Source organism: Thioalkalivibrio sp. ALMg3, from assembly GCF_000381225.1.
Classification (GTDB): domain Bacteria; phylum Pseudomonadota; class Gammaproteobacteria; order Ectothiorhodospirales; family Ectothiorhodospiraceae; genus Thioalkalivibrio; species Thioalkalivibrio versutus.
Genome location: NZ_KB906231.1, coordinates 1 through 100,828, shown reverse-complemented (window position 1 = coordinate 100,828; position 100,828 = coordinate 1). Strand labels below are relative to the sequence as shown.

The window sequence follows — 100,828 nt, the reverse complement described above, 5'->3', positions numbered from 1 at the left end:
GGGTTGGATGTCCGCATACGCGACTCCGGCACGAAACGGGGGCAGCGCAAACTCACCAAACAGGGCGATCCAGAGTTGCGACGGCTGCTCTATCTGGCCGCGATGCAGGCCAAGTCGAAAGCCGCCTGGAGCGACTACTACCAGCGCTGCCTGGACCGTGGCCTGGCGACGACCCAGGCACTGAACGCCTTGGCTCGAAAGCTGGCCCGCGTCGCCTTCGCCCTGATGAAAAATCAGACCGATTACCAACCTAAGATCCCTTGTGGAGAGACATAGAATCTCCTACAGTGATGCCCCCACCGGTGGGGGCCAAGGCTTGTGGCGGCCTGGAAGAGGGCGTCATCCCGGAAACTGCAAAGCGGTTATCCGGGATCTCGGGTGCTGGGGGTGGGCCTGGCGTTGGAGATCCCGGCTCTTCGCTTCGCTACGGCCGGGATGACGGGGTATGGCGTTGCGGGCGGGATGACGGGGGGTGCGGTTGGTGCGGGCAGGGGGTGGCGGCGTTGTTGGCGCCATCCAGTCACAAAAAAGGCCCGGGCCGAGCGAACTCGGTCCGGGCCTTTTGCGTTCCCAGGCGGGTGCCCGGGGCGGCGGGGTGCTTAGTAGCGGTAGCCGAAGGCCTTTTCGAACTTGTCGGCGAACTCTTCGGCGGTGAAGTGGTGGTTCTGGGTGCCGGAGTGCGCGATCTTGATCGAGCCGATCAGCGAGGCGATACGGCCGGTGGTCTCCCAGTCGTAGCCCTTTTCCAGGCCGAACAGGATGCCGGCGCGGTAGGAGTCGCCACAGCCGGTCGGGTCCTTGATCGCGGCCGGTTCGACCGACGGGATGGTGATCTTCTTGCCGCCGGTGTAGATGTCGGAGCCCTCGCCACCGCGGGTGACGATCATGGCGTCGACCATCTCGGCCAGCTGTTCCAGGCTCAGGCCGGTGCGGTCGGCGGTCAGCTGCGCTTCGTAGTCGTTGAACGCGGCGTAGGTGGCGTTCTCCATGAAGCGCTTCAGGTCGTCGCCGTCGAACATCGGCAGGCCCTGGCCCGGGTCGAACATGAACGGGATGCCGGCGTCGGCGAATTGCTGGGCGTGCTCGATCATGCCGTCACGGCCGTCCGGGGAGACGATGCCGACCTTGATGCCGTCGGCGTCGGTGACCTTCTGCTGGTGCGAGAAGCCCATAGCGCCCGGGTGGAAGGCGGTGATCTGGTTGTCGTCCTGGTCGGTGGTGATGAAGGCCTGACCGGTGTAGGTGTCCTTCAGCTCCTTGACGAACTTGCGCGAGATGGCGTGCTTGTCCATCCAGTCGGCGTACGGGGTGAAGTCGCCGCCCACGGTGGCCATGATCGTCGGGTCCGCGCCCAGCAGCTTCATGTTGTAGGCGATGTTGCCGGCGCAGCCGCCGAACTCGCGGCGCATGTCCGGGACCAGGAAGGACACATTCAGCATGTGCACCTTGTCCGGGAGGATGTGGTTCTTGAAGCGATCGGGGAACACCATGATGGTGTCGTAGGCCATGGACCCACAGATCAGTGCGGACATTGTTGCTCCTTAGCGTTGGCTGAAATCGTTGTCGTGCGCGCCTTTGAAGGCGGCACAGGACGTCCCGTGGCGCGCGCTGGAAGCCCGAATGGCGCGCCGGTCACGGGTCGTGCGATGTGCATAGGGTAAGTATTTGGGCGCAAAACAACAAATCAGGGGGGCTGCACGACGCCCGTCGAGTGCGTCCGCAGCCCCCTGAAGACGTGCCCGGACGGAGGTTCCGGGGCGGTGCGGCTCAGTCGTCCTGTTCGAGCAGGTGGCGTTCCATGTCGACGATGAAGTCTGGCAGGGTGTCGAGGTCGTGCTCGTCGCGGACGCCGAGCTCGCCTTCCAGCACCAGCGCCTGTCCGGGGTGCTTCTCGCTGTGGAGGAACTGATTGGTGATCTGGCCGGGATAGAATACCTCGATCTCGGTCCACTCCGGTTCCGCGTCGTCGAGGTTGCCGTCCACCCGGCGGGCCACGATGTCCGCGTCCTCGTTCTCCAGACCCAGGGTCTGCGGCAGCGAGACCAGATGCCAGCGGGCGCCCGCAGCACTGTGGACGGCGAAGGCCACGTTGTAGGTGCCGCCGTGTTCCAGCGTCTTGCTGTCGCGTTCGTTCGGGGCTTCCAGCGAACGCGTCAGGGCGATGCGCCAGGCACCGTCCTCGTAAGCGCCCGAGGCGCTGATGGCCCCGCGGCTGCCGCTCGGCTCCTGCAGGAAGCGTTGCGGGATGACGTCACCCTCTTCCCAGTCGTGGTCGGGGTCGAACGGGACCGCATTGTCTTCGGAGATGTAGTAGTGGTCATCCTGATCGTACTGGCGATCCAGCAGGGCCTCCCAGTCGAGGGAGCGTGAGCCGGTCTGCTCGGGGTCGAACATCCAGGCGGGCTGGTCCTGCTCGTCGTCCCAGTTGTCGGTGAACATGCTGTCCCCCTCGGAGGACAGCCGGTAGTGCAGCACGTAGTTGTTGTCGGCGTAGCCCATGGGGTGGCTGCGATGCGAGCGCCACTGCCACAGATCGATAAAGCCCCCGGCTTTCTGCAGCTCCTCCAGGGCCCCGTCGTCCTTGATCTGGTCCCAGGACTTTTCCGTGGGGTCTTCGGTCGTGCGGGTCTGGGGCAGGTACTTGCGCACGTCGCTGCGGCCCAGTTCCTCACCCAGCTTGGGATGCTCGGTCACGGCCTCGGAGTCCACCTCGGAGGTCAGGCTGCGCATGCCCTCGTGGGCAGTCATCCAGCCGCCCAGGCGATCGAAGCCGTCGACCGCGCCGTCATCCAGCATCATGGAGATGCGGTCTTCGTACAGGCCATGTTCGTCAGGGCCGGGGCCGCCGGAACCGTAGCGGACCCAGTCGCCATCCTCGTAGCGCCACACCTGGTGATACCAGCTGGGATCGTCGGTCTCGTACTTGTAATGGATACGGAACTCTTCGTCGTTGTACACCGCGCCGACGCTCAGTACGGCGCTCCCGTCCTCCTCGGAGGGGATGTACACGTTGCGATCGGTATCGACCATGCGGGGTTCTGCCAGGCCGAGCCCCGGGACTGTTCCGGCGATCGCGATCACGAGCAGTGAACGTTTCATGGTAAATCCTTTCGTTCTGGGTGGGAATTCAATGTGACACCCAGTAGTTCTGGCAGTTCCGCCGGGGCCTTTTCCCCTTCGGCCAGAGTCCCCGGGGCTGGCCTGTGGCAGCATGGGGTCATTCCCGTGAGCGAGGGCGTGACTGATGAATCCGCGCGTACTGATCCCGATCCTGATCATCCTGCTGTTGTTGCTGAGCCTGTGGTCCATGAGCCTGGACGGCGACGGGGGCATCCTGCCCGGCGCGCCCGATACGGGTGCGGCACCGGCGGCCGAGCGCCTGGCCGATGGATCAGGATCGGTTGCGCCCCGGGCGGCATGAATACAGCCACGGCGCCCGCTCCGGATGCGCCGCACGCCGGGCGCGACGTGATCTTCCGCGCCGCCGGGGTGACCAAGGTCTACCGCATGGGCGAGGTGACGATCCACGCCCTGCGCGGCGTGGACCTGGAGCTCTATACCGGCGAGCTGGTGGTGATGCTGGGGGCCTCGGGCTCCGGCAAGTCGACGCTGCTGAACATCATGGGCGGGCTGGATACCGCGTCCGAGGGCGAGGTGCGCTACCGCGACCAGGACCTGGCACAGGCCTCCGAGCGCACGCTGACGGCCTTTCGCCGTGACCATGTCGGCTTCGTGTTCCAGTTCTACAACCTGATCTCCAGCCTGACCGCGCGCGAGAACGTGGCGATTGTCACCGAGATCTCGCGCGACCCGATGCCGCCGGAGGAGGCGCTGGCGCTGGTGGGGCTGGAGGACCGCATGGACCACTTCCCCTCGCAGCTCTCCGGCGGCGAGCAGCAGCGGGTGGCCATCGCCCGCGCGATCGCCAAGCAGCCAGCGGTGCTGTTGTGCGACGAGCCGACCGGCGCGCTGGACTCGAAGACCGGCATCCGCGTACTGGAGGTGCTGCAGCACATCAACGAGCGCCTGGATACGACGGTGGCGATCATTACCCACAATGCGGTGATCGGCGAGATGGCCGATCGCGTGATCCACCTGAGCGACGGCCGCGTGAGCGAGATTCACGAGAATGCCAGCCGACAGTCTCCTTCCTCGTTGCACTGGTAGCGGCACCGACCGCGTCTCATGCGCGCCCTGAACCGCAAGATCCTGCGCGATCTCGGCCACCTGAAGGGGCAGGCGGCGGCGATCGCGCTGGTGATCGCCAGCGGGGTGATGACGCTGGTGATCGCGGTGACCAGTCTCGACGCCCTGACCATCACCAAGGAGCGCTTCTACTCCGAATACCAGTTCGCCGACGTGTTCGCGGAGATCACGCGCGCGCCGGAGAGCGCGGTGGAACGCTTCCGCGACGCGCCGGGCATCAACCAGATCGAGACCCGCGTGCAGGCCCCGGTGCGCCTGGAGGTCGCCGGCTTCGACGACCCGATCCGGGGCACCATGCTCTCCCTGCCGGACGGGGGCGAGCCGCTGCTGAACCGGCTCTACCTGCGCGAGGGCCGGCTGCCCGAGCCCGGGCGCGAGCGCGAGGTGGTGGTCAGCGAGGCCTTCGCCGAGGCGCACGGACTGGGCAGCGGGGATGCCCTGCGCGCGATCATCGACGGGCGCCTGACCGACCTGCAGATCAGCGGCATCGCGCTGTCGCCGGAGTTCGTCTACCAGATCAGCCCCACCGACCTGCTGCCGGATTACGAGCGCTACGGCATCCTGTGGATGAACCGCCGCGCGCTGGCGGCCGCCTACGGGATGGAAGGGGCGTTCAATTCCGTCGCCGTGAGTCTGCAAGCGGGCGCCGACCCGGAGCCCGTGATCGAGGCCATGGACCGCGCGCTGGCCCGCTACGGCGGCCTGGGCGCCTACGGGCGCGAGGACCAGTTCTCGCACCGCTTCCTGTCCGAGGAGCTGACCCAGCTGCGCGCCCAGGCGGCGATCCTGCCGACCATCTTCCTGGCGGTGGCGGCGTTTCTGCTGAACGTCGTGGTCGGACGCATCATCCGCTCGCAGCGCGAGCCGATCGCGGTGCTCAAGGCCTTTGGTTACGGCAATGGTGCGATTGCCGCGCACTACGCCCTGCTGACCGCCGGCATCGTGCTGGTGGGCTGTGCGCTGGGGCTCGCGTTCGGGGCCTGGGCCGCGCAGGGCCTGGCCGGCATCTACGCCGAGTACTTCCGCTTCCCGGAGATGAGCTTTCGCCTGCAGCCCTGGGTGATGGTGCTGGCGGTGGCCGTGGCGATGGGCGCGGCCATGCTCGGCACCTTCCGCGCGGTCTGGCAGGCGGTGCGCATGGCCCCGGCCGAGGCCATGCGCCCACCGGCACCGGAACGTTTTCACCGCGGCTGGATGGAGCGCACGGCGGCGTGGCGCGGGCTGGACCAGCCGACCCGCATCATCCTGCGCAACCTCGCGCGCCACCGGCTGAAGTCCGTGCTGTCGGTGATCGGCATCGGTCTGTCCGGCGGACTGCTGCTGATGGGCGCCTACCAGCTGAACGCCGTGGACCAGATGCTGGATACCCAGTACGGCCAGGTCCTGCAGATGGACATCGACTTGCAGTTCACCGACCCGGTGCCGGCGCGGGTGGCCGGGGAGCTGCGCCACGAGCCGGGCGTGCTGGCGGTGGAGACCTTCCGCGCGGTGCCGGTGCGCCTGGTCGGGGTGAACCGCGAGGAACGCGTGCGCCTGCTGGGTCTGGACGCGGAACCGCGCCTGCGTCAGCTGCCGATGGCCGGCGGGCGCGGTCGCCTGCCGGACGAAGGCATCCTGCTGACCGACTACCTGGCGGAGCAGCTGGGGCTGCGCGTCGGCGATCCGGTAGAGCTGGAGATCCTGGAGGGGCGCCGGCGCACGGTCTCGGTCCCGCTGGCCGGGGTGGTGGAGGAGCCGATCGGCGTTGGCGCCTACATGTACCGCCCGGCCCTGAATCGCCTGATCGGCGAGGGGCCGGCCGTCTCCGGGGCCTGGCTGCTGACCGACCGTGCACAGGAGGAGGCGCTGTTCCGCAGTCTGTCCGATCGGCCGCGCGTCGCCAGCGTCGGTCTGATCGCGGAAGCCGAGCGCAACATCCGCGAATACATCGGCGAGACCATCATCGTGTTCGCCCTGGTGTTCGTGGCGCTGGCGGTGTCCATCGCCTTCGCCGTGACCTACAACAACGCGCGCATCACCTATGCCGAACGCGCCCGTGACCTGGCGACGCTGGAGGTGCTCGGCTACTCGCGCGGCCAGGTGAGCTGGATCCTGTTGGGCGAGATCGCCGTGCTGACGCTGGCGGCGATCCCGGTCGCCTGGCTCACCGGTACGGGTTTCGCCTGGCTGCTGAACCAGGCCTTCGCGATGGACCTGCTGCGCGTGCCGTTCGTGATCACGCCCCAGGCCTACGGCTTCGCCGCGCTCGGCATCCTGGTCGCGGCCAGCCTGACCGCGTTCCTCGCCTGGCGCCGCCTGCAGCACCTTGACCGCGTGCAGGCCCTGAAGGCCGCGGAATGACATTCCGGAGGACCGAACAGGCCAGCGGTCATTGCGAGGAGCGCAGCGACGAAGCACAAAAGCGCGAAGCGCGTTGAACGGCCGCAGGCCGGCCCGAAGGGCGAGCGCAGCGAGTAATCTCCATCCGGAACCGGCGCAGCCAGATTTTGAGCGCATTGCCCGCTTTCGGAGGTTGCTTCGTCGCTGCGCTCCTCGCAATGACGGGGCTTGGGACGGTGGTTGCGGATCTTTACTCGCTGCGTTCGGCCGCCTGCCTTGTTGTGGCTGGCCCCGGTTCGTCGTCTGGTGTTTACGGTGGATTCGGTCCGCCGCCTGCCACGCGCTCTCTCGCGAGCGCACCGCGCCCGTTGTTGATCAAAAACTGGCTTCTTTGCTCGTGCAAAGAAGTACCCAAGAAACACGCCCGACTGCCGCGACCCCGGCCCGCTGCGCGGGCCGGGGTTTCCCTCGCTCCGAGGCTTTTCGCGGGCGGCGCTGAACTCGCTGCGCCTTCGGCTCCGCTCAGACATCCAGCGCCCCGTGTCTATTTAGAATCGTCCCGCGAAAAGCCTCTCCACTCGGCGCGACGACAACGGGGAGGTAGGTCCAGACAACGGCTATCCCCGTGTTCTTGCCAGTGGATGATGGCTAGGTCTTTGGACATCTTCGGCACGCTCGGCCTTTGGCCGTTGCGTGCCGCGCCCGCGAAGCGGGCGCCGGGGGGCGTAGGATGTGATGAGCGCAGCGAATCGCATCAGGGTTTCGCACGGCGTGGGAGATGGTGCGTTTCGCTGCGCTCAACCGCACCCTACGGGATACCGTTTGTTTTGACCTTCCCCTCCCGTATGGAGCCCCTTGCGGAAGGGTCCTCGGGCCGGCCAGTTAAGAATAGACATGGGGCGCTGGATGTCTGAGCGGATCCGAAGGCGCAGCGAGTTCAGCGCCGCCGGCCCGAGGGCTCTGGAGCAAGGTTCCCGGGCGGAATCCGGGTGCCCTTCTTTGGGCACTTTCTTGGGCAAGCAAGAAAGTGCCTCGGGGCGCGCTGGCGAGTCAGCGCCTGGCAGGCGGCAGACCGAAGGCTCCGTAAACACCAGACGACGAACCGGGACCAACCACAACAGGGCAGGCGGCTGGACTGGGCCCCGTAAACTCGGACGTCGAGCCTGTGCCGACTTGCCGCAGGCATGCGAGTGCATGGGGGAGCGCCCGACAGCAGGATTTGCGAGACTGAAGGCATGGCGATGAAGAAGCGGATCACGATCGGGCTGGTGGTGCTGGTGGGGGTGGCCGCACTGGTGTGGGCGCTGCGGCCGCAGCCGGTGCCGGTGTCGCTGAGCGAGGTGCGGGCCGGGGCGTTCGAGGAGACGGTGCGCGAGGAGGGGCGTACCCGGTTGCGCGACACCTACACGGTGTCGGCGCCGATTGCCGGCTATCTGCATCGGGTGGCGCTGGAGGAGGGCGACGCGGTGGCGCTGGGCGATACGCTGTTCCGCCTGGAGCCGTTGCCGACGCCGGCGCTGGATGCGCGCTCGCGTGAGCAGGCGCGCGAGAACCTGGCCGCCGCGCGTTCGCGTTTGCAAAGCGCGGAGGCGAACCTGGAGAACCTGCGGGCCGAGGCGCGGTTTGCCGAGTCCGAGTATCGCCGCCACCAGGAGCTGTTCGACCGGGGGGCGGTGTCCGCGACCGAGATGGAGCGCATGGAGACGATGCGCGACCGGGCGCGTTCCGCCGTGCGCGCGGGCGAGTCCGCGGTGGAGGTCGCCCGCAGCGAGATCGAGAGTGCCCGCGTGGTGCTGGATATCGCCAGCGGCCAGATGCCGGAATCCGAGGCGGATACCCTGTCCGTGCGCTCGCCCGCCGAGGGCGTGGTGCTGGAGCGCTACCGCTGCTGCGAGGGCACCATCGGCGCCGGCGAGCCGGTACTGGTCGTCGGCGATCTGGACGACCTGGAGGTGCAGGTGGACCTGCTGTCGATGGATGCGGTGCGCGTGGTACCGGGAATGCGTGTGCGCCTGACCGACTGGGGTCGTGATGCGAAGCTGGACGCCACGGTACGCCGGGTGCAGCCCTTCGGCTTCACCAAGATCTCCGCGCTGGGTGTGGACGAACAGCGCGTGCCGGTGATCCTCGATCTGGATGCGGTGGAGGCGCGCCTGGCCGGGCTGGCCGTTGGCTATCGCGTGGAGGCCGAGTTTCTGCTGTGGGAGGGCGACGACGTGCTGCAGGTGCCGACCAGCGCGTTGTTCCGCGACCGTGGCGATTGGTCGGTGTTCGTGGTCGAGGATGGCCGTGCTGAACCGCGCCGGGTCGACGTCGGTCGCCGTTCCGGGTTCACCACGCAGATCCTTGAGGGCCTGGAGGCGGGCGAGCGCGTCGTGACTCGCCCGGGCGACCGCGTGCAGGCCGGTACCCGCGTCGTCGAAAACTGACCTGCCCATGGCCGAAACCCCGAATGCCTCGCCCGAGGCGCTGGATGACCTGCTGAGTCCGCTGGATGCCGCGCTGGCCACGCGCGGTGCGGCCGTGCTGGTGGCCGAACCGGGGGCGGGCAAGACCACGCGGGTGCCGCTGCACCTGGCGGATTCCGTATCCGGGGGGCGGGTCATCGTGCTTCAGCCGCGCCGCCTGGCCGCGCGCATGGCGGCCACGTTCATGGCCGGGCAACGCGGCGAGCCGGTCGGGCAGACGGTGGGTTACCGCGTGCGCGACGAACAGAAGGTCTCGGCGCATACCCGCGTCGAGCTGGTCACCGATGGCCTGTTCCTGCGCCGCATCCAGGCCGACCCGCTGCTGGAGGATGTCGGCGCGGTCGTGTTCGACGAGTTCCACCTGCGCCGGCCCGAGGCCGAACTGGCGCTGGCTTTCGCGCTGCAGGTGCGCCGGTTGCTGCGCCCGGAGCTGCGGATCGTGGTGATGTCCGCCACCCTCGACGACGAGGCCGTGGCGCGACTGCTTGCGGGGCCGGAGGCGGACCCCGTGCCCGTATTGCGGGCTCGCGGACGACAGTTCCCCGTGGAGGTGCGCTACGCGCCGCCGAGGAAGGGCGCCCCGCTGGCCGACACCGTGGCGCAGGCCGTGCGCGAGGCACTGGAGGCCGAGCCGGGTTCCGCCCTGGTCTTTCTGCCCGGCGAGCGCGAGATCCGCGAGGTCGCTGCGCGCCTGGGGGAGACCGTGGAGACGCCGGTCGGCCCCGCGCGGGTGGCGCCGTTGTTCGGGCGGCTGTCGGCGGAGGAGCAGAACCGCGCGGTGCGCCCGGCCCCGCAGGGCGAGCGCAAGGTGGTGCTGGCCACCGACATTGCCGAGACCAGCCTGACCATCGAGGGTGTGCGCGTGGTGGTCGACGCGGGGCTGTCCCGCGAGCCGCGTTTCGATGCCGCGACCGGGCTTTCGCGGCTGGTGACGGTCCCCGCCTCGAAGGCCGCGGCGGAACAGCGCGCCGGCCGTGCCGGGCGGACCGAACCCGGCGTCGCGATCCGGCTGTGGGCCCGTGCCGAGGAGGTACAGCGCCCGGACTACGCGACACCCGGGTTGCAACAGGTTGATCTGCTGCCGCTGGCCCTGGAGCTGGCGGGCTGGGGCGAGGCGGTGGCCGAACTCGACTGGCTGGAGCCGCCACCGGCGCACGGCATGGCCGCCGCGCAGGCGATCCTTTCGGAGCTGGGCGCGGTGGATGGCGAAGGGCGGATCACCGGTCACGGCCGCGCCCTGCTGCGCCTGCCGACGCACCCGCGCCTGGCGCACATGCTGCTGCGGGCGCGCGAACGGGGGCTTGCGCGCCTGGCCTGCGAGCTGGCGGTGGTGGTCGAGGAGCCCGGGATGGCCGGGCCGGGTGCAGCGCTGGAACTGGGGGAGCGCCTGGTGCAGGCACGGCGTGCGGGCGGCCGCGCCTGGAAGTCCGGGCTGCGGCGGCTGGAGCAGGCCCTGGCGCGGCTGGACGACCGCGCCGGCGCAGCAGAATCCGTACTGGACGAGGCTGTGGCGCTGGGGGTGCTGGCTGCGCTGGCCTGGCCCGAACGCATCGCGCGGCCACGCGGCGGGCAGGCCGGGCGCTTCGTGATGGGCAATGGCCGCGGGGCGTTGCTGCCGGAACGCGAGCGCCTGGCGCATGCCGAGTACCTGGTGGCAGTGGACTGCACCGACGCCGAACGCGAGGCACGTATCCGCTGCGCGGTGGCGCTGGACCTCGCCGCGCTGGAGCGCGAGGCCCCGGAGCTTTTCCACCGCGAGACGCGTTGTGACTGGGTGGAGGACGGGGCGCGGCTGGAGAACGCGCGCATCCGCCGCATTGGCACGTTGGTGGTCGAGCGGCAGATGGTCGCGCTGGACGACCCCGCGTCCACGATCCCGCGCTGGTGCGAACGGATGCGCCGCGAAGGGCTTGCGCTGCTGCCGTGGGATGACGCGGCGACCCAGCTGCGTGCACGCATCCAGCTGCTGCATCAGGCGATGCCGGAGGCGGGCTTTCCCGACATGGGTGACCCCGCGTTACTGGCCGGTCTGGAGGACTGGCTGGGGCCGTACCTGGCCGGAATGACGCGGCTGCGCGATCTGGACCGGCTGGACCTGGCGGCGATCCTGCGCGCGCGGCTGGACTGGGGGCATCAGCAGCGACTGGAGCGCGAGGCGCCGGCCCGTATCGCGGTGCCTTCCGGTTCCGCCCACCGGGTGGATTACACGCAGGACCCGCCGGTGCTGGCGGTGAAGCTGCAGGAGCTGTTCGGCCTGGCGGAAACGCCCGCTGTGGCCGGAGGTCGCGTGGCGCTGGTGCTGCACCTGCTGTCGCCGGCGCGGCGCCCGGTGCAGGTCACCCAGGATCTGAAGAGTTTCTGGGAGAACGGCTACCCGGAGGTGCGGCGCGAATTGAAGGGCCGTTATCCGAAGCACCCGTGGCCGGTGGATCCGTGGAATGCGCCGGCCACGCGGCATGCGAAGCGGCGTGGGTAGGCGGATCAAGTTTGGCGGGGGCTTCGCCTGCAAGCAGGCTCCCACAGGGGTCAGGACAACACGGGACGCCGGGCGTGACCCCCTGGGTCGTCATCCCGGAAACCGCGGAGCGGTTATCCGGGACCTCGGCGTCGGGGTGGCCATGGCCGCGGAGATCCCGGCTCTTCGCTGCGCTGTGGCCGGGATGACGCCGGGGTGATGGGCGCCAGGCAGCACTTGGGGCGCGGGGTGGTGTGGACGATGCGGCGGCGGGCGTTCTCCGGTAGTGTCGCGTTCAGCTCTGTTGCGAGTCCCGTGCGAGGAAGCGAACCCCGATGCTGAAGTTTCTGACCGTGATCCTGATCCTGCTGTTCGTCTGGTGGCGGGTGTCGCGCTGGATGGATGTGCGCCGCCGCCGTGCGCGGGGGGAGGATGTGTCCTATCAGGTGGACGTGAAGGGGTTTCGCCCGATCACGGTGCTCAGTGTCATCTTTCTGCTGCTGTACGGCGGCTACGTGATCTGGTTTGCCCTGAACGAGTGGTTCGATCTGCTGTAGATCAACGTCTCCCTAGTCGATCCCGAGTTTCTTCAGGCGATAACGCAACTGGCGGAAGCTGAGGCCGAGCAGGCGTGCGGCGGCCGTGCGGTTGCCGCCGGTCTGCTGCAGGGCGGTAGCGATGGCCTGGCGTTCCTGCGCGGCGAGTTGGTCGTCCAGGGCGCTCTCCGCGCCGTCGAGGCCGTTCTCGGGTTCGCCGTACTGCGCGCCCGGGTTGGGTTCGGTGCCCAGCCCGTTCGCCGGCAGGTCGATGTTGCCGGCGCGGATCAGCGGCCCTTCGCACAGCGTGGCGGCGCGTTCCAGGATGTTCTCCAGCTCGCGGACGTTGCCGGGGAAGCCGTGCCCCTGCAGGGCCGCGAGGGCGTCGGGTGCCAGCTCCAGGTCGCCGGTCTGCCACTGCTCGCCGATGCGTTGCAGGATGCGCGTGGCCAGGCGTTCGATGTCGCCGCGGCGCTCGCGTAACGGCGGCACCTTCAGCTCGATCACGTTCAGGCGGTAGTAGAGATCCTGGCGAAAGCGGCCCTCGCGCACGGCCTTTTCCAGGTCGTGGTGGGTGGCGCTGAGGATGCGTACGTCGACCGGGATCTCGCGGGTGCCACCGACCGGCTTGATGGCGCGTTCCTGGATGGCGCGCAGCAGCTTCACCTGCATCGGCAGCGGCAGGTCGGCGACCTCGTCGAGGAACAGCGTGCCGCCGTCGGCGGACTGGAACAGACCGGTATGGTCCTGGGTGGCCCCGGTAAACGCGCCCTTGCGGTGGCCGAAGAATTCGCTCTCCATCAGCTCGCCGGGGATGGCGCCGCAGTTGACCGGCACGAATGGACGTTCGGCGCGCGGGCCGAGGCGGTGGATCTCGCGCGCGACCAGTTCCTTGCCGGATCCGGACTCTCCGGAGATGAACACCGGGGCCTGGCTGCGCGCCAGCTTGTGGATGGTGGCGCGCAGGCGCTGCATGGGCTCGGACTGGCCCAGCAGCGGGCTGTCATCGGGGGTGGCCGGGGTGGCGTCGTCGCCGGGCTCTTCCGCGATCGAGGCAGCCGGCTCCAGGCGCAGGGCCGCGTCAATCAGTTCGCGCAGCTGTTTCAGGTCCACCGGCTTGCTGACGAAGTCGAAGGCCCCCAGCTTCAGCGCCAGGACGGCGGTATCCACGCTGCCGTGGGCGGTGATGACGGCCACGGGGAGCTCTGGGCGTTCGCTCTGGATGTGGCGGACGAGGTCCAGCCCGTCGCCGTCCGGCAGGCGCATGTCGGTCAGGCACAGGTCAAAGTCGTGCTCGGCGATCAGGGCGCGGGCCGGCTCGAGGCGGGTGGCCGTGGTGGCCTCAAGGCCCATGCGGGCCAGGGTGATCTCGAGTAGTTCGCAGATGTCGGGCTCGTCGTCCACGACCAGCACGTGGCGGATACTCATGCGCCTTGTTCCTTTGGCGAATCGGTTTCCAGGGGGGCGAACAGGATCCGGAAGCAGCCGCCGATGGGTGTGTGGACGTATTCCAGCGATGCCCCGTTGTTTTCGCACAGCATGCGCGAGATGTACAGGCCAAGGCCGGTGCCCCCGGCACGCCCGGAGACGAACGGTTCGAACAGGTCCTTTTCCTGTTCGGCAGAGATGCCCGGCCCGGCGTCGATCACGTCCAGACTGACCACCCGCGCGACCTGGCCGGCGCCGCCGCGCAGCACGATGGGCGGGCTGTCGGGCTGATCGTGGCCGCCATGGATGCGCGCATTGCTGCACAGGTTCCACAGGATCTGGTTGAGCTGGGAGGGGTCGAACTGGATCTCGGAATCGGCCGGTTCGATGCGCGCATGCAGGGTCTCTCGCGGCAACTGCAGCGCACCGCAGAACTCCTCGGCGAAGCGATCCAGGGTCTCCTGAAGGTTCAGCCGCTCGCGTCCTCCGGCGTCCCTGCGTGACAGGCTGAGGACGTTGGAGATCAGTTCGTTCACGCGCTTGCTCTGGTTGTTGATGATGTCGAGCAGGCGCTGGTCGTGAGGCTTGAGATCCGGCGATTCGCCGAGCAGCTGTGCGCTGTGGCTGATGGCTCCCAGGGGGTTGCGAATCTCGTGGGCAATGCTGGCGGTCAGGCGGCCGAGGGCCTGCAGCTTGCCGGCCTGGGCCTGACGCTGGAGTTCGGCGGCGTCCTCCAGGATCAGCAGGCTGCCCTGGTCGCCGCGGTCACCCAGCGGGGCCAGACGGATCCGCAGGGCCGGCTGGTTGCGGTCGCCCGGCAGCTGCTGGCTGGTCGTGGGCATGCCGTTGCGCTGCCAGTCGCGGATCACGCGTGCCACCGAGGGCGACAGGGACGACAGGTGGCGTCCCGGCCGCGGGGGGAGCAGGCGGCGCGCGGCCTCGTTGATGGAGCGGATGTACCCGTCCGGGTCGACCGCGATGACACCGGCGCTCATGCGCGCGATGATCTGGGCGTTCAGTTCGGCCAGGTTGGCCAGGTCCACCTCCTGGCGTTCCACCTGGGCGCGGGTCTCGCCGGCCCGACGGGCGAACTGGCGGGCCAGCAGGCCGGCCGCAAACAGGGTGGCGCCCAGCAGCCCCGCCTGGGTGATGGCGGTATCGGCGGGGTGCAGGAATAGTGCGCTCACGCCCTCGGCCAGCAACAGCGCCAGGGTGGCGATCGCGGCCAGGGTCAGGGCGAAGCGTGCGCTGGAGAGCAGCACGGCTGCCACCAGGGCCGGGACCAGCAGCAGGCCAATGCCGGTGCCAACCCCTCCGGAGACGATCAGCAACGCGATCAGGCCGATGCCGTCGCCGGCGCCGCCGATCAACGCGATACGGGTGAGGCTGGTGGTGTCCGGATTGTGGGTGCAGCGCCAGGCGAAGGCGGCGGCGACGAGCGCAAAGGCGAGATAGGCGGTGGCGATGACCGCGTAGAACTGGGGGGTGACGAGATGCAGCCCCAGCGGGGTATCCGGGAACAGCCCGAGCAGTAGCAGGACCGCCGCAACAAAGACCCGGTAGAGCGCGAAAAGCCAGGCGGAACGCCGGGTGTCGGCGTCGATCGGCGTGTTCCCCCCGGACTGGTTATCCATGGACGAGGGTCAGTCGTCTTCGGTGCGGGAGTCGGCGTCCGAGCGGTTGCGGTCGACCTCGGCGTGCTGCGGTGAGCAGTAGAGGCGGTCGCCGTCGCGGTAGGCCTCGGCCTCCGGCACGTGAACGCCGCAGAAGGCGCAGCGGATCACCGCGCCGCCCTCTTTCAGGCGTTCGGGCCGTTCATCCTGGCGGACCTGCTTGCGGTTGCTGGTGGAGCGCACGAGGGTGCGCACCGCAAGGAACACGGCGACGATGGCGACGATCAGTAGCAGCAGGCGCATGGCGTGATTCTAGGGAGACGCTGATGAATTTGCACGTCCGCGTAGACGCCCCGTTGTACCGGCAGGATGACGATCGCGGACCCCCGTCGTGGGAGGCCCGCGAGCCCGTTGGCTTTAGCCGGTGTTGCGCATGCCCGCGGCGATCGCGTTGATCGAGCGCAGCAGGGGCGACAGCCACGGATTTTCGTCGGCGTCGTCGTCGGCCTCGGCGTCGAACTGGCGGGACTCGCGCAGCAGGTGAATCTGGATGCTGTTGAGCGGGTCCAGGTACGGGTTGCGCCGTTGCAGCGAACGCGCCAGCAGGGGCGTCTCGTCCATCAGTCGTTCCAGTTGTGCCACGCGCAGCACTTCGGTGACGGTGCGGCTGTGTTCCTCGCGCACCAGGACGTAGATGCGCTCGGCCAGTTCCGGGTCGCTGCACAGGCGGGCGTACTCCGCGGCGGTGCGCATGTCGGCCTTGGTCAGGGCCATCTGGCAGTTGGACAGCAACGAGCGGAAGAACGGCCACTCCTGGTACATCCGCTGCAACTGGGCCAGGCGTTCGGGGTCATCGCCGCGCCACTGTTCCAGCGCGGTGCCGATGCCGTACCAGGCGGGCAGGGTGTGGCGCGCCTGGGCCCAGCCGAAGACCCAGGGGATCGCGCGGATCGAGCTCTTGGAGCGATCGGTCTTGCGGCGGTGCGACGGCCGCGAGCCGATATTCAGGAAGCCGATCTCCTGTACCGGGGTGATCTCGTAGAAGTAATCGAGCACGCGTTCGGTGCGGTCGATCAGCTCGCGGTAGGCATCCTCGCCAGCCTGCGCGAGCTCGTGCATGGTGGCGCGGTAGTCGTCGCGGTCCTTGCGCGGCGGCCGGATCAGGCTGCGCGAGGCCAGCATGACGCCGGTCGCACCCATGCCCAGCTCGTACACCGCGGTCTCCACGTTGGAGTACTTGTACGACAGGACCTCGCCCTGTTCGGTGAACTTGATCCGGCCCTGCACCGTGGCCGGGGGCTGGGCGAGGATGGACTCGTGGGTCGGGCCGCCGCCGCGCCCGACGGTGCCGCCGCGGCCGTGGAACAGCTGGCAGCGCACACCGAAGCGATCGGTAATGCCGACGATCTTCTTCTGTGCCTCGTAGAGGTTCCAGCTGGAGGCGAGGATGCCGCCGTCCTTGCAGGAATCGGAGTAGCCGAGCATGACGTCCTGGATGTTGCCGGAGGCGGCCAGCAGTCGTGCATATACCGGGTTGGACAGCAGGCCCTCGAGGACGTCCTCGACATGCAGCAGGTCCTCGATGGTCTCGAACAGCGGCGAGATGCGCAGATGGCAGAACGGGTTGCCTTCTTCGTCGTTGCCCGCGAGACCTGCCAGACGGCCCAGCAGCAGGACCTCCAGCACATGCGAGGCGGCGTGGGTCATGGAGATCACGTAGGTGCCGATGCCGTCCGGACCGACCTCGCGGCGCATGCTCTGGATCACCTCGAACACGCGCAGGGTCTCGCGGGTGCTCTCGCCCAGGGGCTTGCGGTCCACCTCGGGCAGGTTCTCCAAGGCGATCAGTTCGCTCAGCGCCTGCTGGCGGCCGGTCTCGTCCAGCGCGGCGTAGTCGGTGTCCGGTGCCAACTGGCCCAGCAGTTCCGCGATCGCGTCGGAGTGGACGGTGGACTCCTGGCGCACGTCCAGGTGGTGCAGGTGAAAGCCGAAGGTCTCGACCAGGCGGATCAGGTCGGTCAGCGCGCCGCTGGCGATGTTGCGATCACCATGGCTGACCAGCGAGTCGCGGATCAGCTTGAGGTCGTTCAGGAAGGCCTGGGCGTCGGCATAGGCGCTGTTGGTCGGCAGCACGGCGGCCTCGCCGCGGACCCGGCGCACCACGGTGTCCAGGGTCTCGCGCAGACGGTAGCGCATGATGTAGAGCTTGCGCCGGTAGGGCTCGCTCTCGAAGCGGTCGGAGGCGCCCTGGAACACCGCGTTGGCGATATTGGAGTCGGCGTCCAGGCTGTCGAGGAATGCCTGCGACGGCTGGCACATGAAGGATGAGTGCGTCAGCACGTTGCGCAGGTGGTTGACCCGCTTGAGGTACTCGCGCAGGACCTGTTCCATCGCCAGGCGGCAGGACAGCTCGGTGACCTCGGGGGTCACGTTCGGGTTGCCGTCGCGGTCGCCGCCGATCCAGGAGCCAAAGTGCAGGAAGGCCGGGATGCGTACCGGCAGGCTGCCGTCCGGGTTGACGCCGTAGATCCGGCGGATGGCCTTCTCGAGGAAGCGGTAGGACTGCGGGATGGCCTCGAACAGGCTCTCCTCGAAATAGAACAGGCCGTACTTGATCTCGTCCTGAACCTGCGGCTTTTTCACCCGCACCTCGTTGGTGCGCCAGAGGATCTGGATCTGGGTCTCCAGTTCCTCGGTGATCAGGCGGCGCTCTTCCTCGCCCAGCCCCGGCTGGTTCAGCCGGTCGGCGGTCTCGAACACGCGGCGCTGGTTCTCCATCGTGGTCCGGCGGCGGGCCTCGGTGGGGTGGGCGGTGAACACCGGCTGGTAGTGCAGCTCGTTGAGCAGGCGCTCCAGCTCCTCGGCGGTGACGCCTTCGCCATGCAGCTCGCGCAGGGTCTGGTCGAAGGAGCCGGTCCACAGCGGCTCGCCGCTGGAGACCTGGGCGCGGCGCCAGCGGTAGAACAGGTCTTCCTCGGCGATGTTGACCAGGCTGAAGTAGATGCTGAAGGCGCGGATCACGCGCTCGGTCAGCGAGGCGTCGAAGTGCGTGATGTCGGCCATCAGCTGGCGGCGCAGGTCCGGATCCTCGTCCTTGCGCAGGCTGACGAAGCCACGGCGCAGCTTCTCCACCGCGTCGAACACGGCCTGGCCTTCCAGGTCGTGAATCACGTTGCCCAGGAGTTCCCCGAATAGGCGCACGCGGGCGCGCAGTTCCTTGTCCTTGGGGAGGAATCGGTCGTGTTGATCGCTTCGAGTCATATCGGGCCTGTGCGCGCAGGACGACGATCGCCGCTGCCTGGGCTTGCCGGTTGGGGTTCGGGAGGTCGCGAAAAGGACGCGATTATAGCGCAGATGCCGCCTTCGCACGCCGGCTGCGGCGCGGAAGCTGTTCGCGGTACAGGGCGAGATAGGCATCGGCGCTGGCGGTCCAGCCGAAGTCGCGCGCCATGCCGTTGTGCATCAGCTGTTCCCAGTGGCCGTCGCCGCGCGCGGTATACAGCGCCAGGGCGCGCTCCAGGGCGGCGCCGAGGGCGGCGACGCTGTCCGGGGTGAAGCTGAAACCGGTGGCGGTGCCCGCCTCCAGGTTCTCCGGCGTGGCATCCACCACGGTGTCGGCCAGACCGCCGGTGGCGTGGACCACCGGCGGGGTGCCGTAGCGCAGGCTGTAGAGCTGGTTGAGCCCGCAGGGCTCGAAGCGCGACGGCATCAGGAACAGGTCGGACCCGGCCTCGATCTGGTGGGCCAGCGGCTCGTCGTAGCCGATGTGCACGCCGACCTGGCCGGGGTAAGCGCGGGCGAGGGCGCCGGTGGCGTGTTCCAGGTCCTTCTGGCCGGAGCCGACCAGCGCCAGCTGGATGCGCCCAGCCTCCAGCAGCGGCGTGCAGGCGGCATGCAGCAGATCGACACCCTTTTGCTCGACCATGCGGCCGACATGGCCCAGCAGCGGGGTCTCCGGGTTGGTCTCCAGGCCCATGCGGGTCTGCAGCGCAGCCTTGTTGGCGGCCTTGCCCGCGAGGTCCTCGGCGCTGTAGCGCGCGGCGATGTGGCGGTCGCGCGCCGGATCCCAGTCGCTGTAGTCGACCCCGTTGAGGATGCCGTGCAGGTCGGCGCCGCGGGCGCGCAGCACGCCGTCCAGCCCCATGCCGTAGGCCGGTTCCTGAATCTCGCGTGCGTAGGTGGGCGAGACGGTCGTGATCGTGTCGGCGAACACCAGGGCCGCCTTCATGAATGAAAGCTGGTCGTGAAACTCCAGGGCCTCCGGGTGCCATAGCTCCGCGGGCAGGTTCAGATCCTGCACGGTGTTTGCCGGGAACAGGCCCTGGTAGGCCAGATTGTGGATGGTGAACACCGTCCGCGGGCGTTCAACGCCGGTGCGCTCCGGGTCCAGCAGCAGTGGCACGAGACCGGTCTGCCAGTCGTTCAGGTGAATCAGCTCCGGTGCCCAGTCCAGCCCGGCCTCGTCCCGCGCCAGCGCCACGATGGCGCGTGCGAAACCGGCAAAGCGCTGGGCGTTGTCCGGCCAGTCCATGCCATTGCTGGCGCTGTAGGGGTTCCCGGCGCGCTGGAAGTATTCCGGCCAGTCGATCAGGTAGACCGGGAGCCGGGTCCCGGGCAGGCGGCCCTCGAGGATCTGCCAGGGGGCGCCGTCCGGGCCCGGGCGCGGGGTGGCATCCACCAGGTTGCGGCAGGCCTCGGGGTAGCCGGGCAGCACCAGACGGGCATCCTGGCGCCGCCGGCGCAAGGCGGCGGGCAGGCTGGCGCTGACATCGGCGAGCCCCCCGGTCTTGACCAGGCCGTGGGCCTCGCTGCTGGCGAACAGGATGCGCATGCAAAAAATCCCCAAGTGCGGAACCGGCGGCGCCGGATGACTTTCTGCTAATTGTAACGCAGGGGCCGGGGCGGCACTCTGGAGGTCTAGAGAGACACTGATCAATATACTTTGCGTTGATGCCTTGTGGCCCTCGATCCGGTGTGCAGCCCCTGCCCAAAGAATGGGGGACCATTGGACATGGGGCACGAACGCGAATGTGTACATTGATCAGCAACTCCTAACAACCGAGGGAAAAGAATGGCGGCAGGAGTGGGTGCGGTGATGGAGAGTGCCTTGCGGGTCGAGGCCCGACGGCTGGCGGACGAGCCCCTGCGCGAGCTGTTCGCGCGCGATCCGGATCGAGTGCAACGCGACGTACAGGAGGTCGCCGGGTTGCGCCTGGACTGGACGCGCCAGCGCCTGGACGGTGCGGCCTGGGATGCCCTGTACGAGCGCGCTGCGGCCTGTGAGGTATCGGAGGCGCTGCGCGCGTTGTTTGCCGGCGAGCGGGTCAATACCACCGAGGGGCGGGCGGCCCTGCACACGGCCCTGCGCCTGCCGCGCGACGCCCACTGTGAAGTGGATGGCGCGGACGTGGTTCCGCAGGTGCATGCGCAGCTCGACCGGGTCGAGACGTTCGTGCGGCGGATCCACGATGGGGTCCACCGTGGCTACAGCGGGCGTCCGATCCGTCGCGTGGTGAACATCGGCATTGGCGGCTCCGACCTCGGGCCGCGCATGGTCTGCCGGGCGCTTGCGCCGCATGCACAGGCGACGGCCGACGGCGTGCCGCTGACCGTGCAGTTCGTCTCCAACGTGGATGGCGCGGCGCTCTCCGCCGTGCTGCGCGAGGCCGATCCGGAAACCACGCTGTTCATCGTCGCATCGAAGACCTTCGGCACCCAGGAGACCCTGACCAACGCCCGTGCGGCCCGTGCCTGGCTGCTGCGGCATGCGCCGGACGACACGGCCGTCGCGCGCCACTTCGTGGCGGTCTCCACCGCCCGCGATCGGGTAACGGAGTTCGGTATCGACCCGGACAACATGTTCGGCTTCTGGGACTGGGTCGGCGGGCGCTATTCCGTGTGGTCCACCATCGGGTTGCCGGTGGCGCTGCTCCTCGGCATGGACGGCTTCCGTGCGTTTCTCGGCGGGGCTCATGCCATGGACGAGCACGTGCGCCAGACGCCGGTCTCCAGCAATGCCGCGGTGCGCATGGCTTTGGTGGATTTGTGGAACCAGAACCTGCTGGGGGCACAGTCGCGCGCGGTACTGCCCTACGACGAACGCCTGTCGCTGCTGCCGCCGTACCTGCAGCAGGCGGAGATGGAGAGCCTGGGCAAGCGCGTGGGGCTGGACGGGCAGGTCGTCACGGACGCAACCGGCGCGGTGGTCTGGGGTGCGGTGGGCACCGATGGCCAGCACGCCTTCTTCCAGTTGCTCCACCAGGGCACGCGCTTCATCCCGGCCGAGTTCATCGGCGTGGCCCGCCCCGAGCACGACCTGCCGGCGCAGCACCCGTTGCTGCTGGCCAACCTGGTGGCGCAGGCCGAGGCGCTGGCGATGGGCAAGGACGAGGCCGCGGTGCGCGCCGAGATGACGGCGGCCGGGCAGTCGCCGGAGGCGATTGATGCGCTGGCGCCGCATCGGACCTTCCCCGGCAATCGGCCGAGCACGCTGATTCTGCTGGAACGCCTGGATCCGGTCACGCTGGGCGCGTTGATCGCGCTGTTCGAGCACAAGATCTACGTGCTGGCCACGCTGTGGGGGATCAACGCCTTCGATCAGTGGGGGGTGGAGCTGGGCAAGCAGCTGGCCGGTCAGGTGCTTGAGGACCTGGCGCCCGGCGCGACCGCCGGTGAGCACGATCCGGCAACCACCGCCACGCTCGACTGGCTGCGCCCGCGGCTTCCGCCGCGGGACTGACCCGCGTCCGTTCCGGCTCTGCTCAGACGGTCAGGGCGTCGTCGGACTCCTCGATCTCGGGGACGTCCGTGGGCAGCGTGATACTGCGGGTCTCGCCATCCAGCCAGTAGCGGATTTCGGCGGGCTCGCCCTCCGGTGTGGCGGAGATCGCCTCGAGGAAGTCCATCGGGGTGGTGGGCGTGCGCCCGTTCACTTTCAGAATCAGGGCGCCGTGGGTCAGGCCCGCGGCGGCGGCGCGGCCCGCGGCACGGCTGACCAGTACGCCGGATTCGTCCGGCAGTTGCAGGGCTTCGCGCAGGTCGTTGCGGGCCTCCACAACGGTGATGCCGAGGGCGGTGACGACCTCGTCCTCGCCCGGCGGGGTGTAGTCGAAGGCGACATCGGCCTCCAGGATTTCCGGCGCGACATGGATGGCGGCCCCGCTGCGTACCGCCAGGGCGAGCCCGTCGCTGGGGCGGGTGTCGATCAACCGGGGTTCGGCCTCGCCGGCGATCCGTACCTCCAGCCAGCCGAGATAGGTACCGTTCTCCAGGCCGTCAATGATCACCCGTTCCAGGCGCGCATCCATCTGCTCCAGCAGGTCGATCATCAGGTCGTGGGTCTGCGGGCGCGACAGTGTTATGTCGTGCATGGCCAGCAGGATCGCGCGGGCCTGGTCGGTCCCGATCACGATGGGGACCACCTCGCCGGACGCCGGGTGTCGCAACAGGGCGATGGGCGTGCCGGAGCCGGCATCCACCCCGACGGTGGCCAGTTCGACCGGCAGCAGGCGCTCCGGGTCGGTCGCCATGTCGCGGGCCAGCGCCTCGCCGCCCATGACCAGCAACAGGACAAGCAGGGCGGGCAGGAACAACCGGAAGCGGGGTGTCATCAGGGCAGCCTGGAAATAGGGTGTGTCCCGATCATGGCAGTGCGGTTGCGGGGCGTCCAGAATACTGCCTTGTCCCCCGTGAACGGATCGCTGCGATGACCTCCGACAAGCCCTATGCCCCGGCCGCGGATCAAAACCGCGCGCCGATCCTGGCCCAGCTGCGCGAGCAGTTCCTTGCGCATGGACGGGTGCTGGAGATCGGCGCCGGCACCGGGCAGCACGCGGCGCATTTCGCCGCGGCTTTGCCGCATCTCGACTGGTATCCCAGTGACGTGGCAGAGAACCTGCCGGGCGTGGAGGCCTGGCGACGCGACGCGGCCCTGCCCAATCTGCGGCCCCCGCTGGAACTGGACGTGCTGCGGGATGCCTGGCCGGAGGGCCCGTTCGAGTACGTCTACAGCGCGAATACCGTGCATATCATGCACTGGCCGGCGGTGGAGGCGCTGTTTGCCGGCGTGGCCCGGGTACTGGCGCCGGGTGGGCTGTTCGCGCTGTACGGCCCGTTTGCCCACGACGGTTCGCATACTGCCGAATCCAACGCCCGGTTCGACCAGATGCTGCGGGCGCAAGATCCGGGCATGGGCGTGCGCGACCGCGCCGACCTGGATGCCCTCGCCACGGCCGCCGGCCTCGAGTCCGCGGCGGTCATCGACCTGCCGGCCAACAATCAGATCCTCCTCTGGCGCAGGGCTTAACGACCACGAAGCACACGAAGAAGGGCCAGAGCGAAAGAATATTCACCACGGAGGTCACAGAGGGCACGGAGAAGAAAAACGATCTGTAAAGAGGCACAAGCAGGGATCGCGACTTGCGTAACTTCAGCCCCCGGACTTTTCTTCGTGCGTTTCGTGGTGAATACAGGGGGTCAGCAGTCGCCGATGCGCTGGCCGCGTATCTCCATGCGCACGTTCATCCGGCCCATCGGGGTATCCATCTCGCTGGTCATTTCGCCCTCGGTGCGATCGCCCATGAAGCGCATGCTGCCGTCCATCTGCATGCGTCCGCCCTGCGGGCCGGGGCAGCTCATGGTGTAGTCCATGCGGTCGGCCGTCATGTCCATCTGGTCCAGGGTGCAGCCTTCCGGCGCCTCGATGATGTTCTCGCCGCGGTCGAGGTCTTCCTGGGTGACGCACTCGGTGGTGGTCTCGGTCTGGTCCGGCATGCCGCCCATGCCTTCCATGATCATGGTGGTCTGGTTTTCCCAGAGACCGGGCTGGATGTTCGGGGTCTCGGCCTGGACGACGAGCGGCAGGGCAACGAGCGGCAGGACGGCAAGAAGGATGCGCAGCATGGCTGTCTCCTGAAAGGGGCGTGAGTGCGTCTTGCCCAATGGTGCCTGGCGCGTCATGACGGGGCAAACGCGGGTGGCGGTGCCCGCTGGCTGGTACCTTGGGTGTGTGCGAGGGAGGAACTGTAATGGCAATACCGTTATGGCTGGTCGGCGGTGTCGGGGCGCTCGCGCTGGGCGGTGTCCTGTGGCAGGAGGGGCAATTGTCGGGCGGCTCCGCGGGGCATGCGCACTTGGCCGCGCCGCGCTGCGAGGTGCCCATCACCCTGCATCTGGAGGCTGTGGACCCGCGCTTCCGGCTGGAGCGTGACGCGGTGCAGGCGGCCCTGGATGCGGCCGTGAGCATGTGGGACGGGCAGACGCCGGAAACACTTTTCCGTCAGCGCGAGGGCGAAGGCATGCCGGTCCGGCTGGTGTTCGACGAGCGCCAGGCGGGTGCCGAGAGCCGCGACCGGGCGCGCGCGGAGCTGGACCGGCTCAAGCGGGGGATCGCCGAGCGCGAGGAGCGCCTGGATCACCGTCACTCGGCGCTGGCGGCGGATGCCGCGGGCTATCAGCGACGCCTGGAAGACCTTCAGGCGCGCCAGCGCGAGTACGAAGAGGCGGTGGCCGCCTGGAATGCCGGCCGCATGGCGCACAGCGCGGGGAACCGCGAGCGGCTGGAACGGCAGCGCCGGGCGCTGGATGCGGCGCGGGACGACCTGGAGCAGCGCCGCCGCACACTGGAGCGTCGGCGCGACGAGCTCAACCGCGAGATCCGCGACCTCGAGGGCGAGATCGATGGCTTCAACGAACGGGTCGCGGAACTGAACCGCGAGATCGGCGCGACCGGGGCCTTCGATATGGCGGTCTACGAGCAGCAGGGCGCGTGGCGCTCCATCACCGTGTTCAAGGCCAGTGACGCGGACGAGCTGCGCCTGACGCTGGCGCACGAGCTGGGGCACGCCCTGGGGATCGAGCATGTGGACGACCCGACCGCGGTGATGCACGCGATCCTGGGCGAGGCCAACGCCGGGCGGCGCGATCTGAGTGACGCCGACCGGCGCGCCCTGGCGGCGGCCTGCGAAGTGGAGCTGGAGCGGTGATGAACGGGGCGGGGCGTATGCCCGGCCCCGGATTCGGCGCTAGAAGTGGTAGCGCATGGCGGCCGACAGGACGTGCACGTGACCCTTGGTCGTCCCCTGCATGTTGATGTCGGTCCCGTTAAAGCTGCGCGTGATGTCGAGATCCTCGCTGGCGATGTGGATGTAGCTGTAGCCCAGGTCGAAGGTGAAGCGCTCGCTGCGGGCGTAGCTGGCGCCGAAGGAGAACCAGGTGCGGTCGCCATCCGGGGTGCGCGTGCCGCGCCCGTTGGTCTGCGTCGGGGTCTGGTCGTACTGGATGCCGCCACGCAGGGTCCAGCGCGGGTTCATCGCGTACTCGGCCCCCACCGCCAGGGCGTAGCTGTTGCGGTAGTTCTGTTCCAACACCTGCTCGTTGCCCTGGGGCAACTGGATCCGGATCTCGTCGAAGTTCGACCAGTTGAACCAGGTGTACTGGGCGAGGCCAGTCCAGCGGTCACTGAAGCGATGACGAATGCCAATCGAGGCGATATCGGGCAGCTTCAGGTCGGCCTGGCCACCTTGAACGATGGTGTCGCCTACTTGGGCGCGTAGGGGGTCGTTTGTCGATAGCGTCGCGGTGGCTGTGCCCTGGAGGGTATGGGTGACGCCTTCACGGTAATGGATGCCCAGGCGGGTCGCATCGCTCAGGTCGAACAGCATGCCGATGTTGAAGCCGACATCCCAGTTGTCGCCCTCGAGTTCGAATTTCCCGTCGGTGTCCGGATTGAGACCGGCCGGGTCCGGCGTCGCGCTGCGCAGGGTGGCATCGGCGTACTGCAGGTCGAGGCCGCCGCCGATGGAGATCCGGTCGGTCAGCTCGAACGCGATGCTCGGTTGCAGATTGAGCACGCGCAGGTCGGATTCCAGTGAGTCGTAGCGGGCGAAGAAGTTGTCGTTGTACTCATTCTTCAGGCCGAACGGGGCGCTGAGGCCGAAGCCCAGCCAGACTCGGTCGGAGTACTGCTGTGCCCAGTACAGGTTGGGCACCGGGGTCGGGTCATAGGGGTTGCTGCTGTCGCGCCCGGGGATCTGGGTGCTGCGCTGATTGACCTCGGAGTTGGGCATCAGCAGATGCACACCGGCCTGGAGTTCGTTGCCCTTCAGGCGGGTCATGCCGGCCGGATTGAAGTAGATGGTGGAGGCATTTGAGGCGACGGCGACATCCCCCGCATGGGCCCGGCCGAGGCCGGACGCGCCCTGCGTCTGGATGTAGAAGCCGGCGGCCATCAGGGTTGCGGGGGCGGCAAACAGGGCGGAGCTAACGGCGATCGAGAGCGCCAGGCGGCGCGACGGTGTCAGAGTCATGCGGTCTCCCCTCGTTTTTTGTTCCAGGGGGGCCGCAGCGATGCCGCGTCCGGTGTCGGTCGCAGGCTCCCCCGAGGCGGACCCTACCGCCTCGGGAAGATCACGCCAACCGCATCACATTTTCGAGGTCATCAGGATCAGGCCGATCAGCGCGGCCACGCCGCCACCGATAAGCAGCGCGAGGGTGCGCCGGGTGAAGCGGCCAAGGAACAGCCGCGCCGCGCGCTCGCGCATGCCGAAGGCGTCCTGAACACCGACCAGGGCGGCGATCAGGCCGCCAACCAGCAGGATGATGCCGAGGATCTGGATCATGAGAACTCCTTGGATCGGGTGGATCAGGCCTTTCGGATCAAGCGAAGCAGACCGAGAAGCAGCACGGCGCCCACGGTGGCGGCGGCAAGGCTGCCGATCAGTCCGGCTGCCTGCACCCCGAGCTGGGTGAACAGCCAGCCGCCGAGGAAGGCGCCGATCACGCCAACCACGATATTCAGCAGGATGCCCTGCCCGGACCCGTGTACCAGCAGGCCTGCGAGCCAGCCGGCAATGCCGCCGATGAGCAGGAGGAGGAGAAGGGATTCCACGGGCATGTTGTCGCGCTCCTGGCAAGTGACGGGCGATTGGATCGCGCGGATGTCGAGGCGTTCCCCCAGGGAGGCACTGCTCAACTCGAGCACGGGCGTGCGAATTGATCAGTGCCTCCCAGGCCTCAAGGATGCCCGCTGGGTTTGGCGGAGCCTTTGGCCTTGTTCCTGGCCGCGGTCGTTCGCTCGGCGATGGGCCGGACTTCGACTGTACAGGGCGTGTCGCCCTTGTGCCCACCGGCACGGGTGAGCCGAACATCCGTGAACGGATACTTGGTGATTCTGCAACCCCGCGAGTGTGGGTATTTTTGAGAACCATTCCGCAAAACCCTAGTCTCGGTATCGGACATTCATGGATCCGTCATGGAATCGGTTGGCGTTTGACGCCGGCTGCCGACGGGAAGGAAACCGGTATGACCGAACAATCGAAGCGCAAGGGACGGGTCACTCGCTCCGCGCGCTGTGGGCGAGCCTTCCGGGCATTGATCCCGGCGGCCCTGCTGGCGTTACTGGCCGGGTGTGGTTCGGAGAACGGGCAATCCGGAACGATGGTTTCCAACGCGGCTGCGGGCGATCGCCTGGCCTCCGTGGAGGAGACCGGGACGCTGCGCGTGGTGACCCGCAACGCACCCACCACCTGGTACTTTGACCAGCATCTGGAGACATCCGGCACCGAGCACGACCTGGTCGAAGGCTTTGCCCTGGCGCATGGCTGGAAGGTGGAATGGGTCATGGCCGACTCGGTTTCCGGTGTCCTCGAGTCGCTCGAATCCGGCGCGGCGCACATGGCGGCAGCGGGTCTGACCCATCTGCCGTCGCGCGATGAGCGCTTTCGCCGCGGTCCGCACTACATGGAGGTGAGCGAGCAGGTGGTCTGCCATCGCGACTTGTCCGGCCTGCCGGGTTCGACGGACGAGCTGGAGGGCGTCGATCTGGTCGTCTCGGCCGGCAGCAGCTACGTCGAAACCCTGGAGGAGGCGCTGCCGGAATCGGTCGATTTCGAGGTGCGCGAGATCGGCACCGAGCGCCTGATGGCGCAGGTCGCCCGGCAGGAGATCGGCTGCACCGTGGCTGATTCGCACATCGTGCGTTACAACCGCCGCTCCTTCCCGCATCTCGACATCGCCTTCGATCTGTCCGCGCCGCGCGCGCTGGGGTGGTATGTCGATCCGGAGCATGCCGAGCTCGCCGAGCTGGCTGCGACCTGGATGCAGGGCGCCGGTGGCCGCGAGCTGCGCGACCTCGTGGACGAGCGCTATTACGCCTACATCAACCAGTTCGACTTCGTCGACCTGCGCGCGCTGAACCGGCGCATAGAGGATCGCCTGCCCCAGTACCATCCCCACTTCGAGGAGGCGGCCGAGCGCACGGATTTGCCCGCGGATCTGCTGGCTGCACTGGCCTATCAGGAGTCGCACTGGGATCCGGAGGCGCGCAGCCCGACGGGCGTGCGCGGGCTGATGATGCTGACCCGTCGCACCGCCGAGTCGCTGGGCGTGGATCGCCTGGACCCGGTGGAGAGCATCGACGGCGGGGCCCGCTACCTGCAGCGTCAGCACGGGTTGCTGCCGGATGACATCGTCGAACCGGATCGTACCTACCTGGCGCTGGCGGCCTACAACATTGGCCGGGGCCACCTGCTGGATGCGCGCCGCCTGGCGCGCGAGCTGGGACGGGACCCGGATCGCTGGGCCGACATGCGCGAGATCCTGCCGCTACTGACCGAGGAGCGTTACTACAAGGATCTGCGCTACGGCTATGCGCGCGGGTATCAGCCGGTGTACTACGTGCAGCGCATCCGCAATTACCGCGACGTGATCCGCCCGGTGTTCGTGGCCGAGGACGAGATGTCGGATCGGGTCGTCGTCAGCCGCGACTGACCCGTGGCCTCTTGCGGCTGCCCGCGACGAGGTCGTCCAGCATTCCTTGCCAATCCGGCTCCAACCGCTCCGGCGTCCACGCGCAGACGTCGGGTGCGGGCGGGGGCCCTTGTTGCAGCCATGCCTGCAGGCGGTCCGTCAGCGTGTCTACATCGCCTTGCGGGTAGCGACAGGCATCGGGGTATTGTTCGCGGTAGGCCAGGGCATCCGGGACCAGCGGTGTGGCACCAGCGGCGCTGGCCTCCAGCACTGCCAGGCCCTGGAACTCGTGCCGGGCGGTACTGACGACGATGCCTGCGAGGCCCAGTAACGCGTCGTATTCGCTGCGGGGCAGCTTGCCATCGGCGATGATCCGGTTCCCCAGGGCCTCGCGCAGCTTTTGCAGGGGTTCGGGGGCATTCGCCGGCCGCGGCCCCAGCAGGGCAAGACGGAAATCCACGCCCGACCCGGCCAGCGTCAGCATGGCCTCGGCAAAGACCTCCGGGGCCTTGTCGTATTCCCAGCGGTGATTCCAGAGGATCAGGCCCGGATCGCGAGTGCCGCCGGCCACGGCCGTTGGCTGGATCGGCACCGGGAGGATCGCGCTGCGCTGCGTCAGTCGGTCGCGTATCCCGGAAGGTACCGCATCCGGCATGCGTCCGAGCAGGGTCGCCATCCCTTCCAGGAACGAGTCGCGGTTGAACGCCGAGTTGAAGGCGATGCGGTCCGCGGCCAGCGCCGCATAGATCTGCACCATCTGCGGGTCCACCGAATCCACCTGTTGCGGGCCCAGCGGATAGGCAAACTGGTTCTCGTGCACATAGTAGAGCGTCGGCAGGGCGGCGAGGTGGGGCTGGAGTCCGCGCAGGGTGGCGAGATCCACCATCGAGGTGGCGATGACTGCGTCGGCTTCCGTGGTCGCCAGTGCGTCCAGCCAGGAGATCGGGTTGCCACGGATGCGCCAACGGAAGTGGCGCCCAGGCAGTTCCAGTAGCCGCCAGTCGAACGCATCGAAGGTGCTGGTTAACCAGTCCGCCCAGGCCGCGTGGCTGTCGGCGCGATAGGAGGACAGCAGGAGGATGCGCTTGCGATGGTCCGGCACGCCCCTGTACGCCTCCGGTCGGAGAGGGGCCACCGGTGCGGCCCCTCGGGTGATTACCAGGTCAGGACTTTGCCGGCCGACCCCAGCGAAGGCAAGGCCTGCGAGGGCGTAAGCAAGGGGAGGTCCGGGTAGGCCAGATCCGATTCATCCATTCCGTTCAGCTCAAGCGATTGCCGGCAGCCCATCATCTGGACGCCGTTGTCCATGGCGTTCTTCATGAAGTCGGCGATGCTCTTGCCGCCCTCCATGGGATGGATGTTCTCGGCGACGCCGGTTTTCAGCAGTTCCGTGGCCGGCCCGGTGAAGTACATGATGACGTTCTGTTCGCTTGCGGCGGCGGTGGCCGCCAGAAAGAAGGCCGACGGCAGACGACGCTTGTTCTCCGGCCCGGTGATCATGATGACAACAAGATCGGCGGTTTCTTCGCTCATGTTGGTTTCTCCTTCGGGGACGTTGGGACGGCGTGGTTATGCGCCCGGTGCCGTCCAGCGCTCGCCGGCCATGGGCTCGTCGACCGGGGTGCCGGCGATGTGGTTGGTGTAGTTGGACAGGGTCTTCAGGCCGATCGCCAGGATCACCTCCAGCATCTGTGGATGCGTGTAGCCGGCGTCCAGGAAGGCCTGCTGGGTGGCCTCGTCGACCCAGCCACGCTGTTCGATCATGGCGTGGGTGAACTGGCGCAGTGCCTCCAGCTTCGGGTCGTCGATCGGCCGGTCCTCGCGCAGCGCATCGACCACGCTGTCCGGAACGCCGGTCATGCGGCCGGTTATGCTGTGCGCGGCCATGCAGTAGTCGCATTCGTGATAGCGGCTGACCGTCAGCAACAGGGTGCACTGCTCGGTCGGGCTCATGGAGGTCTGCTGCAGCAGGGTATTGAGGGACAGATAGGCCTCCGCCAGGACTGGCGCGCTGGCCATCTTGCGGATCAGGTTGGGGACCATGCCGAAGGTCTGCTCGGCCTGCTCGAAGGCCGGCTTCGCGTCGGGGGCGCTGGCGGCGTCATGCAGGGGGAAGTGTTCATCGCTCATGGTGGACCTCCGGGGTCGGGTTGAGCAGGAGCGCCCCGAGCGCGGGGCCCAGGCGCAGGATCGTGGCCGGATCCTGATCGGCCTTGGCCATCACCAGGATCCCTTCCATCAGCGCCAGCCACTGTTCGGCGGCAGCAGCGGTGTCGGTTTCGGGCGGAAGCTCGCCGTTCTGTACGGCCGCGTCCAGCACGGCGCGAAAATGTGCGGTGACCGCATCCAGGTGCTTCCGGATCGCCTGGCGCAGGGCCGGGTTGTGGGTACCCATCTCCACCGCCAGGTTGCCGAAGGGGCAGCCGGGCAGCTGTCCGGATTCCGACTGCATCCGCGCCTCGAAGGCATGGATCGCCTGGACGAACGCGTCGATGCGAGCGCGGAGCCCGTTGGCGCCCGACAGCCCGGGGATCAGCACCTCGCGCTCGAAGTCCGCGTAGAGCGCGTCCAGCATCGCCAGGGTGAGCGCCTCCTTCCCGGGGAAGAAGTGGTACAGACTGCCCTTGCGCACGCCCGCCTGCGCGCAGATCTCGGCGATGCCGACGGAGGCGTAGCTGCGCGTGACAATGAGGTCGCGGGCGGCCTGCAGCAGGGCTTCGCGGCTTGCGCCGCGGGTGTCGTTGGGTGTGATGGCTTCCATGTCTTTGCACACTAGTTGACCGGTCGGTAAAGTGCAAGGACGACACCTGGTACGGAGACGAGCCAATGACGCGCGAACGGGGTCTGCAGGATAGGGACGAGGGTGGCGTGGCCATCCCGGCGCACTACGCCGAATCCTGGGCGGATGGCTTTGGGGTGCGTGGCTGGAAGCTGGATCTGCCAGGACGCGGCACGGACGTGATCGCGGCGACGCCCTTCGCCGGCGAGCGCATCCCGACGTCGGTGTTCGTGCACGACATCGTGGATCATCACTTGTGCGGGTTTGCCCTGTCCGGTTATCGCGACGAGGCCGGGGCATTGATCCAGCTGGCGCAGCGCACGGGTTCCGACCCGGTCCCGGACTTCGTTCAGATTATCGACGAGGATTTGATGCCGGGCGCTTTCGAGAGCGATGACTGGCGCGAGCTATTGCCCGCATCGCTGGTCGCGACGGTGGAGGCCGCCGCGGATACGCGTTCCGGGATGGCGCAGTTGCGCCAGCAGTGGGGTGATGGGGTGCTGCGCGCGCTGTGGATTGCCGGGTTCGTCGAGACCGGCTGGAGACTGGCGGATGCGGCCCGTGCCGGATGGGAGCGCCACGGCCTGGAATACGCGGCCCGGGGTGCCACTGCGTTGGCGCTGCAGCGGCTGTTCGAACGGGTCGACGCGAGCGTCCTGGAGCAGGGCTGGATACAGGCGGAAGGCGAGTTCCGGGTCGCGACGGATGCCGTCGGCTTTCGTTTCGAGGGGGGTGGGGCGGAGCTCGTTGAGCGTGTCGAAGTGATGGACTGAGCCGCTTTCCGGAAAGGAACGCTGGGCCTATTCCGTGTCGCTCCGTTCGCGGGGGATCTCCAGGGATGGCCGGTGCAGGTGATAGCCCTGCGCCATGTCCACGCCCAGTTCGGCCAGCATCGCGAGGGTCGGGCCGTCTTCCACGCACTCGGCGACGGTGCGTTTGTCGAGACCGCGGGCGACATCGACCATCGCGCGGATGAAGGCCTGGTTGTCGCGGTTGTTGGGCAGGTCGCGCACGAACATGCCGTCGATCTTGAGGATCTGCACGCCCAGGTACTTGAGGTAGGCGAAGGTGGAGAATCCGGAGCCGAAGTCGTCCAGGCAGACGGTGCAGCCGGTTTGTTGCAGCGCCTCGATGAAGCGCTGGGCGTCCTGCATCTCGGACACCGCGGCGGTCTCGGTCAGCTCGATGATCAGCCGGCGGGGTTCGACCGCATGCTGTTCCAGCTGTTGGGCGATGTACTGCGGAAGGCTGGGTTCGTCGAAGCTGCGCCCGGAGATGTTGATCGCGATGCCGGCGATCGTCGGGTCGCCGGCCAGGCGGGCGATGCTCTCGCGGATCACCCAACGGTCGATATCCAGGATCTGGCCGGTCTTCTCCGCGGTCGGGATGAACTGGCCGGGCATGGCGATCTCGTCGGGTTTGGTCGGGTCGCGCATGCGCACCAGGGCCTCCAGGTGGTGCAGGTGGCCGTCATCGATGGCGTAGATCCCCTGGTAGTGCAGCTCCAGGTGGCCCAGCTCCAGGGCCGTAGCGATGCGCTGGCTCCAGGACATCCGCTCCAGCATGTGCTCGGCGGTGTTGCGGCTGCGGTCGAATACCGCCCAGGTGTTCTTGCCCAGGTCCTTGGCCTGGTACATCGCGGTGTCCGCGTGGGCCACCAGATCTTCGACGTTGTCACCGTGCTCGGGGTAGTGGGCGATGCCGATGCTGGCGGTGAGCCGGTAGTTCTGGCCGCGGAAGCGGAACGGGATTGAGGCGATTGCGCGGCCGACGCGTTCGGCCAGCTCGATCGGTTCCTGATCCGATTCGCGGTCGACCAGGATCGCGAACTCGTCGCCGCCCAGGCGGGCGAAGATATCCTGGCTGCGAACCAGCGCGGCGATCTCGCCGGCCGCGCGTACCAGCACGGTGTCTCCGGCGCGGTGGCCGAAGGTGTCATTGATGGTCTTGAATTCGTCGAGATCGAAATACAGCAGGGCAAAGCGGCCGTTGCGGCGGCGTTCGCTGTGGATCATGTGTTCCAGGTGCTTCTGGAAGTGATGGCGGTTGTAGAGCCCGGTCAGGGCATCATGCTCGGCCAGATAGACCAGCTGCTGGGCGGTCTGGCGCTCGTGGGTCACGTCCTCGTACAGCCACAGGCGGCCGATGGTGCGCTCGTCGGTATCGTGCACCGGGTAGGAGACCTGGGTCAGGATGCGCCCGTCGTACAGGTCGACCTCGAAGCGTTCGCTGATCTCGTGGGTGTCCAGCACATGCAGCACATGGCGCGAGGCGTGGTCCGGCCGGGCGAAGCGGTGGGTGGAGTGCTCCAGCACCTCGCGTGAGGCCCGTCCCACCAATTCCAGTTGGTTGTCGATGGCCCACATCCGGCGGAAGGCCGGGTTCACGTATTCCACTCGGCCGTCGCGGTCCTCGAACAGGATGCCGATGCTCATCGCGGACAGCAGGGCGGCCATGCGCCCCTGTTCGCGCTGGGTCAGTTCCAGCAGTCGGGATTGTTCGTCGCGCGAGGTCTCCAGCTCGGCCAGGGCCTGCAGCAACGCCTCTTCGTTGCGCTTGCGCTGGGTGATGTCGTGCGAGATCGCCACATACCGGGCCGTCTCTCCGCGGGGTGCGACCAGCTGCAGGGAGATTTCGACCGGCACATCGAAGCCGTCGCGATGCCGGTGGCTGGTATCGAAGCGGAGCTGGTCGCGTATGCCCCGGCGCAGCGGCTCGATCAGCTGACGAAAGCGGCCTTCAGGGAAGTCCGGCTTGATATCAAAGGGGTGCAGGGTCAGCAGTTCCTCGCGCGGGATGCCGGTCTGGTCCACCGCCCCCTGGTTCACGTAGATGAAGCGCAGGGTCTCGACATCGAACAGGAAGACCGCGTCCAGGGTCAGATCGAGGGTGGAGCGAAAGGCCTCCAGTTCGTCGGTTTTGGCGCGCAGGCTCTCGCTGGTGGTGACCAGTTCGTCGGCATCGATCACGTGGCCCTGGATGTACCGAAGCCGGCCCCGGTCGTCGTAGGTGCCGGCCCCGCGTTCGAAGACCCAGCATACGCCCCCATCCTGCCGCATCATGCGCCACTGGATCTGAAACTGACCGGAGCGCTGAAGGCCCTCCGAGACCTCGCGCCATACCCGTTCGCGATCATCCGGATGGACCAGGTCGCCGAACGTCATGCCGCCCTCGACAAAATCCCCGCGCCGGTACCCGGTGAACTCCTCGAGTGCGCCCTCGGCATTGATCACGTCCCAGGTCGGGTTGTTGCGGCAGCGATAGACGAAGCCGTTGAGGGTGTCGAGGATGCGCAGCAGGTCGTTGCCCTGCTGGGTGCCGAGGGTGCGGGTCAGGCTCATCAGTGCGATGCCGGCGAGGAGGGCCGTGAACATGCGCAACAGCTGTACCGGCAGCCCGCTCGCCTCGAGGAAGTCGCCATAGGTTGGCAGCCAGCCGGGCAGCCCCGGATCGACGGTCCCCGGGAACGGGGTCAGCAGGGCATAGCCGAGGAAGGCCAGTGCCAGGGTGGCTACGGCCGGATAGTGGCGGCCATGATCGCCGGGTTGCGGGGCGCGCAGGGTGGGGCGCCGCAGCAGGAACCAGAAGGCCAGGCCGACGAGCAGCGCGCCGGGGAAGCCGACCAGATAGCGCCCGCCATTGGCGAGGCCGCGGCCCGGGTCCTCCGCCATCCCGATGACGAGCAGCAGCCCGGCAACGATGACCGGGTACAGCCACAGGGCATCCAGGCGGATGCGCGCATGGCTGGCGATCAGGGCGCGCCGTCCGAACTCCAGCAGCGGCACATAGGAGAGCAGTTGCCAGGTGGCGTTGAGCCACAGGTCCCGGGCGGGCGGATAGTGAAGGCCTGCGGCCTGCAGGAATTCGTAGGTGCCATGGACCAGACCGAACAGGGCCAGGAGCCAGAAATGCCGGGCAAATGGCAGCGTGCCATCGCCCCGCGGCAGGACCAGGGCGACCACACCCAGCGAGAAGAACGCCAGGCCGTAGACCAGGTAGAGGATGGTGAAAGCGGCGGGCGAGGGGTCCATCAGCGGCCGACTCGCGAGTCGGGGCGTGGGTCGCCGGAGGCGATGCGGCGAGACGGCCGGGATGAGTGGTCAGGCACGCACATTCCTTTCGGCCACGTTCGGCAAGAGTGAGGCCGGTTTACGGAATTGAGGGTCTAGCTTGCGGGGTGGTGCGGCGGGGATGCAAGTCGCAGCGGGGGAGTGCTGCGGGAGGCCAGCGTCCGGCCCGGATACCCGGGCCGGACAGAGGTGTCAGGATCAGGCCCCGACGTACTCGTCACACCAGCCAGACGCGTTCACCTGAACACCCTGGAAGTCGGTGTGGAAGCACTGGCCCCATTCGGCGTCGCCGCCGCCCCAGAAGGCGCAGTTCTTGCACTTCTCGCCTTCCGAGTAGTCCTCGTGACCGGCAGCGTCTGCTGCATTGTTCACGTAGTCGTGGCGGTGGCCATCCTCGGCCTTGGGGTTGTCGGCCTTGGCCGTGGACATCCCAGCCAGGCTGATCACCGGGATGGCCGCCACGGCCGCGGATGCCTGACGCAGGAACTTTCGACGGTTTGCATTCGGTTGGTCGGACATGAGGTCCTCCGTTTGCTTCTGAGTGGATGGCGTTTGCTTCTGAGTGGATGGTTCTTCTTGTTGCTTGGAACAGCGAACTTCGCCTTTTCGGGTTGGGCGGGTTCACCCCCTTCGAGGCCTTCGGCCGCCGAGGGTTCCCCTGAATTTTTCAGGGATCAGGAAAACCCTTCCGGGGTCGAGCTTCGGCTGAGAGATGCAACTGCGGGGAGGAAAATTCCATTCCGGGCCACGCGTTCCGTGAGCGCGTGATGAAGATCACGCCATGCTGGTCTACCATTAGCGTCTGCTTATTCATGTTGATCAGGAGGTGTGCGATGCAGCACAAGAAGACGATGTCGATGTTGGCCCTGGGTGCATTCGTGCTGGTGCCGTTCGCGCAGGCCAGCGCGGTCGAGCGCGGCATGGAGCCCAGCGTGGCCCTGTTGGGCGGGGTGGTTTCTCCGGATCTCTCCGATGCCAGTTCCGATGCGGCCTATGGAGTCGAGATCGGTGCCAACTGCCAGTTGTTTCAGCCGGCCACCGGGGTGCTGCGTCATCACTTCAGCGTGAGCCGCTACAGCGACGATCCACTGAAGATGACCAGCGCCGAGATCAACAGCCACTGGATGTTCGAACCGAACGAACGTCTGTCGCTGGGCTTCGGTCCGGGCATCGGTTACGTGCGGGCCGAACTGGATGACGAGACGAACGGCCTGTGGGCGGCCCAGGTGGGCGGCAGCCTGAAGTACCAGCTGGATCGCCAGTGGTTCCTGGGGCTGGAGGCGCGCTACCAGTTCACCGAGAACGACCGTTTCGACGGCCGCCGCGCGGATGCCGACAACATGCGCGTGATGGGCAAGGTCGGGATGCAGTTCTGATCCGTTCGCCGAGGCGACAGGCAGGCATCCAGGGATACACCGATCAGGGTGTCCCTGGGGCTTGCCGTCCCCCGGGTGCCGGGGGACGATAGGGCAACGCTGACACGCGAATGGGTTGCCCATGGCCGAAGTTTCCGACCCCCAGTCCCCCCGTGCGGATCGCGATGTCCCGGCATGGCACAGCCAGAACGCGGATGCCGCGTTCGAACACTGGGGGACCTCGCGCGAGGGGCTGACGGCAGAACAGGCCGAGGAGCGCCTGGCGCACTACGGCCCCAATCAGTTGCGTCCGCCCGAACGGGCGGGTGTACTCCGGCGCTTCCTGCGCCATTTCCACAATGTCCTGATCTACATCCTGCTGGTAGCCGCGCTGGGGACGGCGCTGCTGGGTCACTGGGTGGATACCGGTGTGATCCTGGCCGTGGTCCTGATCAACACGCTGATCGGGTTCGTCCAGGAGGGCAAGGCGGAGAAGGCCCTGGATGCCATCCGCCGCATGCTCTCCCCGCGCGCGCTGGTGGCGCGCGGCGGCGAGCGGCGCGAGATCCCCGCGGAGCAGCTGGTCCCCGGGGACATCGTGTACCTGCAGGCCGGGGACCGGGTACCTGCGGACCTGCGCCTGTTCGAGACCAAGAATCTGCGCCTGGAGGAGGCCGTGCTGACGGGCGAGTCAGTGGCGGTGGAGAAGGACACCGCCGCGGTAGAGTCGGAGGCGGATCTGGGGGATCGCCGCGGGATGGCCTTCTCCGGCACGCTGGTCGCCTTTGGCCGCGGTATGGGCGTAGTGGTGGCGTCCGGCGAGCACACCGAGATCGGGCGTATCTCCACCATGCTCGGCGAGGTCGAGGGGCTGGAGACGCCGCTGGTGCGCCAGATGGAGCAGTTCGGCCACTGGCTGGCCGCGGTGATCGTGGTGCTTGCGCTGGCCACCTTTGCCTTCGGCTACTGGGTGCGCAGCTATCCGCTGGACGAGATGTTTCTGGCTGCGGCCAGCCTGGCGGTGTCCACCATCCCCGAGGGATTGCCAGCGATCATGACCATTGCCCTGGCCATCGGGGTGCAGAAGATGGCGCGGTGCAATGCCATTATCCGCCGCCTGCCGGCGGTGGAGACCCTGGGTTCGGTCTCCACGATTTGTTCCGACAAGACCGGCACGCTCACGCGCAACGAGATGACCGCCCAGACGCTGCGTACGGCCACCCGCGAGATCCTCGTCAGTGGCGTGGGTTACGCGCCGCAGGGTCAGTTCTCCGAGGACGAGCGGGACATCGACCCGGATGACGACCCGCTCTTGAACCAGGTGCTGCGGGCGGGTCTGCTGTGCAACGACGCCCGGCTTTACGAGAAGGACGGCGACTGGGTGATGGAGGGTGACCCGACCGAGGGCGCGCTGATTACCCTGGCGCGCAAGGCCGGGCTCGACCTGCACCTGGAGGGCGAACGGTTGCCGCGCACCGATGTGATCCCCTTCGAGTCGGATCATCGCTACATGGCCACCCTGCACCACGACCACGAGGGGCATGCGTGGATCTTCCTGAAGGGCGCGCCGGAGCGCGTGCTGGAGCTTTGCAGCGAGCAGCAGGTGGATGGCGAGACCCGCGAGGCGCTGGATCCGGATCACTGGCACGCGGCGATGGAGGCGGTGGCGGCCCGCGGCCAGCGGCTGCTGGCGGTCGCGGTGCGCGAGGCCGAAGCGGATGGTGGCGAGCTGCGCTTTGACGATGTCGAGGCCGGTGGCTTCACCCTGCTGGCGCTGGTGGGCATCATCGACCCGCCGCGCGAGGAGGCCATCCGCGCGGTGGCTGACTGTCGCGCGGCGGGGATCGACGTGAAGATGATCACCGGAGACCACCTGGCCACTGCGCGGGCGATCGGTGAGCAGCTGGGCCTGGGGCGGGAGGCCGAGGCGCGCGCCGGTCACGAGCTGGATGCGCTGGACGATGCCGCGCTGGCGGAGATCGCGGAGCGCACGGATGTCTTTGCGCGGACCTCGCCGGAGCACAAGCTGCGTCTGGTGAAGGCGCTGCAGACGGGCGGACGGATCGTCGCCATGACCGGCGATGGGGTGAACGACGCCCCGGCGCTGAAGCGCGCGGATGTGGGCGTGGCCATGGGCGGGAAGGGTACCGAAGCGGCCAAGGAGGCCTCGGAGATGGTGCTGGCGGACGACAACTTCGCGTCCATCGCCCATGCGGTCGAGGAGGGCCGCACGGTCTACGACAACATCCGCAAGGCCATCCTGCACATGCTGCCGACCAACGCCGGGCAGTCGCTGACCATCATGATGGCCATCCTGATGGGCCTGGCCCTGCCACTGACCCCGGTGCAGGTGCTTTGGGTCAACATGGTGACCTCGGTGACGCTGGCGATGGCGCTGGCCTTCGAGCGCGCCGAGCCGGGGGTGATGCAGCGCCCGCCCCGCGCGCCGAATGCCCCGTTGCTGTCCGGCTTCCTGCTGTGGCGCATCCCGTTCGTTGCCTTGCTGCTGTGGGCCGGCACCTTCGGGCACTTCGTCTACATGGAGAGTCTTGCCGGGGTCGCCGACGAGGTCGCGCGCACGGTGGCGATCAACACCCTGGTGGCCGGACAGGCGTTCTATCTGCTGAATCTGCGGCTGATCCACCAGCCGGTGCTACCGGGCGGGGAGCTGTTCCGCTCGCGCGCGATGTGGCTGGCGATCGGGGTGCTGGTGGTGCTGCAGCTGGCGTTTACCTATGTCCCGCTGATGCACACGCTGTTCGGGACCACCGCCATCGGTGCGGACGACTGGGCGCGCATCCTGGCTTTCGGGCTGGCGGTGTTCGTGATTGTGGAGCTGGAAAAGCTGGTGGTGCGTCAAGTGATCGCGCGCCGGCGTGGGGTGGCACCGCAGGCCGTGTGACACGCACCCCCATGCTTTTCCGAGTCCATGCAGCCGTCGGTCGTTCTACCGACAGCCCACCAGGGCATCGCCGGAAAGCAGGGCCGTGGCGCTGGCGGCGTCCACCGGTGGGGAATAGTAGTAGCCCTGGGCCAGGGTGCAGCCGAGGGCGCGCAGCGTCGCGGCGTGGGTATGGCTTTCGACGCCCTCGGCCACGGCCTCCAGACCCAGGTTGCGGGCCATGTGGATTACGGTCTGAACCAGGCGCTGGCTGTATTCGTCGTGGTCCAGCCCGGAGACGAAGCTGCGATCGATCTTGAGGATGTCCAGCGGTAGCCGGTGCAGGTAGCTGAGTGACGAGTAGCCGGTGCCGAAGTCGTCCATTGCCAGGCTGATGCCCAGGGCCTTGAGCCGGTGCAGGGTCTCGATCAGCTCGTCGAGATTGCCGAGCGTCGCAGTCTCGGTGATCTCCAGGCGCACCTGGGAGGCCGACACCCCGGTGCCGGCAAGAATGGTCTGCACCTCGTCGACCAGTCCCGGGCGCGTGAGCTGCCGGGCGGAGAGGTTGGTGCTGATGGTCAGCGGCATCTCCGGGTAGTCGATACCCCATTGCACCAGCTGACAGCAGGCCGTGTAGAGCACCTGCATGTCGATCAGGTGGATTTGCCCGGTGTCTTCGGCGATGGGAATGAAGTCGTCCGGCGCGACCAGCTCGCCGTTGCGCTGCCAGCGCACCAGGCCCTCGAAGCCGGTGATGCAGTCCTCGCCGAGTGACACGATGGGCTGGAAGTGGACGATGAAGTCGCCGCGCTCCACCGCATGGCGCAGGTCGGTCTCGAGGGCCAGACTTTGCAGCGCCTGGGTCTGCATGCCGGGGTCGCAGAACTCGCAGCGGGCCTTGCCCAGTGACTTCGCGCGGTACATCGCCATGTCTGCCTCGCGCATCAGGTCGTCCGGCGTGGCCGGGCGCGCGGGGTCGTCCGCCGCGTGGGTCTCGCGGGCGGGGCAGCTCTGGCCGTAGGGGCGGGTGGCAATGCCGATACTGACGGTGACGTAGATGTCCTGTCCGGCGATGGTGAACGGCTCGTGCAGCACGGCCTGCAGGCGTTCGGCCACGCGCAGGGCGTCCACCGGCTCATGCAGGCCCTCCAGCAGGATGGTGAATTCGTCGCCGCCCAGGCGCGCGAGGGTGTCGTCCGGGCGGTTGGCCTCGTCCCCCTTGGGCCGCGAGACGGTATCGTTCCGGCGCAGGGCGTTCAGCAGGCGCCGCCCAACCCGCACCAGCAGTTCGTCGCCGGCCGGGTGCCCGAGGCTGTCGTTGACGACCTTGAAGCGGTCGATATCCACGAACAGCACGGCGAACAGGTTGAAGGGTTCGCGGGTGGCGCGGGCAATGGCATGGGCCAGGCGGTCGTGGAACAGGCGGCGGTTGGGGAGCCCGGTCAGCTGGTCATGGGAGGCGTTGTGGAGCCGGTGTTCTTCGTGGCGGTTGCGCTCGATCACGCGGCCCAGTTGCACGCCGATCTGCCACATCAGCCACAGCAGGTCGGGGTCGGTGGTGGTGGGTTCTGTGGCAAAGAACTCGAGGACGCAGGCGACCTCCTGGCCGACCATGACCGGGAAGGCGAATCCGGACCGCAGGCCGCTGGCGGCGGCCTGCGGTGCCCGCGGGAAATTGTCGTCCGCGGCCAGGTTCTCGATCCATGCCGGTTCGCCGTTCGTCAGTACCCGGCCGGGTAGCCCGTGGCCACTGGCAAAGGGCGTGTTGTCGGTGTTCTCGCGGAACTCGGTGAACGGCTCGGCGGCGGCGAGGTGCCAGATGCCGGTGGGGTTCAGCTCTCTGTAGTCGCTGTTTTCGTCGTGTCGGGCCAGATAGGCATGCCCCACCGGCCAGTCGAGGTACTGCCCGATGGCCGCGAGGGCCGAGCGCAGAACATGCGCGATGGAGTCCGACTGGTTGGCCGTCGAGGCAATGGTGTTGAGCAGCTCGATCTGTTTCTGCTTGGCGTAGACGTCCTGCAGCCGGGTCTCGGCCAGGGTCTCGGCGCGGCGCCTTGCCTGGCGTTCCTGCTCGACCAGGCCTTGCAGACGGGCTTGTTCACTAACCGCCGCGAAGTCGTTGGCGCGTCGATTCACGCGCACCCCCGGTGCTCGCTGTGACACGCGCGCTGTTTGGCGTCATGCATGGGCCCCTCCCGGCCGTCCTTGTTTTACTGCATTCCCTGCCATGCGGTGACCGCGCAGCGTTCCATTCAAATGACGCCGGCACAGGCCGATGCATTCCGTGTGCATTGTATCGGGGCTGCGGCGGTGTGCGTATGGCTCGGCGTCGGGTTAGCCGTCGGGGTGGGTCACCCAGGGTTCGCCCATGGCCTCTTCCCAGTCGGCCTGGGTGGGGTGGTTGCGGTCGTAGCGTGTCCAGGCCTCGAAGATCTCGTCCGGCCAGTGCGACTGCAGCCAGGCGATGATCGCCTCGACATCCGCTTCCGAGAGCGTGTCCTCGAAGCTTGGCATGGCGCCGCCACGCGCCTCGGCGCCAAAACGGATCATGTCCTTCAGTTGCCAGTAGGGGTGGTGCCAGGTATGGGCGCTGCCATCCAGCGGGGGCGGCGGCAGGGTGCCGTCCAGGTTGCGCTGGCGCCAGTCCTCGGCGCCCTCGCGCTGCGCCCCGTGGCAGGCGATGCAGTGCTCCTGGTAGAGGCGCTCACCGCGCTGGAGGACCTCCGGATCCGTGGTGCGCTCGAGGTGGTCGGGGGTCCCGGACGCGCCGCCGAACCCGTCGCAACCGGTCAGGCTGGCGGACGCGAGGATCAGTGCCACGCTGCCGATCCAGGGGGTGAGCGATGGGTGTCGCCGCATCAGTCCTGAACGTCCGGATCGCCCGCATTCCCGGCTGGTTCGTCGCCGCCGCGGAAGGCGTCACGCACCGAGCCCCAGGCCTTGCGCGAGCCGTCGCGCACGCCGCCCCAGGCGTCCTTTGCCCCGTCGCGAATACCGCCCCAGGCGCCGGAGGAGCGCTCGCGCATCTCGCCCGACCATTCGGCCAGGCGGTCACGTTCCTCGACCAGTCCGTCGTAGGCGCGTTCGCGGCGCTCGCGAGTCGCGTCGCTCAGGTCATCCCAGCCCTCGCGGAGGTTGTCGCCCAGGCGGCCGAGTTCGCGGTCCATCGCGTCCAGGGTCTCGCGGGTGCGCGAGCGGGTGGCCTCACCGGCCTCGGTGCTTTCTTCCTGGATCTCCTCGCGGGTCTCGGCCCAGGATTCGCGCAGTTCTTCCATCTCGCTGGCGGTGGTGTCGTCCTCTGCGGCGGACGCATGCTCGTCGGAGTGGAGCGGGCTTGCGGCCAGCAACAGGGCGCACAGGCTCGTCATCAGGATGTAGCGCAGCTTGAGCAGTTTCATGGTGTCTTCCTCCCGGTCCGCGCAGGGCGGCGGACTGATCTGGTCTTTCTTCCATGGTAGGACGTTTGACGGTCCGGTATGTTCGTGCGCAGGGAAATTTTTGCGAGAGGAACCACGGGATGCGATGGGGATGGCGGGTTGCATGGGGGTGTCTGACGGTACTGCTGGCGGGCTGTGCCACGTCCGCTTCGGCCCCGAAAGCGGGCACTGCGCCGGACGGCTGGGAGCCGGCGCCTACCGCCTTCGAGGCGCAGGTGGTGCCTTCGCAGGCGCCCACGGTGATGCCCGGTGCCGCGGTGATGGCGTGGCTGGCGGTCAGCCCCTGGCATTCTGGACTGGCGGTTGACTACGCCGGGCTGGAGATCGACCAGCCGCGTCCGGAGCGCGCCGAGGTCCGCCTGACCGGGTTACGCGACGATGCCGTCAGTGCCTACGAATTCCGCCTGGAGCTGGACGAGGTCGAGGCGGGCTGGGTGGTGCAGTCAGTGGAGCGCCGTGCCATCTGCCGCCGTGGCCTAGGCGACAGCGGCCTTTGCCGGTAAGGCTTCGTGGAGGATTCGCCCTTGACCTGGCCCTTCTCCATGCGCTCCGGAGGCTTTGTGGTGAATCCAGGGCAGCCTCTGCTTCAGCGGCGGCGGGCCAGGGTCAGGCCGTCGCCGATGGGGACCAGCGAGAGGTCGATGCGTTCGTCGTGATGCAGGGCGTCATTGAAGGCGCGGATCGCGCGGGTGTCGTCGCGCTGGTCGTCCGGGTCGGCGACGGTTCCGTGCCACAGGGTGTTGTCGGTCAGGATGAGGCCGCCGGGGCGTACCAGGCGCAGGCAGTGTTCGAAATAGTCGGGATAGCCGGTCTTGTCGGCATCGATGAAGGCCAGATCGAAGCGACCGGTCTCGCCGGCGGCCTCCAGCGCCTGCAGCGTGTTGCGCGCCTCGCCCAGCTCGAGCCGGATGCGTCCGGCGACCCCGGCGCGCTCCCAGTAGCGCCGGGCCGTGGCGGTCCAGTCCGCGCTGTTGTCCAGGGTGACGACCTCGCCGTCCTCCGGCAGGACGAGGGCGATGGCCAGCGCGCTGTAGCCGGTGAAGGTGCCGATCTCCAGATAGCGCTGTGCGCCCATGAGCTTCGCCAGCAGCGCCATGAACTGTCCCTGCTCCGGGGCGATCTGCATGTTCGCCTCGGGCAGGCTGGCCGTTTCGGCGCGCAGCTGCGCCAGCACGTCGGGCTCGCGCAGCGAGTGCTCCAGGAGGTAGTGGTACAGCGGTTCATCGAGTCCGATGGAACGATTGGACATTCACGCGCTCCGCGGGTGTGGGTGAGGGATCAGGCGGTCCAGCCACCGGCGCAGGACCGGTGTGGCCAGGACGATCAGGATGGCCAGGGCGCTCCACTCGAGCCAGGCGGGCAGCAACTCGCCGGCGGCGCCCATCTGGGTTGTGATGTCGACCCCGGTACGGGCCAGTCCGGCGTCCAGGGCGAGCCCCAGCGCGATGGTGGTGGCCGCGATTCCGGCCAGGTAGAGCACTAGCGCCGGGGTGCCGAGTTCGCGGCGGAATACGCCCAGCGTCGCCAGGCTGGTGATCGGCGCGGCCAGCAGGAACACCAGCACCGTGCCGGGCGAGACCCCGGCCGCGATCAGGCCCACGGCGATGGGCGTGGCGGCGGTCGCGCACAGGTACATCGGGATGCCGATGACGGCCATCACCAGCATCGCCGCCAGGCCCGAGCCCCAGGCGGCCAGGGTGGCCGGCGGGACCAGGGCGAGCAGGGTGCCGGCGACCAGCAGGCCGATCACCAGCCACAGGCGGATATCGTCGAGGACGTCGTGGAAGGCGTAGTGCAGTCCGCTGCGGAGCCGTGCGGAGAGGCGTTCCGGGGCTTCGGGCGTGGCGCAGCCCGTGTCGGTCCCGCAACATCCGCCGCAGGTGTCGGGTTCGGCCCTGGTTGCCTCCGGGGGGGCCGTCGCGGCGCGCGTGCGCCCCACCAGTAACCCCGTGGTGATGGCCGTGACGATGGCGCCAAGGGCGCGGGCCACGGCCATTACCGGGCCCAGCAGGGCGTAGCTGATGGCAAGCGAGTCCACGCCGACACCCGGCGTTCCGATCAGGAAGGCGGTGGTGGGCCCGCGACCGGCGCCGCCGCGATGCAGGGACAGGGCGGTGGGGATGGCCCCGCAGGAACAAAGCGGCAACGGTGCACCGACGACGGCGGCACGCGCCGTGGCCGCCAGGCCGGCGCCGCCGAGCCAGCGCTGCAGGGCGGCCTCCGGGATCAGGGCCTTGACCGCGCCGGCGGCCAGCAGGCCCAGCAGCAGCCAGGGCGCCGCGGTGAGCGCGACGCCCAGTGTTTCGTTGAGGATGTCGGCGATCATGCCTCGATCTTCCGTTGCGCACGGGGCGCCTGCAAGAAGCCCGCCCGCCGGGTGGCGGATCAGCGGGGACGTTGCGTGTCAGCCGCGCTGGCGCGAGATGCGCAGGACATCGGACAGCCGCCGCAGGCCGCGCATGATCTGGGCCAGGTGCTGGCGGTCACGTACGGTCAGCAGGAAGGTCATCGCGGTGGAGTGGCCGTCCTGCTCGTTGAACGAGATGTGCTCGATGTTGGAGCCGTGATCCGCGATGACCGCGGCCATGTCGGCCAGCGCCCCGCGGCGGTTGGCGGTGCGGGTGCGTACGGCGGCGGTGAATTGCAGCTGGGGCTCATGCGACCACTCCAGCGCGATGGTGCGGTCGGACCGGTCGCGGCTCTCGTGCAGGACGTTGCGGCAGTTCTCGCGGTGGACCACCAGGCCGCGCCCGGCGCTCAACTGGCCAATGATCGGGTCGCCCGGGATCGGGTGGCAGCAACGGGCGTAATTCAGCACCAGCCCTTCGGTGCCGTTGACCGCGAGCGTGGTCGTAGTGGCGGGCTCTGTGGCGGTCGGGTCGGGGCTTTCCTTGCCGACCATCTGGCGGGCCACCAGCGAGGCCATGCGATTACCCAGGCCGATATCGATCAGCAGCGCGTCCAGGTCTTCCAGCTGCATCGCGTCCAGCATCTGGTCCAGGCGGGCCGGCGAGATGCGGGGCAGGCTGGTATCCATGGATTCCAGCGCCTTTTCCAGCATGCGCTCGCCGAGGGTGCGGGCCTCCTCGGACTGCATGGACTTGAGGCAGTGGCGGATGCCGGTGCGCGCCTTGCCGGTGACCACGAAGGACAGCCAGGCCGGGTTGGGGCGGGCGCCGGGCGAGGTGACGATCTCCACCGTCTGGCCGCTTTGCAGGCGTACCGACAGCGGGGCGAGCTGGCGATCGATCTTGGCGGCCACGCAGCGGTTGCCGACGTCCGAGTGCACGGCGTAGGCGAAGTCGATCGGGGTGGCGTCGCGCGGGAGCACGAGGATGTCGCCCTCGGGGGTGAAGGTGTAGACCTCGTCGGGGAACAGGTCGACCTTGACGTTCTCCAGGAACTCGATGGAGTTGCCGACGCTGTTCTGGATCTCGAGGACATCCTTCAGCCATTCGCGTGCCCGGCTCTGGGCCGTGCGGCTGGATTCGCTGCCGGCCTTGTACTGCCAGTGTGCGGCGATCCCGCTCTCGGCCACGCGATCCATCTCGGTGGAGCGGACTTGCACCTCGATCGGGGCGCCCTGCGGACCGAACAGGATGGTGTGCAGCGACTGGTAGCCGTTGGACTTGGGGATCGCGATGTAGTCCTTGAAGCGTCCCGGAACCGGCTTGTAGAGGTTGTGCACCACGCCCAGCGAGCGGTAGCAGGTGTCCACGTCGTCGACGATGATGCGGATGGCGAAGACATCGAACACGTCTTCGAACGAGTGGTGCTTGTCGCGCATCTTGCGGTAGATGCTGTACAGGCTCTTCTCGCGCCCGGAGATGCGCCCGATGATCCCGGAAGCCTCCATGCGCGAGCAGATCGCCTGTTCGATGTTCTTCATTGGCTCGCGGCGGTTGCCGCCGGCCCGGTGTACTGCGCGTTCCAGTACCGCGGCGCGCCAGGGGTGCTTGGCCGAGAAACCGAGTTCCTCCAGCTCGCGGCGCATGGCATTCATGCCCAGGCGCTGCGCGATCGGGGCATAGATCTCGAGGGTTTCCTTGGCGATGCGGCGGCGCTTGTCCGGGCGCATCACACCGAGGGTGCGCATGTTGTGCAGGCGGTCGGCCAGCTTGATCAGAATCACCCGGATGTCGCGGGTGATCGCCAGCATCATCTTGCGGAAGTTTTCCGCCTGCGCCTCGGCCTTCGACTGGAACTGCAGGTGGGTCAGCTTGGACACGCCGTCCACCAGCTCTGCGACCTCCTCGCCGAACTCGGCGCGGATACGGTCCTTGCTGGTGGCGGTGTCCTCCATCACGTCATGCAGGATGGCGGCGCTGATCGCCTGGTGGTCCATCCGCATTTCGGCCATGGTGCGAGCCACGGCGAGCGGGTGATAGATGTAGGGCTCCCCGGTCTTGCGGGTCTGGCCCTCGTGCGACTCCGCGCCCAGGAGATAGGCGCGATAGACCTCCTCGACCTCTTCCGGCTCGAGGTAGGCCTCGAGTTCGGAACATAAATCGCTGATCAGGAATCGGGTCGAGTCGCCTGGTACCGAGGAGGGGGCCCCGGGCGAAGCTGGCTGCCCAGCGGCCATTCAGAAAATCTCCTAGCGCTCGTCGGCTTCCAGCTGTTCCAGATGACGGATGGTGCTGAAGTCCAGCATCTGGTTCTGGGGCCGTTCGTCGTGTTCGTCGAACACCTCGATACCGACCACGCCGGCGGCGATTTCGCGCAGGGCGATTACCGTGGGCTTGTCGTTGTCCTCGGGTACGCGGGCTTCCTTCCCGTGGGCAATGTGGCGGGCCCGGCGGGCAGCCATCAGCACCAGCTGGAAACGGTTTTCGACATTTTCGAGGCAGTCCTCGACGGTGACGCGTGCCATCGGATACTCCGGTCAGTAAATTCTTGAAACTTGCATGTTACGCCGACCCATGCGCGCCCGCCAACAGATTCCCGATCGTGGATGCGGATCGGATCTCCTGTTCCACGGTGCGCAGGCGGTTGGCGCGGAAGATACAGGCCAGATCGCGCACGGCCTGGTCGAAGTCGGCATTGACCACGGTGTAGTCGTACTCGCGGAAATGCGTGCAGTCGGATTCGGCATCCCGCAGACGGCGCTGGATCACGTCTTCCTCGTCCTGCCCGCGGCCGCGCAGGCGGCGTTCCAGCTCGTCGCGCGAGGGCGGCAGGATGAAGATGGAATGCGCATCCGGCACGGCGGCGCGCACCTGGCGCGCACCCTGCCAGTCGATCTCCAGGATCACGTCCACCCCGGCGTCCAGGCGTTCGTCGACACTGGCGAGCGCGGTGCCGTAGAAGTTGTCGAACACCTTGGCGTGTTCCAGCAGCTGGCCGTCCTCGATCATCCCGAGGAAGGTCTCGGCGCTGACGAAGTGGTAGTGCTGTCCGTCGACCTCGCTGGCGCGCGGCGTCCGTGTGGTATGCGAAACCGAGACCTCCACCGCCGTCACCGATTCAAGCAGGGCGGCGACCAGGCTGGTCTTGCCGGCACCCGAGGGCGCGGAAACGATATAGAGGGTGCCGCGAACGGCCGGGGTATTGGCGGTCATGGACGTGTCCGCAGGGCCTGAACGTGATCGGGATCTGGCCGCTTCCGGATGGGCCGCTTGAATCGGGCCACAGGCCGGAAGACCAGGGTCAAGAAGAAGGTTGGTCGGAGTGAAAGGATTCGAACCTTCGACCCCTGCCTCCCGAAGGCAGTGCTCTACCAAGCTGAGCTACACTCCGAACCGAGCCCGCTATTATGCCGAGCCTCCCGGGGCGTGTCCATGCCCCAGGCGCTGAAAATCCTATCGGTAACGGTCGACCCGCCATGCGGCGTGGGTCGCGCCGCGTCAGTGGTTGCGCCCGACGGCGAAACGGGCGAGATCGATCAGGGCCTGACGCTGGGGCGAATCGGGCAACGTGGAGATTGCCTCGATGGCGGCGTCGGTTTCGGCCTCGGCGCGAGAGCGGGTGTAGGCCAGGCCGTCGGTTCCGTGTACGGCCTGCAGCACGGCGTCGACCTGATCGCGGCCGCCTTCTTCGATCGCCCGGCGCACGACGGCCTGCTGCTCGGGGGAGCCCACGCGCAGCGCATGGATCAGCGGCAGCGTGGGCTTGCCCTCGGCGAGGTCGTCGCCCATGCGCTTGCCGGTCACCTCGTCATCGGAGGAGTAGTCCAGGACGTCGTCGATCAGCTGGAAGGCGGTGCCCAGGTGCATGCCGTAGCGGGCCAGCGCCTGCTCGTCGTGTTCCGGGCGTTCGCCCAGAATGGCGCCCAGCTGGCAGGCGGCCTCGAACAGCTTGGCGGTCTTCGACTGGATCACGTGCATGTAGCGCTGTTCGTCAACGTCGGCGTCGTGGCAGTTCATCAGCTGCATCACCTCGCCCTCGGCGATCACGTTGGTCGCGTGGGAGAGGATCTCCATGACCCGCATGGAGCCGACCTCGACCATCATCTCGAACGCGCGCGAGTAGAGGAAGTCACCGACCAGGACGGCGGCCTCGTTGCCGAAGATGTGGTTGGCGGTCTCGTTGCCGCGGCGCAGCTCCGAGGCATCCACGACGTCGTCGTGCAGCAGGGTCGCGGTATGGATGAACTCCACCACCGCCGCCAGTGTCACCGGGTCCTGGCCCTGCACATGGCAGGCCCGCGCTGACAGGGTGGCCAGCAGCGGCCGCAGGCGCTTGCCGCCCGAATGGATGATGTAGTGTCCGAGTTGGTTGATCAGCACCACCGGCGAGCTGAGGCGCTCACGGATGCACTGGTCGACGGCCTGCATGTCGTCGGCCGCCAGTTCTCGGATTGCTTCAATGGGCATGGGGGTAGGCAAGCAGGCTCATGTGAGGTGGTCGTGAGGGGCGAAGGCATGCTAGGGAAACGCTGCCTAATGTACAAGTTCGGGCGCGCGCCGGAGCGGTTTGCGGGCCGGATGGGCCAAGGGCCGTTGCCGCGCGCCCGGGATCGAAAAAACGGGGTGTCCAGCGTGTACCCGTCCATGAGCGTTCCCGCGGCCTGGCCGCTTCCCGGCATTGACCCGAGCGAGAAGCGCTGCTAGCATTTCCGCCCTTTCGCGAGACCAGCTCCCAGTCAGCTGGTCCACACAAGGTATCGCAACGGAGTCCCAGGGAAATGTACGCGATCATCGCAACAGGTGGTAAACAGTACCGCGTCGCCGAAGGCGACGTGATTCGCATCGAGAAGCTCGAGGCCGAGGCCGGTTCCGAGGTCGAGTTCGACCAGGTGCTGATGGTCGGTGCGGGTGACGATGTCCGCGTCGGGGCCCCGCTGGTGGACGGTGGCAAGGTCACCGCCAAGGTCGAAGACCATGGCCGCGCCAAGAAGATCCACATCATGAAATTCCGGCGGCGCAAGCACTCCCAGAAGCAGATGGGACACCGCCAGCATTACACCACCGTGCGCATCACCGGCATCGCCGGTTGATCGCCGCAGGCATTCAGGAGAGCTGAACCATGGCACATAAAAAGGCAGGCGGCAGTACCCGCAACGGGCGCGATTCCGAGAGCAAACGCCTGGGCGTGAAGCGCTTTGGCGGTCAGGTCGTGCGCGCCGGCAACATCCTCGTTCGTCAGCGCGGGACGCAGTATCATCCCGGCGAGGGCGTGGGTTGTGGCAAGGACCATACGCTGTTCGCCAAGGTTGACGGCCAGGTCGTCTTCAAGGTGGGTGGCCCGCACAACCGTCGTTTCGTGAGCATCCAGCCGCAGCAGTAAGCCGGCCGGACAGCGAAGCGTTCGCGAAAAGCCCCGTTCGACGGGGCTTTTTTTGTTCTGTACTTCGGGAAGCAAGCAATGAAGTTCATCGACGAGGCCACCATTACCGTAAAGGCCGGCGACGGCGGGAATGGCTGTGTCAGCTTCCGCCGCGAGAAATACATCCCCTTTGGCGGGCCCGACGGGGGTGACGGCGGAGATGGCGGCTCCGTATGGCTGGTGGGCGACGAAGGCCTTAACACCCTGGCCGATTTTCGCTACCAGCGCCGGTTTGATGCCGAGCGTGGCGAGAACGGCAAGGGGCGCAATCGTACGGGGTCTTCCGGCGAGGATCTGGAGATCGCAGTGCCGATCGGCACTCAGGTGCGCGATGCCGAGACCGACGAGATCCTGGGTGATGTGACCCACGAGGGGCAGCGTCTGCTGGTCGCTCAGGGTGGCTTCCACGGCCTCGGCAATACCCGGTACAAGTCCTCCACCAACCAGGCGCCCCGTCAGAGCAAGCCGGGCACCCCGGGCGACCTGCGCAAGCTGTCGCTGGAGCTGATGGTGCTGGCCGACGTCGGTTTGCTGGGCCTGCCGAATGCCGGCAAGTCCACGCTGCTGGCGCGGGCCTCGGCCGCGCGCCCGAAGATCGCCGACTACCCGTTCACCACCCTGATCCCGCAACTGGGCGTGGTGCGCATCGGGGTCAACCAGAGCTTCGTGATCGCCGACATCCCCGGGCTGATCGAGGGCGCGGCCGAGGGCGCGGGTCTGGGTACGCGTTTCCTCAAGCATCTGGCCCGCACCCGCTTGCTGCTGCACGTGGTGGACGTGTCCCCGCCGGACCCGGAGGCCGATCCGCTGGTGGACCTGCGCACCGCGATCACCGAACTGGAGCACCACAGCGACAAGCTGGCGGCCCTCCCGCGCTGGATTGTGCTGAACAAGAAGGAACTGCTGGATGCCGACGAACTCGCGGCCCTGGTCGAGCGCGTGCGTGCGGACCAGGGCGAGGCGCATCCGGTGTTTACCATCTCCGCGGTGACCGGCGAGGGCGTGGACGCCCTGCTGCAGGCGGTGATGCGCCATGTCGAGGAGGCCGCGCAGGCGGCGGCCGAGGCCGATCGGCGGGGTGCGATGGGGACGCCGGAGGACAAGCCGGAGGACCCCGCGTGACAGCGTCTGCCACACGGGCGCTCCCCGCCATTCGCCGGGTCGTCGTCAAGATTGGCAGCGCGCTGATCACCGCCGATGGTGCCGGGCTCGACCGCCCGGCGCTGGAGTCCTGGGCGCACCAGATCGCGGCGCTGCGCCGGCGCGGGCTGGAGGTGATCCTGGTCTCCAGCGGGGCGGTGGCCGAGGGCATGCGTCGGCTGGGCATGACCGAGCGCCCGCACCAGTTGCACCACGTGCAGGCCGCCGCCGCGGTCGGACAGATGGGCCTGGTTCAGGCCTACGAGCGCGAATTCGCCAGCCACGATCTGCATGCGGCGCAGGTCCTGCTGACCCACGACGACCTCGCCGACCGCTCGCGCTACCTGAATGCCCGCAGCACCATGCTGGCCCTGCTCGAGATGGGGACGATCCCGGTGGTCAACGAGAACGACACCGTGGCCTACGAGGAGATCCGGCTCGGCGACAACGACACCCTGGCCGCGCTGGTGGCTAACCTGGTGGTGGCCGACCTGCTGCTGATCCTGACCGACCAGGATGGCCTGTTCGACCGCGATCCGCGCAAGCATGCGGATGCCCGCTTGATCCAGGAGGGCCGGGCCTCGGATGCCGAGCTTCACCGCTATGTGGCAGCCGATTTCGGTCGCCTGGGCCGGGGTGGCATGGCAACCAAGCTGCTGGCTGCCGAACGCGCGGCCCGTTCCGGCACGCATACCGTGATTGCCTCCGGACGCGAGGCGCAGGTGATGGGGCGGGTGCTGAAGGGCGAAGCACTGGGCACCTGGCTAAAGCCGGACCGCGAACCGCTGGCGGCGCGCAAGCGCTGGCTGGCGGACCAGCTGCACTCGCGCGGTCAGCTGCAGCTGGACGCCGGGGCCGCACGCGTGCTGCGCGAATCGGGGAGCAGCCTGCTACCGGTAGGTGTGGTCAGCGTCGAGGGGGATTTTCGCCGCGGCGAGGTCGTGACCTGCGTGGATCCGGACGGGACCGCCGTGGCACGGGGGCTTACGAACTACGCGGCCAGCGAGATTCAGCGTATCCGCGGCCAGCGTGCCGATCGCATCGAGGCCGAGCTCGGCTACCTGCTCGAGCCGGAGCTGATCCATCGGGACAATCTCGTCCTGCTTTCCTGACCGCCACCGGATGCTGCTGTCCTGCGTGGGTCTGTGGAACCACAGCTGTGGGAGCGTGCTTGCACGCGAAGCCCCTGCCCGCGTCAGACTCTGGCAGGGGCTTCGCGTGCAAGCACGCTCCTACGGGATTTGGGGTGTGCTGACCAGGTATCCGGGTTCCCGGCGGTGGGGGCGGGCACGTTGGTGGGGGTGTGCGTGACGGAGGCCATCCCGGCTCTCCGCCGCGTTGCGGCCGGGATGGCCTTGCAGGTGCTGACCCCAGGCTACCCACTTCCTTCTTACCCCTTCGCGCGCTTCCCGTCTTCCTGTTACACGCGATTGTCTGTGTGCCGTCGGTGGTTAAAGGCCGGGAGACCGCGGCTCAGTTGTCGCCGTGTGTGGCGGTGACTTCCAGGTCCAGGCGCCCGCGCGCCAGACGTGCATGCACGCGTTCGCCGCTGGCGGTCTGATCCGCGGCGCGCAGGACTTCGCCCTCTGTGGTCTGCAGGATCGCGTAGCCGCGTTCCAGCACCGCCTCCGGGCCCAGTGAACGCAGCTGGCGCGCAGTGGCGTCCAGCTGCCGCTGGCGGGCGACGAGGGCCTGGTGGGTGGCCGTTTGCAGTTGGCGTTGCAGGCGGGCGAGGGCCTCGCGCCGCTGCAGGATGTCGTGGTCCGGGCGTACCCGTACCAGGCGCTGGCGCAGGTGATCCAGGCGCATGCGGGCGGATGCCAGGCGGGTGCCGGGCGAGGCGCCGGCCAGACGCAACCGGGCGTGTTGCAACCGCACCCGGGCGCGTTCCTCGAGGCGCGACCAGGCGCGCTGCAGGCGTTCGCGCTGGTCGTCCAGGCGTTGGGCATCGCGTTCCAGCATTTGCCGCGGGTGGCGGCGTTCCAGGCGCGTATGCAGGGCGGTCAGGGTCTGCTGGTGGCGCGCCACGCGCTGGCCTAGTAGCCCGCTCAGGCGTTCGCGGGCCCGCGCTAGCTGGTGGCGCAGGGTCGCGGCATCCGGGCTGACAGCCTCCGCCGCGGCGGTGGGCGTGGAGGCGCGCAGGTCGGCGACGAAATCGGCGATGGTGGTGTCGGTCTCGTGCCCCACGCCGCTGACCACCGGGATCGGGCAGGCGGCGATGGCGCGCGCGACGCTCTCCTCGTTAAAGGCCTGTAGATCTTCCAGGGAGCCGCCGCCGCGGGCGAGGATGAGTACGTCGACCCGGCCCTCGGCCGCAGCCTGTTCCAGGGCCGCGACAATCTGGCCGGCGGCCTGGGCACCCTGCACCGCGGTGGGGTAAAGCGTGACCGGTAGCAACAGCGGGAAGCGCCGCGCCAGGGTGCGCTCGATGTCGTGGCGCACATCGCCCTGGGTGGAGGTGATCACGCCCAGGCGGTGGGTCCAGGCGGGCAGTGGCTGCTTGCGCTCGGCGTCGAACAGCCCCTCGGCGGCGAGCTTTTCCTTCAGGCGCTGGAAGGCGGCCAGCAGGCGGCCCTCGCCGGCCGGTTGCAGGGCCTCGACGATCAGCTGGAACTGCCCGCGGGCGCCGTAGATCCCGGCACGCCCCTGGATCTGTACGGCGTCGCCGTCGGCAAAGCGGGCGGCCTGGCGGGAGCGCCCGCGGAACAGCACGCAGCTCACCGAGGCGTTCTCGTCCTTCAGCGAAAAGTACTGGTGCCCGGATGCGTATTGACGCAGGTTCGATACCTCGCCCTCCACGCGCACGAGGCCAAGCCCGTCACGCAGCAGGCCGTCGGCACACTGGTTGAGCTCGGTTACGGAAAAGACGGGGGCGTCGCTCATGAGGGGCTCGATGGTTACAGACGGGTGAAGACGCGCTGGAAGACATCGGTGCCGCGCCCGACGGGGTCGACCCGCAGGCGGGCCTCTTCTTCCGCGAGGGCGTGGAACAGGCCGTCCATGGTGTGGTCCAGCACATGCTCGGCCAGGTCCAGGCGGACGTTTGCCAGAAACGGGATGTCGCGCATCCGCGACTCCAGCTCGCGGTGGGTCGTCATGGCCTCCACGGCGTCCAGGCTGTGCTCGATCGCGGGACGCATGGCCTCAGTCAGGCGCGGTCGCATCTGTGTTTCCAGATGACGGGTGGCGGCGTCCTCGGGCCCCAGCAGGATGCCGCGGGCATCGTCGAGATCGAGCGCGAAGATCGCCCGGATGAAGGGTTCCCGGGCCTGCCATACCGCATCCTCGGCCGCGCGGTTCATGCGCTCCTCCAGGGTGTCCAGCGGCGCGGCCATGCCGAGCCGGCCCAGCGATCGCCGTGTGGTGGCGAGCACCTCGGGCAGGGGGATGCGCACGTCCGGGTTGCCGTAGAAGCCGTTGCGCCGGCTGAGGGTCTCGGAGGCGGCGTGGGTCGCGATGACCAGGGCCTCGTGCACCGCCTCGATCAGCTCGGCGGTCGACAACCCGGCGAATTCCGGTGGCCGGGTGATCAGCGAGCGGAACATGTCCTGACCGAAGCGCCACCAGTCGGCGCGAGCGCTGGACGCAGTGGCCAGGCCGAGGCCGGGGGCCAGCAACAGGGCCAGCGCGGTGCGTCGGGTGATGCGGGCCGTAGGCGCGCGCTCGGGCATGGGTCTCGCCTGGCAGGGGGCTCGGGATGGATTCGCATCCTATCAGGGTGCTGTCCGGGCGTCTGCGCACGGCCCTTGCATGTGTGTCTGTGCTTGTCCCGGAAGGGCCCGAATTCTATACTGAACGGCTATTTATCCGCCCCCGGGGTTTTCTCCCTTGCGTCCCGGCGGGCCTGGCCTGGAGTGGTGCATGCGGATACTCGGTGAAGCCCTTACCTTTGATGATGTACTGCTGATCCCGGGGCATTCGAATGTCGTTCCGCGTGATGTCGACCTGAGTACCCGGATTACCCGCGAGATCACGCTGTCCGCCCCGTTGGTGTCGGCCGCGATGGACACGGTCACCGAGGCCAATCTGGCGATCGCGATGGCCCAGGAGGGCGGGCTCGGGATCGTGCACAAGAACATGTCGGCGGAGGCCCAGGCCGCCGAGGTCCGGCAGGTCAAGAAATACGAAAGCGGTGTGATCAGCGAGCCGATCACCATCGGCCCGGATGCGAGCATCGGCGACGTGGTCGCGCTGACCGACGCCAATCACATCTCCGGCGTGCCGATCGTTTCCGGCAACGACCTGATGGGCATCGTGACCTCCCGCGATCTGCGCTTCGAGACCCGCATGAACGCCCCGGTCTCGGAGATCATGACCCCGCGCGAGCGCCTGGTTACCGTGCCCGAGGGGGCCGACCGCGAGCTGGTGCTGGAGCTGCTGCACAAGCACCGGATCGAAAAGGTGCTGGTCGTCAACGACGACTTCCAGCTGCGCGGGATGATCACGGTCAAGGACATCCAGAAGTCCACCGAGCACCCGCATGCCTCCAAGGACGAGCGGGGCCGTCTGCGCGTGGGTGCCGCGGTGGGTGTGGGTGAGGGCACCGATGAGCGCGTGGCCGCGCTGGTCGAGGCCGGGGTGGACGTGCTGGTGGTGGATACCGCGCACGGGCATTCCCAGGGCGTGCTGGATCGCGTCGCCTGGGTCAAGAAGCACTACCCGGACGTGCAGGTGATCGGTGGCAACATCGCCACCGCCGATGCGGCCAAGGCGCTGGTCGCGGCCGGGGCCGACGGCGTGAAGGTCGGAATCGGGCCGGGCTCGATCTGCACCACCCGCATCGTGGCCGGCGTGGGCGTGCCGCAGATCACGGCGATCTCCGATGTGTCCGAGGCGCTGAAGGGCACGGGTGTGCCGATGATCGCCGACGGGGGCGTGCGCTTTTCCGGGGACCTGGCCAAGGCGATCGCCGCGGGCGCCGATTGCGTGATGCTGGGCTCGATGTTCGCCGGGACCGAAGAGGCCCCGGGCGAGGTCGAGTTGTACCAGGGTCGTTCCTACAAGATCTATCGCGGTATGGGCTCTTTGGGCGCGATGCAGCAGGGCTCCTCGGATCGCTACTTCCAGGATCCGAACAGCTCGGCCGACAAGTTCGTGCCCGAGGGGATCGAGGGCCGGGTGCCGTACAAGGGCTCGATCGTCGCCATCATCTACCAGCTGATGGGCGGGCTGCGCTCGTCCATGGGCTATGTCGGCGCACACAACATCGAAGAGATGCGGACCAAGCCGCATTTCGTCCGCGTGACCGCCGCCGGCATGCGCGAGAGCCATGTGCACGACGTGGCGATCACCAAGGAAGCCCCGAACTACCGCATGGACTGACCCGGCCACGATGGCCGGGTATCCCTACCTGACATACTCCCGGCCCGCAGGCCGGGATACCGGATGACCTCATGACCCAGGATCTTCACGCCCACCGCATTCTGGTGCTGGACTTCGGTTCCCAGTACACCCAGCTGATCGCCCGCCGCGTGCGCGAGGCCAGGGTCTACTCCGAGGTGCATGCCTGGGACATGCCGGCGGCCGACATCCGTGCGTTCAATCCCACTGCGATCATCCTCTCCGGCGGCCCCGAGTCGGTGAATGTCGACCAGCCCCCGCGCGCCGAGGACGCGGTGTTCGAGCTGGGGGTTCCGGTACTGGGCATCTGCTACGGCATGCAGACCATGGCCGCGCAGTTGGGTGGTCGGGTCGAGCCGTCGGAGCGTCGCGAGTTTGGCTATGCCCAGGTGCGCGCCCGTGGCCATACGCCGCTGCTGCGCGACATCGAGGATCACACTACGCCGGAGGGCTATGGCCTGCTGGACGTCTGGATGTCGCACGGCGACCACGTGACCGAGCTGCCGCAGGGCTTCCGCTTGATGGCCTCCACCGATTCCGCACCGATCGCCGGCATGGCCGATCCGGATCGCGGCTTCTACGGCGTGCAGTTCCACCCCGAGGTGACCCACACCACCCAGGGCCAGCGCATCATCGAGCGCTTCCTGCACGATATCTGCGGCTGCGCGGCGTTGTGGACGGCCGACAACATCATCGACGACATGGCCGCGCGGGTGCGCGAGCAGGTCGGCGACGATCACGTGGTACTGGGCCTGTCCGGCGGGGTGGACTCCTCGGTGGTGGGCGCGCTGCTGCACAAGGCGATCGGCGACCAGCTGACCTGCGTGTTCGTGGATACCGGGCTGCTGCGCGAGGGCGAGGGTGACCAGGTCATGGCGACCTTCGCTCGCCACATGGGTGTGCAGGTGATCCGTGTGGATGCCGAGGAGCGCTTCATGAGCGCCCTGGCGGGCATCCAGGACCCGGAGGCCAAGCGCAAGATCATCGGCGGGTTGTTCATCGACGTGTTCGACGAACAGGCTGCAAAGCTCGACAACGTGCAGTGGCTGGCCCAGGGCACGATTTACCCGGACGTGATCGAGTCGGCCGACTCCAAGACCGGCAAGGCCCACGTGATCAAGTCGCACCACAACGTGGGCGGCCTGCCGGAGAACATGAAGCTGGGGCTGGTCGAGCCGCTGCGCGAGCTGTTCAAGGACGAGGTGCGCAAGATCGGTGTCGAGCTGGGCCTGCCCACCGAGATGGTCTATCGCCATCCGTTCCCCGGGCCGGGCCTGGGCGTGCGCATCCTCGGCGAGGTGAAGAAGGAATACGCCGACCTGCTGCGTCGCGCCGACGCGATCTTCATCGAGGAGCTGCGCAAGGCCGATCTCTATGACAAGACCTCGCAGGCGTTCGCGGTCTTCCTGCCGGTGAAGTCGGTGGGGGTGATGGGCGACGGCCGGCGCTACGACTACGTGGTGGCCCTGCGCGCGGTGGAGACCATCGACTTCATGACCGCCCGCTGGGCCCACCTGCCGTACGACTTCCTCGACCACGTCTCGCGGCGGATCATCAACGAGATCCCCGGCATCTCCCGCGTCACCTACGACATCTCCGGCAAGCCCCCCGCCACCATCGAGTGGGAGTGACTGGAAAGACCCGCAATGGCGGGTGCTGACCGGCGTCATAGCGGAGGCTTCAGGATCCTGCTTAGCCCACGGCCGGTAGCACGACTACCGGCCGTGGGGCTACGCCTTGCCTCGGAAGACACGGTGCACTAACGCGAGCGTGTACATTGATCGGCGGTTACCTAGACTGTGCCGAGGTGGACTTCCTGGAATAAACGGATCCCATGTTCAGACGCATCAGAGCGGGTGACTGGATTGTCGTGGTGTTGCTGCTGCTGCCGGTGCTGGTGGCGTGGCCGCGTTGGTGGCCGCCGCCGGGCGCCGGCGCGGCGGAGGTGCTCTCGGCGCTCGGTCACTTGGCCGGGGTGCTGGGTCTGAGCGCGCTGCTGGTCGGTGCAATGCTGAGTGTGCGCCTGCCGGGCCTGGATCGCTGGTTCGGCGGTTTGCCGCGCATCTGGACCCTGCACCGGATACTGGGTTTCACGGCCTTCATCCTGATCATGCTGCACGTGGTGTGGCTGGCCTTCGGGGCGCTGCCCATTTCTCCGGCAGCGGCCGTCCGGGTGATCTTTCCGCCCCTTGAACACGGGGCGGTATGGATCGGTTGGGGCGCATTGGCGCTGATGCTGATCTTTCTCGCGCCCACCTTTCAGTTTTTCGGCAGGCCGCATTACCAGCGCTGGAAGCGCCTCCACCTGTTGTCGGTGCCCGCGTTCCTGCTGGCGTTCGCGCACGCGGTCATGCTCGTGGAGCATGCGCTGCTCTGGTGGGGGCTCGCGGCCCTGGCGGTCGGCGCAGTGCTCTGGCGCAAGGTGCTGTCGCCCCGGCTGGGGCGCCATGATTATACCGTCGATGCCGTGACCGCCCTTGCGTCCAACGTGGTGGAGATCACCCTCGCCCCGAGGGGCCGGGCCATGTCGCATGCCGCGGGACAGTTCATGTACCTCACCCCCCACGACCCGGGCCTGGAAGCCGGCCGGGGGGAAGAGCACCCCTACACCATCTCTTCGGCGCCAGGCGAGGACGTTGTCCGGGTGGGCATCAAGGCCCTGGGCGACGCCAGCCGGGCATTGCAGACGGTGACACCGGGAACCGCCGTGCAGATCGAGGGCCCCTACGGGCAGTTCTTCGAGCGATGCGAGCCGCAACGCCGGCAACTCTGGTTCGGTGGCGGCATCGGCATTACGCCCTTCGTGTCCGGCGCCCGGGCCCTCCAGCGGGAGCCCGGGGCCGGGCCGGAGGTCACCCTGATCTACCTGGCCAATCGACCGGACCGCGCCTATTACATGGACGAGCTTCGGGAGATCGCGCAGGGGCACCCGCATTTCGATGCACAGATCCATTATTTCCAGGATCGCGGCCCCGTGGACGAAGCGTTCATCCGCTCGCATTGCCCGGACCTGGAGGAACGGGAGATCTACATCTGCGGGCCGCCCGGCATGGTGCATCACCTGATGGGGCTTCTAAGCCGCGCCGGTGTACCCAGGGGCCGCATTCATACGGAGGCGTTTGATTTCCTATGACCGTGAACAAGATTGCCTACACCGCGTTCGTGGCCTTCTGCGCCGTGATCATCACCCTTTGGGCCGTCAGCGCGCTGGTCGCGGAGACCCGCGAGACCGACGACGATCAGCGCCTGTTTACAGAACAGGAGCTTGCGGCCCACGACAGTGCCGAGAGCTGCTGGAAGGCCATCGACGGCCAGGTGTACGACGTGACGGACTATATTCCGCGTCACCCCACCTCCGAGGACGTGATGCTGGAGTGGTGCGGCCGTGATGCCACGGAAGGCTGGTACAACAAGACGTCCGGGCGTCCGCACAGCCCCAGGGCTGCGGCCATGCTGGAACAGTACCGGGTCGGGCAACTGGCCGATGCACCGGCACCCCAGGCACGGCCCGAGGCTTCAGCGCCCACGCGGGAACCCGCCACCCATCCGCCGGGCCGGGTGCTGCTCGGCCTGTCGCCCGGGACGTACCTGGACGGGCGCTATCGAGGCGTGTTTTCGGACCGGGGCGCGATGCAGGTCAATATCCAGTTCGATCTGCGGGACCATCATTTCCACAACGTCCGGTTCCGGTACCTGAGCTACCAGGGAGTGGATTATCTGGCGCTTGAGGAGCACGAGGAACTTCATGCCGTGATGCGCCAGCACCGTCAGGCTATCGATTACCTCGAAGGCCGGCCGCTGTCGGCCCTATTCGATCTCTATGCGCCGGAGGAGGTGGTGGACGACATCGACGCCTTTACCGGCGCGACCCTGAGAGGCAACAAGCTGATCTCGGCCATCCGGGACGCGCTTAATCGCGGTGTCTATCAGTGGCCGTGATAGGGCCGGCATCCCCCAGGCCAGGAGTGCGTGCCGCCGGCCATTTGTAGTGCTCCCGCCAGGCCCATGAACCACAGCGGGTAGCCCCCGTGAGCGACGTCCTGGGCCTTGAGTGTCAGCCCGGTGTGCGGTCGGCAGTGTCCCCCGAGATCACCCACACCACCCGCGACCACGGTACATCCAGCGCAGCCAGGTGTGCCTGGTTCAAAGAAGCTGGTGGATCTGGCGCTTTTGTTCGCTACCGCGCAGACGGGTGGAGCCATTTCCGAGAAACTTTCCGTTGCTTGTCGGTGGATGCTGATCGGCATCCACCTTTATCCCACCACAGCAACGGGAAATAGCCATGAATACACCAGGCAGTAGCGAACACGCCACCACCGATCGCATCTCGGAGCGCGCTCACGAGACTGTAGACCAGGCCGCCAGGGGCGCCGGCAAGGCCGAAGAACGGATCCGCCATGGGGCGGCGAGCGCGGAGGAGAAAGCCAAGGAGGCCGGGGCGAAGGTCAAGGAGCACTCCGAAGAGGCCCTGCAATCGGTTAGTGGCTTCGTGCGGGAAAATCCTTTGCTTTCCCTGGGTCTCGCATTCGCGGCGGGGACCTTGGTGGCTGCTTTACGGCGCCGTTGATCGTGTTCCGTGGCCACCAGTTAAGGCAGGAGGCCGCGCATTTGCGCGGCCGAATTGATCACGGTGCCGGCCTTGTTCGCTGGCGGATCGACCGCTTGCTGCACCGGGCACGGGCCCTGGCCCGCCGGCCTGCTGTGCTGGCTATTGCCTTTGGGTGTGGCTTGTTGGCCGGTCGCCTGGATATGCCCGGCATCAAATATACCTATGGAATCCTGGCAGGCCAGATGAAAGCCTGGCGGATTGCCTCCAGTCTGATCGGCTCGCCGCTTCGCTGACCGCGACCTATTTCTCGGGGCGCTGCGGTTCTGCTTCCGGGGGTTGCTGCTCTGCAGCGTCAACGAGCGATCTCGCCTGGACGAGCAAGCTGTTAACGCTCGCCCGGCTTTCACGGAACGTGAGGTCGCGGGTGATGTGCCGGAGTCGCCAGAAGGCCAGCGCCGCCAGCACCAGATGTGCCAGCGTTACCGTCAGCAGCGCGCCCGTCAGGCTGAAGGCCTGCAGGCTGGCCAGGGCGACCACCAGACTCGCCCCGGCAAACAGCCAGCCGCCCACCAACAGAAGCGCAATCATCACGGTGAGCCCGATCATCATCAGCACCGTGTGTCCGAACAGCCGCGCCTCTACCGCAAGAAGGCGAGCGATGTCCGCCGCCAGGGTCTTCAGGATTTGCGTGATGTCCTGGCTGCGGTCGTGACCGCCATCCTCGTCCTGACTGGGATCTGTTTCCTTCATGGTCGTGCGTCCTCCCGGCTACTCAGCGCGTGTTTCAGGCTGGACTTGATTTCACCCCAGATGGCCACAAAGAACGCCGTCAAAGGAATCGCGAGTACCATCCCGATAATCCCGTTCAGGGCGGTGCCCCAGAAGAACAGGGAAATAATGACGAGTGCGGGGTGCAGGCCAGAGCGGTTGGACATGATCTTCGGCGTCAGCAACCAGCTTTCGATCAGTTGTACCACCGCGAACGCCAGTACGGTCAGCATCAATAACTCAATGCCGCCATCCGGCTGAAGGTAGGCCAGGGGCAGAATCACCAACAGTCCGATCAGGGTTCCCAGGAAGGGGACGATATTCAGCAGTCCCAGCACGAGCCCGGCAAGCACGCCGTACTGCAGGCCGATCAGCGTAAAGCTGAGCGCATACAGGGCACCCATGATCATGGCGATCAACAGTTGGCCCTGGAAGAAGGCGGTGATGTATCCCACGAAAACATCCATGAAATAGAGTATTTTCTGCTGAGTGCGCCCTTGGAATATGGATAACAGTTCCGATGCCTTTCCCCGCAGCGAGTCACCCGAGAGCAGCGCGAAGAAGAGAAACAGCGGAACGAAGCTGATACCCGCCAACATCCCCAAATAGGACATAACGGTCTTTCCGGTGACTTCCAGAGAAGACTCGGACTCCTCCCCATTGCCGGCTTCCAGGCGTTCCGAAATCATGGCGCTAATTTCTGGAAAGTAAAAAGAAAAATGATCCTCCCAGCGCGCCAGGGTCTCGGGCAAGGCGGTTAACAGCTGAACGATCTGGGCGGTCAGGGTGGGGACAAGAAAGAACAACAGGGCGCCGACCCCCAGAAAGAAGATCGCCATCAGCAGCATGATGGCCAGCCATCTGGGCAAGCGAAGCCGGGTCTCGAGAAAATTCACCACTGGATGGAGCACCAGCGCCAGGATGCCTGCGATCGAGAGCGACAGGAGGAGGTTGTAGAACGTGCTCAGTATCCAGCCTAGAGCCCACGCAACAACCGCAATCAGCGCGGCCAACGCCACCAGGGACAGCAAGACCGCCGTATAGCGGAACAAGCGAAGCTCGGCCGCGTTGAACAGTCGTTTACGCGGGCGTAACCCGGCCCGGTCCTGAGCAGCCCTCCTGCCCCCTTCATCGAGGGATTCCTCCGTGTCGTGGGGCATTGTCGGGGCCTGGCTCAGGTCCTTGACGATTTGCCGAAGAAGAACAACCCAACACCGGCCGCTGCGGAAGCCGCGCCCAAGACCAGAAACCAAATCGTGGAGTCCGTGAAACGGCCGGTAACGGCCTCGGTCACCTGGTCGCCGAGACTTTGGGAGGAGCGATACGCAAAGAACAGCAGGATCAGGCCCACAACAAGCAGAACAACTGCGAGGATCTTGTTCAGTGCCAGAGTTTCATTAGTCGCCATGGTTAATCGTCCTAATGGATGAGGGGTCGTTAATCCGTTATTCAATGATGGCGTTCGGGAAAAGTCGCGGTGCTGGAAACCGCGACCGTTAAGAGTGTCCACCATGCATGGGGCCGCCTACACGGTTAAGCCGGCCACAAGGTTCCACCGGTACCTCGCGCGATCACCCTGCAGCGTGATCCCTGGCGTAGTAGGAATCCACGGTTGAATGCCAGGTGGCGTCGGCCATGTTGGGCCATTCATCCTTGGGAAACCCTGGTGCGTTCTTCAACCACTCGGGATCGGCGTCAAGCAAAAATCGCTTGTGCTCCTTGTCGTGCTTCAAGGCCTTCCACGGGATCGCGAATAAACGGTCACCCATGCCTAGAAAACCGCCTGAGGCCAGGACCGCGTACCGTATTTCGCCCTCGCTGATGTCAAGCATCACGTCCAGGATCTTGCCGAGCTTCTCTTCCCGCAGGTTGCAGACCTCGTCACCGGTTATGGTGCTGGCGCTCACTAGCGTGGGTCCGACATGTGTGTCGTTGGAGGTTTCTTGGCCACTTTCCGCGCCGGGTGCAGAGCCGATCATTCGGTTTTCTTCTTGGCGTCGCTCTTGAGGTCCCCGTACTTGGCTTGAGCCTTGCCGGCATGCTTCTCGGCCTTACCCTTGACCTCGGTGCTCTTGTCGCCGGTAGCCTTGCCAGCAACTTCCTTTAGCTTCCCTTTGGCTTCTTTCCCATGACCTTTGCTTTGATCCTTGTTCATCAGATGATCTCCAGGTAGTGGTAGCGCTCGTTGTCGGCCTCTTCCACGCGGTCAGTAGAGGCAGCTTGAAGCTTCCAAACTAGGGCAAGCCCGGGGGTGGGTCTGTGCGCTGCCCAACATATACAGAGGCCCTGGAAGACCGCGGGATCAAGAGCCCGCGTGCAGGGATGCTGTAGGCGAAGTGGGATCATGAGCGGGGGGAGGGCGTGGCGCGCAGGGGGCCTGCGAGGGCTTCCGCGCGAGCGAGGCGGGTTCCGATGGAGATGCCTGCATGCCGCGTGGAGGCATCGCCGGATCAGAGCTGGGACTTGATCGGTAGCAGGAGCTTCTCGGAGAGCTTTTCCCGCAGCGGGCGCGTATTCCAGCGCTCAAGGGAATACGGCTCTGCGGCCAGCAGGTCTGTCTCGAAGACGTCCGTCATCTCCCTGGCGAATGCGCCGTTGTAGATGTTCAGACTTGCTTCGTCATTGAGCCGAAGCGATCGCATGTCGAAATTGGTCGATCCGACCGAGACAAACTCGGTATCGATGACCAGGAGTTTGGTATGCAGCATGGTGGGCTGATAGACGTGGATCTCGACCCCCGCGCGCAGCAGCTCGCCCCAGTCGGCCTTGGAGGCGATTTTGACGGTAAGCGCGTCGATGTGTGGTCCCGGTAACAGGATACGGACGCGGACGTCGCGACCGCGCGCAGCCACCAAGGCGTCGAGCAACAGCTTGTCGGGCACAAAATACGACGCGGCCAGGTCGATCGTCGCCTCGGCCGCTGCGATGGCAAGCAGGTACATTAGATGCATGCTCTCGCTGCCGCCGGAGGGCGAAGCGATAAACACGTGCGCGTCGATCTCGCCCTCCTCCTGCAGGGCCGGAAAGTAGCTCGGGCCGTTTCGCACCTCGCCGGTGCTTTTGATCCAGTTATCGTTGAAGGCTGCCTGCAACTGCGCCACTACGGGCCCTTCGACCCGAAAGTGCGTATCACGCCATTGCTCGGGGTCCCCTCCGTCGCCGGTCCACTGGTCCGCGATGCCCACCCCTCCGGTAAAGCCAATGCGACCGTCGACCACCAGAAGCTTGCGATGGGTGCGGTTGTTCATGCGTCCGAGGTTGTACCAGCGCAAAGGCCGATAGCGATGCAGCTGCACCCCGGCGGCCTGCATGGAATCCAGCAGCGACTGATCCATCTTGGCGCTACCGACCCAGTCGATGATGACGCTCACCTGCACGCCCGCGCGCGCACGCTCGGAAAGGGCTTGCGAGAACTCTGCTCCAATCTCGCCTGACCAGTAGATGAACGTCTCGAAGGTGATGGAGGTTTGTGCCGAGCGAATCGCCAGCAACATTGCCGGGAAAATCTCGTCGCCGTTTTGCAGCGCGGTCACTTGATTTCCGCGCACGATGGCGGGGCCCAGCATGACGGACATCTCGCGCCGAAACTGCGGGTCGGAGACCGTGTAGCGATGTTCGATCTTGCGATCGACCACCTCCCCGGATGTGGAGAAGTTTTGCAACAGGACCAGGGTCAGGGTGGTGGCGAGCGCGGTGATGCCAATAACCCAGAACATCGATCGTCGGCTCCCAGGCAGTGACATCGCGGAGGTACTCCAAACGGGTGTAGCGGCCAGGCATTGCGAAGTGGCCCCCTGGCTGGCGCCAAAACCGCCAGGGGGGAGCACTTTCATGGTCGGTCCACGACGCGCGGGGTGACCGAGCTCAAGTGGTCAGCTCACCAACCATGCCAACGGCGCGAGTCGGATGATGCGACGCTTGTGGACGCGCGTCCGTGCGAAACCGCACGTAGCGTGCCGGGGATGGTTCATCCCGGCGGTGCGGATGCCATCCGCCCGGTCGCTGGAAGCGAGTGACGTTCGTGAGCAGTGTTTCCCTAGGCCGACATCCAGCGCGAACCGCTTTTTTTGGCTTGATACATGGCCTTGTCGGCCGCTTCCAGCAGAGAGACCGGAGAGGTCGCGTCCTTGGGGTAGAACGAGATGCCAATGCTCGCGGAGATGTGGACAGAGGTTTGCCCGATGTCGATGGCCCTGGCGAGTTCCCGAGTAATGGTTCTGGCCACACGCTCGACATCCTTGAGCTGTTTGACGCCCGTCACCAGAACGGTAAATTCGTCGCCGCCCAGGCGGCTCACCGTATCCTCCTGCCGGATGCAATGCGTGAGGCGCTCGGCGACCTCCGAAAGTAAGCGGTCACCCGTTTCATGCCCAAACGAGTCGTTGATCTCCTTGAAGCCATCAAGGTCCATGAAGAGGACCGCAAGGGACTGGCCGCTGCGTTTCGCATGGTTGACGCCCTGTTCCAGGCGATCAAGAAAAAGACGTCGATTCGGAAGCCCAGTCAACAGGTCATGATTGGCGTGATGCCATATTTTTTCCTCGGCGACGGCTTGTTTTGTAATATCCCGAGAGGTGCAGATAATTGCTTCGGTGTTGCGATGCTCGTCGAGTACGGGCGCAAGCACATACTCGAATCGATCACCCTGACCAGAGGGAAACATGTGGACGAATTTTCCTCGTTGCGTGCACTGGTCGGCAACGACTTTGTCGATGCTGTGCTGGAAGGCCGGGGCGAACGGGAAGCCGAGGTCAAAGCCGGACTTTCCGATGATCGCCTCGGGCGCGAGAGCGAAAAGATCGGCGGTGGCCTTGTTTGCGTAAACAAATCGCCCCTCGGGGTCCAGCACATGAATCGGATCTGGCGACGCGACCAGAATGGCCCCGAACAGTCGGGTTTCCATCTCCTTGACGGTCGCATATTGTTCCAGCGATTCGGCGACGGCCTGGTCTATCGCTTCATGAAACCGGGTGAGATCCTCAAGCTGTTGGCCAGCGATCGTTGGGTAATCTTTCGTCCAGTGTGAGACCACGCTCGCGCGCAGGGCGCGAAATTCGGAAACGGTCTCAATGACGCTGAAGCCGCTGGTCTGTCGATCACCGCCGTGGATTTCTGCCCAGGACTCGTCCCCCGTCTTCGGTTCGCAGCCTTTCGATTTGTCGGCCTGTTGCAACTCGCTCTGGTGGGACTCGAGGTCGTCGGCAATGGTCAGCAGCATGTCCCTGGCGTGGTCACGCAGTCCGCTCGTCCCCATCTTGCTGGCATGAAGAAGGGTTCCGGCAAATTCTTCCCAGTCCTGAAGAATCGGCTCCATTTCTTTCCTGATAAATTCAGCGAGGCGCATTGGGGTATTCATGGATCGGGTTGGTAATAATAACAGAAGGGCTTGGCAGGGCCGTTCGTGTGGGTTGGGATATTGGTGTTTTTGGAGCCATGTCAGGAATGCGAGCTAACTTCCCAAGAAGTGTGAACTGGTTTGCACTTGTTATCATGCGCCGCGGATTCTGATGAGTTTTATTTTGCATGATGTCCCGCGCTCGCCTGTTAATCAGCGTATCCCTGACGCCGACGTCGTGGGCTTCGCCACAGGGGGGGATGCGCCAGCAGCGTTGCGGCCCGGTCATGGCCCTCTTCGGGGTCGCTTGCGGGGGTGTCGATTGCATGATCTGCTATCCCACAAGACGTCGCTCGGAGCCCCGTCAGTGACCTTCGACAAAAGCCTCGGCCTCCCGCTCAAGCCGCTGACGGTCGCGAGCCAGCATTCCGTTGGCGTCTGCCAGAGCCAGCACCATCTCCACCTGGCGTCGGACCTCCGAGAGGACCGCGAACGCCTCGCGTTCCTCGGCGGCCTCGCGGACCCGATCGAGCATGTGCATCAGGTGCCGGGCCGTTTCCGGGTCGCGGGCGGCGGGCTCCCGCAGTCGTTCCGCGCATAACTGCACGAGGTCGGCAGGGTCCCAGCCGAACTCGTCGTAGATACAACGGCCGTCCTGGTCCTTGTCGTGCAGCCGCGGCAGCCCACGCTCGACGATCTCCACGAGGACGGCTTCCAGGTGGACCAGCACCTCGTGGGCGGTCGCGGTGTCCGCGTGTGCCTGCAACGCGAACGTCCCGACGTCGACCAGCTGGCTCACGGCGAACGCGAGGTCCAGGTCAGCGCTGCGGGTGCGGGCAAGGCTGATCGTTTCGGCCACGCTGTCGAGGTTGGCATGGGCGGGGGAGACGAGCGCGACCGTGCAGCGGGGGGTGACAAACTCGCCAACGCGGCAACGGAGATGTACGACCCCGCCGGCCGGCAGCGCCTTGCGCATCCGGTCGATGTCGATGGCGGTAACCCAGCCGGTGCCCGGGGCCAGGACCGTCTGCGCTGCGGACGTGGGTGGCGGCACCCCGGTGATCTCGAGCCGTGCCCCGGGGTGGCGATCGAGTACCTTGAGGGCGTTATCGGCGAGATGGCTGACCAGCTCCGACAACGACAGACTGCGCGTGGCGTGCTGGATCGCCAGCAGTACGCCCGCCATCGCGGCCAGTGCGATGATCACCGCCAGCACCGTACTCACAATGGGCGCGGCCGCCTGTTCGTCGGAGGGCATCCTTACCAGGATGACCAGCACGGCCACGACGCCTGCCGACATGAATGCGAGCAGATTCCGCTGGAAGCGGTCGTCCAGAAAGGTCAGCAGCGTCCGGGGCGAGAAGTGCGCGGCCATCAGGCCAACCACGACGGTGCGCATCCAGAGGCCGAACACCGCGACCGTGATCAGGCCCCCGGTCACTGACCCCAGCAGGACCCGTGCGCTACCCACAGTGCCGAGCTCGACGGGTGGAGGCCACAGCCATGCGGTGTCCACGGCCAACGCCGCCAGGCCCACGCCCAGACCGGCCGCCATCGCCATGCCCATCGCCACCGTGATTTCGCCCAGGCGGAGGGTGGCCCAGCGGGGCCGGGGCCGGCCGCGGTTCGTCTCCCCCATGCTGTCACCTCCAAGTGGTGACCGATTGGCGTGTAGAGGCCCCTCGGCAATTCCTGACGAATCAGTTCGGGCGGATGTGCTCCGTAGAGTCACCGGGCGGGACCGTTGTGTCGGTGCGTTGCCACACCGAGTGGCGCAGCACTCTGATCATCTGGACCCGCGAGCAGAAGCCCGGGGCAGCCATGTCGGCATGAGCTGGAACCGGGGTGCGCTTGTGCCATCGGCCGTGCGGGGCTAAGCGCGACGCCGCACATAAATGGACGTGCCGGCGTGCTATACGGATGGTGTGCCTTGTTGGAGAGATCCGGAATGTCAGTGAACCGTGTCGACCAGGACGCCGCGGCGGGCCTCTGGGATGACTGTGACCCGCCGTGCCTTTCGCTTTATCAACCGACTCATCGGGACCACCCGGACAATGAGCAGGATCCAATACGCTTCAAGAATCTGGTGAAAGCGCTGGAGGACTCGCTGCGACAAAAGTTTGCGAGCGACGAGATCCAGCCCTTGCTCGAACCCTTGCTGGCCCTCGCGGACGATCGCGAGTTCTGGAACTGCACCTTCGACGGCCTGGCCGTGTTGCGCGACAGGAATCGGTTTCGGGTCTACAAGCTCCAGCGCCCGGTCCCCGAATTGGCGGTTGTGGCGGACAGCTTCCACACCAAGCCCTTGCTGCGCATCCTGCAATCGGCGGATCGCTATCAGGTGCTCGCCTTGAGCCGGCACGAGATGAAGGTGTTCGAGGGCAACCGTGACGCCCTGGACGAGATCACGCCTGCCGATGGCGTGCCGCAGACGATCACCGAGGCGCTCGGTGACGAACTCACCGATTCCCGCCAGACGGTGTCGGCCTATGGCGGCAGCGGCGGCGGCCAGGCCCCCATGCACCATGGCCATGGCGGCAGGAAAGCCGAACTGGACGATGACGCGGAGCGATTCTTCCGCGCAGTCGATCGCGCGGTCCTTGAACACCATTCCAAGCCCTCCGGCCTGCCGCTGCTACTCGCCGCCCTGCCGGAGCACCACCACATGTTTCACGCGCTCAGCCACAACCCTTTCCTGATTTCCGAGAGCCTGGACGTGCATCCGGATGCGCTTGCGTCGAGCGACGACTTTCGCGAGCGGGTCTGGCAAACCATTGAACCTCGCTACCTTGAGCGCCTGGCCGGGCTGGTGGATGCCTTCGGCAGTAACCAGCCGAAGGGCCTTGGCTCCGACGACCTGGCCGAGGTGGCCCGGGCCGCCGTGGGCGGGCGCGTGGCGACCCTGCTGATCGAAGCGCGCCGGGAAATCCCCGGTCGGGTCGATGCGACGACCGGCGAGCTTGAGTTCGACGATCTCTCCCACCCCGAAACGGACGACGTGCTCGATGACCTGGGAGCCCTGGTGCTCAAGATGGGCGGCGAGGTGGTCGTGGTGCCGAAGGAACGGATGCCGACCGGTACGGGAATCGCCGCAATCTACCGCTACTGAGGCAAGTGACATGCAGATTCAGATCAACACGGATGACAACATCGACCAGTCCGGTGCACAGCCGGAGCAGACCGAAGCCACCATCAGAAACGTCCTGGAGCGCTTTGCGGATCAGGTGACGCGCGTGGAGGTTCACCTCAGCGACGAGAACAGTGACAAGAAATCCGGCAACGCCGACATACGCTGTCTGCTGGAAGTCAGGGTCGAAGGTCTCCAGCCCGTAGCCGTGACCGATGAAGCCGCGACCGTGGGGCAGGCGGTCGACGGTGCCGCACGCAAGATGAGGCGTTCCCTGGACAGCACGCTTGGAAAGCGGAAGAGCCACTGAGGTTACCGGCCAGCACCGATCGCCGTTGGCCAATGGTGACCTGTCGAAAAGCGGATGAAACACCCTGGAGATCCTGGTACTAACGAAGTGGGCCTCCAGCCCGTTCCGGACCTGGGCGGGCGCTTTCTGGCGTTGCTCGCCGAGGCTACATATCCCTGTGTGGGCGCCAAGTCCGCTTTGGCCCGTGGCTCGATCGAAACTCATGAGTTCGGCGCACTAGGGGACTCCGGCAATGATCGACCGATGCTGGATGATCTTTCTCGATTCGTTGCCATGATCGAAGCAAGTGCTTGCAACGAGGACATCGTGCACTCTTATGTCGCCCTGTTCAGTGGCCCAGGCGATATGAGCGAGCTTCGTTTCGAGTCCTTGATGTGGGCGCAGTTGTGGCGAATCCACAAGCTGGACATTCTGGCGGGCAATCCTCCCGCCGACGATGTCAACAGCGATAGTGACAGCCCGCTGTTCAGCCTGAGCATAGCGGGGCATCCGTTCTTTGCCATTGGGCTTCACGCGAACGCTTCGCGGCTCGCCAGACGGTTTACCAACCCGGTATTGGTGTTCAATTCTCACCGCCAGTTCGAGAAGCTAAGAAAGGACGGACGTTTCAAGAAGATTCAGGCAGCGACTCGGGCACGTGACATCGCGTTGCAAGGATCCCGAAACCCCAATCTGGCCGAGTTTGGAGAAGCAAGTGAGGCCAGGCAGTACAGTGGCCGTGAAGTCGAAGCCAACTGGACATGCCCATTCCATTTCAAGGAAAAGCCGTGAACACGGACGTACCGACGGTGAGAATATCTCCCTGCTCCGCGCAGGCGGTCGAGCTTGGCCCTGGAGACGAACTGGTGGTGATCGATCCCGAAGGCCAGCAGGTAAGCGATGTGGTCGCATTCGGGAATCCGGATCATGGGGAGTATCTGTCTTCAGGGCGTTCTCTTGACTATGCCTCACGCTTTTGGCTCACGACGGGCGATGTACTCTACTCGAACCGCAGTCGGCCAATGTTCACCATCATCGAGGATACCTGCGGGCGGCATGACTTCACTTTGACACCTTGTTCGAAAGATACCTTCAGAATCATCTATGGGGAGAACGAGGGTCGTCCGGGTTGCGAGGGCAATCTGGCGGCGGCACTGGCCCCTTACGGCATTGGTGTCGATCGCATTCCCATCGCATTCAATGCGTTCATGCATGTGTCGATCGATGCCACAACGGGGGAGTTCGGCGTTCTTCCTCCGCTCAGCAAAGCCGGGGATTTCGTTCGCCTGCGCGCCGAGATGCCCCTCGTGGTGGCGATGTCCGCATGTTCCGCCGGGCAGTCGAATAATTTCTCCTTCAAGCCGATCGATTTTCAAGTTGTGCGCAGAAATCCGCCGTCATGCTCGAATGGCTGATACCGGAGTTCGATGGGTCCCTCATGCTCCGTCACCTGCGCGATCTTGTGTTGGCCTATCTGCTCGCGATCCCGAGTGCCTGGGACCGGGAAGTTCGCGATCGCGCCATTGGACTGCGGACGTTCCCGTTGGTCGCCGTTGCCGCCTGTGGCTACGCCCTGATCGGCTTCTCGGTACTGGAGTCGCCCGACGCACAGGCCCGGATCATGCAGGGCCTGATCACCGGCATTGGATTCATCGGTGGCGGAGCGATTCTCAAAAGCGGTGGTAGCGTGGAAGGTACGGCCACGGCTGCCAGCCTTTGGGCAACGGGCGCGATCGGCCTGGCAGTCGCCGCGCATCGTTTCGAGATCGCGATCCTCATCAGCATCGCGACGTTTTTGACGCTGCGCTATCTCAAGCCGCTGATGCATGCTCCCGAGAAATCCGGGGAATAACAGGCTGGGTTCGGTACCGCACGGAACGGTTCCGGGTCGGGTGGCTACTGTCTCGGGATGATGCGGATTGCCGTTGTCCTGGCTGTTATAGGCATGGCCCTGCCGGGATGGGTGATCGCGGCCGAGCCACCGCTCGTCCTGACGCCCCTGGAGTCGGAGGAACGGCTGGAGGCCCCGGCGAGTGTCGGCATTGTGCCGGAAGCGTCCGACGAGGCCATCGCGGCCCGGCTGGAGCGGATTCTGGTTGCAACGGGCTGGTACGAGCAGCCGGCGGTCACGGTCGATGAAGGGGTGGCATTCCTGTATGGCCAGGCCCGTCGTCAGAACCACCGCCAGTGGGCCGGCGACCTGGCACGCAGCACCCAGGACGTGGTCGCGGTGGTCAATCACCTCGAGTTGATCGAGCCGTCGATCTGGGACCTGAGCCCGGCGCTCAGTGGCCTGAACGAGCTCGGCAGAACGGTGCTGAGAAGCTTGCCTTACGTGCTTTTCAGTCTGTTACTCCTCGCGCTGGCCTGGTCCCTGGGCGTGCTCGTCACGCGGTTGCTGCGCTGGACCACAAAGACCAGTAAACGGAACAATCTGCTGAAGGACGTGGTCGCCCGGGGCGGGGGTGTCCTGGTGTTCGTCGCCGGCTTGTACAGCGTGTTCCACGTAGCCGGGCTGACCAACGTCGCGCTGGCCGTTCTGGGTGGTACGGGGCTTGCCGGCATCGCGCTGGGTATCGCCTTTCGCGACATTACCGAGAATTTTCTGGCGAGCATCTTTCTGAGCGCACAGAACCCCTTCCGGACCGGTGATCTGATCGAGGTCGGGAAAACCCGCGGGTTCGTGCAAAGCATGACGATTCGGGCCACCGTGCTGATGACGCTGGACGGCAACCACGTGCAGGTACCCAACGCGACCATCTACAAGAGCGACATCACCAACTTCTCGGCCAACCCCAATGACCGCATGGAGTTCGGCGTGATGATCGGTCTCAACGACTCCATCACCGACACCCAGGCGATTGGCCTGGCCGTGCTTGCGGGTCACCCGGCGGTCCTGGAGAACCCCGAGCCATGGGTTGTCGCCGAGGAGATTCGCAATGCGGCCGTGCTGATCAAGTTGTCATTCTGGTTTGATTCACGAAAAACCAATGGCCAGCAGTTGCGCTCGGCGCTCATTCGGCTCACCAAGCGCGCGCTGATGGAGGCCGGCATGACGATTCAGGCCGAACAACGTCAATACGTGGAACCGATTGCGGACGGTCCCGCGGAAGAATCGGCGGCGGCCATGACCGTGTCCGAGGCCGAGACCCGCCCGGAAGGCGAGGTCATTCGCAACCAGGCCGCGCTCGCGCCCATGCCGGAAAAGGGAGAAAACCTGCTCGACCAGTGATCCAGTTGAGCCTCCATCGACGTCTCCGGGTATTTCTTGCCACTGCGTTTGTTGCCGCACAGAGCGTTCCCGTCCCCCGTGGTATCGATGCCAAGGTGCGTCCATCCCCCGACGCCCTGGAGAAGAATCATGGCTAAGAAAAAAACGGGTAGTTCATCACAGGCGCCAGGCAAGGGCGGTAAATCGGCCCCAGCCGCGCTCAGAACCAACGACATCGTTGCGGAGCAAGCCGCGGCCAGCGACGATTTCGTCGCCGCGATGCCCTACAACACCATCAAGGAGCAAGACCACGGTCACGACAACGCGGTGGCGCCGCCGGCCGGTCCTACTACGGAGCCGGGGTCCAGTGCGTTGACTGCGAGCACGATGACCGAGGAACCCGGTACGTCGAAAACCGGCGGGCCGGCTCGGCTCGGAACGAACGCGACCGTCGCCCCGCTCGACCGGGTCCGGGTCGATCCCAGCGATCAACCGTTGACCACCAACCAAGGTGTTCGGATTGGCGACAATCAGAACACCTTGAAAGCGGGGCTGCGCGGGCCCTCGTTACTCGAAGATTTCATCCTGCGGGAAAAGATCACCCATTTCGATCACGAACGTATCCCGGAGCGGATCGTCCATGCACGCGGCTCCGGGGCGCACGGATATTTCGAAGCCTACGACGGGCTGACCCAGTACACCCGCGCGGCGCCGTTCGCCGAGAAGGGCAAGATCACGCCGGTGTTCGCGCGATTTTCCACGGTGGCGGGTGAGCGCGGTTCGAAGGATACCGCGCGCGACGCCCGTGGCTTCGCGGTGAAGTTCTATACCGACGAAGGCAACTGGGACCTGGTGGGTAACAACATCCCGGTGTTCTTTATTCAGGACGCGATGAAGTTTCCCGATCTGGTCCACGCCCTCAAGCCGGAACCGCATCATGGCATGCCTCAAGCGGGGTCCGCGCATGACACGTTCTGGGACTTCGTCTCGCTGTCGCCGGAGTCCACTCACATGCTGATGTGGGCCATGTCGGATCGCGCGATACCGCGCAGCTACCGGATGATGCAGGGCTTTGGCGTGCACACCTTTCGCCTGGTCAACGAGCAGGGCGAGTCCGTGTTCTGCAAGTTCCACTGGACGCCGCTCCAGGGAACGCACTCGCTGGTCTGGGACGAAGCCGTGAAGATCGCGGGCGCCGACGCCGATTTTCATCGGCGTGACTTGTGGGAGGCCATCGAATCGGGCGAATTCCCGGAATGGGAACTGGGTGTGCAGATCTTCACCGAGGAACAGGCCGACGGCTTCAGCTTCGACGTGCTCGACTCCACGAAGATCGTGCCGGAAGAGCTGGTCCCGCTGACGCCCGTCGGGCGCATGGTTCTCAACCGCAACCCGGACAACTTCTTCGCAGAAACCGAGCAGGTCGCGTTCTGCACGGCGCATGTCGTCCCCGGCATCGACTTCTCCAATGATCCGTTGCTCGCCGGTCGGATCCATTCCTATGCGGATACGCAGATCACGCGACTCGGGGGGCCCAATTTCCACGAGATCCCGATCAATTCGCCGCTTGCTCCGGTGCAGAACAACCAGCGCGATGGCATGCACCGCCAGGCGGTGCATCGCGGGCGCGTGGCCTACGAGCCGAACTCACTGGCGGGTGGCTGCCCGTTTCAGGCCGGGACCGCCGGCTTCGTGTCGTTCCCGGATGCCCATGCGGAGGACAAGGTCCGTGGCAAGCCGGAGAAGTTTGCCGAGCACTATGCGCAAGCCACGTTGTTCTTCGAGAGTCAGACCGGCGTCGAGAAGGCGCACATTGCAGCCGCATTCCGCTTCGAACTGAGCAAGGTCGACGTCCGCGCGATCCGCGAACGGATGGTGTCCTCGCTGGTGAATGTTTCACGGGACTTGGCTGCAGAGGTCGCCATTGGCTTGGGCATGGAGGTGCCGGATGCCATGCCGAAGGCCGTCACCGATCCGGAACCGCCGGAGATCACCGAGTCGCCAGCGTTGTCGCTGATGGCGCGGCCGGGCGAAACCGGAATCCGCACACGCCAGATTGCGGTACTGGTCGAGGAGGGCGTCCACCATGCCTCGCTCGTCGATCTTCATGGCGCGCTGACGGACGCGGGTGGCATTGTTCATTTTGTGGGTTCACGAGTGGGCACGTTCGTCGGCGATTCCGGCGAAAAGATCGAAGCCAACAAGTCCATGGAGAATTCTCCGGCCGTCTTGTTCGATGCTTTGGTGCTGCCCGATGGGAGCGATGCGGTCCAGGCGCTCGCAGCCAACGGACACACCATGGAGTTCATCAAGGACCAGTTCAGGCACTGCAAGACGATCCTGGCCTTGGGGGCTGGCCGCGAGCTCCTGGAAATGGCGGGCATTGGCCCGGCCATGCAAGAAGATCCGGGCATCCTGTTGGCGGACGCTGGCGGCGTGACCGAGGGCGCATCAACATTCATCGACGCGCTCACCGCTCATCGTCATTTCTCCCGCGACAGCGATCCACCCGCGAAGTGATGCAACCCGGCCTTCGGCGATCTCGCGACTACGCGGTCTTCCGCAGACGTCACCGTGCCTCGCCAAAGCGGGTTGGGGCCTCGCCTGGTTGTGGGGGCTCCGCCGCAGACCCGATACAACGTAGCCGTTTCATCGAAAACCCGTGTTTCCCTCGCGGTCGGAGAGCGAAATCATGCCCCAGTTACGCCGGTTGACGACCGACCGGCTGCGCGTCTTTTTCAGTCGGCTCAAAGATCGTTTATGGGTCAGGCCACTGTTCCTTAGCGTGCTTGCCGTGGGCGGTACGTTCGTTGCCCGGTTCGCTGACGGCACGGGGCTTGCCAAGGTATTGCCCCGCATCCAGCTGGACTCTGTCGAATCCTTGTTGACCATCATGGCGTCCAGCATGCTGGTTATTGCAACCTTTGCAGTAGGCGCCATGGTCGCCGCTTATGCGTCGGCCAGTGTCAGTGCGACCCCTCGATCCATCCCGCTCGTGATTTCCGATGATGTCACCCAGAACGCATTGTCGGCGTTCATAGGGGCCTTCATCTTTAGTATTGTTTCTCTAATATCCGTTCAAAACGAGATATTTGGCCACGCCGGCCTGTTTTCGATTTTTTCGCTGACCCTTCTGGTGTTTGTGATTGTCATCGTCACCTTCGTGCGCTGGGTCGACCGAATTGCCCGACTGGGGCGCGTGGTCAACACCATTGAGAAAGTGGAAGAGGCGGCCACGGATGCACTCGATCGGCGTCGTCATGCGCCCACGCTGGGCGCTTTGGCAGGCCCCATGAATCCGACCAGGGACCTTGGGGCCCCGGTCTTCTCGCCAACGGTTGGTTATGTCCAGCATATTGATCTGGAGACGTTGCAGTCGGTCGCCGAAGATGCCAACTGCCGCGTTTTGGTGACGGCTCTGCCGGGTACGTTCGTCAGCGCGCGCCGTCCTCTTCTTCGCATTGAAGGGTGCGAGGCGTTCGACCCGGAGGCCTTTGCTGTCGCCTTCAAGATTTGTCCCAACCGTGCGTTTGATGATGACCCGCGGTTCGCGCTTGTCGCGTTGTCGGAGATCGCCGACAAGGCGCTGTCGCCTGGCACCAATGATCCGGGGACCGCGATCAATGTAATCGGGTCAATGGTCCGTTTGTTTACACTTTGGGTGTCACCGCTGGAGAAGGGCAGGGTGGTGGAAATCACCTATGACCGGGTATTCGTGCCGAGCTTGGAGATCGACGACTTGTTCGACGACGCATTTACGGCTCTGGCTCGTGACGGTGCCGGTTTCGTTGAAGTGGCGATCCGACTGCAGAAGGCTTTTCGTGCGTTGGCCGAGACCGATGACCCGGCGATGGTCGCGGCCGCCAAGAGGCATTCACGCATGGCACTGGCCCGTTCCGAACAGGCCATGTCATTGCAGGACGATATCGAGGTGGTGCGCAGGGCAGCGGCATTTTCGGCCGTGTAGTACAGGACGAGTAGAACGCGGCCGGGCGGAAATCGATACAGCGAACAATGTCCCGTGCAGGTATGCGGTACTGGAGATGCGGAGTCCAGGCATAAAAAAAGGCAGGGGCTTTCGCCCCTGCCGTCTAGTCATCCCACTAGATCTGGGTTGTGCTTACGATCAATCGCGGCGTTCGAACTCCGGCGCAGAGCGCAGCTCTTCACGGGTTACGTCAACGCGAAGTTCCCGATCATCCGCAGTGCCGGAGGTGGTCACGTGACCCCAGCCAATGGCGACGTCTTTCTCGCCCATGCCCAGGAATCCGCCAACACCGATCACAATAGCGACGACCTGGCCGTTCTCGTCAATGATCAGGTCATCGACCGAACCGAGATCTTCATCGCTCGTGGTTTTGACATCAGTGCCGATCAGCTCGCTCGCGTGCATGCTGTTGGCCGGTGAAGAGTCCATATAGCCGCGGCTCTGCATGCGGGCCTCGTCGCGGGTGGCACGGTAATCTTCCGCACTTTTCGAGTCAGACTGCCCGGCGCGCTGGCCTTGTTCACTCTGGGTGCTCTGCGCGTCGCGCTCAACGTCCTGCTCATCGTACTGCTGTGCCAGCACAGAACCTGCGCCGAGGGTGATGGCTGGGGTGACCAAAGCGTAAAAGGCAAATGAATGTAGCTTGTTCATGTGAATCTCCTTCGAAACGGATATCCCGGCTTGGAAAAATGTCCGTTTTAACGGCTTCATCAAAACCTGTCCTTCCTAGCGACATTGCCGGGAAGGGACTGAATCGCCACGTTGCAGCGGATTCAGGATGAGGGTTCAAGATAGGCTCAGGACGTTAACGGGTCTGTTCGCTGGCACACTGACGGGAGCCGTTCGCGTTCTTTGTGGTCGCTGAGTGTTGAAAATGTGAAGGGATTGGCGGTTCCAAAAAAGCGATGGGTCAAGATGCCCTGGCGTGGCGGGTCGGACGACAGGACCTGGACGTACCCGGGAGGGAGGGGGGCGTGAAGCACCATGGAAATGGCTCTTGCGGATTGCGTATTCGAACGTCGGGAGCCGGTGGTGAGGTGGACCGGGGGCTTTGGCAACAGGTGGGGTGCGTGCGCCACCCGAGGGCGTATGCGCGCGGGGTGCAGAGGGCCGGGCGAAGGGCGCCATCGGGGTGGGTTGCGAATTCGCGCATGTCGCGAGAGACGAGCGCTCGCGGAGTGTTTCCCTAGGTGGCCAGCAGCAGGTAGGCGGCCGCCCCGATCACGCCGGCCAGAATCGCGACTGCGACCAGCCCAACGCCGAACAACAGGCGATTGGTGCGGCGGGCGGCGTCTTGGGGACTGGCCGGCGCCGGTCGCTCGGGTTCGGCGTGCGCGGTATCCCGCCCGTGGCGCAGGAGGTCCAGCATCGCGTCGATGCGGTCGTTGTCGAAGGCGAAGGGGTCGAACCGGCGTTGGCCGAAGCGTTGCAGCAGTTGGCGAACGTCCACGGCCGCCGGGACGTATTTCATGGACCATTCGCCGAATCCCGGGGTATCCAGTGACTGCTCGCGCAGTACCCGGACCTCTTCGTGGCGACGATCACGGCGGATGCGGTCGATGGTTTCGCGCACCGCATCCGGGTCGCCCTCCAGGCACTGGAAGAAGTGCCCGTCGCCGTAGTAGAGCGCGCCGACAATCCCGCTGCGCGGGTTGTTCTGGCGCGACTGCATCAGGATGCGACTGACTTCGGGCTCAATGCCCTGGTTGGACGTGTTTTCGCGAAACGTGGCGCGCGAGGCGTAGACGAGCTGGAGAATGGCGGGCATGCGGACGTCCTTCCTGGGAAGTAAGGAGAAGACCGCCCCCGCTGCGTGGGGTTCACTCAATCATCTGGTTGACGTGTTCCAGACCGATCGCGTCGTCTTCCCAGTTCAGCTGGGTCGTGCCGGGCTTGGCGGCCAGGCGGCGGATGGCGGCAACCGCGTTGCGGTCGATGGAGGCCAGGCGATGCCGCGTGGCGCTGTGACTCTCGATGTTGGCCGCCTGCAGGATGTCGCTGTAGTTGACCGGTTCGCCATCCTCCGGCTCGCGCTTGAGGTTCTCGTGATCGGCCACTGCGCGGATGATCTCCGGCTCGAAATTCCAGTTTTTCAGCATCGCGCGGCCGATGGGGACATGCGCGGCGTCGGCCGCGGCCTGCAGGGCGCGCGGGTCCTCGTAGATCTCGGGTGTCTTCTCCGCGCGGCGCAGGATCGGGATCATGCCGATGTCGTGCACCAACCCGGCGAGCAGCGCGGTATCGGGGTCCAGGTGCGGGTGTCGGCGGGCCAGCAGATAGCTGATGATCGCCACCTCCAGGCTGTGGTTCCACAGTTCTTCCATGCGTACGCGGATCATCTCGTTCCCGCTCTGGAAGACCTCCTTCATCGACAGCGCAATGATGGTCTGGCGGGCGCGTTCCATCCCCAGGCGCGTGACGGCGGAGCGAATGGTCGCGCAGCGCGTGAGTCCACGATAGGCCGGGCTGTTGGCGTGCCGCACCAGGCGCGAGGCCAGGGCCGTGTCGCGCGAGATCAGATTGACCAGGTCAACAATGGAGCTGGACTCGTCCTGGGTGATGAACAATGCCTGCACCGAGACATCGGGCAGGGTCGGGATCTCGATCTGGTGACGTTCGAGGTCCTCGCGCAGGCGTTCCAGAAACTTTTCGACTTCCGCTCGGGTGGCCAAGGGCAATCCATGTCCGGCTGGGAAATGACGCGCCGATTATGCCATACCCGTCCTCGCGGACGGGGGATCCGCGCCGGTTGACGGGCCGCTGGCCCCTGCCGATGATGAAGGGAGCCGACAGGAGGTCGTGATGCGCCGATTCGTGCTGGATACCAGTGTCTTTACCAACCCGCATGTGGCCGGGCAGTTCGGCGAGGATCCCGAGGATATCCTGCGGACCTTCCTCACCCTGGCGCGCCATTGCCCCGCCGAGTTCTACATGCCGTTGTCGGTGTACGAGGAGTTTCGCGGCATGCGTGACCTCGAGGCCATGGCGGCCGATTTCGAGACCGTGGTCTGGGTGCGTTCGCCGCGGCGCTTCGCCCTGATGCTGCCGAGCGACATCCTCTACGAATTCATCGACGAGGTGCGTACGCGGATTGACCGCGGCCTGCGCATTGCGGAGGAGCATACCCGCCAGGCGGGGGCGGCCGAATCGCTCAAGCCCGAGCTGATCACCCAGCTGCGCGAGCGTTTCCGCGAGGCGATGCGCAAGGGGCTGGTGGATTCGCGCGAGGACGTCGATGCCGTGCTGCTGGCGATGGAGCTGGACGCCGAGCTGGCCAGCGCCGACGAGGGCATGCGCAAGCTGGGCAACCGCATGGGCATCAAGCTGGTCACCGCCGACTACCTGCGTCGGGTGATGGAGAACCTGGCCGAGTCCGGCGGCCACTCGCGCGAGCTCTGAGCGCTTCCCGGGTTCAGTCGTACTGCCGGTCACCGGCCAGGGCCGAGGCCAGGGTGCCGGTGATCCGGTCGAACAGGCGCTCGAACTCCAGAAGCCAGTAGCCGTTCGCCTCCTGGCGCGGCGTGTCCGGCAGGAAGCGCACATGGCGTCCGCCGGTGGCCTGCATGTGATCGATGAAGCGCTGGGCCCCGGCACGCTCGCGGAACCGACAGCGGTAGGTGTGGCCGACGCGTCCCTCGCGCCGGCTTTTGTCCACCGCGGTCGCCAGCCCGGACAGCAGGGCCGCGCCCAGTTCGCGTTCCACGGCGACGCGATCCTTGGGCGGATGTTCGGCGAGGAAGATGGCCAGGCGGGTCAGACGGTTGGTGAAGTACTCCGGCGGCAGGTCCAGCAGCTGCTCGGAACACACGCGGATATCGTTGATACAGGAGCCGCCGGCCACGTACTTGGCGCGGTGCTCGCCATCCGCGGTCTTCAGTACCAGGCCCTCGGCACCCTCGGCATCCAGTTGCCGGATCAAGCGGCCCAGGGCCTCGGTGTCTGCGGGCGTGAACCGTCCATGCAGCGGCGCCGGTGGCAGGTCATGGCGCTCCATCAGTGCAAACTTTTCGTCCTGCGGCACAAAGCCCGGCTGGCCGAGCCGCATCAGGTCGAACACGAACAAGCCGACGTCGTCCGCGACGCGCGGGGTGGAGCCCTCCAGATAGGGCGTGTCCGGCCCGGCGATTTCCGTGCAGAGCACCAGATCGGGTTCCGCCTCGAACACCGCGAGGTCCACGAAATCCGGCACCCGGTCGGTACTGAATGCACAGACAAACCCGCCCCGGCTGAAGGCGACGACCCGGCCTTCCCAGCGCAGGATGCGCACGTTGAAGCCGTCGATCTTCTCCTCCGCCCAGAACGGCTGATCGAACTGGCGCGGCAGCCCGGCCTCCAGCGACTGGATGCGCCCGATGGCCGGGTAGCCGGGGACCACCGAGCCATCCGGAAGCACCACGGAACCGCGCGGGTAGTGATTCACCGGCTCGAGCAGCCGGGCGTATTCCAGCCCGTCGAACGTCAGGGCCTCGGCCCGGTGGTTCGCGATGGCGTCCTGCAGGGTTTCGCCGTCGATCATGCGTTCTCCGGTTCCAGCGTCTTGCGCAGCCCCTGGATCTGGTCCTCCAGGGCCTCGGTGTGGCGGCGGGCCTTGTCGGCCTGGGTGACCAGGCGTCGCGCCATACTGATGATGCGGAGTTGGCGTTCCATCTCGGTCATGCTCAGCGAGCCGAAGGTGCCTTCGCGCAGCAGGGCTGCCTTCAGTTCGGCATAGGCCGTCTCCACCGTGCTTACGGCCTCGGTGGCCGCCAGGTCTCTGCCGTTCTCGCTTTCCAGGTTGGCGAGATCCAGGGCGCGGATCGCTTGCTCCTGCCAGGCGCGGCGCTGTTCGCTGACGATCGGGCGTTCCTCGCCGGTCGAGTGGCGGCGAAGCTCGGCGATCTGGTCGGCCAGCACCGCAGTCTCGCGATGATAGCGGGCGATACGTACCGCCTCGGCGATGCCGTGCCCGACCGCCTCGGGCATCGGGTGGTTGGCCGTGCGGGCGGCAAAATCGCTGATGGCAGCGGTCAGCTGTTCCACCGCGGCCCGCCGCGCGTCCAGGGTGCCCGCGGCCGGCGGGTCCGGGCGCAGGGCCTCGCGCGCCATGGAGTGGCTGATGTCGGCCAGGCGCTCGGTTTCCTGTAACAACGACTGCAGCGCCAGATCGGGGACGCCCCCGCTGTGCTTGTCGAGAAAGCGCGGCTGGGCGATGTCTTCCTCCCGGGTGCGGAAGCGCGTCTGCAGAAAGCGGATCATCGGCGGGGCGACCGGGACCATCAGCGCCACGCCCAGCAGGTTAAAGGCGGTGTGGAACAGCGCCAGCAGCACCGCGGGGGCCGGGGCCTCTCCGGTGCTGCCCCAGATCCAGGCGATCACGGCCAGGAACCACGGCAGGATCAGCAGCGCAACGAGCGCGGTCAGGCCGTTGAACATCACGTGCGCGGCCGCGACGCGCTTGGCGTTCGGGGTGGCACCGATGACGACCAGCAGGGCCTTGACCGTGGTGCCGAGGTTGGCGCCGATCACTGCGGCGGCTGCGGCCTCCAGAGGTACCGCGCCGCTCATCGCGGCGGTCAGGGCCATCGCCATTGACGCGGACGAGCTCTGCATCAGCACCGTCAGCAGCGCACCGATGCCGACCATGATCAGGAGCCCGACAAAGCCCGGTCGCGCCAGGGCGCCGAGGTCGAAGGTCGCGCTCAGGCCCTCGAAGGCCTCGCGCAGCACGTCGATCCCGAAGAACAGCAGGCCGAAACCGGCCAGGGCCAGACCCAGGTAGCGCGGGCGTGCGGCCTTCATGAACAGGTAGAGCAGGGCGCCGATGCCGATCGCCGGCAGGGCGAAGGCCTCGATCCGGATATTGAAGCCAATCAGGGCGACCAGCCAGCCGGTCATGGTGGTGCCGACGTTGGAGCCGAAGATCACCCAGACCGACTGGCCGAGGGTCAAAAGCCCCGCGTTGGCGAAGCCGATGGTGGTGACGGTGACCGCGCTGGAGGACTGGACCAGCGCGGTCACGCCCATGCCGGAGGCGAGCGCGCGCGGGCGAGTGCGCGTCCACACGCCAAGAATATGCTGCAGGGCCTTGCCGCCGGCGGTCTTCAGGCCGTCGGTCAGCAGCGTCATGCCGAGGAGGAACAGCCCGAGCCCGCCGAGGAAGCCGGCGATCAGGGCGTAGGTGCTGACGGCTTCGGCCTCCGGCATGCGAGCGGATTACAGCGTGATAGTCTCGCCAAAGGCCGGCACGTGGGCCTCGGCGCCTAGCTCGTCGCGCAGTCCGGCAGCCAGCGCATCACGCGCCTCCGGCTCGCCGTGAACCAGGTGGAACACCGGCTGGTCGCGGAATCCGCGTGCCCAGTCCAGTAGCTGAGTACGCCCGGCATGGGCGGAGAAGCCGCCCAGGGTGTGGACCTTCGCGTTGACCGCGACCTCGTCGCCCAGCAGCTTGACCCGCTCGGCGCCATCGACCAGCCGCCGTCCCAGCGTACCCGAGGCCTGGAAGCCGACGATGACCAGGTGCGCCTCGCGCCGCCACAGGTTGTACTTCATGTGATGACGGATGCGCCCGCCGTTGCACATGCCGGCCCCGGCGATGATGATCGCGCCGCCGGTGATGCGGTTGATCGCCATGGATTCCTCGACCGTGCGACAGACCTGCAGCCCGGGCAGGTAGCCACCCGGGTCGCCGTTCGCGGCCTTGTGCAGGCGCTCCATGTCCTCGCTTTTCAGGGACTTGTGCAGCCGCGCGTAGAGTTCGGTCACCTTGATCGCCATCGGGCTGTCGAGGAATACCTTCTGCTGCGGCAGGCGTCCGGCGTGGTGCAGCATGCCCAGGTGGTAGAGGATCTCCTGGGTGCGCCCGACCGCGAAGGCCGGGATCATCACGTTGCCACCGCTGGCGTCGGCCTCCGCGAGGATCTGCGCGAACTCCTCGATGGTCTCGTCCATCGGCCGGTGATCACGGTCGCCGTAGGTGCTCTCCAGCAGCACATGATCCGCGTGTTCCATCCGCGCGGGTTCGTGCATCAGCACGGCGTCGGGGTTGCCGAGGTCGCCGGAGAAGACCAGGTGCCGGTCGCGCCCGCCGGACGGCACGATCAGGTCGACGATCGCGGAGCCGAGGATGTGCCCGGCATCCCGGAAGGTCAGCCGGATGTCGCCGGCAATGGTTTGCGTGTCACCGTAGGGCACGGCCTTGCAGAGTCCCAGAGTGGTCGCGACGTCGTCGATGTCGTAGACCGGCTCGACCAGGGGCTTGTCCGCGCGCCGGCGCCACTTGTTCTCCCACTCGATGTCCTTGCTCATCACGAAGGCGGCGTCCTCGAGCATGATCTCGAGCAGTTCCTCGGTCCCCGGTGTGCAGTAGATCGGGCCGCGGTAGCCGTCGCGAACCAGCTTGGGCAGCAGGCCGGAGTGATCCAGGTGACCGTGGGACAGGACAACGGCGTCGAGCTGACCGGCGAGCTCCGCCAGCGGCTCGCGGTTGGCCTCGTCGGCGTCATTGCCGCCCTGATGCAGGCCGCATTCCAGCAGGATGCGGGCGTCGTCGGTCTCGAGGAGATAGCGCGATCCGGTGACCTCGCCGGTCGCGCCCTTGAATGTGAGCTGTGCCATACCGCAAAGTGTACGCACGGAGCGGGCTCTGTGTGCAACCGTGCGGGGGTGGTTCGTTGACCGGGATCAATTCCGGTTGCGATCCGGTCTCGCGGCGGTTGACCCGCTGGCGGCGGCGGGGGAGGCTGAGGATCTGTGGATACAGGAGACGAGGGGATGCGGCTGATCAGTCCTGCCTTCCGTGACGGCGAAGTGATGCCGATCGAGGTGTCGGCCCGCGATGCCAACGAGCTGCCACCACTGGAGATTCATGAGGTTCCGGATGGCGCACAGAGCCTCGCGCTGATCCTTGAGGACCTGGATTCGCCGCTGGGCGAGGTGACGCACTGGCTGGTCTGGAACCTGCCGCCAGACACGCATCGGGTGGACTCGCTGCATCTGCCGAGTCAGGGGCGCGTGGGCCTGGATGCCTTCGGCAAGGCCGGGTATCTGGGCCCGATCCCGCCGGAGGGCTGCCACCACTATCGTTTCCGCCTGCTCGCCCTGGATGAGGCGCTGGATCTGGCGCCGGGTGCGACGCGCACGCAGTTCGACGTCGCGGCCGAGGGGCATGTGCTGGCCAAGGCCGATCTGACCGGCGGGCTTTGTGCGGGCACCCCGGACTCCGACGCGTCGAACTGATGCCCATCCCCGGACTGAAGCCAGGCCGTTCATCATGAGCCAGTATCGCCCGGAAGCCTTTTTCTCCACGGTCAATCCCACCGTGTTTACCGCCTCCGCGATCATGGTGGTGGTGTTTGTTGCCTTCGGGGTGGCCTTGCCGTCCACCGCCAGCATGGTGTTCGACGGCATCCACGGATTCATTACCGAATACCTCGGCTGGGGCTACCTGCTGGTGGTCACGTTCTTCCTCGGGTTCCTGGTCTGGCTGGGGTTCAGCCGCTACGGCGCGATCCGGCTGGGGCAGCCGGACGACCGGCCGGAATTCGGGTTTGCCGCCTGGTTCGCGATGCTGTTCTCGGCCGGCATGGGAATTGGCCTGGTGTTCTGGAGCGTGGCCGAGCCGGTCCTGCACTATCAAAACCCGCCGATCGGTGATGGCGAGACCGCTGAGGCCGCGCGCCAGGCGATGGTCTACACCTTCTTCCACTGGGGGCTGCATGCCTGGGCGGTGTACGTGGTACTGGGGCTGTCGGTGGCGTACTTCAGCTTTCGCCACCGCCTGCCGCTGACCATCCGCTCGATCTTCTACCCGCTACTGGGGGACCGCATCTACGGCCCGATCGGGCACGTGATCGACATCCTCGCGGTGTTCGGCACACTGTTCGGGCTGGCCACCTCGCTGGGTTTCGGGGCGATGCAGCTCAACACCGGGCTCAACGTGCTGGTCGACATGCCGGTCTCGCACTGGTACCAGGTCGGCATCATCACCGCGATCACGGCGGTGGCCGTGCTGTCGGTGCTCTCCGGACTGGATCGCGGGCTCAAGTGGGTCAGTGTGTTCAACCTGGTGCTGGCGATCAGCTTCATGCTGTTCGTGCTGTTCGCCGGCCCGACGCTGTTCATCCTGCGCTTCCTGCTCGACTCCACCGGCGGCTACTTCCAGCAGCTGATCGAGCTGAGCCTGCATACCGACGCGATCGGCGGCTCCGAGTGGCAGAAGGACTGGACCATGTTCTACTGGGCCTGGTGGATCGCCTGGTCGCCGTTCGTGGGCATCTTCATCGCGCGCATCTCGCGCGGGCGCACCATCCGCGAGTTCATCGTCGGCGTGCTCGCGCTGCCCACACTGTTCGTGTTCGCCTGGATGGCGATCTTCGGCGGCACCGCGCTGCACATGGAGCTGTTCGACGAGGGCGCGGGCATTGCCGCTGCGGTCGCCGAGGACACCACCGTGGCCCTCTACGCGACCCTGGCCCAGCTGCCGTGGACGACCTTCGCCTCCGGGATCGCCACGCTGCTGATCGCGACCTACTTCATCACCTCCTCGGCTTCGGGCACCTACGTGGTGGATGCGCTGATCTCGCGCGGGTCGAAGCACTCGCCGAAGCGCCAGCGCGTGATCTGGGGCATCACCGAGGGGGCGGTGGCCGCCACGCTGCTGATCGTCGGCGGCGAACGCGCGCTGGACAGCCTGCAGACCGGCTCGCTGACCGCCGGGCTGCCGGTCGCGATCATCCTGGTCTTCTGCTGCTTCAGCCTGATGCGCGCCCTGCGCCGCGAATACCGCGTCGAGGGCGTGGAGCCGCCCTGGCGCTGAAGGCTACGCGTGGCCGTCCGGGAGCGTGCGGAGCAGGTGTTCGATCTGCTCCGGCTTGATCCCGGCGATGTCCTTGATGGGCAGAGTGACGGCAAAGCCGTTGCCCAACTGGCTCAAGTCCAGTTCCGTGTCCAGCTGCTCCAGCATGCGTCGGGCCAGTCCGGCCTCCAGGACCATCAGTAACACCTTGCGGCCGGACGAGTCTTTCAGGTCCATCACCGGGTTGCGCCGCAGCTGGGCGATGCCCTGACCGTCCAGCAGGGTCAGTCCGGCGGCTCCGACACGCTGAACAATCTCGATGGCGCGATCGGCCTGACTGCGAGGGACTACGGCGACGAGCAGAACGAATTGCATGGCGAAGTCTCCGGCGTTCGGAACGTGTCAGGGCGTATGCGTCAGGTGGCCGACGAATTCCATGCCCTGCAGCGCGGCGGTATCCAGGGTAAAGGCAAGTCCGTTGTAGGGCTGAAACAAGTCCATCTCCAGGTTCAGACGGCGGGCGATGCGTTCGGCCTGCTCGGTCTCCAGTTGCCATACACAGACCGATTCGTTGCCCTGGTAGGTCACACCGAGGAAGGTCATGTGCTCGGGGAAGCCGAGGCCCGAGCCGTGCAACACCGTGCCGTCCGCGCCGCCTTCTTCGTTGGCGATGGCCAGGGCCTGTTCTTCGCGGTCCTGGTCGATGATGGCCACCAGAAAGGTCTCCGCCATGAGGCGTCTCTCCCTGCTGCGGTTCGCGTCAATTACCGAGGTAGCGGCGCAGCACCCGCTGCCACTCGTCGGATTCCAGAATCTCGAGGATAGCCACGTTCATCGGGGCGCGCAGCGGCGAGCCCTGGGGCAGGGCCAGGGCATAGTCCTGGCGCAGGAACTCGACGGGTAGCACCTCCAGTTGACCGGCGAAGTGTTCGCGCACCTGGTAACGAAGCAGCGGGGCGTCATAGACCATCGCGTCGGCGTGCCCGTTGGCGACCGCGTCGAGGGCGGACCTCAGGTCCGCGTGGTCGCGGTAGGCGAAGCCCTGGTCGTCCAGCCAGGCGGCGGCACTGGAGCCGCCGATGGTGGCGATGCGCTGGCCCTCCAGGTCGGAGACATTCTGGATGCCGGTATCCAGTGAGCTGACGGTCAAGGTGGTGGCGATTGCGGCGGTGAAGGTGGAAACCAGGATCAGGGCCGCGAACATCCAGACCAGCGCGATCGCGCGGCCGGGCAGGGTGCGCGGGGCCTTGTCGCCGTAGCCGACCGTGGTCATGGTGACGGCGGCCCACCAGAAGGCCGAGCCCAGCCCCTGTGCGGAGCTGCCGCCGAACTCGTCGGCGTTGCGGTGACGCTCGAACAGCCATAGCAGTGCGCCGACCAGCAGGAGCAGGCCGGCGAGCGCCAGTATGATCATCAGGAATGGCACCGAGATGAATGCCCGCAGGGCGCCGGCGACCGGGTTGCCCTGCTGGGGCACGGCAATGGACAGCCCGGTGCTGTAGTACGGATGGGTGAAGTCGACGCGCTCGGCGCGCTCGGCGGTCGCGGTGAGGGCCGCGACCGAGACATCGATGCGGTCGTCCCCCAGGCCTGTGATCAATTCCTCGAGGCTGACCTCCTGGTACCCGTAGTCCAGTTCCAGGCGTTCCGCTACCCGTTCCCAAAGCTCGATCGCGATACCGGTCGGGGTCGCGTCGGCCGCGTCCGGGGCGATCACGAACGGCGACACAAAGCGGGTGCCCACGCGCACGCTGGAATCGAGGTCTGCGGCGCTGGCCCCCGTCTCCTGGGCCTGGGCGGCGGGGATTGCCAGCAAGGCGGCGAGCAACCAAAGGGCCGTGGCGAGCAGTGCGGAGGGCGCGATCAGGGAGCGGGGCATGCGAGCTTCCGGTGGGGGCTTGGTCGTACCATAACCGGTACGCTGTCACCGTGGCAGTCCGCGTTGCCGCGTCAGGAGATAAGCCCATGCGGGACCCGTTTGCCAACTGGATCGAGGCGCCATCCCGGTCGAATCCGGGCGACGCAGCGGATATCGGGTTCATGCTGGACTGGGCGAGTGCCGAGGCCCGTCACCGCGAATCTCTGTTTCTGCCGAGGCTGTTGCCGGAACGGGACCACTGGCCGGGTGATCTGGGCACAGCCCTGCACGCGCTGGGAGTGGGGGCGGTACACGAGGCCTCGCGGGCGTCAGCCGCGGTCCTGGTCCCGCCGTCCGACATGGATCGGGTGCGGGAGCTCCCGGGGTCGGCGTTCAATCGCGGCCTGCGCAGGCATCGCCGGGTGGAGCCCCGTGCGGGTCGTTTTTATCCGAGGGCGTTCATTGCCGGCCATGCGGGCGTCGAGGCCGGCGATCGCGAGCTGTTCCGGGTCGGGGCGCTGGAGGAGGACCGCCTGGTGGCGGATCTGAACCATCCACTGGCGGACCATGAGCTGCGGTTGCAGGCGCGGGTCATGGCCCGCCACGCCCACGGGCGTGATGACGACCACTCGGTGGATGTGGCCCGGCTGCTGACGGCCCGCGGGCCGGGCATGCAGGCGCGCTGGCGCGGACGGCCGACCGACTTCTGGACCGACGGCGCGCTGGCACGCGAGGATCCGGACCCCGATGCGGCGTTTTATGCCGAACCGCGCCGGGTACACCACCTGGATGCCACTGCGCGCGCCGAGATCGCCGCGCTGTATGGCGCTTGCATCCCGGCCGGTGCGCGGGTGCTCGACCTGATGAGCAGCTGGGAGTCGCACCTGGACCGGGTGGAGACGCCGGAAGCGGTGATCGGGCTGGGCATGAACGCGCAGGAGCTGGCGGACAATCCCCGTCTGACGTCGTCCCTGGTGCACGACCTGAACCTCCGCCCGGAACTGCCGTATGCGGCGGGGAGCTTCGACGCCGTGGCCTGTACCGCGTCGGTCGAGTATCTGACGCAGCCGGAGGCGGTGTTCCAGGCAGTACGCGAGGTGCTGAGGCCGGGCGGGGTGTTCGTGGTGACCTTCTCCGACCGCTGCTTCCCGACCAAGGCGATCGCGGTGTGGGAACGCCTGTACGACTTCGAGCGCATGGGGCTGGTGCTGGACCTGTTCCTGCGCGCCGGTTTCACGGATCTCGCGACCTTTTCCCTGCGCGGCCTGCCGCGGCCGGCCGATGATCCCTATGCCGGACGGCTGGAGCATGCGGACCCGGTGTTTGCGGTGTGGGGTTATCGATGGGGCTGAGGGATGGGCCTTTGCCGACACGGGCGGGGGCTTCGCGGGCAAGGCCGCTCCGGCAATGGCAGGGCTCGCCGAGCCGAGGCAGCCTGCCGGAAAGCGATCGGACCGGACTCGGTTCTCAGGCTGGGCAGGTCTGGCCCCCCGAAGAACGTTTTAACCGGTAAACTGCGCGATGATCCCGGGAAACGCCGATTCATCGGCGTTTCCCGGCGGCACAAGGAGGTGCCGCCGCAATCGACCACCGCAGGGGGTTGATTGTGAAGCAAGCTGCAAACCGCGTTTGCAGTGCAGCGTGCGCTGAGAAAGCCAGGATGGCTTTATTCAGCGCTTCCTTGAAAAGTTGCCCGCGCCGCGGGCCGGACCAGTGGGGAGCGCATGGCCGCAAGCAAGGCCAAATCCGGGGGCAAGGGCAGCAAGACGGCAGAGCCGGCCGCACCGCCGAGCCTGAGTGGGCAGCTGCTGCGTGGTCTGCGCGAGGGTGCACTGCTGATCTTCGGCATGCTGGCGCTGTATCTGCTGGTGGCGCTGGCGAGCTATCACCCGGGCGATGCCGCCTGGTCGACGACTGGCGACGGCGAGGGTCTGCGCAATCTGGGCGGCACCACGGGCGCCTGGTTCGCCGATATCGCTTTCCATCTGCTCGGCTATCTGGCCTACCTGATTCCGCTGGCCGTGGGGGGTATTGGCTGGTGGCTGTTCCGGCACCGCCGCGAGGCGCAGATCGCCAGCCCCATGGAGCTCACCGTGCGCGGGCTGGCGCTGATCGTGGCGCTGATCGCCGGCTCGGCCCTGGCCGCGCTGCACCTGATGCCGGGCGGGATGCCGGTGCATGCCGGCGGCATCCTCGGCGACCTGTTCGGCGGCTGGGCGGTCGCCGGGCTGAGCCTGGTGGGCGGGACACTGGTCCTGCTGGCGCTGTTCCTGGCCGGGGTGACCCTGTTTACCGGGCTGTCCTGGTTTCTGCTGATGGATCGTCTCGGACAGCTGGCCGTGCGTGGCTGGGAGCGTGCCCGCGTGGCGATCGACTCGGCCCGTGACCGCCGTATCGGCGCCCGCGAACGGGCCGAACGCGAGACCCGGGTGGAGAAGGAGCGCAAGCGCACCGAGAAGCGCATGCCCTCGCGGGTGGAGCCACGTATCGAGACGCCCCCGCCCAGCCCGCGGGTGCAGAAAGAGAAACAGGTCCCGCTGTTCACCGAGGGGACGGGCGCCGATCCACACCCGCCGCTGGCCCTGCTGGACGAGCCGCCGCCGCCGCCCGACGGATTCTCCGAGGAGTCTTTGCAGGCGCTCTCCCGCCTGGTGGAACTGAAGCTGAAGGACTTCGGGGTGGAGGTCGAGGTGGTCGCGGTGCAGCCGGGGCCGGTGATCACCCGCTTCGAATTGCAGCCGGCGGCCGGGGTGAAGGCCTCGCGTATCTCCGGGCTGTCCACCGATCTCGCACGTTCGCTGTCGGTCATGGCCGTACGCATCGTCGAGGTGATCCCGGGCAAGTCCACGGTGGGGCTGGAGATCCCCAACGAGAACCGCGAGATCGTGGCCCTCTCGGAGATCCTGCGTTCGGATCTGTTCGACTCGAACAAGTCGCCGCTGACCATGGCGCTGGGCAAGGACATCGGCGGCGGCCCGGTGATCGCGGATCTGGCGAAGATGCCGCATCTGCTGGTCGCCGGGACGACCGGTTCCGGGAAATCGGTGGGCGTCAACGCGATGCTGCTGTCGCTGCTGTACAAGTCCACGCCGGAAGACGTCCGCCTGATCCTGATCGATCCGAAGATGCTGGAGCTGTCGGTCTACGAGGGCATCCCGCATCTGCTGTGTTCGGTCGTCACCGACATGAAGGATGCCTCCAACGCCCTGCGCTGGGCGGTGGCGGAGATGGAGCGGCGCTACAAGCTGATGTCGGCGATGGGCGTGCGCAACATTGGCGGCTTCAACAAGAAGGTGCGCGATGCCCAGGCCGGCGGCGAGCCGCTGAAGGATCCGTTGTTCAAGCCGGAGGAGGCGATCACCGAGACCGAGGCGCCGGAACTGGAGCCGTTGCCGTTCGTTGTGGTTGTGGTCGACGAATTCGCCGACATGATCATGGTGGTGGGCAAGAAGGTCGAGGAGCTGATCGCCCGCCTGGCGCAGAAGGCGCGCGCCGCCGGCATCCACCTGATCCTGGCCACCCAGCGTCCGTCGGTGGACGTGATTACCGGGTTGATCAAGGCGAACATCCCCACCCGCATCGCCTTCCAGGTTTCCTCGCGCGTGGACTCGCGCACCATCCTCGATCAGATGGGTGCCGAGCACCTTCTGGGTCACGGCGACATGCTCTATCTGCCACCGGGCAAGGCGATGCCCGAGCGCGTGCACGGTGCGTTCGTCAGCGACAACGAAGTGCATCAGGTGGTCGAGTACCTCAAGTCCACCGGCGAGCCGGACTACAACGACGCAATCCTCGACGAGCCCGAGGCCGGTGCGGCCAGCATCCCGGGGCTGGAGTCGCCCGAGGGGAACGGCAACGAATCGGACCCGCTGTACGATCAGGCCGTGCAGGTGGTCATCGAGTCACGCAAGGCCTCGATCTCGTTCGTCCAGCGCCGGCTCAAGATCGGCTACAACCGCGCCGCGCGCATGGTCGAAGACATGGAGGCCGCCGGCCTGGTCAGCCAGGTACAGTCGAACGGCAATCGCGAGGTCCTGGTTCCCGGCCCGAACGACTGAGCGCCCCGAACCCGAGGGCGTGGTTGGTGTCCATGTCCCTGATCGCGTGACGCGGTTCGTCATCCCTGTGCGACACATTCACGCCGGGTTAAGCCTCGCGGCGCATCATGAATCGCATACCCATCCATCCTGGAGACTGCATGAACGCTCGTCCCCTTACGTGTCCGGGCGCCCTCTGTCGGGCCCTGTCCCTTGGCCTGGTACTGGCCTTGACCGCCGTTCCGGCCCTGGCCGCCGACCGCGGTATGGAGGATGCCCGCGCGGCGCTGGATCGCTTTGTCGATGGCCTGGAAAGCTTCTCCGCCGAATTTACCCAGACCGTGCGCGACGACACCGGCTACGTGCTGCAGGAGTCCGATGGCCGCATGCAGCTGGGGCTGCCCAATCGCCTGCACTGGGAGGTGACCGAGCCGTTCCCGCAGACCATCGTCTCCGATGGCGAGGACCTGTGGATGTACGACCCGGATCTGTCGCAGGCCACGGTGCGCCCGCTGGGGGATGCCTTCGACGCCACGCCGATCGCCGCGATCACCCAGCCGGAGCGTCTGGACGAGCACTTCCGCATGTCACTGCGCCCGGTGCCGGGCGGCGATGCCCTGCGCCTGGTGCTGGTGCCGCGCAACGAACAGGCCGACTTCACCAGTCTGGACCTGGACCTGACCGCGGATGGCGACCTGACCCGCATGGCCTTCCGCGACATCTTCGGCCAGGAGACCGTGATCCTCTTCCACGAAACCGAACGCAATGGCGAACTCGACCCGGGCGTGTTCACCTTCGACCCGCCGGCCGGGACCGACATCTATCGGCCTTGAGCGAGGTCCGCTCGCGGGTTATCTGCCACATAGCGCACAGAGGCCACGGAGAAAACAAAGGCTTTTAGGGAGCGTAGGATGCGTTGAGCGCAGCGAAACGCATCGGTCGGAAGGCGGCGATATTCCGGGTGATCGATGTTGATGCGTTTCGCTTTGCTCAACGCATCCTGCACATGGGCTGTGATACGCCCCTTGGGTTGTCTCCGTGCCCTCCGTGGTTCAATAGTCCTTCTTCGTACCTTCGCGCACTTCGTGGTGAACAAGGCTCTTCGGCTCGAGGGGTTACAATCCCTCCATGAGTGATTCCCCCGAAGGCGATCTGTTCGGCCCCGATCCGGACGTGGCCTCGCCCGAACCCGAACCGGCCCCGGTAGCCCTGGATCCCTCGGCGCCGCTGGCCGAGCGCATGCGTCCGGCGCGGCTCGACGAGATGGTCGGCCAGGACCACCTGGTCGGCGCCGATGCCGCGCTGCGCCAGGCGATCGAGCAGGGCCAGACCCCGTCGATGATCCTCTGGGGCCCGCCCGGCTGCGGCAAGACGACGCTCGCGCGGCTGGTGGCGGCGGCCGGAGCCCAGCGCCTGGTCACGCTGTCCGCCGTGCTGGCCGGGGTCAAGGACGTCCGTGCGGTCGTCGAAGCCGCGAAGACCCGCCGCCGCAATGGTGTCGGGACGCTGCTGTTCATCGACGAGATCCACCGCTTCAACAAGGGCCAGCAGGACGCACTGCTGCCGCACATTGAGGACGGTACGCTGACCTTCGTCGGCGCGACCACCGAGAATCCTTCGTTCGCACTCAACAGCGCGCTGCTGTCGCGCGCGCGGGTCTATCGCATGGAGGCGGTCGGGGCGGAGGCCATCGAGGCCCTGATCGACCGGGCCCTTAATGACCCCGAGCGCGGTCTGGGCGGGCGCGGCCTGACGCTGGACTCGGGGGAGCGTCAGCGTCTTGCGCGCGCCGCGGACGGCGATGCCCGGCGTGCCCTGAACTGGCTGGAGACCGCCTCGGACCTGGCGCGCGATGGCGCCATCACCGGCGACGCGCTGCGCGCGGTGATGGGGGCGCAGTCACTGGCCTTCGACCGTCAGGGCGATGCCTTCTACGACCAGATCTCCGCCCTGCACAAGTCGGTGCGCGGGTCCGATCCGAACGCCGCGGTGTACTGGCTCACCCGCATGCTGGATGCGGGCTGTGACCCGGACTACCTCGGTCGCCGCCTGCTGCGCATGGCCTACGAGGACATTGGCCTGGCCGCGGTTGGCCTCGGTGCGCGGGTGCTGGCGGCCTGGCAGACCATGGAACGTCTGGGTCGGCCGGAAGGCGATCTGGCGCTGGTACAGGCAGTGATCGAACTGGCCTCCGCACCCAAGAGCAACAGCGCCTATGCCGCGCTGAACGGCGCGCGGGCCGCGATCCGCGACAGCGGCAGCGCGGGCGTGCCCCTGCACCTGCGCAATGCCCCGACCGAGCTGATGCGTGCCGAGGGCTTCGGTGCCGGGTATCGCTACGACCACGACGAACCGGACGGGTTTGCGCGCGGACAGGTCTATCTGCCCGAAGGGCTGGAAGAAGCGCGCTTCTATAGTCCGCGCCGGGATGGTACCGAGCGCGCGCTGGCGGAGCGTCTGCAGCGTCTGCGCGGCGGCGGTGAAGACCCCGGGGACGGGGGCTGACGGGGTGACATGAGGATTCGACATCACAAGAGCTGGCTGACGGTCGCGGCGATCCTGTTCGGGGTCTCGCTGGCGTGGATCCTGTTGACCACCGAGTGGCCCAGTCTCGGCGTTCCGCTGGGCGAGCTGGAAGTCTGGCTGCTCAGCTGGGGCCCTGGGGCCTACCTGGTATTCGTGCTGGCGTTTGTCGTGCTGGCCCTGTTCCCGCTGCCGAGCACCTTCTGGATCCTGCTGGGCGGGGCCTTGTTCGGTCCCTTCACCGGTGGCGCCCTGAGTCTGCTGGCGGCCACCGTGGCGGCGGTCATCGCCTTCATGCTGGCCCGTACCTGGCTGCAGCCCTGGCTGGTTCCGCGCATGGGGCCGCGCAGTACCCGGCTGCGCGAGGATGTGGAGGCCGAGGGCTGGCGCGTGGTGGCCCTGACCCGGCTGGTACCGGTGTTTCCGTTTGCGCCCACCAACTATGCCCTGGGACTGGTGCGCCTGCCGCTGCCCGTGTTTGCACTGACGACGGTGGTGGCGCTGATCCCGGGCCTGTTCGCCTATGCCTGGCTGGGGCATGCCACCCGCGAGGTGGCCAGTGGTGCCGACAGCGGGGTGCAACTGGGTCTGGCGCTGCTCGCGGTGCTGGCATTGCTGCTGTTGCTGCCGCGCCTGGTGCGGCGCATCTGGCTGGGACAGAAGATGCTGCACTCGGACTCAGACCCAGGCCAGCAGTACCCCGAGGCCCAGGGCGAAGAACAGCAGCGCCGCGAGCGCGCGTAGCAGCCGCAGCGGCAGGTGACAGGCGAAACGCTGGCCCAGCCATACGACCGGCGCATTGGCCAGGACCATACCGATGGTCGAGCCGATCACGACCAGGATCAGGTTGTCGAAGGTCGCGGCCAGCGCGGCGGTAGCCACCTGCGTCTTGTCGCCCATCTCGACCAGGAAGAACAGCACCGTGGTGGTCCAGAACACGCCGTGTTTCGAGGGGGCGGGCAGCTCGTCCTCGCTATCCGGCACCAGCACCCAGGCGGCCATGACGATGAACCCGAGCCCCAGCCCCCAGCGCAGCCACTCGTCCGGCACGCTGGCGCCGATCCAGACGCCGGCCAGCGCGGCGAGGAAGTGATTGGCCAGGGTCGCCACCACGATGCCCCAGATGATGGGCCAGGTCTGCTGGTAGCGGCAGATCAGGAGCAGCGCGAGGAGTTGGGTCTTGTCGCCCATCTCGGCGATGGCGACGATGACGGTGGAGACGAGCAGGGCTTCCATGATGGTCTTCCGGACCGGGCGGCTACTGCGGACCGCGGTGGTGAGGCCAGGGGGTTCCCGGGCCTGCCGCGTCGCGCCCCCTGAAGCTGGCAAAAGTGTAGAAGGCGGCCCCGTTACCGGCAAGAACGGGCTGCGCCGTGCGCGGGCCTTGGGTAGGATGCGCGCGATGAAAGCCTTCGTACGCTGGGTCGATCGCGCACCGCTGTGGCTGTTTGCCCTGCTGGTGGCCACGCTGGGCCTGGCCCCCTGGATCCCCGAGCCGCATGTCGCGGAGAAGCTGCGCTGGCTGCTCGCCGGCGAGCTGACCCGGTTGTGGGACATCCTCGACCTGGTCATGCACGCCATCCCCTGGCTGTTGATGGCCTTCAAGCTCTACCGGACCAGCGTTACGGTTAGGGGCAGGCCCTGATCCGAGTGTTTCTCCGCAGCTTGTGGGAAATCGACGCCGGGCGTGCCTGCCGCTACGGTTGCAGCACGTTTCAAGCACTCAGGAGAACCCCATGCGCTTTATTGTTGCTGTCACCGCCGGTACCGACGACCCCACCCGTGCGACGCTCGGCATGATCGCCGCCAACGTGGCCAAGCAGCAGGGCCATGACGTGACCGTCTGGCTGCAGGGCGAGGCCGTGAACATCGCCAACCGCAATGTCTACGACAAGATCGTCGGCCACAACATGCCGGCAATGAAGGACATCGTCGATTCACTGGTCAGTGAAGGCGTCCCGTTCTGGGCCTGCGAGGCCTGCGCCAAGGGCCGCGACGTCGGCGAACACAACTTCCTGCCGAACGCCGAGATGGCCGGCATGGGCCAGTACGTCCAGGCCGTCGCCGACTTCGACCGCTCGATGAGCTTCTAATCGTTCATCGTTGCTCGCGGGCGGGGGTGTGATCCCCCGCTCGTTCTGATCTCCCGCCCCTGCCAGTGCCCCGAACTGGCACATTGCATGCTTGTTTGTTCCGCGAGGCATCCGCGGATCATGAGCATGAGTCAGAATCTCCCCCCGAATACCCTGTCCCCGAGCGTTTCGTATGAAGAGGCCATTGGCGACTTCCTGGTCGCCTCGCGCAAATGCGAGGTAGTGAGCCTGGAGCGCCTGCTGGAGGCCGTGCAACTGGTCGGGTGCATCCGTGCCCTGGTGCATCAACTGCAGCGTGAACGCGGCGCTTCCAGCCTCTGGATCGGCTCGGCTGGCCAGCGTTATGCCGAGGAGCTGGGGCAGTATCGAACCGAATCCGACACCACGGCGGCGGCCTTTCGCGAACACCTTGATGGCTGGTTACAGCCGGGGGCCTGTGCCCACGCGCGCAGCCGGTTGCTGGGGCGCATGGCACTGGCCCTGCACGGGCTGTCCGGGCTGCCCAGCCTGCGCGAGGAGGTCAACGAGCGCACGCTTTCGCCGATGGAGGCGATGCGCGGATTCAGCGAACTGATCCGGTCGCTCCTGGCCGTGGTATTCGAGGCAGCGGATTCGGCTACCGACCCGGAGGTCTCCGGTGCGTTGGTCGCTCTTTTGAACTTCATGCAGGGCAAGGAGCTTGCGGGTCAGGAACGCGCGATCGGTGCTGCGGGCTTTGGCCAGGGCGTGTTTGACGGCGAGCTGCGCCAGGCCCTGTTACACCGTATCGATGCCCAGGAACGTTCGTTTCGCATCTTCTCGGAGTTTGCCCCGGAATCGGCCTGCGGCGCCTGCCGTCAATTACAGGGCGCGAGCTTCGCCGCCGAGGTCGAGCGCCTGCGCCGTCAGGCCTGCACCCAGACCGATGGCCAGCCGGCCCCGGCCCGGGCCGAGGCGTGGTTTGCCTGCACGACTGCGCGTATCGACGCGATGAAGGAGATCGAGGATCGGCTGGAGATGCACCTGAACGAGTGCTGCTCCGCGCGCATCGTGGCGGATCGCGCGGACCTGGGTGCGGTGCGTGACCGTATCGCGCAATTGGCCGAGTCGGAGTTGCGCGACAGCGTGCCGTATGCGGTGTTTTTCGGTGCGCCCGAGGGGCTGGATTCCGACGGCGTGGGCGGCGATAACCCGCTCAATGTGCCGATCGTCGGACATTCGGTGATGGACCTGGTGCAACGCCAGGCCAGTCGTCTGCAGTCGGTGGAGGACGAGCTGCAGGCGGCGCGCCAGGCCTTGGCCGAGCGCAAGACGATTGAGCGAGCCAAGGCACTGCTAATCCAGCATCGCGGCCTGACGGAGGACCAGGCCTACAAGCTCCTGCGCCAGACTGCGATGAACCAGAACCGGCGTCTGGCCGAGGTGGCCGAGGCGACCGTCGCCATGTCTGACCTGCTGGGGAAGGGCCTGTAGGAGATTCTATGTCTCTCCACAAGGGATCTTAGGTTGGTAATCGGTCTGATTTTTCATCAGGGCGAAGGCGACGCGGGCCAGCTTTCGAGCCAAGGCGTTCAGTGCCTGGGTCGTCGCCAGGCCACGGTCCAGGCAGCGCTGGTAGTAGTCGCTCCAGGCGGCTTTCGACTTGGCCTGCATCGCGGCCAGATAGAGCAGCCGTCGCAACTCTGGATCGCCCTGTTTGGTGAGTTTGCGCTGCCCCCGTTTCGTGCCGGAGTCGCGTATGCGGACATCCAACCCCAGG

At 66.6% G+C, this 100,828-nt stretch carries 93 protein-coding genes and 1 tRNA gene; 45 read left to right on the top strand and 49 right to left on the bottom strand.

What is annotated here, in order from left to right; all coding sequences use genetic code 11:
• Window positions 1–276, top strand: a 276-nt coding sequence (locus F622_RS13490; RefSeq protein WP_019568000.1) for a transposase, incomplete at its 5' end; no start/stop codon positions are given.
• A gap of 323 nt (window positions 277–599) precedes the next feature.
• Here the strand turns inward: F622_RS13490 and F622_RS0111910 are convergent.
• Both F622_RS0111910 and F622_RS0111905 read right to left on the bottom strand, forming a co-directional pair.
• Entirely contained in the window at window positions 600–1,532 is a 933-nt protein-coding gene (locus F622_RS0111910; RefSeq protein WP_019572050.1) for a carbohydrate kinase family protein, read from the bottom strand.
• A gap of 235 nt (window positions 1,533–1,767) precedes the next feature.
• Window positions 1,768–3,099, bottom strand: coding sequence for an ethylbenzene dehydrogenase-related protein (locus tag F622_RS0111905; RefSeq protein WP_018650464.1), 1,332 nt, complete (start codon window positions 3,097–3,099; stop codon window positions 1,768–1,770).
• 145 nt (window positions 3,100–3,244) lie between these two features.
• On the opposite strand from F622_RS0111905, the gene F622_RS14145 reads away from it, so the two are divergent.
• The 7 genes from F622_RS14145 (at window position 3,245) to F622_RS0111875 (ending at window position 12,005) form a co-directional block, all read left to right on the top strand.
• Entirely contained in the window at window positions 3,245–3,421 is a 177-nt protein-coding gene (locus F622_RS14145; protein WP_018168010.1) for a hypothetical protein, read from the top strand.
• Window positions 3,418–4,167, top strand: a complete 750-nt coding sequence (locus tag F622_RS0111895; protein WP_018168009.1) for an ABC transporter ATP-binding protein — start codon at window positions 3,418–3,420, stop codon at window positions 4,165–4,167. The genes F622_RS14145 and F622_RS0111895 overlap by 4 nt, the downstream gene beginning before the upstream one ends.
• 18 nt (window positions 4,168–4,185) lie before the next feature.
• Window positions 4,186–6,546 carry an ABC transporter permease gene (locus F622_RS0111890; protein WP_019572049.1) on the top strand — a complete coding sequence of 787 codons (2,361 nt, stop codon included), beginning with the start codon at window positions 4,186–4,188 and terminating at the stop codon, window positions 6,544–6,546.
• A gap of 620 nt (window positions 6,547–7,166) precedes the next feature.
• The gene (locus F622_RS14225) at window positions 7,167–7,439 is read left to right on the top strand and encodes a hypothetical protein (protein ID WP_081620995.1); all 273 of its coding nucleotides are present in this window, start codon (window positions 7,167–7,169) and stop codon (window positions 7,437–7,439) included.
• 321 nt (window positions 7,440–7,760) lie between these two features.
• Complete coding sequence (locus tag F622_RS0111885) at window positions 7,761–8,954, top strand: efflux RND transporter periplasmic adaptor subunit (RefSeq protein WP_019572048.1); 1,194 nt, start codon at window positions 7,761–7,763, stop codon at window positions 8,952–8,954.
• Between the two features lie 7 nt (window positions 8,955–8,961).
• On the top strand, window positions 8,962–11,469 hold the full coding sequence (gene hrpB / locus F622_RS0111880; RefSeq protein WP_019572047.1) for an ATP-dependent helicase HrpB: 2,508 nt from the start codon (window positions 8,962–8,964) through the stop codon (window positions 11,467–11,469).
• 314 nt (window positions 11,470–11,783) lie between these two features.
• Window positions 11,784–12,005 (top strand): hypothetical protein, encoded by a 222-nt coding sequence (locus F622_RS0111875; RefSeq protein WP_018146336.1) that lies wholly within the window; start codon window positions 11,784–11,786, stop codon window positions 12,003–12,005.
• A 12-nt stretch (window positions 12,006–12,017) separates the two neighbouring features.
• Here the strand turns inward: F622_RS0111875 and F622_RS0111870 are convergent, their stop codons facing one another.
• From F622_RS0111870 to glgA, 5 genes are all read right to left on the bottom strand, one after another.
• Window positions 12,018–13,412 (bottom strand): sigma-54 dependent transcriptional regulator, encoded by a 1,395-nt coding sequence (locus F622_RS0111870; protein WP_019572046.1) that lies wholly within the window; start codon window positions 13,410–13,412, stop codon window positions 12,018–12,020.
• The gene (locus F622_RS0111865; RefSeq protein ID WP_018168004.1) at window positions 13,409–15,046 is read right to left on the bottom strand and encodes a PAS domain-containing sensor histidine kinase; all 1,638 of its coding nucleotides are present in this window, start codon (window positions 15,044–15,046) and stop codon (window positions 13,409–13,411) included. Before F622_RS0111865 ends, F622_RS0111870 begins: the two co-directional genes overlap by 4 nt.
• A gap of 9 nt (window positions 15,047–15,055) precedes the next feature.
• Entirely contained in the window at window positions 15,056–15,328 is a 273-nt protein-coding gene (locus F622_RS0111860; RefSeq protein WP_018168003.1) for a PP0621 family protein, read from the bottom strand.
• 114 nt (window positions 15,329–15,442) lie between these two features.
• Window positions 15,443–18,286, bottom strand: coding sequence for a phosphoenolpyruvate carboxylase (ppc, locus tag F622_RS0111855; RefSeq protein ID WP_018168002.1), 2,844 nt, complete (start codon window positions 18,284–18,286; stop codon window positions 15,443–15,445).
• An 82-nt stretch (window positions 18,287–18,368) separates the two neighbouring features.
• Window positions 18,369–19,856, bottom strand: a complete 1,488-nt coding sequence (glgA, locus tag F622_RS0111850) for a glycogen synthase GlgA (protein WP_019572045.1) — start codon at window positions 19,854–19,856, stop codon at window positions 18,369–18,371.
• Between the two features lie 264 nt (window positions 19,857–20,120).
• Between glgA and pgi the strand changes: the two genes are divergently transcribed.
• Entirely contained in the window at window positions 20,121–21,764 is a 1,644-nt protein-coding gene (gene pgi, locus F622_RS0111845; protein ID WP_019572044.1) for a glucose-6-phosphate isomerase, read from the top strand.
• Between the two features lie 22 nt (window positions 21,765–21,786).
• On the opposite strand, the gene F622_RS0111840 is transcribed toward pgi, so the two are convergent.
• Window positions 21,787–22,635, bottom strand: a complete 849-nt coding sequence (locus tag F622_RS0111840) for a bifunctional nuclease domain-containing protein (protein WP_018167999.1) — start codon at window positions 22,633–22,635, stop codon at window positions 21,787–21,789.
• Between the two features lie 95 nt (window positions 22,636–22,730).
• Here F622_RS0111840 and F622_RS0111835 point away from each other — a divergent pair, with 95 nt between their 5' ends.
• Entirely contained in the window at window positions 22,731–23,330 is a 600-nt protein-coding gene (locus F622_RS0111835) for a DUF938 domain-containing protein (RefSeq protein WP_019572043.1), read from the top strand.
• 170 nt (window positions 23,331–23,500) lie between these two features.
• Here F622_RS0111835 and F622_RS0111830 read toward each other — a convergent pair whose 3' ends face one another.
• A complete protein-coding gene (locus F622_RS0111830) occupies window positions 23,501–23,926 on the bottom strand; it encodes a DUF3617 family protein (protein ID WP_019572042.1) in 426 nt (141 codons plus the stop codon).
• Between the two features lie 125 nt (window positions 23,927–24,051).
• Here F622_RS0111830 and F622_RS0111825 point away from each other — a divergent pair, with 125 nt between their 5' ends.
• Window positions 24,052–25,008 carry a matrixin family metalloprotease gene (locus F622_RS0111825; protein ID WP_019572041.1) on the top strand — a complete coding sequence of 319 codons (957 nt, stop codon included), beginning with the start codon at window positions 24,052–24,054 and terminating at the stop codon, window positions 25,006–25,008.
• A 39-nt stretch (window positions 25,009–25,047) separates the two neighbouring features.
• Here F622_RS0111825 and F622_RS0111820 read toward each other — a convergent pair whose 3' ends face one another.
• The 3 genes from F622_RS0111820 to F622_RS0111810 form a co-directional block, all read right to left on the bottom strand.
• Window positions 25,048–26,331: an OmpP1/FadL family transporter gene (locus F622_RS0111820; protein ID WP_019572040.1), complete on the bottom strand. Its 1,284-nt coding sequence runs from the start codon at window positions 26,329–26,331 to the stop codon at window positions 25,048–25,050.
• A 114-nt stretch (window positions 26,332–26,445) separates the two neighbouring features.
• Window positions 26,446–26,643, bottom strand: coding sequence for a DUF3185 family protein (locus tag F622_RS0111815; protein WP_018146324.1), 198 nt, complete (start codon window positions 26,641–26,643; stop codon window positions 26,446–26,448).
• A gap of 23 nt (window positions 26,644–26,666) precedes the next feature.
• Window positions 26,667–26,918, bottom strand: coding sequence for a GlsB/YeaQ/YmgE family stress response membrane protein (locus tag F622_RS0111810; RefSeq protein WP_026304801.1), 252 nt, complete (start codon window positions 26,916–26,918; stop codon window positions 26,667–26,669).
• Between the two features lie 407 nt (window positions 26,919–27,325).
• Between F622_RS0111810 and mltF the strand changes: the two genes are divergently transcribed.
• Window positions 27,326–28,792 (top strand): membrane-bound lytic murein transglycosylase MltF, encoded by a 1,467-nt coding sequence (gene mltF, locus F622_RS0111805; protein WP_018176526.1) that lies wholly within the window; start codon window positions 27,326–27,328, stop codon window positions 28,790–28,792.
• On the opposite strand, the gene F622_RS0111800 is transcribed toward mltF, so the two are convergent.
• The 4 genes from F622_RS0111800 to F622_RS0111785 are packed head-to-tail and all read right to left on the bottom strand — an operon-like array spanning window position 28,779 to window position 31,532.
• Window positions 28,779–29,873, bottom strand: coding sequence for a DUF3524 domain-containing protein (locus tag F622_RS0111800; RefSeq protein WP_018176525.1), 1,095 nt, complete (start codon window positions 29,871–29,873; stop codon window positions 28,779–28,781). The genes mltF and F622_RS0111800 overlap by 14 nt on opposite strands.
• Window positions 29,874–29,926: 53 nt before the next feature.
• Window positions 29,927–30,304, bottom strand: a complete 378-nt coding sequence (locus F622_RS0111795; protein ID WP_018176524.1) for a DsrE family protein — start codon at window positions 30,302–30,304, stop codon at window positions 29,927–29,929.
• A gap of 36 nt (window positions 30,305–30,340) precedes the next feature.
• Window positions 30,341–30,901 carry a carboxymuconolactone decarboxylase family protein gene (locus F622_RS0111790; protein WP_018176523.1) on the bottom strand — a complete coding sequence of 187 codons (561 nt, stop codon included), beginning with the start codon at window positions 30,899–30,901 and terminating at the stop codon, window positions 30,341–30,343.
• Window positions 30,891–31,532: a TetR/AcrR family transcriptional regulator gene (locus tag F622_RS0111785; protein ID WP_018167989.1), complete on the bottom strand. Its 642-nt coding sequence runs from the start codon at window positions 31,530–31,532 to the stop codon at window positions 30,891–30,893. Before F622_RS0111785 ends, F622_RS0111790 begins: the two co-directional genes overlap by 11 nt.
• A 65-nt stretch (window positions 31,533–31,597) precedes the next feature.
• On the opposite strand from F622_RS0111785, the gene F622_RS0111780 reads away from it, so the two are divergent.
• On the top strand, window positions 31,598–32,323 hold the full coding sequence (locus F622_RS0111780; protein ID WP_018176522.1) for a hypothetical protein: 726 nt from the start codon (window positions 31,598–31,600) through the stop codon (window positions 32,321–32,323).
• Between the two features lie 27 nt (window positions 32,324–32,350).
• Here F622_RS0111780 and F622_RS0111775 read toward each other — a convergent pair whose 3' ends face one another.
• Both F622_RS0111775 and F622_RS0111770 read right to left on the bottom strand, forming a co-directional pair.
• Window positions 32,351–35,581, bottom strand: a complete 3,231-nt coding sequence (locus F622_RS0111775) for an EAL domain-containing protein (RefSeq protein ID WP_019572039.1) — start codon at window positions 35,579–35,581, stop codon at window positions 32,351–32,353.
• A 237-nt stretch (window positions 35,582–35,818) separates the two neighbouring features.
• The gene (locus F622_RS0111770; protein ID WP_019572038.1) at window positions 35,819–36,139 is read right to left on the bottom strand and encodes a high-potential iron-sulfur protein; all 321 of its coding nucleotides are present in this window, start codon (window positions 36,137–36,139) and stop codon (window positions 35,819–35,821) included.
• Window positions 36,140–36,453: 314 nt separating this feature from the next.
• Between F622_RS0111770 and F622_RS0111765 the strand changes: the two genes are divergently transcribed.
• Both F622_RS0111765 and F622_RS0111760 read left to right on the top strand, forming a co-directional pair.
• Window positions 36,454–36,996: an outer membrane beta-barrel protein gene (locus tag F622_RS0111765; RefSeq protein WP_018167986.1), complete on the top strand. Its 543-nt coding sequence runs from the start codon at window positions 36,454–36,456 to the stop codon at window positions 36,994–36,996.
• A 121-nt stretch (window positions 36,997–37,117) separates the two neighbouring features.
• A complete protein-coding gene (locus tag F622_RS0111760; protein WP_019572037.1) occupies window positions 37,118–39,877 on the top strand; it encodes a cation-transporting P-type ATPase in 2,760 nt (919 codons plus the stop codon).
• Window positions 39,878–39,922: 45 nt separating this feature from the next.
• Here the strand turns inward: F622_RS0111760 and F622_RS0111755 are convergent, their stop codons facing one another.
• From F622_RS0111755 to F622_RS0111745, 3 genes are all read right to left on the bottom strand, one after another.
• Window positions 39,923–41,998, bottom strand: coding sequence for a bifunctional diguanylate cyclase/phosphodiesterase (locus F622_RS0111755; protein ID WP_019572036.1), 2,076 nt, complete (start codon window positions 41,996–41,998; stop codon window positions 39,923–39,925).
• 192 nt (window positions 41,999–42,190) lie between these two features.
• Entirely contained in the window at window positions 42,191–42,715 is a 525-nt protein-coding gene (locus F622_RS0111750; protein ID WP_019572035.1) for a c-type cytochrome, read from the bottom strand.
• Window positions 42,715–43,254: a hypothetical protein gene (locus tag F622_RS0111745; protein ID WP_018167982.1), complete on the bottom strand. Its 540-nt coding sequence runs from the start codon at window positions 43,252–43,254 to the stop codon at window positions 42,715–42,717. Before F622_RS0111745 ends, F622_RS0111750 begins: the two co-directional genes overlap by 1 nt.
• A gap of 119 nt (window positions 43,255–43,373) precedes the next feature.
• On the opposite strand from F622_RS0111745, the gene F622_RS14315 reads away from it, so the two are divergent.
• Window positions 43,374–43,796, top strand: a complete 423-nt coding sequence (locus F622_RS14315; RefSeq protein ID WP_369772407.1) for a hypothetical protein — start codon at window positions 43,374–43,376, stop codon at window positions 43,794–43,796.
• An 83-nt stretch (window positions 43,797–43,879) separates the two neighbouring features.
• Here the strand turns inward: F622_RS14315 and F622_RS0111735 are convergent, their stop codons facing one another.
• From F622_RS0111735 to ispB, 7 genes are all read right to left on the bottom strand, one after another.
• The gene (locus tag F622_RS0111735) at window positions 43,880–44,542 is read right to left on the bottom strand and encodes an O-methyltransferase (protein WP_018167980.1); all 663 of its coding nucleotides are present in this window, start codon (window positions 44,540–44,542) and stop codon (window positions 43,880–43,882) included.
• Entirely contained in the window at window positions 44,543–45,619 is a 1,077-nt protein-coding gene (locus F622_RS0111730; RefSeq protein WP_019572034.1) for an SO_0444 family Cu/Zn efflux transporter, read from the bottom strand.
• Window positions 45,620–45,697: 78 nt separating this feature from the next.
• Window positions 45,698–47,878, bottom strand: a complete 2,181-nt coding sequence (gene spoT, locus F622_RS0111725; protein ID WP_018167978.1) for a bifunctional GTP diphosphokinase/guanosine-3',5'-bis pyrophosphate 3'-pyrophosphohydrolase — start codon at window positions 47,876–47,878, stop codon at window positions 45,698–45,700.
• A 12-nt stretch (window positions 47,879–47,890) separates the two neighbouring features.
• The gene (gene rpoZ, locus F622_RS0111720; RefSeq protein WP_018146305.1) at window positions 47,891–48,166 is read right to left on the bottom strand and encodes a DNA-directed RNA polymerase subunit omega; all 276 of its coding nucleotides are present in this window, start codon (window positions 48,164–48,166) and stop codon (window positions 47,891–47,893) included.
• A gap of 37 nt (window positions 48,167–48,203) precedes the next feature.
• Window positions 48,204–48,854: a guanylate kinase gene (gene gmk / locus F622_RS0111715; RefSeq protein WP_018146304.1), complete on the bottom strand. Its 651-nt coding sequence runs from the start codon at window positions 48,852–48,854 to the stop codon at window positions 48,204–48,206.
• A 101-nt stretch (window positions 48,855–48,955) separates the two neighbouring features.
• Window positions 48,956–49,032 (bottom strand) — tRNA-Pro (locus F622_RS0111710).
• 107 nt (window positions 49,033–49,139) lie between these two features.
• Complete coding sequence (ispB, locus tag F622_RS0111705) at window positions 49,140–50,108, bottom strand: octaprenyl diphosphate synthase (RefSeq protein WP_018167977.1); 969 nt, start codon at window positions 50,106–50,108, stop codon at window positions 49,140–49,142.
• A gap of 311 nt (window positions 50,109–50,419) precedes the next feature.
• Here ispB and rplU point away from each other — a divergent pair, with 311 nt between their 5' ends.
• The 4 genes from rplU to proB all read left to right on the top strand — a co-directional run bounded on the left by rplU (window position 50,420) and on the right by proB (window position 53,312).
• Complete coding sequence (gene rplU / locus F622_RS0111700) at window positions 50,420–50,731, top strand: 50S ribosomal protein L21 (protein ID WP_018146302.1); 312 nt, start codon at window positions 50,420–50,422, stop codon at window positions 50,729–50,731.
• 29 nt (window positions 50,732–50,760) lie between these two features.
• Complete coding sequence (gene rpmA, locus F622_RS0111695) at window positions 50,761–51,021, top strand: 50S ribosomal protein L27 (RefSeq protein ID WP_017941884.1); 261 nt, start codon at window positions 50,761–50,763, stop codon at window positions 51,019–51,021.
• A 78-nt stretch (window positions 51,022–51,099) separates the two neighbouring features.
• The gene (gene cgtA, locus F622_RS0111690) at window positions 51,100–52,182 is read left to right on the top strand and encodes an Obg family GTPase CgtA (protein ID WP_018167975.1); all 1,083 of its coding nucleotides are present in this window, start codon (window positions 51,100–51,102) and stop codon (window positions 52,180–52,182) included.
• Window positions 52,179–53,312 carry a glutamate 5-kinase gene (proB, locus tag F622_RS0111685; RefSeq protein ID WP_018167974.1) on the top strand — a complete coding sequence of 378 codons (1,134 nt, stop codon included), beginning with the start codon at window positions 52,179–52,181 and terminating at the stop codon, window positions 53,310–53,312. The genes cgtA and proB overlap by 4 nt, the downstream gene beginning before the upstream one ends.
• Window positions 53,313–53,673: 361 nt before the next feature.
• Here proB and xseA read toward each other — a convergent pair whose 3' ends face one another.
• Both xseA and F622_RS0111675 read right to left on the bottom strand, forming a co-directional pair.
• Complete coding sequence (gene xseA / locus F622_RS0111680) at window positions 53,674–55,083, bottom strand: exodeoxyribonuclease VII large subunit (protein ID WP_018167973.1); 1,410 nt, start codon at window positions 55,081–55,083, stop codon at window positions 53,674–53,676.
• 14 nt (window positions 55,084–55,097) lie between these two features.
• A complete protein-coding gene (locus F622_RS0111675) occupies window positions 55,098–55,871 on the bottom strand; it encodes a DUF4197 domain-containing protein (protein ID WP_018167972.1) in 774 nt (257 codons plus the stop codon).
• Between the two features lie 190 nt (window positions 55,872–56,061).
• On the opposite strand from F622_RS0111675, the gene guaB reads away from it, so the two are divergent.
• From guaB to F622_RS0111645, 6 genes are all read left to right on the top strand, one after another.
• Window positions 56,062–57,522, top strand: coding sequence for an IMP dehydrogenase (gene guaB / locus F622_RS0111670; RefSeq protein WP_018167971.1), 1,461 nt, complete (start codon window positions 56,062–56,064; stop codon window positions 57,520–57,522).
• 71 nt (window positions 57,523–57,593) lie between these two features.
• On the top strand, window positions 57,594–59,171 hold the full coding sequence (guaA, locus tag F622_RS0111665) for a glutamine-hydrolyzing GMP synthase (protein ID WP_018650431.1): 1,578 nt from the start codon (window positions 57,594–57,596) through the stop codon (window positions 59,169–59,171).
• A 203-nt stretch (window positions 59,172–59,374) separates the two neighbouring features.
• A complete protein-coding gene (locus tag F622_RS0111660; RefSeq protein ID WP_019572033.1) occupies window positions 59,375–60,673 on the top strand; it encodes a ferric reductase-like transmembrane domain-containing protein in 1,299 nt (432 codons plus the stop codon).
• Window positions 60,670–61,479 carry a cytochrome b5 domain-containing protein gene (locus F622_RS0111655; protein ID WP_019572032.1) on the top strand — a complete coding sequence of 270 codons (810 nt, stop codon included), beginning with the start codon at window positions 60,670–60,672 and terminating at the stop codon, window positions 61,477–61,479. Before F622_RS0111660 ends, F622_RS0111655 begins: the two co-directional genes overlap by 4 nt.
• A 343-nt stretch (window positions 61,480–61,822) precedes the next feature.
• A complete protein-coding gene (locus F622_RS0111650; protein ID WP_018146293.1) occupies window positions 61,823–62,107 on the top strand; it encodes a YqjD family protein in 285 nt (94 codons plus the stop codon).
• Between the two features lie 41 nt (window positions 62,108–62,148).
• Window positions 62,149–62,382, top strand: coding sequence for a hypothetical protein (locus F622_RS0111645; protein ID WP_018146292.1), 234 nt, complete (start codon window positions 62,149–62,151; stop codon window positions 62,380–62,382).
• A 7-nt stretch (window positions 62,383–62,389) separates the two neighbouring features.
• Here the strand turns inward: F622_RS0111645 and F622_RS0111640 are convergent, their stop codons facing one another.
• The 8 genes from F622_RS0111640 to F622_RS0111605 form a co-directional block, all read right to left on the bottom strand.
• Complete coding sequence (locus F622_RS0111640) at window positions 62,390–62,839, bottom strand: hypothetical protein (RefSeq protein ID WP_018167967.1); 450 nt, start codon at window positions 62,837–62,839, stop codon at window positions 62,390–62,392.
• Window positions 62,836–64,017 carry an AI-2E family transporter gene (locus F622_RS0111635; RefSeq protein WP_018167966.1) on the bottom strand — a complete coding sequence of 394 codons (1,182 nt, stop codon included), beginning with the start codon at window positions 64,015–64,017 and terminating at the stop codon, window positions 62,836–62,838. The genes F622_RS0111640 and F622_RS0111635 overlap by 4 nt, the downstream gene beginning before the upstream one ends.
• 14 nt (window positions 64,018–64,031) lie before the next feature.
• Window positions 64,032–64,265: a DUF3185 family protein gene (locus F622_RS0111630; RefSeq protein ID WP_018167965.1), complete on the bottom strand. Its 234-nt coding sequence runs from the start codon at window positions 64,263–64,265 to the stop codon at window positions 64,032–64,034.
• Between the two features lie 163 nt (window positions 64,266–64,428).
• Window positions 64,429–64,836, bottom strand: coding sequence for a PRC-barrel domain-containing protein (locus F622_RS0111625; protein ID WP_019572031.1), 408 nt, complete (start codon window positions 64,834–64,836; stop codon window positions 64,429–64,431).
• Complete coding sequence (locus F622_RS0111620) at window positions 64,833–65,012, bottom strand: CsbD family protein (protein ID WP_018176495.1); 180 nt, start codon at window positions 65,010–65,012, stop codon at window positions 64,833–64,835. Before F622_RS0111620 ends, F622_RS0111625 begins: the two co-directional genes overlap by 4 nt.
• A 295-nt stretch (window positions 65,013–65,307) precedes the next feature.
• Window positions 65,308–66,573: a phosphatidylserine/phosphatidylglycerophosphate/cardiolipin synthase family protein gene (locus F622_RS0111615; RefSeq protein ID WP_019572030.1), complete on the bottom strand. Its 1,266-nt coding sequence runs from the start codon at window positions 66,571–66,573 to the stop codon at window positions 65,308–65,310.
• 320 nt (window positions 66,574–66,893) lie between these two features.
• Window positions 66,894–68,201, bottom strand: a complete 1,308-nt coding sequence (locus tag F622_RS0111610) for a GGDEF domain-containing protein (RefSeq protein ID WP_019572029.1) — start codon at window positions 68,199–68,201, stop codon at window positions 66,894–66,896.
• A 355-nt stretch (window positions 68,202–68,556) separates the two neighbouring features.
• The gene (locus F622_RS0111605) at window positions 68,557–69,831 is read right to left on the bottom strand and encodes a DUF2254 family protein (RefSeq protein WP_019572028.1); all 1,275 of its coding nucleotides are present in this window, start codon (window positions 69,829–69,831) and stop codon (window positions 68,557–68,559) included.
• Window positions 69,832–70,146: 315 nt separating this feature from the next.
• Between F622_RS0111605 and F622_RS0111600 the strand changes: the two genes are divergently transcribed.
• The 8 genes from F622_RS0111600 to F622_RS0111565 all read left to right on the top strand — a co-directional run bounded on the left by F622_RS0111600 (window position 70,147) and on the right by F622_RS0111565 (window position 78,786).
• Window positions 70,147–71,301, top strand: a complete 1,155-nt coding sequence (locus tag F622_RS0111600) for a hypothetical protein (protein ID WP_018167960.1) — start codon at window positions 70,147–70,149, stop codon at window positions 71,299–71,301.
• Between the two features lie 10 nt (window positions 71,302–71,311).
• Window positions 71,312–71,629 (top strand): HPF/RaiA family ribosome-associated protein, encoded by a 318-nt coding sequence (locus F622_RS0111595; RefSeq protein WP_019572027.1) that lies wholly within the window; start codon window positions 71,312–71,314, stop codon window positions 71,627–71,629.
• Between the two features lie 54 nt (window positions 71,630–71,683).
• A complete protein-coding gene (gene gntA / locus F622_RS0111590; protein WP_231365756.1) occupies window positions 71,684–72,400 on the top strand; it encodes a guanitoxin biosynthesis heme-dependent pre-guanitoxin N-hydroxylase GntA in 717 nt (238 codons plus the stop codon).
• Window positions 72,397–73,023 carry a DUF1989 domain-containing protein gene (locus F622_RS0111585; RefSeq protein WP_018167957.1) on the top strand — a complete coding sequence of 209 codons (627 nt, stop codon included), beginning with the start codon at window positions 72,397–72,399 and terminating at the stop codon, window positions 73,021–73,023. Before gntA ends, F622_RS0111585 begins: the two co-directional genes overlap by 4 nt.
• Window positions 73,008–73,460 (top strand): MgtC/SapB family protein, encoded by a 453-nt coding sequence (locus tag F622_RS0111580; RefSeq protein WP_018167956.1) that lies wholly within the window; start codon window positions 73,008–73,010, stop codon window positions 73,458–73,460. The genes F622_RS0111585 and F622_RS0111580 overlap by 16 nt, the downstream gene beginning before the upstream one ends.
• 93 nt (window positions 73,461–73,553) lie before the next feature.
• A complete protein-coding gene (locus F622_RS0111575; RefSeq protein WP_019572025.1) occupies window positions 73,554–74,840 on the top strand; it encodes a mechanosensitive ion channel domain-containing protein in 1,287 nt (428 codons plus the stop codon).
• Window positions 74,841–74,969: 129 nt separating this feature from the next.
• The gene (locus F622_RS0111570; RefSeq protein WP_231365755.1) at window positions 74,970–77,339 is read left to right on the top strand and encodes a catalase; all 2,370 of its coding nucleotides are present in this window, start codon (window positions 74,970–74,972) and stop codon (window positions 77,337–77,339) included.
• A gap of 172 nt (window positions 77,340–77,511) precedes the next feature.
• Window positions 77,512–78,786, top strand: coding sequence for a DUF2254 domain-containing protein (locus tag F622_RS0111565; RefSeq protein ID WP_026331578.1), 1,275 nt, complete (start codon window positions 77,512–77,514; stop codon window positions 78,784–78,786).
• 159 nt (window positions 78,787–78,945) lie between these two features.
• Here F622_RS0111565 and F622_RS0111560 read toward each other — a convergent pair whose 3' ends face one another.
• The 3 genes from F622_RS0111560 to F622_RS0111550 form a co-directional block, all read right to left on the bottom strand.
• Window positions 78,946–79,458 carry a PRC-barrel domain-containing protein gene (locus F622_RS0111560; protein WP_019572022.1) on the bottom strand — a complete coding sequence of 171 codons (513 nt, stop codon included), beginning with the start codon at window positions 79,456–79,458 and terminating at the stop codon, window positions 78,946–78,948.
• Between the two features lie 535 nt (window positions 79,459–79,993).
• The gene (locus tag F622_RS0111555) at window positions 79,994–80,575 is read right to left on the bottom strand and encodes a BLUF domain-containing protein (protein ID WP_019572021.1); all 582 of its coding nucleotides are present in this window, start codon (window positions 80,573–80,575) and stop codon (window positions 79,994–79,996) included.
• 52 nt (window positions 80,576–80,627) lie between these two features.
• The gene (locus F622_RS0111550; RefSeq protein ID WP_019572020.1) at window positions 80,628–81,479 is read right to left on the bottom strand and encodes an HDOD domain-containing protein; all 852 of its coding nucleotides are present in this window, start codon (window positions 81,477–81,479) and stop codon (window positions 80,628–80,630) included.
• A gap of 130 nt (window positions 81,480–81,609) precedes the next feature.
• Here F622_RS0111550 and F622_RS0111545 point away from each other — a divergent pair, with 130 nt between their 5' ends.
• Window positions 81,610–82,206 carry an RNA ligase partner protein gene (locus tag F622_RS0111545; RefSeq protein WP_018167948.1) on the top strand — a complete coding sequence of 199 codons (597 nt, stop codon included), beginning with the start codon at window positions 81,610–81,612 and terminating at the stop codon, window positions 82,204–82,206.
• 13 nt (window positions 82,207–82,219) lie between these two features.
• On the opposite strand, the gene F622_RS0111540 is transcribed toward F622_RS0111545, so the two are convergent.
• From F622_RS0111540 to F622_RS0111530, 3 genes are read right to left on the bottom strand one after another with little or no spacing between them, the layout of a single operon-like run.
• The gene (locus F622_RS0111540) at window positions 82,220–83,323 is read right to left on the bottom strand and encodes an RNA ligase (protein ID WP_018167947.1); all 1,104 of its coding nucleotides are present in this window, start codon (window positions 83,321–83,323) and stop codon (window positions 82,220–82,222) included.
• Window positions 83,320–84,990 carry a Na/Pi cotransporter family protein gene (locus F622_RS0111535; protein WP_018167946.1) on the bottom strand — a complete coding sequence of 557 codons (1,671 nt, stop codon included), beginning with the start codon at window positions 84,988–84,990 and terminating at the stop codon, window positions 83,320–83,322. Before F622_RS0111535 ends, F622_RS0111540 begins: the two co-directional genes overlap by 4 nt.
• Window positions 84,991–84,999: 9 nt before the next feature.
• Window positions 85,000–86,400 carry an MBL fold metallo-hydrolase RNA specificity domain-containing protein gene (locus tag F622_RS0111530; RefSeq protein ID WP_019572019.1) on the bottom strand — a complete coding sequence of 467 codons (1,401 nt, stop codon included), beginning with the start codon at window positions 86,398–86,400 and terminating at the stop codon, window positions 85,000–85,002.
• Between the two features lie 156 nt (window positions 86,401–86,556).
• On the opposite strand from F622_RS0111530, the gene F622_RS0111525 reads away from it, so the two are divergent.
• Window positions 86,557–87,021, top strand: coding sequence for a YbhB/YbcL family Raf kinase inhibitor-like protein (locus tag F622_RS0111525; protein ID WP_018176489.1), 465 nt, complete (start codon window positions 86,557–86,559; stop codon window positions 87,019–87,021).
• Window positions 87,022–87,055: 34 nt separating this feature from the next.
• Window positions 87,056–88,600: a BCCT family transporter gene (locus F622_RS0111520; protein WP_018937975.1), complete on the top strand. Its 1,545-nt coding sequence runs from the start codon at window positions 87,056–87,058 to the stop codon at window positions 88,598–88,600.
• A 3-nt stretch (window positions 88,601–88,603) separates the two neighbouring features.
• Here the strand turns inward: F622_RS0111520 and F622_RS0111515 are convergent, their stop codons facing one another.
• The 3 genes from F622_RS0111515 to F622_RS0111505 are packed head-to-tail and all read right to left on the bottom strand — an operon-like array spanning window position 88,604 to window position 90,458.
• On the bottom strand, window positions 88,604–88,954 hold the full coding sequence (locus F622_RS0111515) for a hypothetical protein (protein ID WP_018937974.1): 351 nt from the start codon (window positions 88,952–88,954) through the stop codon (window positions 88,604–88,606).
• Window positions 88,955–88,981: 27 nt separating this feature from the next.
• A complete protein-coding gene (locus tag F622_RS0111510) occupies window positions 88,982–89,311 on the bottom strand; it encodes a hypothetical protein (RefSeq protein WP_018650411.1) in 330 nt (109 codons plus the stop codon).
• A gap of 28 nt (window positions 89,312–89,339) precedes the next feature.
• A complete protein-coding gene (locus F622_RS0111505; RefSeq protein ID WP_018951315.1) occupies window positions 89,340–90,458 on the bottom strand; it encodes a transporter substrate-binding domain-containing protein in 1,119 nt (372 codons plus the stop codon).
• A gap of 86 nt (window positions 90,459–90,544) precedes the next feature.
• On the opposite strand from F622_RS0111505, the gene F622_RS0111500 reads away from it, so the two are divergent.
• The 5 genes from F622_RS0111500 to F622_RS0111480 all read left to right on the top strand — a co-directional run bounded on the left by F622_RS0111500 (window position 90,545) and on the right by F622_RS0111480 (window position 97,741).
• Window positions 90,545–91,789: a methyltransferase domain-containing protein gene (locus F622_RS0111500; RefSeq protein WP_019572018.1), complete on the top strand. Its 1,245-nt coding sequence runs from the start codon at window positions 90,545–90,547 to the stop codon at window positions 91,787–91,789.
• Window positions 91,790–92,161: 372 nt separating this feature from the next.
• Complete coding sequence (locus tag F622_RS0111495; protein WP_018176484.1) at window positions 92,162–94,495, top strand: DNA translocase FtsK; 2,334 nt, start codon at window positions 92,162–92,164, stop codon at window positions 94,493–94,495.
• 140 nt (window positions 94,496–94,635) lie between these two features.
• The gene (gene lolA, locus F622_RS0111490; protein ID WP_019572017.1) at window positions 94,636–95,307 is read left to right on the top strand and encodes an outer membrane lipoprotein chaperone LolA; all 672 of its coding nucleotides are present in this window, start codon (window positions 94,636–94,638) and stop codon (window positions 95,305–95,307) included.
• A gap of 295 nt (window positions 95,308–95,602) precedes the next feature.
• Window positions 95,603–96,979, top strand: coding sequence for a replication-associated recombination protein A (locus F622_RS0111485; protein ID WP_019572016.1), 1,377 nt, complete (start codon window positions 95,603–95,605; stop codon window positions 96,977–96,979).
• 9 nt (window positions 96,980–96,988) lie between these two features.
• Window positions 96,989–97,741 (top strand): TVP38/TMEM64 family protein, encoded by a 753-nt coding sequence (locus F622_RS0111480; RefSeq protein WP_018650407.1) that lies wholly within the window; start codon window positions 96,989–96,991, stop codon window positions 97,739–97,741.
• Here the strand turns inward: F622_RS0111480 and F622_RS0111475 are convergent.
• Window positions 97,676–98,233 carry a TMEM165/GDT1 family protein gene (locus tag F622_RS0111475; protein WP_018937968.1) on the bottom strand — a complete coding sequence of 186 codons (558 nt, stop codon included), beginning with the start codon at window positions 98,231–98,233 and terminating at the stop codon, window positions 97,676–97,678. The genes F622_RS0111480 and F622_RS0111475 overlap by 66 nt on opposite strands.
• 166 nt (window positions 98,234–98,399) lie before the next feature.
• Here F622_RS0111475 and F622_RS0111470 point away from each other — a divergent pair, with 166 nt between their 5' ends.
• The 3 genes from F622_RS0111470 to F622_RS0111460 all read left to right on the top strand — a co-directional run bounded on the left by F622_RS0111470 (window position 98,400) and on the right by F622_RS0111460 (window position 100,542).
• On the top strand, window positions 98,400–98,642 hold the full coding sequence (locus F622_RS0111470) for a hypothetical protein (protein ID WP_019572015.1): 243 nt from the start codon (window positions 98,400–98,402) through the stop codon (window positions 98,640–98,642).
• A gap of 91 nt (window positions 98,643–98,733) precedes the next feature.
• Window positions 98,734–99,090: a DsrE family protein gene (locus F622_RS0111465; RefSeq protein WP_018167932.1), complete on the top strand. Its 357-nt coding sequence runs from the start codon at window positions 98,734–98,736 to the stop codon at window positions 99,088–99,090.
• Between the two features lie 126 nt (window positions 99,091–99,216).
• Entirely contained in the window at window positions 99,217–100,542 is a 1,326-nt protein-coding gene (locus F622_RS0111460) for a nitrate regulatory protein (RefSeq protein ID WP_019572014.1), read from the top strand.
• A gap of 6 nt (window positions 100,543–100,548) precedes the next feature.
• Here the strand turns inward: F622_RS0111460 and F622_RS13485 are convergent.
• Window positions 100,549–100,828 (bottom strand): transposase (locus tag F622_RS13485; RefSeq protein WP_019572013.1); only part of this gene is annotated, 280 nt, incomplete at its 5' end.

What these genes read in the sequence shown, in the direction of transcription:
- F622_RS0111580 (WP_018167956.1), top strand. Translation starts at nt 73,008, where the DNA reads ATGCTCGAATGGCTGATACCGGAGTTCGATGGGTCCCTCATGCTCCGT.
- F622_RS0111890 (WP_019572049.1), top strand. Translation starts at nt 4,186, where the DNA reads ATGCGCGCCCTGAACCGCAAGATCCTGCGCGATCTCGGCCACCTGAAG.
- F622_RS0111865 (WP_018168004.1), bottom strand. Translation starts at nt 15,046, where the DNA reads ATGGATAACCAGTCCGGGGGGAACACGCCGATCGACGCCGACACCCGG.
- F622_RS0111475 (WP_018937968.1), bottom strand. Translation starts at nt 98,233, where the DNA reads ATGGAAGCCCTGCTCGTCTCCACCGTCATCGTCGCCATCGCCGAGATG.
- F622_RS0111825 (WP_019572041.1), top strand. Translation starts at nt 24,052, where the DNA reads ATGGCAATACCGTTATGGCTGGTCGGCGGTGTCGGGGCGCTCGCGCTG.
- rpmA (WP_017941884.1), top strand. Translation starts at nt 50,761, where the DNA reads ATGGCACATAAAAAGGCAGGCGGCAGTACCCGCAACGGGCGCGATTCC.
- guaA (WP_018650431.1), top strand. Translation starts at nt 57,594, where the DNA reads ATGACCCAGGATCTTCACGCCCACCGCATTCTGGTGCTGGACTTCGGT.
- F622_RS0111675 (WP_018167972.1), bottom strand. Translation starts at nt 55,871, where the DNA reads ATGCCCGAGCGCGCGCCTACGGCCCGCATCACCCGACGCACCGCGCTG.
- F622_RS0111730 (WP_019572034.1), bottom strand. Translation starts at nt 45,619, where the DNA reads ATGATCGCCGACATCCTCAACGAAACACTGGGCGTCGCGCTCACCGCG.
- F622_RS14315 (WP_369772407.1), top strand. Translation starts at nt 43,374, where the DNA reads ATGCGATGGGGATGGCGGGTTGCATGGGGGTGTCTGACGGTACTGCTG.
- F622_RS0111780 (WP_018176522.1), top strand. Translation starts at nt 31,598, where the DNA reads ATGACGCGCGAACGGGGTCTGCAGGATAGGGACGAGGGTGGCGTGGCC.
- F622_RS0111555 (WP_019572021.1), bottom strand. Translation starts at nt 80,575, where the DNA reads ATGCCCGCCATTCTCCAGCTCGTCTACGCCTCGCGCGCCACGTTTCGC.
- F622_RS0111540 (WP_018167947.1), bottom strand. Translation starts at nt 83,323, where the DNA reads ATGATCGACGGCGAAACCCTGCAGGACGCCATCGCGAACCACCGGGCC.
- F622_RS0111570 (WP_231365755.1), top strand. Translation starts at nt 74,970, where the DNA reads ATGGCTAAGAAAAAAACGGGTAGTTCATCACAGGCGCCAGGCAAGGGC.
- F622_RS0111870 (WP_019572046.1), bottom strand. Translation starts at nt 13,412, where the DNA reads ATGAGTATCCGCCACGTGCTGGTCGTGGACGACGAGCCCGACATCTGC.
- F622_RS0111735 (WP_018167980.1), bottom strand. Translation starts at nt 44,542, where the DNA reads ATGTCCAATCGTTCCATCGGACTCGATGAACCGCTGTACCACTACCTC.
- F622_RS0111875 (WP_018146336.1), top strand. Translation starts at nt 11,784, where the DNA reads ATGCTGAAGTTTCTGACCGTGATCCTGATCCTGCTGTTCGTCTGGTGG.
- F622_RS0111505 (WP_018951315.1), bottom strand. Translation starts at nt 90,458, where the DNA reads ATGCCCCGCTCCCTGATCGCGCCCTCCGCACTGCTCGCCACGGCCCTT.
- xseA (WP_018167973.1), bottom strand. Translation starts at nt 55,083, where the DNA reads ATGAGCGACGCCCCCGTCTTTTCCGTAACCGAGCTCAACCAGTGTGCC.
- F622_RS0111465 (WP_018167932.1), top strand. Translation starts at nt 98,734, where the DNA reads ATGCGCTTTATTGTTGCTGTCACCGCCGGTACCGACGACCCCACCCGT.
- F622_RS0111510 (WP_018650411.1), bottom strand. Translation starts at nt 89,311, where the DNA reads ATGGCGGAGACCTTTCTGGTGGCCATCATCGACCAGGACCGCGAAGAA.
- F622_RS0111525 (WP_018176489.1), top strand. Translation starts at nt 86,557, where the DNA reads ATGCGGCTGATCAGTCCTGCCTTCCGTGACGGCGAAGTGATGCCGATC.
- F622_RS0111615 (WP_019572030.1), bottom strand. Translation starts at nt 66,573, where the DNA reads ATGTTCTGGGTTATTGGCATCACCGCGCTCGCCACCACCCTGACCCTG.
- F622_RS14145 (WP_018168010.1), top strand. Translation starts at nt 3,245, where the DNA reads ATGAATCCGCGCGTACTGATCCCGATCCTGATCATCCTGCTGTTGTTG.
- F622_RS0111795 (WP_018176524.1), bottom strand. Translation starts at nt 30,304, where the DNA reads ATGAGCGAAGAAACCGCCGATCTTGTTGTCATCATGATCACCGGGCCG.
- F622_RS0111635 (WP_018167966.1), bottom strand. Translation starts at nt 64,017, where the DNA reads ATGCCCCACGACACGGAGGAATCCCTCGATGAAGGGGGCAGGAGGGCT.
- F622_RS0111460 (WP_019572014.1), top strand. Translation starts at nt 99,217, where the DNA reads ATGAGTCAGAATCTCCCCCCGAATACCCTGTCCCCGAGCGTTTCGTAT.
- spoT (WP_018167978.1), bottom strand. Translation starts at nt 47,878, where the DNA reads ATGGCCGCTGGGCAGCCAGCTTCGCCCGGGGCCCCCTCCTCGGTACCA.
- F622_RS0111595 (WP_019572027.1), top strand. Translation starts at nt 71,312, where the DNA reads ATGCAGATTCAGATCAACACGGATGACAACATCGACCAGTCCGGTGCA.
- F622_RS0111905 (WP_018650464.1), bottom strand. Translation starts at nt 3,099, where the DNA reads ATGAAACGTTCACTGCTCGTGATCGCGATCGCCGGAACAGTCCCGGGG.
- F622_RS0111500 (WP_019572018.1), top strand. Translation starts at nt 90,545, where the DNA reads ATGCGGGACCCGTTTGCCAACTGGATCGAGGCGCCATCCCGGTCGAAT.
- F622_RS0111775 (WP_019572039.1), bottom strand. Translation starts at nt 35,581, where the DNA reads ATGGACCCCTCGCCCGCCGCTTTCACCATCCTCTACCTGGTCTACGGC.
- F622_RS0111655 (WP_019572032.1), top strand. Translation starts at nt 60,670, where the DNA reads ATGACCGTGAACAAGATTGCCTACACCGCGTTCGTGGCCTTCTGCGCC.
- F622_RS0111545 (WP_018167948.1), top strand. Translation starts at nt 81,610, where the DNA reads ATGCGCCGATTCGTGCTGGATACCAGTGTCTTTACCAACCCGCATGTG.
- F622_RS0111770 (WP_019572038.1), bottom strand. Translation starts at nt 36,139, where the DNA reads ATGTCCGACCAACCGAATGCAAACCGTCGAAAGTTCCTGCGTCAGGCA.
- F622_RS0111835 (WP_019572043.1), top strand. Translation starts at nt 22,731, where the DNA reads ATGACCTCCGACAAGCCCTATGCCCCGGCCGCGGATCAAAACCGCGCG.
- F622_RS0111625 (WP_019572031.1), bottom strand. Translation starts at nt 64,836, where the DNA reads ATGATCGGCTCTGCACCCGGCGCGGAAAGTGGCCAAGAAACCTCCAAC.
- ppc (WP_018168002.1), bottom strand. Translation starts at nt 18,286, where the DNA reads ATGACTCGAAGCGATCAACACGACCGATTCCTCCCCAAGGACAAGGAA.
- F622_RS0111480 (WP_018650407.1), top strand. Translation starts at nt 96,989, where the DNA reads ATGAGGATTCGACATCACAAGAGCTGGCTGACGGTCGCGGCGATCCTG.
- F622_RS0111785 (WP_018167989.1), bottom strand. Translation starts at nt 31,532, where the DNA reads ATGGAAGCCATCACACCCAACGACACCCGCGGCGCAAGCCGCGAAGCC.
- F622_RS0111760 (WP_019572037.1), top strand. Translation starts at nt 37,118, where the DNA reads ATGGCCGAAGTTTCCGACCCCCAGTCCCCCCGTGCGGATCGCGATGTC.
- guaB (WP_018167971.1), top strand. Translation starts at nt 56,062, where the DNA reads ATGCGGATACTCGGTGAAGCCCTTACCTTTGATGATGTACTGCTGATC.
- lolA (WP_019572017.1), top strand. Translation starts at nt 94,636, where the DNA reads ATGAACGCTCGTCCCCTTACGTGTCCGGGCGCCCTCTGTCGGGCCCTG.
- F622_RS0111910 (WP_019572050.1), bottom strand. Translation starts at nt 1,532, where the DNA reads ATGTCCGCACTGATCTGTGGGTCCATGGCCTACGACACCATCATGGTG.
- F622_RS0111605 (WP_019572028.1), bottom strand. Translation starts at nt 69,831, where the DNA reads ATGGGGGAGACGAACCGCGGCCGGCCCCGGCCCCGCTGGGCCACCCTC.
- F622_RS0111575 (WP_019572025.1), top strand. Translation starts at nt 73,554, where the DNA reads ATGGCCCTGCCGGGATGGGTGATCGCGGCCGAGCCACCGCTCGTCCTG.
- rpoZ (WP_018146305.1), bottom strand. Translation starts at nt 48,166, where the DNA reads ATGGCACGCGTCACCGTCGAGGACTGCCTCGAAAATGTCGAAAACCGT.
- gmk (WP_018146304.1), bottom strand. Translation starts at nt 48,854, where the DNA reads ATGACCGCCAATACCCCGGCCGTTCGCGGCACCCTCTATATCGTTTCC.
- pgi (WP_019572044.1), top strand. Translation starts at nt 20,121, where the DNA reads ATGGAGAGTGCCTTGCGGGTCGAGGCCCGACGGCTGGCGGACGAGCCC.
- F622_RS0111530 (WP_019572019.1), bottom strand. Translation starts at nt 86,400, where the DNA reads ATGGCACAGCTCACATTCAAGGGCGCGACCGGCGAGGTCACCGGATCG.
- rplU (WP_018146302.1), top strand. Translation starts at nt 50,420, where the DNA reads ATGTACGCGATCATCGCAACAGGTGGTAAACAGTACCGCGTCGCCGAA.
- F622_RS0111815 (WP_018146324.1), bottom strand. Translation starts at nt 26,643, where the DNA reads ATGATCCAGATCCTCGGCATCATCCTGCTGGTTGGCGGCCTGATCGCC.
- F622_RS0111485 (WP_019572016.1), top strand. Translation starts at nt 95,603, where the DNA reads ATGAGTGATTCCCCCGAAGGCGATCTGTTCGGCCCCGATCCGGACGTG.
- F622_RS0111790 (WP_018176523.1), bottom strand. Translation starts at nt 30,901, where the DNA reads ATGAGCGATGAACACTTCCCCCTGCATGACGCCGCCAGCGCCCCCGAC.
- F622_RS0111515 (WP_018937974.1), bottom strand. Translation starts at nt 88,954, where the DNA reads ATGCAATTCGTTCTGCTCGTCGCCGTAGTCCCTCGCAGTCAGGCCGAT.
- F622_RS0111660 (WP_019572033.1), top strand. Translation starts at nt 59,375, where the DNA reads ATGTTCAGACGCATCAGAGCGGGTGACTGGATTGTCGTGGTGTTGCTG.
- F622_RS0111640 (WP_018167967.1), bottom strand. Translation starts at nt 62,839, where the DNA reads ATGAAGGAAACAGATCCCAGTCAGGACGAGGATGGCGGTCACGACCGC.
- F622_RS0111620 (WP_018176495.1), bottom strand. Translation starts at nt 65,012, where the DNA reads ATGAACAAGGATCAAAGCAAAGGTCATGGGAAAGAAGCCAAAGGGAAG.
- F622_RS0111610 (WP_019572029.1), bottom strand. Translation starts at nt 68,201, where the DNA reads ATGCGCCTCGCTGAATTTATCAGGAAAGAAATGGAGCCGATTCTTCAG.
- F622_RS0111820 (WP_019572040.1), bottom strand. Translation starts at nt 26,331, where the DNA reads ATGACTCTGACACCGTCGCGCCGCCTGGCGCTCTCGATCGCCGTTAGC.
- ispB (WP_018167977.1), bottom strand. Translation starts at nt 50,108, where the DNA reads ATGCCCATTGAAGCAATCCGAGAACTGGCGGCCGACGACATGCAGGCC.
- F622_RS0111860 (WP_018168003.1), bottom strand. Translation starts at nt 15,328, where the DNA reads ATGCGCCTGCTGCTACTGATCGTCGCCATCGTCGCCGTGTTCCTTGCG.
- F622_RS0111495 (WP_018176484.1), top strand. Translation starts at nt 92,162, where the DNA reads ATGGCCGCAAGCAAGGCCAAATCCGGGGGCAAGGGCAGCAAGACGGCA.
- F622_RS0111840 (WP_018167999.1), bottom strand. Translation starts at nt 22,635, where the DNA reads ATGACACCCCGCTTCCGGTTGTTCCTGCCCGCCCTGCTTGTCCTGTTG.
- F622_RS0111470 (WP_019572015.1), top strand. Translation starts at nt 98,400, where the DNA reads ATGAAAGCCTTCGTACGCTGGGTCGATCGCGCACCGCTGTGGCTGTTT.
- F622_RS0111565 (WP_026331578.1), top strand. Translation starts at nt 77,512, where the DNA reads ATGCCCCAGTTACGCCGGTTGACGACCGACCGGCTGCGCGTCTTTTTC.
- cgtA (WP_018167975.1), top strand. Translation starts at nt 51,100, where the DNA reads ATGAAGTTCATCGACGAGGCCACCATTACCGTAAAGGCCGGCGACGGC.
- F622_RS0111885 (WP_019572048.1), top strand. Translation starts at nt 7,761, where the DNA reads ATGGCGATGAAGAAGCGGATCACGATCGGGCTGGTGGTGCTGGTGGGG.
- F622_RS0111810 (WP_026304801.1), bottom strand. Translation starts at nt 26,918, where the DNA reads ATGCCCGTGGAATCCCTTCTCCTCCTCCTGCTCATCGGCGGCATTGCC.
- F622_RS0111830 (WP_019572042.1), bottom strand. Translation starts at nt 23,926, where the DNA reads ATGCTGCGCATCCTTCTTGCCGTCCTGCCGCTCGTTGCCCTGCCGCTC.
- F622_RS14225 (WP_081620995.1), top strand. Translation starts at nt 7,167, where the DNA reads ATGATGGCTAGGTCTTTGGACATCTTCGGCACGCTCGGCCTTTGGCCG.
- F622_RS0111535 (WP_018167946.1), bottom strand. Translation starts at nt 84,990, where the DNA reads ATGCCGGAGGCCGAAGCCGTCAGCACCTACGCCCTGATCGCCGGCTTC.
- F622_RS0111745 (WP_018167982.1), bottom strand. Translation starts at nt 43,254, where the DNA reads ATGAAACTGCTCAAGCTGCGCTACATCCTGATGACGAGCCTGTGCGCC.
- F622_RS0111765 (WP_018167986.1), top strand. Translation starts at nt 36,454, where the DNA reads ATGCAGCACAAGAAGACGATGTCGATGTTGGCCCTGGGTGCATTCGTG.
- F622_RS0111630 (WP_018167965.1), bottom strand. Translation starts at nt 64,265, where the DNA reads ATGGCGACTAATGAAACTCTGGCACTGAACAAGATCCTCGCAGTTGTT.
- F622_RS0111520 (WP_018937975.1), top strand. Translation starts at nt 87,056, where the DNA reads ATGAGCCAGTATCGCCCGGAAGCCTTTTTCTCCACGGTCAATCCCACC.
- F622_RS0111750 (WP_019572035.1), bottom strand. Translation starts at nt 42,715, where the DNA reads ATGCGGCGACACCCATCGCTCACCCCCTGGATCGGCAGCGTGGCACTG.
- hrpB (WP_019572047.1), top strand. Translation starts at nt 8,962, where the DNA reads ATGGCCGAAACCCCGAATGCCTCGCCCGAGGCGCTGGATGACCTGCTG.
- F622_RS0111895 (WP_018168009.1), top strand. Translation starts at nt 3,418, where the DNA reads ATGAATACAGCCACGGCGCCCGCTCCGGATGCGCCGCACGCCGGGCGC.
- mltF (WP_018176526.1), top strand. Translation starts at nt 27,326, where the DNA reads ATGACCGAACAATCGAAGCGCAAGGGACGGGTCACTCGCTCCGCGCGC.
- glgA (WP_019572045.1), bottom strand. Translation starts at nt 19,856, where the DNA reads ATGCGCATCCTGTTCGCCAGCAGCGAGGCCCACGGCCTGGTCAAGACC.
- gntA (WP_231365756.1), top strand. Translation starts at nt 71,684, where the DNA reads ATGAAACACCCTGGAGATCCTGGTACTAACGAAGTGGGCCTCCAGCCC.
- F622_RS0111650 (WP_018146293.1), top strand. Translation starts at nt 61,823, where the DNA reads ATGAATACACCAGGCAGTAGCGAACACGCCACCACCGATCGCATCTCG.
- F622_RS0111560 (WP_019572022.1), bottom strand. Translation starts at nt 79,458, where the DNA reads ATGAACAAGCTACATTCATTTGCCTTTTACGCTTTGGTCACCCCAGCC.